The 99,164-nt window shown below is 41.8% G+C and carries 81 protein-coding genes and 1 tRNA gene (1 of these 82 only partly in view); 30 read left to right on the forward strand and 52 right to left on the reverse strand.

The genetic code is table 11. The features are described from left to right. The 6 genes from scpB to RIB15_RS09835 all read right to left on the reverse strand — a co-directional run. On the reverse strand, positions 1–585 hold the 5' portion of the coding sequence (gene scpB / locus RIB15_RS09810; protein ID WP_350201968.1) for an SMC-Scp complex subunit ScpB. The gene continues 213 nt to the left of window position 1, outside the view; the window shows 585 of its 798 coding nt (coding positions 1–585); the start codon lies at positions 583–585; the stop codon falls past the left edge of the window. A gap of 102 nt (positions 586–687) precedes the next feature. After that, the gene (locus RIB15_RS09815) at positions 688–1,644 is read right to left on the reverse strand and encodes a succinylglutamate desuccinylase/aspartoacylase family protein (protein ID WP_350201969.1); all 957 of its coding nucleotides are present in this window, start codon (positions 1,642–1,644) and stop codon (positions 688–690) included. 7 nt (positions 1,645–1,651) lie between these two features. Further along, positions 1,652–3,595, reverse strand: a complete 1,944-nt coding sequence (locus tag RIB15_RS09820) for a CBS domain-containing protein (RefSeq protein WP_350201970.1) — start codon at positions 3,593–3,595, stop codon at positions 1,652–1,654. An 85-nt stretch (positions 3,596–3,680) separates the two neighbouring features. Further along, entirely contained in the window at positions 3,681–6,116 is a 2,436-nt protein-coding gene (gene priA, locus RIB15_RS09825) for a replication restart helicase PriA (RefSeq protein WP_350201971.1), read from the reverse strand. Positions 6,117–6,408: 292 nt separating this feature from the next. Continuing rightward, positions 6,409–6,774, reverse strand: coding sequence for a four helix bundle protein (locus tag RIB15_RS09830; protein WP_350201972.1), 366 nt, complete (start codon positions 6,772–6,774; stop codon positions 6,409–6,411). 47 nt (positions 6,775–6,821) lie between these two features. Beyond that, positions 6,822–8,363, reverse strand: coding sequence for a YifB family Mg chelatase-like AAA ATPase (locus RIB15_RS09835; protein ID WP_350201973.1), 1,542 nt, complete (start codon positions 8,361–8,363; stop codon positions 6,822–6,824). A 91-nt stretch (positions 8,364–8,454) separates the two neighbouring features. Here RIB15_RS09835 and RIB15_RS09840 point away from each other — a divergent pair, with 91 nt between their 5' ends. Further along, positions 8,455–8,904: a DUF4342 domain-containing protein gene (locus tag RIB15_RS09840; protein WP_350201974.1), complete on the forward strand. Its 450-nt coding sequence runs from the start codon at positions 8,455–8,457 to the stop codon at positions 8,902–8,904. Positions 8,905–8,969: 65 nt separating this feature from the next. Here the strand turns inward: RIB15_RS09840 and trxB are convergent, their stop codons facing one another. Next, the gene (gene trxB / locus RIB15_RS09845) at positions 8,970–9,947 is read right to left on the reverse strand and encodes a thioredoxin-disulfide reductase (protein ID WP_350201976.1); all 978 of its coding nucleotides are present in this window, start codon (positions 9,945–9,947) and stop codon (positions 8,970–8,972) included. 292 nt (positions 9,948–10,239) lie between these two features. Here trxB and RIB15_RS09850 point away from each other — a divergent pair, with 292 nt between their 5' ends. From RIB15_RS09850 to RIB15_RS09860, 3 genes are all read left to right on the forward strand, one after another. Next, on the forward strand, positions 10,240–11,358 hold the full coding sequence (locus RIB15_RS09850; RefSeq protein WP_350201977.1) for a Re/Si-specific NAD(P)(+) transhydrogenase subunit alpha: 1,119 nt from the start codon (positions 10,240–10,242) through the stop codon (positions 11,356–11,358). Positions 11,359–11,428: 70 nt separating this feature from the next. Continuing rightward, a complete protein-coding gene (locus RIB15_RS09855; protein ID WP_255133190.1) occupies positions 11,429–11,725 on the forward strand; it encodes an NAD(P) transhydrogenase subunit alpha part 2 in 297 nt (98 codons plus the stop codon). Beyond that, positions 11,722–13,140 carry an NAD(P)(+) transhydrogenase (Re/Si-specific) subunit beta gene (locus RIB15_RS09860; RefSeq protein ID WP_350201978.1) on the forward strand — a complete coding sequence of 473 codons (1,419 nt, stop codon included), beginning with the start codon at positions 11,722–11,724 and terminating at the stop codon, positions 13,138–13,140. Before RIB15_RS09855 ends, RIB15_RS09860 begins: the two co-directional genes overlap by 4 nt. Before the next feature lie 20 nt (positions 13,141–13,160). Here the strand turns inward: RIB15_RS09860 and RIB15_RS09865 are convergent, their stop codons facing one another. Beyond that, entirely contained in the window at positions 13,161–14,135 is a 975-nt protein-coding gene (locus RIB15_RS09865) for a hypothetical protein (protein ID WP_350201979.1), read from the reverse strand. Between the two features lie 108 nt (positions 14,136–14,243). Here RIB15_RS09865 and RIB15_RS09870 point away from each other — a divergent pair, with 108 nt between their 5' ends. From RIB15_RS09870 to katG, 3 genes are all read left to right on the forward strand, one after another. Next, positions 14,244–14,402 (forward strand): NAD(P)(+) transhydrogenase (Re/Si-specific) subunit beta, encoded by a 159-nt coding sequence (locus tag RIB15_RS09870; protein ID WP_350201980.1) that lies wholly within the window; start codon positions 14,244–14,246, stop codon positions 14,400–14,402. 137 nt (positions 14,403–14,539) lie between these two features. After that, positions 14,540–15,046 carry an FKBP-type peptidyl-prolyl cis-trans isomerase gene (locus tag RIB15_RS09875; protein WP_350201981.1) on the forward strand — a complete coding sequence of 169 codons (507 nt, stop codon included), beginning with the start codon at positions 14,540–14,542 and terminating at the stop codon, positions 15,044–15,046. 117 nt (positions 15,047–15,163) lie between these two features. Continuing rightward, positions 15,164–17,425: a catalase/peroxidase HPI gene (gene katG / locus RIB15_RS09880; RefSeq protein WP_350201982.1), complete on the forward strand. Its 2,262-nt coding sequence runs from the start codon at positions 15,164–15,166 to the stop codon at positions 17,423–17,425. Positions 17,426–17,502: 77 nt separating this feature from the next. Here katG and creD read toward each other — a convergent pair whose 3' ends face one another. From creD to RIB15_RS09915, 7 genes are all read right to left on the reverse strand, one after another. Further along, positions 17,503–18,816, reverse strand: a complete 1,314-nt coding sequence (gene creD, locus RIB15_RS09885; RefSeq protein ID WP_350201983.1) for a cell envelope integrity protein CreD — start codon at positions 18,814–18,816, stop codon at positions 17,503–17,505. Between the two features lie 201 nt (positions 18,817–19,017). Then, positions 19,018–19,590, reverse strand: coding sequence for a hypothetical protein (locus tag RIB15_RS09890; RefSeq protein ID WP_350201984.1), 573 nt, complete (start codon positions 19,588–19,590; stop codon positions 19,018–19,020). Between the two features lie 66 nt (positions 19,591–19,656). Next, complete coding sequence (locus tag RIB15_RS09895; RefSeq protein ID WP_350201985.1) at positions 19,657–19,851, reverse strand: hypothetical protein; 195 nt, start codon at positions 19,849–19,851, stop codon at positions 19,657–19,659. Further along, positions 19,848–20,153, reverse strand: a complete 306-nt coding sequence (locus RIB15_RS09900) for a winged helix-turn-helix domain-containing protein (protein WP_350201986.1) — start codon at positions 20,151–20,153, stop codon at positions 19,848–19,850. The genes RIB15_RS09895 and RIB15_RS09900 overlap by 4 nt, the downstream gene beginning before the upstream one ends. A gap of 6 nt (positions 20,154–20,159) precedes the next feature. Then, the gene (locus RIB15_RS09905) at positions 20,160–20,765 is read right to left on the reverse strand and encodes a hypothetical protein (RefSeq protein ID WP_350201987.1); all 606 of its coding nucleotides are present in this window, start codon (positions 20,763–20,765) and stop codon (positions 20,160–20,162) included. A gap of 95 nt (positions 20,766–20,860) precedes the next feature. Beyond that, complete coding sequence (locus tag RIB15_RS09910; protein WP_350201988.1) at positions 20,861–21,442, reverse strand: CPBP family intramembrane glutamic endopeptidase; 582 nt, start codon at positions 21,440–21,442, stop codon at positions 20,861–20,863. Between the two features lie 108 nt (positions 21,443–21,550). Beyond that, positions 21,551–22,813, reverse strand: coding sequence for a spinster family MFS transporter (locus RIB15_RS09915; RefSeq protein ID WP_350201989.1), 1,263 nt, complete (start codon positions 22,811–22,813; stop codon positions 21,551–21,553). Between the two features lie 476 nt (positions 22,814–23,289). Here RIB15_RS09915 and asd point away from each other — a divergent pair, with 476 nt between their 5' ends. Continuing rightward, positions 23,290–24,342 (forward strand): aspartate-semialdehyde dehydrogenase, encoded by a 1,053-nt coding sequence (gene asd, locus RIB15_RS09920; protein WP_350201990.1) that lies wholly within the window; start codon positions 23,290–23,292, stop codon positions 24,340–24,342. A 10-nt stretch (positions 24,343–24,352) separates the two neighbouring features. Here the strand turns inward: asd and RIB15_RS09925 are convergent, their stop codons facing one another. Then, positions 24,353–24,751 (reverse strand): hypothetical protein, encoded by a 399-nt coding sequence (locus RIB15_RS09925; RefSeq protein ID WP_350201991.1) that lies wholly within the window; start codon positions 24,749–24,751, stop codon positions 24,353–24,355. A gap of 3 nt (positions 24,752–24,754) precedes the next feature. After that, complete coding sequence (locus tag RIB15_RS09930) at positions 24,755–25,132, reverse strand: hypothetical protein (RefSeq protein WP_350201992.1); 378 nt, start codon at positions 25,130–25,132, stop codon at positions 24,755–24,757. A 267-nt stretch (positions 25,133–25,399) separates the two neighbouring features. On the opposite strand from RIB15_RS09930, the gene RIB15_RS09935 reads away from it, so the two are divergent. From RIB15_RS09935 to RIB15_RS09950, 4 genes are all read left to right on the forward strand, one after another. Further along, positions 25,400–31,150, forward strand: coding sequence for a lamin tail domain-containing protein (locus RIB15_RS09935; RefSeq protein ID WP_350201993.1), 5,751 nt, complete (start codon positions 25,400–25,402; stop codon positions 31,148–31,150). A 237-nt stretch (positions 31,151–31,387) separates the two neighbouring features. After that, positions 31,388–31,915, forward strand: a complete 528-nt coding sequence (locus RIB15_RS09940) for a hypothetical protein (protein WP_350201994.1) — start codon at positions 31,388–31,390, stop codon at positions 31,913–31,915. 108 nt (positions 31,916–32,023) lie between these two features. Continuing rightward, a complete protein-coding gene (locus tag RIB15_RS09945) occupies positions 32,024–32,998 on the forward strand; it encodes a hypothetical protein (RefSeq protein ID WP_350201995.1) in 975 nt (324 codons plus the stop codon). A gap of 2 nt (positions 32,999–33,000) precedes the next feature. Further along, positions 33,001–34,356 (forward strand): hypothetical protein, encoded by a 1,356-nt coding sequence (locus tag RIB15_RS09950; RefSeq protein ID WP_350201996.1) that lies wholly within the window; start codon positions 33,001–33,003, stop codon positions 34,354–34,356. A gap of 6 nt (positions 34,357–34,362) precedes the next feature. Here the strand turns inward: RIB15_RS09950 and RIB15_RS09955 are convergent, their stop codons facing one another. Beyond that, positions 34,363–36,447, reverse strand: a complete 2,085-nt coding sequence (locus tag RIB15_RS09955) for a TonB-dependent receptor family protein (protein ID WP_350201997.1) — start codon at positions 36,445–36,447, stop codon at positions 34,363–34,365. Between the two features lie 82 nt (positions 36,448–36,529). Here RIB15_RS09955 and murI point away from each other — a divergent pair, with 82 nt between their 5' ends. Then, a complete protein-coding gene (gene murI / locus RIB15_RS09960; protein ID WP_350201998.1) occupies positions 36,530–37,339 on the forward strand; it encodes a glutamate racemase in 810 nt (269 codons plus the stop codon). 71 nt (positions 37,340–37,410) lie between these two features. Here the strand turns inward: murI and RIB15_RS09965 are convergent, their stop codons facing one another. Further along, on the reverse strand, positions 37,411–39,459 hold the full coding sequence (locus tag RIB15_RS09965; RefSeq protein ID WP_350201999.1) for an OPT family oligopeptide transporter: 2,049 nt from the start codon (positions 39,457–39,459) through the stop codon (positions 37,411–37,413). A 163-nt stretch (positions 39,460–39,622) separates the two neighbouring features. On the opposite strand from RIB15_RS09965, the gene RIB15_RS09970 reads away from it, so the two are divergent. Continuing rightward, complete coding sequence (locus RIB15_RS09970; protein ID WP_350202000.1) at positions 39,623–40,108, forward strand: DUF6265 family protein; 486 nt, start codon at positions 39,623–39,625, stop codon at positions 40,106–40,108. On the opposite strand, the gene RIB15_RS09975 is transcribed toward RIB15_RS09970, so the two are convergent. The 4 genes from RIB15_RS09975 to mscL form a co-directional block, all read right to left on the reverse strand. Continuing rightward, positions 40,109–41,788, reverse strand: coding sequence for an ATP-dependent nuclease (locus RIB15_RS09975; RefSeq protein ID WP_350202001.1), 1,680 nt, complete (start codon positions 41,786–41,788; stop codon positions 40,109–40,111). Then, positions 41,785–43,161 (reverse strand): restriction endonuclease subunit S, encoded by a 1,377-nt coding sequence (locus tag RIB15_RS09980; protein WP_350202002.1) that lies wholly within the window; start codon positions 43,159–43,161, stop codon positions 41,785–41,787. Before RIB15_RS09980 ends, RIB15_RS09975 begins: the two co-directional genes overlap by 4 nt. A gap of 18 nt (positions 43,162–43,179) precedes the next feature. Continuing rightward, positions 43,180–45,435, reverse strand: coding sequence for an N-6 DNA methylase (locus RIB15_RS09985; RefSeq protein ID WP_350202003.1), 2,256 nt, complete (start codon positions 45,433–45,435; stop codon positions 43,180–43,182). Positions 45,436–45,505: 70 nt separating this feature from the next. Next, on the reverse strand, positions 45,506–45,919 hold the full coding sequence (gene mscL / locus RIB15_RS09990; RefSeq protein WP_350202004.1) for a large-conductance mechanosensitive channel protein MscL: 414 nt from the start codon (positions 45,917–45,919) through the stop codon (positions 45,506–45,508). 209 nt (positions 45,920–46,128) lie between these two features. Here mscL and RIB15_RS09995 point away from each other — a divergent pair, with 209 nt between their 5' ends. Further along, positions 46,129–46,371 carry a hypothetical protein gene (locus RIB15_RS09995; protein WP_350202005.1) on the forward strand — a complete coding sequence of 81 codons (243 nt, stop codon included), beginning with the start codon at positions 46,129–46,131 and terminating at the stop codon, positions 46,369–46,371. Between the two features lie 122 nt (positions 46,372–46,493). On the opposite strand, the gene RIB15_RS10000 is transcribed toward RIB15_RS09995, so the two are convergent. Continuing rightward, a complete protein-coding gene (locus RIB15_RS10000; RefSeq protein WP_350202006.1) occupies positions 46,494–47,825 on the reverse strand; it encodes a PhoH family protein in 1,332 nt (443 codons plus the stop codon). Positions 47,826–48,055: 230 nt separating this feature from the next. After that, the gene (locus tag RIB15_RS10005) at positions 48,056–48,814 is read right to left on the reverse strand and encodes a TrmH family RNA methyltransferase (RefSeq protein ID WP_350202007.1); all 759 of its coding nucleotides are present in this window, start codon (positions 48,812–48,814) and stop codon (positions 48,056–48,058) included. Positions 48,815–48,965: 151 nt separating this feature from the next. Between RIB15_RS10005 and amaB the strand changes: the two genes are divergently transcribed. Both amaB and RIB15_RS10015 read left to right on the forward strand, forming a co-directional pair. Continuing rightward, the gene (gene amaB / locus RIB15_RS10010; protein ID WP_350202008.1) at positions 48,966–50,474 is read left to right on the forward strand and encodes an L-piperidine-6-carboxylate dehydrogenase; all 1,509 of its coding nucleotides are present in this window, start codon (positions 48,966–48,968) and stop codon (positions 50,472–50,474) included. Positions 50,475–50,656: 182 nt separating this feature from the next. Then, complete coding sequence (locus RIB15_RS10015; protein ID WP_350202009.1) at positions 50,657–51,163, forward strand: cupin domain-containing protein; 507 nt, start codon at positions 50,657–50,659, stop codon at positions 51,161–51,163. Positions 51,164–51,178: 15 nt separating this feature from the next. Here the strand turns inward: RIB15_RS10015 and RIB15_RS10020 are convergent, their stop codons facing one another. The 4 genes from RIB15_RS10020 to RIB15_RS10035 all read right to left on the reverse strand — a co-directional run bounded on the left by RIB15_RS10020 (position 51,179) and on the right by RIB15_RS10035 (position 56,594). Further along, positions 51,179–53,743 carry a CotH kinase family protein gene (locus tag RIB15_RS10020; RefSeq protein ID WP_350202010.1) on the reverse strand — a complete coding sequence of 855 codons (2,565 nt, stop codon included), beginning with the start codon at positions 53,741–53,743 and terminating at the stop codon, positions 51,179–51,181. A 116-nt stretch (positions 53,744–53,859) separates the two neighbouring features. Next, positions 53,860–55,200: a pyridoxal phosphate-dependent decarboxylase family protein gene (locus RIB15_RS10025; RefSeq protein WP_350202011.1), complete on the reverse strand. Its 1,341-nt coding sequence runs from the start codon at positions 55,198–55,200 to the stop codon at positions 53,860–53,862. Beyond that, positions 55,200–56,075 (reverse strand): DUF3078 domain-containing protein, encoded by an 876-nt coding sequence (locus RIB15_RS10030; RefSeq protein ID WP_350202012.1) that lies wholly within the window; start codon positions 56,073–56,075, stop codon positions 55,200–55,202. Before RIB15_RS10030 ends, RIB15_RS10025 begins: the two co-directional genes overlap by 1 nt. Positions 56,076–56,090: 15 nt before the next feature. After that, on the reverse strand, positions 56,091–56,594 hold the full coding sequence (locus tag RIB15_RS10035) for a phosphoribosyltransferase family protein (protein WP_350202013.1): 504 nt from the start codon (positions 56,592–56,594) through the stop codon (positions 56,091–56,093). A 122-nt stretch (positions 56,595–56,716) separates the two neighbouring features. On the opposite strand from RIB15_RS10035, the gene RIB15_RS10040 reads away from it, so the two are divergent. The 8 genes from RIB15_RS10040 to RIB15_RS10075 all read left to right on the forward strand — a co-directional run bounded on the left by RIB15_RS10040 (position 56,717) and on the right by RIB15_RS10075 (position 63,765). Then, on the forward strand, positions 56,717–57,028 hold the full coding sequence (locus tag RIB15_RS10040) for a YtxH domain-containing protein (RefSeq protein WP_350202014.1): 312 nt from the start codon (positions 56,717–56,719) through the stop codon (positions 57,026–57,028). Then, positions 57,021–58,190 (forward strand): DUF2851 family protein, encoded by a 1,170-nt coding sequence (locus RIB15_RS10045; protein ID WP_350202015.1) that lies wholly within the window; start codon positions 57,021–57,023, stop codon positions 58,188–58,190. Before RIB15_RS10040 ends, RIB15_RS10045 begins: the two co-directional genes overlap by 8 nt. Before the next feature lie 48 nt (positions 58,191–58,238). Then, a tRNA-Gln gene (locus tag RIB15_RS10050) sits at positions 58,239–58,309 on the forward strand. 103 nt (positions 58,310–58,412) lie between these two features. Then, entirely contained in the window at positions 58,413–59,345 is a 933-nt protein-coding gene (locus RIB15_RS10055; RefSeq protein WP_350202016.1) for a ribose-phosphate diphosphokinase, read from the forward strand. A gap of 19 nt (positions 59,346–59,364) precedes the next feature. After that, a complete protein-coding gene (locus tag RIB15_RS10060; RefSeq protein WP_350202017.1) occupies positions 59,365–60,087 on the forward strand; it encodes a 50S ribosomal protein L25 in 723 nt (240 codons plus the stop codon). A gap of 44 nt (positions 60,088–60,131) precedes the next feature. After that, positions 60,132–60,689: an aminoacyl-tRNA hydrolase gene (gene pth / locus RIB15_RS10065; RefSeq protein ID WP_350202018.1), complete on the forward strand. Its 558-nt coding sequence runs from the start codon at positions 60,132–60,134 to the stop codon at positions 60,687–60,689. A 60-nt stretch (positions 60,690–60,749) separates the two neighbouring features. Then, the gene (locus RIB15_RS10070; RefSeq protein ID WP_350202019.1) at positions 60,750–62,933 is read left to right on the forward strand and encodes a sodium-translocating pyrophosphatase; all 2,184 of its coding nucleotides are present in this window, start codon (positions 60,750–60,752) and stop codon (positions 62,931–62,933) included. Positions 62,934–63,093: 160 nt separating this feature from the next. Then, positions 63,094–63,765 carry a hypothetical protein gene (locus RIB15_RS10075; RefSeq protein ID WP_350202020.1) on the forward strand — a complete coding sequence of 224 codons (672 nt, stop codon included), beginning with the start codon at positions 63,094–63,096 and terminating at the stop codon, positions 63,763–63,765. An 18-nt stretch (positions 63,766–63,783) separates the two neighbouring features. Here RIB15_RS10075 and RIB15_RS10080 read toward each other — a convergent pair whose 3' ends face one another. After that, complete coding sequence (locus tag RIB15_RS10080; protein ID WP_350202021.1) at positions 63,784–67,122, reverse strand: amidohydrolase family protein; 3,339 nt, start codon at positions 67,120–67,122, stop codon at positions 63,784–63,786. 374 nt (positions 67,123–67,496) lie between these two features. Between RIB15_RS10080 and pyrF the strand changes: the two genes are divergently transcribed. Further along, positions 67,497–68,336 carry an orotidine-5'-phosphate decarboxylase gene (gene pyrF / locus RIB15_RS10085; protein WP_350202022.1) on the forward strand — a complete coding sequence of 280 codons (840 nt, stop codon included), beginning with the start codon at positions 67,497–67,499 and terminating at the stop codon, positions 68,334–68,336. After that, positions 68,329–68,772, forward strand: coding sequence for a ribonuclease HI (gene rnhA, locus RIB15_RS10090; RefSeq protein ID WP_350202023.1), 444 nt, complete (start codon positions 68,329–68,331; stop codon positions 68,770–68,772). The genes pyrF and rnhA overlap by 8 nt, the downstream gene beginning before the upstream one ends. Before the next feature lie 69 nt (positions 68,773–68,841). On the opposite strand, the gene tsaD is transcribed toward rnhA, so the two are convergent. Continuing rightward, positions 68,842–69,825 (reverse strand): tRNA (adenosine(37)-N6)-threonylcarbamoyltransferase complex transferase subunit TsaD, encoded by a 984-nt coding sequence (tsaD, locus tag RIB15_RS10095; RefSeq protein ID WP_350202024.1) that lies wholly within the window; start codon positions 69,823–69,825, stop codon positions 68,842–68,844. A gap of 15 nt (positions 69,826–69,840) precedes the next feature. Between tsaD and RIB15_RS10100 the strand changes: the two genes are divergently transcribed. Then, entirely contained in the window at positions 69,841–70,020 is a 180-nt protein-coding gene (locus RIB15_RS10100; protein WP_350202025.1) for a hypothetical protein, read from the forward strand. A 34-nt stretch (positions 70,021–70,054) separates the two neighbouring features. On the opposite strand, the gene dnaK is transcribed toward RIB15_RS10100, so the two are convergent. From dnaK to RIB15_RS10140, 8 genes are all read right to left on the reverse strand, one after another. Beyond that, on the reverse strand, positions 70,055–71,995 hold the full coding sequence (gene dnaK / locus RIB15_RS10105; protein ID WP_350202026.1) for a molecular chaperone DnaK: 1,941 nt from the start codon (positions 71,993–71,995) through the stop codon (positions 70,055–70,057). A 114-nt stretch (positions 71,996–72,109) separates the two neighbouring features. Next, positions 72,110–72,544, reverse strand: a complete 435-nt coding sequence (locus RIB15_RS10110; RefSeq protein ID WP_349355739.1) for an Hsp20/alpha crystallin family protein — start codon at positions 72,542–72,544, stop codon at positions 72,110–72,112. 237 nt (positions 72,545–72,781) lie between these two features. After that, on the reverse strand, positions 72,782–74,068 hold the full coding sequence (gene aroA, locus RIB15_RS10115; RefSeq protein WP_350202027.1) for a 3-phosphoshikimate 1-carboxyvinyltransferase: 1,287 nt from the start codon (positions 74,066–74,068) through the stop codon (positions 72,782–72,784). Then, positions 74,065–77,061 (reverse strand): tetratricopeptide repeat protein, encoded by a 2,997-nt coding sequence (locus RIB15_RS10120; RefSeq protein WP_350202028.1) that lies wholly within the window; start codon positions 77,059–77,061, stop codon positions 74,065–74,067. The genes aroA and RIB15_RS10120 overlap by 4 nt, the downstream gene beginning before the upstream one ends. A gap of 36 nt (positions 77,062–77,097) precedes the next feature. Then, positions 77,098–77,763 (reverse strand): CBS domain-containing protein, encoded by a 666-nt coding sequence (locus tag RIB15_RS10125; protein WP_350202029.1) that lies wholly within the window; start codon positions 77,761–77,763, stop codon positions 77,098–77,100. 6 nt (positions 77,764–77,769) lie between these two features. After that, positions 77,770–79,059, reverse strand: coding sequence for a GTPase HflX (gene hflX / locus RIB15_RS10130; RefSeq protein ID WP_350202030.1), 1,290 nt, complete (start codon positions 79,057–79,059; stop codon positions 77,770–77,772). A 16-nt stretch (positions 79,060–79,075) separates the two neighbouring features. Next, entirely contained in the window at positions 79,076–79,660 is a 585-nt protein-coding gene (locus tag RIB15_RS10135; protein WP_350202031.1) for a hypothetical protein, read from the reverse strand. Beyond that, complete coding sequence (locus tag RIB15_RS10140; RefSeq protein ID WP_350202032.1) at positions 79,660–81,762, reverse strand: BatA domain-containing protein; 2,103 nt, start codon at positions 81,760–81,762, stop codon at positions 79,660–79,662. The genes RIB15_RS10135 and RIB15_RS10140 overlap by 1 nt, the downstream gene beginning before the upstream one ends. A gap of 108 nt (positions 81,763–81,870) precedes the next feature. On the opposite strand from RIB15_RS10140, the gene RIB15_RS10145 reads away from it, so the two are divergent. Further along, the gene (locus tag RIB15_RS10145; RefSeq protein WP_350202033.1) at positions 81,871–84,504 is read left to right on the forward strand and encodes a hypothetical protein; all 2,634 of its coding nucleotides are present in this window, start codon (positions 81,871–81,873) and stop codon (positions 84,502–84,504) included. Between the two features lie 16 nt (positions 84,505–84,520). Here the strand turns inward: RIB15_RS10145 and RIB15_RS10150 are convergent, their stop codons facing one another. The 11 genes from RIB15_RS10150 to RIB15_RS10200 all read right to left on the reverse strand — a co-directional run bounded on the left by RIB15_RS10150 (position 84,521) and on the right by RIB15_RS10200 (position 93,207). Continuing rightward, positions 84,521–85,417 (reverse strand): TIGR01777 family oxidoreductase, encoded by an 897-nt coding sequence (locus RIB15_RS10150; protein ID WP_350202034.1) that lies wholly within the window; start codon positions 85,415–85,417, stop codon positions 84,521–84,523. Positions 85,418–85,468: 51 nt separating this feature from the next. Then, on the reverse strand, positions 85,469–86,494 hold the full coding sequence (locus RIB15_RS10155; protein ID WP_350202035.1) for a dipeptide epimerase: 1,026 nt from the start codon (positions 86,492–86,494) through the stop codon (positions 85,469–85,471). Next, entirely contained in the window at positions 86,481–87,302 is an 822-nt protein-coding gene (locus RIB15_RS10160) for a phosphatidate cytidylyltransferase (RefSeq protein WP_350202036.1), read from the reverse strand. Before RIB15_RS10160 ends, RIB15_RS10155 begins: the two co-directional genes overlap by 14 nt. A 12-nt stretch (positions 87,303–87,314) precedes the next feature. Beyond that, on the reverse strand, positions 87,315–87,596 hold the full coding sequence (locus RIB15_RS10165) for a hypothetical protein (RefSeq protein WP_350202037.1): 282 nt from the start codon (positions 87,594–87,596) through the stop codon (positions 87,315–87,317). Further along, positions 87,593–88,549, reverse strand: coding sequence for a CPBP family intramembrane glutamic endopeptidase (locus RIB15_RS10170; RefSeq protein ID WP_350202038.1), 957 nt, complete (start codon positions 88,547–88,549; stop codon positions 87,593–87,595). The genes RIB15_RS10165 and RIB15_RS10170 overlap by 4 nt, the downstream gene beginning before the upstream one ends. 9 nt (positions 88,550–88,558) lie before the next feature. Next, positions 88,559–89,116 (reverse strand): DUF4199 domain-containing protein, encoded by a 558-nt coding sequence (locus RIB15_RS10175; RefSeq protein WP_350202039.1) that lies wholly within the window; start codon positions 89,114–89,116, stop codon positions 88,559–88,561. Between the two features lie 2 nt (positions 89,117–89,118). Beyond that, a complete protein-coding gene (locus RIB15_RS10180; protein WP_350202040.1) occupies positions 89,119–89,526 on the reverse strand; it encodes a DUF2085 domain-containing protein in 408 nt (135 codons plus the stop codon). Between the two features lie 67 nt (positions 89,527–89,593). Then, entirely contained in the window at positions 89,594–90,031 is a 438-nt protein-coding gene (locus tag RIB15_RS10185; protein WP_350202041.1) for an acyl-CoA thioesterase, read from the reverse strand. A gap of 5 nt (positions 90,032–90,036) precedes the next feature. After that, the gene (locus tag RIB15_RS10190) at positions 90,037–90,993 is read right to left on the reverse strand and encodes an acetyl-CoA carboxylase carboxyltransferase subunit alpha (RefSeq protein WP_350202042.1); all 957 of its coding nucleotides are present in this window, start codon (positions 90,991–90,993) and stop codon (positions 90,037–90,039) included. Between the two features lie 73 nt (positions 90,994–91,066). Then, positions 91,067–91,795: a polyprenol monophosphomannose synthase gene (locus RIB15_RS10195; protein WP_350202043.1), complete on the reverse strand. Its 729-nt coding sequence runs from the start codon at positions 91,793–91,795 to the stop codon at positions 91,067–91,069. A gap of 2 nt (positions 91,796–91,797) precedes the next feature. Next, positions 91,798–93,207, reverse strand: a complete 1,410-nt coding sequence (locus tag RIB15_RS10200; RefSeq protein ID WP_350202044.1) for a sugar transferase — start codon at positions 93,205–93,207, stop codon at positions 91,798–91,800. A 92-nt stretch (positions 93,208–93,299) separates the two neighbouring features. On the opposite strand from RIB15_RS10200, the gene tgt reads away from it, so the two are divergent. Beyond that, complete coding sequence (gene tgt / locus RIB15_RS10205; RefSeq protein WP_350202045.1) at positions 93,300–94,427, forward strand: tRNA guanosine(34) transglycosylase Tgt; 1,128 nt, start codon at positions 93,300–93,302, stop codon at positions 94,425–94,427. Positions 94,428–94,431: 4 nt separating this feature from the next. Here tgt and RIB15_RS10210 read toward each other — a convergent pair whose 3' ends face one another. Both RIB15_RS10210 and porZ read right to left on the reverse strand, forming a co-directional pair. Further along, positions 94,432–96,507, reverse strand: coding sequence for a glycosyltransferase (locus RIB15_RS10210; protein ID WP_350202046.1), 2,076 nt, complete (start codon positions 96,505–96,507; stop codon positions 94,432–94,434). Positions 96,508–96,572: 65 nt separating this feature from the next. After that, positions 96,573–98,873 carry a type IX secretion system anionic LPS delivery protein PorZ gene (gene porZ, locus RIB15_RS10215; RefSeq protein ID WP_350202047.1) on the reverse strand — a complete coding sequence of 767 codons (2,301 nt, stop codon included), beginning with the start codon at positions 98,871–98,873 and terminating at the stop codon, positions 96,573–96,575. Between the last annotated feature and the right edge of the window lie 291 nt (positions 98,874–99,164).

Consider the following 99,164-nt stretch of genomic DNA (forward strand, 5'->3'; position numbering starts at 1 on the left):
CTCCTCCATGTCATCATCTTTAAGGATTTCATCAATCTCACGTGGTTTCGGCAGCTCATCCACTGAATTAATCCCAAAGTGACGCAGGAAGTGTTTTGTCGTTCGATATAAAAGTGGTTTTCCGGGACTATCAGCACGGCCGGAAACTTCGATCAGTGCCTTTTCCATCAGCTGACGCAATATATATCCGGAGTCAACACCTCTAATTTGGTCTACTTCCGGCTTTGTTATCGGCTGGCGATAGGCCACAATGGCCAACGACTCAATTGCTGATTGTGATAACTTTCGATAGGCATTTTCGTGCTGAAAAATACTCAGCCAGTAGTGGTATTTTTTCTCTGTCACGAAAGTGTACCCACCACCTAAAGCCTGAATGCGAAAGCTGAGTCCATTTTCATCATAGCGTTCATTCAACTTGTCGACAAAGTCAGATACGGTTTCTTCAGTAATCTCTATCTGCTCTTCATTCTCAACAATGATTTCCCGGATTTTTGACCCGGGGATAGGTTCCTCACTGGCAAAGATCAGCGCTTCAATTACTGACGAAAGCCGGGTCCCGTCAATAAATTCGTAATCATTTTTCATTTAAAAATTATTCAATTCAGGCTAAGAATTAACAAGGCACAAACTTACACAAAGTGTAGCCCATCAGACAAAATTTAATTTATAATTCTGAATGCAAATATTTCACTCGCTTTCTTCAACAATAAAGAATCCATCTTCACCCTGTTTCTGATAGAGCGGCATCAACACATAACCATCCCTTTGCGCCAGAATCTTACCGTGGCGGTCGTTAGCCAGCCATTGTCCCTTTTTGACTTTATCGAAGTTTTTGAAGCCAGGTCGCATCTTGAAGTTATCTTCCGGCTCTATGATGTGCTTGTACAAAAACTCTACTTTATGGGGAAGAGATTGTGTCTGCTTATTCAAGTAGTCATAGTAGCGAGTAAAATCTTCAATATTAGAAGCAGAAATACACCCTGCGGCTACTAACAAACACAAAATCCCTGCCGAGGCATTATCTTCTGCATTCTCACTAAAATGTTGTCCCGTTTCAAAGGCGAAGCCAATATTGCCGGTATTCTGAATGTATTTGAGAGCCGTTCCATGCAGGGCTTTTTCGATACCAAAAATAAGGGGTACCCTGAGCTGAGCCAACAGTTCAATATTCTCTTCATCCCTTGTAGAGATTACAAATAATCCACTTTCAGCTGAAAAGCTATGAAGATCTACAAACACTACAGGTTGTGTATTCTCCTCGTCAAATATGATTGGGTCTATAATCTCCAGCAGCTTTTTGGTTTCCCGGCGTTCTGCCGTTTTCAACTCTTCAATGGGGGTGCGCCGAATCTTATCAAGAATAGAGGTAAACCAAATCCGGTTCATATCTTCATCTATAAACCTCTTCTTTTTCTGGAGAGCTTCAATATTTCCGATCAAACCTAAAAAACGGCCCCTGAAACTTTCTTTTTTTGATTCCAGCTTTTCAATTACATGCCGGATAGCCTCAATTCCGGTAGGCTCATTCCCGTGTATACCAGCAAGGGCTATTACAGTGGGCCCTTGCTGTGCTCCTTTCAAATCTCCTATAATCCGATCTGAATACTCCACCTGAGGTATTTTTACTTCCTCTTTAATCTCCACTTTATCGTTAGTCTTTTTCGTTATCTTTGTTTTTATCGTTTGCCAAAACCTGAAGCAATCGCCTTGTAATATTCATGAAGTTGTCTTCCGTAATCACCCCTACCAACCGACTGTTTTTAACAACCGGAAGGCATCCGATTTTTTGGTCCTGCATAATTTCCATGGCTTCCATAATAGAGGCTTCCGGATGAATGGTCACCGGATTTTGTTCCATGATATCATCTACTGTTTGATTGATTGAAGCTTCTTCATCTTCATTCACCACTTTCGTGTACTCACGTAACACTTTCCTCATGGTTATAAGTCCAACCAGATGCTTATGATCATCCTCTACAGGCACATATCTGATACGTCTCCAATCCAATAAATTGGCTACAAACTCCAGGATATCATCTTTTCTCACTGTAAATAAATCTGTAGTCATAAACTCTTCTACCATCAATTTTGATGGCTTCCAATGCTCCATGTCTTCAATTTTTGCCAGTCCCCATTTATGTGCTGGTTCACCTTTTTTCTGATTCTTGATCATGGCATTGGTAATAGCTGAAAGCGTTTGCTCACGATTTCCTTTTTTGATAAGGTTTCCGTATGACTTCACCACCCAATATGACCCTGTCTGAGCAGAATCTACCCGATCACCAATTACACCTAAATAGGTATCAATATCAGATTTATTAATATCTGCTTTTTGAAGGCCGTGCTTAGCAATCGGTATCAATTCCTCTTTAATCAAATCAACCGCTGTGATCTTGCGATCACCGGTCCACACAAACTTGGTATCCAATCCAAGCTTTGAGGCGGCAAAGAAATTCATCCGGGCATCATCAAAGTCTAATTCCTGAGTTATATCCGCATATTCATCTTCAAACCCGTTCAACAAACCAAGCCAAAATGCAGCATTCGCCACCTCATCAACTACGGTTGGTCCAGATGGGAAAATCCTGTTTTCAATTCTTAGGTGTGGTTTCCCATTTCCAACTCCATAACATGGACGATTCCATCTGTAAACAGAAGAATTATGCACATTCAGCGCCATTAGTTTTGGAGCTTTTCCTTCTTTCATTAGCTGCTCCACTTCCTCTTCAACTTCAGCGCTCAGCATAACCCGATAGCGGGAAATATCTTCTTTATAGATATCCAGAATACTGTCTTCCAGCCATTGATTCCCAAACGTTACCCGCGGACTGGAATCCCGAAGATGCTCTCCAACCTGCCGGGTATCAATAGATTGGTGGAAAAGAGCTACACGGGTTTCAGCCCATAGCCTCTTCCCAAACAAAACCGGTGAGTTTACCGCACATGCTAAAACCGGAGCCGTTACCGCCTGCGCGATATTGTATCGGTTTACAAATTCGTCAGGCTTGACTTGCAAATGCACCTGAAAACCTGTGTTACAGGCTTCCAAAAGCGGCGAATCAAATCTCATTAGCAGCTCGTCCATTCCCTGAATGCGAAGCTCAAACTCTTTTCCTCTTAACCTGTTTATGGCTTCACAAAGAGCTTCATACCGTTGCAGTGGCGTCAGGTTTTTGATATCTACATCCATTTTCCGGATGGTCGGCAGGATACCTGTCAACAAAATATCGCCACCCATTTCCCGAACGGTTTCCCGAACGTGTTCAACATCTTTATGAAGGTTATGCTCCATCTGTGAAAGACTGTTGCCGGTAAACTCCAATGGCTCCATGTTGATTTCCAGGTTGAATCGGGCAAACTCTGTTGTGTAATTACCTTCCCCAAGTGCCTCTAATACCTCCATTGACCTGGGAAATACTTTTCCATGGGGATCAACCATACATAGTTCTTGCTCGGCTCCTATCCTAATGGTATCGGTCTCAAACCAGTCGTCTTCAAGCATGGTTTTAAGGGCCCGCAAATCGCGGAACACATGCTTCATGAAGTTTTGCACCTGTTCGTTATCGTCTGCAAGCTTAACGCGCTCTTCTCCCATAGTCGGTAAATTAGATGGGTTGAATTTTATTCACCCCTAAATACCGACTTTGTGTACCCTTTTGCAAGTTTTTTGAACCGGCTTTTTATTGGATGGCGTCCACATTTACATTTACCCGTACGTATGAAAATCTGCCTTTTGTTTCGGCTTCATATACATCCATAATTTTTTTAATTACAGCTTCTATATACCCCGCCCCTTTTTCGGGGTCTATTTTCAGAGTCACTTCCCAGATATATTTTTTATTCATCCATGGAATTGCACCTGGTGAAGGGCCTAAAACAGGCAGTTCCGGAATCACTCTGCCTATAGATGAGGTAAGCTGATGTGCAGCCTGACTTACCTCTTGTTCTTTTGTTGATTTAAGCTCAAACCGGATTAAGCGTGAATAAGGCGGATAATACAGTGGTTTTCGAAACTCCATTTCCTGCCTGGCAAAACCACGGTGATCATGCTTTTTGGCAAACTGAATGGCCGGGTTTTCCGGTTGTCTGGATTGTAAAAATACGGTTCCGGCTTTTTCACCTCTTCCGGATCTTCCTGAAACCTGACTGAGTAGCTGATACATTCTCTCTGTAGCCTGAAAAGATGGAAAAGCTAATTCCGTATCTGTATCAATGACACCAACTACGGTTACATTTGGGAAATCAAGTCCCTTTGCGACCAACTGTGTGCCAATGAGTATATCTGCTTTCCCTTCCCCGAACGTATTCAGAATTTGTTCGTGAGCTCCTTTTCGGGAGGTTGAGTCACGGTCAAAGCGAATCGCTTTGGCTTCCGGAAATAAATCCTCAAGTTGCTCTTCAATATTTTGGGTGCCTGACCCTTGCACTTTCAAATTTACAGAACCACATTCTTCACAGTTGGTATCTGCCCGACGAGAGTACCCCGAGTAATGGCATATCAACAGATTCTTTCTTTTGTGATAAGTCAAACTAACGGAACACTCGGGACTTTGAGGAATATGCCCGCAGTCTTCGCATTGCAAGTAACTGGCATACCCACGCCGATTATAGAGCAAAATAATCTGTTCTTTTTTCTTCAGTGCTTCTTCTATTGCCATAAAAAGAGGAACAGCCAATTCACCCCGCATAGCTCCTTTATACTGTTTCAAATCCAGTACTTCTACAGCCGGTAACTTTGCGTGTGCATGACGTTCTTTTAGCTCCAAAAGCTCACATTTTCCTTTGGCAGCCATATTCAATGCCTGCATACTAGGTGTGGCCGAGCCCATTATGACAACGGAATCATTTTTCTTAGCACGAACAATAGCCGTTTCTCGGGCATGGTACCTCGGTGCCGGGTCCATTTGTTTGTAAGAACTGTCGTGTTCTTCATCCAAAATGATAAGCCCAAGATTCTGAACCGGTGCAAAGACAGCCGATCTGGGACCAATGGCAATGTTTTTTTTGCCCGAGTTCAGGTCTTTCCATGCCTGTAGTCGTTCACGGTTTGTCATACGGCTGTGAAGAACGGCGATTTTATTACCAAAAATCCTGTAAAACCGGGATACCGTTTGTGGTGTAAGGGCAATCTCAGGAACCAATACAATTCCACCTTTTCCACTTTCAACTACCTGTTTAAGAGCATGAATATAGACTTCGGTTTTACCACTTCCTGTAATCCCGAAAAGTAAATAGTTCGCAAATTCTTCTTTAGTCAGTGAATCACTGATTTGCACAAAAGCTTTTTGCTGATCCTCGTTCAGTATTTTAATGGATTCTGGTTCATATTCCAGATGATCAATCTCGTTCTTCTTTTCAACTTCCCGATAAGTGATCCAACCTTCATCTCGTAGTTTTTTGAGAGTATAGGATGTTAAAACCGAGTCTTCAGAAATCTCAGATTGACGAATGGGGATTTTATCAGCGATTTGGGCTAAAGCAGAAATCCATTTTAAATCATTGTTAGACTCATCACTTTCTAAAAACTCCTGCACCGATTCTTCGTCTTTTCCTTTGCCCCAAATCCATTCCCGTTCGGTTGCAACCGTTACTTTTAAATCCGGCTCTTCCCAAATCTCAATCACTTTATTTTTTAAAAGCTTTGAGAATACTTTATTCAGGCCTGTACCCTTGTATCTTTTTTTAGCTTCTTTAAGTGTTATATCGGATTGTCGAAGATCTGTAGCAATTTCTTTTTCATCTTCTTCCAACTCTCTTTTGCCCACCGAATCAGAAACTTTAAGATACTTTCGGGAAACGAAATTGAGTCCTGCAGGAAGAGCAGCCTGTATAGTTTCACCCCAGCTGCTGTAATAAAACCTGGATATCCATTCGGTGAGTTGTAAAAGTTCTCCTGATAAAAGCGGCTCTTCATCCAGTATTTTACGAATGGGCTTTGTTTTGAAGGACGGCGTTTGATTGTGAACACCTACAATCACCCCGATGGCATAGTAATTTCTAAATGGAATCCATACACGCTGCCCGGCCTGAACGGTATTCATAAGCTCTTTTGGTACATGATAAGTAAATTGCTTTCGGACTGCTGCCGGTAAAGCTACATCAACAAAAGTGGACAAAATATCAGCGTGATCTTGGGTTAATTAGAAGAGAAAGCTTATCCAATTTCAACGCTTGAATCAACCGATTTATAGAACTAATAATAAATAAATCAGAATAATTAATACCGGTAAACTAAATACCAGTCCGCCTCTCCAATATGCCGTTCTGTTTCTCATAACCGTCTCCTTTCTAAGTATTTACCGCTGATGACGGATTTAGTTTCATCAACTTTAATTTTAAATAAATCATTCTCTCTTTACACCGCATAAACATGTGAACATTCAACAAGGAACATCGAACGTTTAAGTTTCACCTTGTTAGGTTGTTTCTCGCCGTTTGGATGCTTTTTACAAAAATCGAGATGAGTTCGTTGTTCTCTTTTAAGGTTTCGTCCAGAATCAGATCAGCTAATATTCTTCTCTTTTTTAGTATGGATATATTGACCTGAGTCTCTCTAAGCTCCTTTACTGCTATTTTTAATTTGTGAATGAAATCCTTTCTTGATTCTGCACTTTGTGCTTCCCCATGATGAAATGCCGGTGATGTTCCACTTTTTACCAATTGCTTCGCAAAATGAGTCCCCACAACTGTTTTAGGAAGTTGATCAACAATTTCCAATATCATAACTGAAAAATTTATCAGCCTTTCCTGTAAATCATATTTTACCTTTTTCATAAGTAATAGTTTAGTGTACAACATTCGATGTTCCTTGTTCGGTGTTCTTATCCCAACCACCCTTCTCTATCTAAGCTTCGATATTGAATAGCTTCAGCTACATGGTTGGCCTTTATATCTTCAGAGTGATCAAGATCAGCAACCGTCCGGGAGACCTTCAAAATCCGGTCATAAGCGCGGGCGGAAAGCCCCAATGAAGTAATCGCTTTTTTAAGGATAGATGATCCGGCATCATCCAGCTTGCATACTTTTCGAACCGTTCTCGTACTCATCTGCGCATTGCAATAGACTCCTTTCATTCCCATAAACCGCTTGGACTGAATCTTCCTCGCTTCTACCACACGCTCCCGAATGTCCTTGGAAGATTCGCCCTTCGCCTTTCCTGAAAGTTCTTCGTAGCTGACTTTATGCACCTCTATGTGAAGGTCAATCCGGTCTAAAAGCGGGCCACTTATCTTGCTAAGATAGCGCTGCATTTGCATTGAGCTGGTTCCATTCATTTCCTGCGGATCGTACCAATCACCTGATGGAGATGGGTTCATGGAAGCTACCAGCATCACACGGCTAGGGTATGTTACACTCATCCGTGCCCTCGATATTGATACGCTGCCATCTTCCAGCGGCTGACGCATTACCTCCAGAGCACTTCGCTTAAATTCCGGAAGTTCATCCAGAAACAGCACTCCATTATGAGCCATAGATATTTCTCCCGGCATGGGAATGCTCCCGCCACCAACCAAAGCCACATCCGAAACGGTATGATGCGGTGACCGGAATTGTCTTTTGGTAATAAGTGCTTTTCCGGATTCCAATATTCCAGATACTGAATGAATCTTCGTTGTTTCAAGAGCTTCCTCTAAAGTAAGCGGAGGTAAGATTGTTGGAATGCGGCGAGCCATCATGGTTTTACCTGAGCCGGGTGGCCCAACCATAATCACATTATGGCCGCCGGCTGCGGCAATTTCTAGCGCACGTTTTACATTTTCCTGTCCGCGTACATCGCTAAAGTCCAAAGGATTGTGTTTTCCATTTTGATGAAAATACTCCTGCACATTACTTCTGAGTGGATCAATATTTCCCCGGTTCTCCAGCCAGTCTTTAACCTGATTCATATGCTCAAATGGAAATACTTCGATGCCTTCTACTACAGCTGCTTCTCCTCCATTCTCTTTTGGTACAACCAAATATTTAAAACCCTTTCTTGCCGCTTCCACTGCAACTGGAAGCACTCCTTTTACCGGTCGAATCTGTCCATCAAGCGCCAGCTCACCCAGCATCACGGTATCATCTAACTTGTCGGTGTGAATTTGCCCCGACATATTCAGAATTCCGATCGCCAGAGGAAGATCAAAACCATTTCCTTCTTTGGGCAAATCGGCAGGAGCCAGATTTGCAGTAATTCTACCCAGCGGATAGTAGGAACCGGTGTTTCGGATGGCTGCCTCAACCCGATCCCGGGATTCTTTAACAGCCCGGTCGGGTAATCCAACTAAAAAGAATTTCACCATTCCATTCGTGTGATGCGTTTCTACATCGATGATCTTGGCATCTACCCCGACCGTAGATGCGCAATAAACTCTTGAAAGCATGTTTTGTACCTGAATCTTTTTTATTGTGTTTACGTAGTTAGAGCGGTGAGAATCCAATTCCTTACAAAAAAATTCATAAATCACACATATCATGAAAAAAGAAGAAGCGAAAGAGAAGGCTAAAACGATCTACCAGGAAATCCAGGGCGGCGTTAATGAAGTGATCAAACAGATCAGAAACTTAATCAAAGAAGGAAGCGCCAGAAAACTGATTATCAAGGACAAAGAAGGGGAGATTAAATTTCAGACCCAGCTGGCTTTTGGAGTGAGTGGAGCAGCTTTGATTGGTGCGATGGCTCCCGTGATTTCAGCTATTGGAATGTTTGCCATGTTTATCAACGACTACCAGATTATTGTAGAAAGAGAGGTTACTGATGACGACGAATACTCAGTTGATGCTGAATTCATTGATATAAAAGATGAAGACGAGCAGGAAGAGGAAGAAGCCAAAACCAAATCTAAGTCAAAGTCTAAGAATGAAGACTCTGATTCTGAAGAAGAGGAAAAGGAAGAAAAAACGGTTGGTAAGAAAAAGAAGTGATATAGTGATTAGGTGATATGGTGAATTTTATCAATCCTCACCGTATCACTATATCATCAATCCCCTTACTTCCAGTGTGATTCAGCGATGGCTTCTTCGCTTTCCAGCTCACCTAAATAACGTTCGGCATCAAGAGCAGCTTTACATCCGGTTCCAGCAGCTGTCACTGCCTGTCGGTAAACGGCATCCATAGCATCGCCACAGGCAAATAAACCGGGAAGGTCAGTCTCAGTAGATTGGCCTTTTGTTTTGATGTAGCCCACGTCGTCCATTTCAACAACTCCTTTAAACAAATCTGTATTTGGCTTGTGCCCAATAGCTACAAAAACTCCGGTTACATCATCTAATTCTGTTACTTCTCCAGTGTTACTATTCTTGATTTTCACACCATCCACAACTTTGTCGCCAAGTACTTCAATCAGTTCGCTGTCCCACATAAATTCAATTTTATCATTATTGAATGCACGGGTCTGCATTGCTTTGGAGGCTCGGAGTTCATCCCGACGATGAACAACGGTTACTTTGCTGGCAAACTTGGTAAGGAAAGTTGCCTCTTCCATGGCTGTATCACCACCACCAACTACAACTACATGCTGATCGCGAAAGAAAGCTCCGTCACAAGTTGCACACGCTGAAACACCTTTTCCTCTCAGTTTCTGCTCGCTTTCCAGGTGTAGCCATTTTGCAGAAGCTCCAGTCGAAGCGATAATTGCATTGGCAAAAAGTTCGGTTTTTTCATCTACGGTAATTTTGTAAGGACGCTTACTGAAATCGATATCAGACACAAAACCATACCTGCAGTCGGCCCCAAAACGGGTGGCCTGCTCGCGGAAATCCTGCATCATCTTTGGCCCCATTACACCTTCCGGATAACCAGGGAAATTTTCAACATCTGTGGTCGTCATAAGTTGACCACCAGGTTCAGGACCTTCAAAAACCAAAGGGCTTAAATCAGCACGTGCCGCATACAGGGCAGCTGTTAATCCTGCAGGCCCACTTCCTACAATTACTACGTCAAATGTTTTTCCAGCAATATCTTCCATATTTCAAATCTTTTATTAATTCGACTTCAATAATAAGGTTTTGATAACAAAATAGTCTGTCTAATTCTCTATCAAATTCATAGAACAAGCTTATGTTATCATGATAAATGTTCAACGTTCATACCAAATGTACAGATGCTTTTAATCCAGTATTTCTTACACACCTGGCGGATACGTGCTCTTACATGATAACATCATTCATAAATCCATTTAAAAAAGCGCTCCCAACAATATTTGTGATATTCACCGATTTCATTATGTTATTCAAAATGTTTTAACGGAGGATAAAAAAGTGATTGTTGGAGTTTTAAAGGAAACGGCAGAACATGAACGACGGGTTGCACTTACGCCTGAAGTCACCGATCAACTGGTTAAACAAGATTTAGAAGTTTGGGTAGAGAAAGATGCCGGACTTTCATCTAATTTCCTGAATAAGCATTATGAAGAGTCTGGAGCTAAAGTAGCATCCAGCCGTGAGGAGGTTCTTTCAAATGCCGATGTTCTTTTAACTATTCAAACTCCTTCCGATGAAGAACTTAAGAAACTTAAAAAGGGAGCGATCTTAGTTTGCTTTCTTTGGGCCCTTCAACACCCTGAATTAGTCGAAACACTCAAAGAACTTGGAATTTCCTCTTTAGGGATGGATGCTGTCCCACGTATATCCCGGGCACAAAACATGGATGCCTTATCTTCAATGAGTTCCATTGCCGGCTATAAGTCTGCCTTAATTGCTGCCAATGAGCTGGATAAGTATCTGCCCATGATGATGACTGCCGCAGGAACCATCCCCCCCTCCAAGGCTCTGGTTTTAGGTGCCGGAGTGGCCGGACTTCAGGCTATAGCTACCAGCAAACGGTTGGGTGCTGTAGTAGAAGCTTTTGATATCCGACCGGAGGTCAAAGAACAAGTCGAAAGTTTAGGAGCTAAATTTGTTGAAGTTGAACTTGGAGATGAAGACACCCAGACTGAAGGTGGTTATGCCAAAGAGCTTGATAAAAGCAAGCAAGACCTACAGCGGGAAGCCATTCACAAACATGCCAGAAAATCTGATATCATTATTACAACTGCACTGATTCCTGGCCGACCCGCACCACTTCTTGTAACCGAACAAATGGTGAAAGACATGGCTCCAGGTTCTGTAATTGTTGATTTGGCTGCAGAAAATGGAGGTAACTGTGAATTGACTGAAGCTGGAAAAACAGTCATTAAACATGATGTTAAAATAGTTGGACCGATAAACCTGCCAAGTCAGCTTTCCCATCATGCCAGTAAGCTCTACTCCAAGAATATGTATGCACTGCTTAATCTTCTCATTAAAGAGGGCCAGGCAAACTTCGATTTTGAAGACGAAATTCTACTTAAAACTACGATTACCCATCAGGGTAAAACCGTAAGTCCTATGTTGAAATAAACATCGAACAAAGAACACCGGACTTCGAAGTTGGATGTTCGACATTCGATGTTCAAAATTCATACACAATATGTCAGCCTTAATTTTTTCTTTATTCATTTTTGTTCTTGCCTGTTTTATCGGCTTTGAACTTATTTCTAAAGTTCCTCCAACCCTGCATACCCCGTTAATGTCGGGTGCCAATGCCATCTCGGGAATCACCATAGTTGGTGCCTTAATTGTGGCCGGTCACTCTGGTGTTGATTCACAGATGAGTCAAATTATCGGGTTTGTAGCCATCGTTTTTGCCACCATAAATGTGGTGGGCGGATTTATGGTTACCGACCGCATGCTGGAGATGTTCAAGAAAAAGGAGGATGACAAATGAGTCAGTTTTTGCCAGACGCTTTTATTCCCTTTTTGCCAGATACCATTCAAATCATCTACCTGATAGCGACTTTCTATTTTATTCGCGGGTTGAAGTTATTGAACTCCCCCGCCACCGCCCGTAAGGGTAATCAATATGCAGCTATTGGGATGTTGATTGGAATTGTCGTCACTCTGTTCGATCAGCAAATAATTTCTTTTGAATGGATTATAGCCGGCGTCGTAATTGGTAGTTTGATCGGTGCCGTTCTCGCCAAAAAAGTGGCCATGACAGCCATGCCGGAACTTGTTGCCGTGTTTAATGGGTTTGGCGGAGGTGCTTCTGCTTTAGTCGCTTGGGGCGAATTTTCCCGGCTAACCGACCCAACAACAATGACACCTGACAGTCTGGTAACAACGGGATTGGGTATTTTTATCGGGGCACTCACTTTTACAGGTAGCTTCATCGCCTTTGGTAAACTAAAGGGCTTTATTTCAGGCAATGCCATCACCTTTCCCGGGTTGAATGTTATCAATATTGGATCGATGATTGGAGTGGTAGCCCTTATCGGAGTCTTTACTTTCGATCCCACCAATCAAACTATCTTCTGGGTAATTCTGGGGCTTTCTCTACTGATTGGAATCACATCAGTCATCCCAATTGGCGGTGCCGACATGCCTGTTGTTATTTCACTTCTGAACTCCTATTCAGGAATTGCAGCATCTATGGCTGGATTCGTAATTGGCAATAATCTGCTCATTATTGCCGGTGCCCTTGTAGGAGCAGCCGGACTAATACTTACACAAATTATGTGTAAAGCCATGAACCGCTCGCTCACCAATGTGATTTTCGGAGCCTTTGGTGCGGCAGCCGGAAGCTCCGGAAGCGGTGAAGAAGGCGACAAAACCGTCCGCGAAACTTCAGCTGAAGATTTAGCTATTCAGGTTGCCTATGCTTCCAAAGTAATCATTGTACCGGGATATGGATTAGCCGTAGCACAGGCTCAGCATATTATCAAAGAAGTAGCAGGTAAGCTGGAAGACCGCGGCGTGCAGGTTAAATATGGCATTCACCCTGTAGCCGGACGAATGCCCGGACACATGAATGTGCTACTCGCTGAAGCCGATGTACCTTACGATCAGCTGCTGGATATGGATCAAATCAATCCTGAATTCAAAACAACAGACGTAGTACTGGTGATTGGCGCAAATGATGTGGTAAATCCGGTTGCCAAAACAGAGCCTGGAAGTCCCATTTATGGCATGCCTATCCTGAATGTGGATGAAGCCAAGCGTACCATTGTATTTAAACGAAGCTTAAGTCCAGGTTACGCAGGTATCGACAACCCGCTTTTTTATGCTGAAAACAACCAGATGTTTTTCGGTGATGCCAAGAAAAGCCTGCAGGCTTTGAATGAAGCATTGAATGATGTGTAACGCTTACTCACTCATGTTAGTTATTGGTCGCTGGTACCAATGCCAGTGATTTGGGGGTACTCCCGCCTGGAGAAGAACGGAGTAATTTCCCCTGTTTCGAGATCAATTTTCTTCAACTCTGAATTTATTTGATTGTTATAAAGGTTTCTACGCTCAGTAAATATGAGATTTCCATCTTTAGTCCACATGGGATTACTGTTCAGATAACTTCCATTCCCAAACTCATTGAACACTTTACCTTCTAAGTCCGTAACGATTATTTTGTAGCCATCAAATTTATCTCCGTTTATATATCCTGCTGCAATAAGACTCAGTGAGTCATTCCAAGCCAAATCAAAAACACCTCTCTTTGTAATACCATCTTCATTTATACCGCTTATAAATGAATTGTTGATTTTATAAATGTATTTCCCATCTATTCCCATCAGATAAAATTCTAGTGTCTCAAATTCATTGGAAAATACAATTAAAGTATCCGATGAAATAATATCATGGGGATAAATGGCAAAAGGTGGAGAGCCTTTTATGATCTCTACTTTTCGGGTTTTCAGGTTGTAATAAAAAACGGATTGTAAAGCGCTAAAAGACTGCGCCGGATTGGTAAAGTAAAATCCCTCGCTATCCATATTCCATACCACATCAATACTTTCATGGCCAACGAGCTCTACCTTTTCACCTTCAAATATTTGGAATAGTAATTCTTTTTTTCCGGTTCTGGTGTTAAATAACCCATGTTGAGGTACGGAGCCCAGTCCTGTTTCATATTTATCCGTATAAATCAGCTTTTCTCCATCGGGAGATAACCGCAGATTATTATAGGCGGACTTTCCACTCGCAAGGAGTTTAAACTCTTTAGGATTGTCATAATTAATAGCCACAATGCCATGCACCGGGGCTCCGTTTTTGTGGGTCTTTTCAAAAAATACATTTGCATATACCGGGTTTTTAAAGGGAACTTCTTTTTTATCATCACCTAACAAGCTACAACCAGTCATGTAAACAGAACAGCATAAAAAAAGGAGCAAATAGCGGTCTTTGAACATATCTCTTAACTATTTTTTTCTTGATTTAGACACTAAATATTCGATACGCAATGAGGGCAAATGTTACAAATTAATTTTGAATTTACTTCTTTCGTGCATAAGAAAAGTCTTAGCCAAGGTATCGACAACCCGCTTTTTTATGACGAAAACAACCAGATGTTTTTCGGTGATGCCAAGAAAAGCCTCCAGGCTTTGAATGAAGCCCTGAATGACGTTTAGTTAAACCAACATAAAGTACATTTATCTCGCTCCTGCGCTCTGTGTTGGAGCGATTTTTTTGTGCAGAAAATTGTTCTTCTTAATTCTGAACCGCTTATCTTTTCAGCTTTCGAAAAACAAATTGACCTTTAGACCTGATGCATTCATCCAAATTAAACAAAGTTTTAGTTCCCGCACTTTTTCTGCTTTTTGCTACCACTTCCTGCATTAATAACGATGGTTGTGGTCAAAAACCCAACACAGCCGTAAACCAGGATCAGTTGCAGTTAGATATTGAAGAAATTGAAGCCTATCTCACAGAAAACAATATTGAAGCGCAGGTTCATAAATCGGGTCTAAGATATATCATAAATGAACCCGGAGATGGGAAAAGAGCTACTCTGTGCGATCAGATAACCTTCAGTTATGAAGGTAGATTGCTATCCGATGGCAGTGTATTTGATGATAGCGATGGCAAAAACGTAGCCTTCCCGCTAACTCGCCTTATCACTGGCTGGCAGGTTGGTATACCCCTGATCGAAGAAGGCGGAAGTATTACTCTCTTTATCCCATCATCTTATGGATACGGAAGTAGTGGTGCCGGCGACGATGTTCCACCAAACGCCAACCTTATCTTTGAGGTCAACCTGGTCAGGGTTTTTTAGAGCCTTTTTTATTTTCAATAAACAAAACCTATCACGGCTTAAAGGTTTATTGATTTTATCGGTACCCGAGTATTTCCTTTCTTTAAGTTATATTGAAAAGAAATTAATGGAGTTATTATGGCTGATAAAAATGAAAGTTCTGCAAATAAGGCAGGAACATATAAAGTAAATGATTCAGAACCATCCGGTGATATAAGTAAGTGCCCATTTCATAATGGCTCTTTACGAGAAACGGCCGGTGGTGGCACCAATAACCGGGAATGGTGGCCAAATAAATTAAACCTGAACATCCTTCGCCAGCATTCTTCCAAGTCTGACCCAATGGGTGAAGACTTTGACTACGAAGAAGAATTCAAAAAACTGGATCTGGCGGAAGTGAAAAAAGATCTTACTGATCTGATGACCGATTCACAAGAATGGTGGCCAGCCGATTATGGACATTATGGTCCCTTGATGATTCGAATGGCCTGGCATAGCGCCGGAACGTACCGTGTAGTTGACGGCCGTGGTGGTGGAAGCACCGGAAACCAGCGTTTTGCCCCTCTAAATAGCTGGCCAGATAACGTAAACCTTGATAAAGCACGCTTATTGCTGTGGCCCGTGAAGCAGAAATATGGAAATAAACTCTCCTGGGGAGATTTGATGATCCTGGCTGGGAATGTCGCACTTGAGTCCATGGGCTTTGAGACCTTTGGCTTTGGGGGCGGACGTAAAGATGTTTGGGAACCAGAAGAAGATATTTACTGGGGTTCTGAAGGTGAATGGCTGGCCGACCAACGCCATACTGATGATGGAACCCTCGAGGAACCACTTGGCGCCGACCACATGGGATTGATCTACGTGAATCCTGAAGGCCCAAATGGCGAACCTGATCCTAAAAAAGCTGCAGAGTACATTCGACAAACATTTGCCCGTATGGCGATGAACGACGAAGAAACGGTTGCTCTGATTGCCGGTGGACACACCTTTGGTAAAACCCACGGTGCTGCTCCCGAATCCCATAAAGGGCCGGAACCTGAAGCAGCACCCATTGAACAACAGGGAATTGGCTGGACAAGCAACTATGGTTCCGGGAAAGGAGCTGATACCGTAAGTAGTGGACTGGAGGGAGCCTGGACACAAACTCCTACCCAGTGGAGTAACAAGTTCTTTGAAAACCTCTTCGAATATGATTGGGAAAAGTATAAGAGTCCTGCAGGTGCATGGCAATGGAGACCTAAAGACGGAGCCGGCGAAGGCACCGTTCCTGATGCTCATGACCCGGACAAGAAGCATGCTCCGTTCATGTTGACAACCGATCTTTCCCTGAAAGAAGATCCGGCGTACGAGAAAATATCTCGCCGCTTTTATGAGAACCCGGATGAATTTGCCGATGCGTTCGCACGTGCCTGGTACAAACTTACTCACCGGGATATGGGACCAAAATCACTGCTAATTGGACCGGAAGTTCCTGAAGAAGAATTGCTATGGCAGGATCCTATTCCGGAAGTGGATCACGAACTAATCAATGATGAAGACATTGCACAATTGAAAGAAAAAATTCTTGATGCTGGATTGTCAGTATCTGAATTGGTTTCAACTGCGTGGGCTTCCGCATCCACTTATCGACAATCAGATAAGCGAGGCGGAGCAAATGGTGCGCGTATCCGACTGGCTCCTCAAAAAGACTGGGAAGTAAATAATCCCGAACAACTCAACAAAGTGCTGAATACGCTTGAAAGCATTCAGCAGTGGTTTAATGAAGATCAGTCAGGCGATAAGAAAGTTTCTATCGCCGACCTGATTGTATTGGGTGGCGTCGCTGCTATTGAGAAAGCAGCCAAGGATGCCGGGCATGACATCACCGTACCATTCACCCCGGGACGTACTGATGCAACCGCTGAGCAGACAGATGAAGAGTCATTTGCCTGGTTAGAGCCCCCTGCTGACGGATTCCGTAATTACTACAATCCTAAGCATAATACCACTCAGGAAGAAATGCTGGTTGATAAAGCCCAGCTACTTTCTTTGACTCCACCGGAAATGACGGTGTTGCTTGGAGGAATGCGTGTATTGGAAACCAATTATGACGGTTCCAAAAAAGGTGTTTTTACCGATAATCCGGGAACCCTTACTAACGACTTCTTCAAAAACCTGTTGGATATGAATACAACCTGGCAGGCAACTACCGATAAGCAGGATGTGTTTGTTGGGAGTGACCGTAAAACCGGTGATGTGAAATGGAGCGGCACCCGTGCCGACCTGATCTTTGGTTCAAATTCTGAACTACGTGCCCTTGCAGAAGTTTATGGAAGCGGAGAATCAGAAGAGAAGTTTGTAAAAGACTTCGTTAAAGCCTGGAATAAGGTAATGAACCTGGATCGTTTTGATCTTAGGTAAGTTCAATCACACATTTTGATATTAAAAAGCAGCCTCTAATCAGGCTGCTTTTTTTATTTCCAGGCCAAAATTATTTATCAGGATTCGACAACATCTTCACCCTGACTGCTCATGATTTCAAACCAGTTGATATTTCTTGTTAAGTACATCACAACGGACAGTACTACAAATAACCCAAGGCTTCCCAGCAATAATGCATAATCCTGTAATTGCAGTAAAATGTAGAGATAGCCATACAGGATGATTAGTACTCCGAAAATAATTCCTGATTTAAGCTTGTCAGACAATACGCTATAGGAATAGATGGTAATCAACCCAATAATCGCAGCGGCTGCAATCAGGTAGGCAAGTTGAAACACCACGTATTCTGAAATTGACAAAAGCAGGGTGTAAAAGATCAGCAAGGCAAAACCTATCAACAGGTATTGAATGGGGTGAATAATTTTCTTACTCAACAATTCAATCATGAAGAACGTCAGGAAGGTTAGCGAAATGAACATGATTGCATACTTGGCTGTACGCATGGTTTTCTGATATTCATCTACCGCAAGCAACAACTCAACCCCAAACATGGTATTCGTCACCTCCTGGTTTGGCCCTAACCACTGCTGTGAGAAATTCCGGTTCAGATGCAGTACGTTCCATTCTGAATTAAACCCGGCATCCGTTACTTCTCTTTCAGACGGCAAAAAATTTCCCGTAAAACTAGGATTTGACCAGTCGGATGAAAGGTTAATGTTGGTTTGCTTTCCAACCGGGGAAAAATGCAGCCCTGTGCTTCCGTTTAAGTTCAGATCAAAACTGAACTCATACTTTTCTCCGGTAGAAAGGTCCGGTGAAATGGAAATCCCGGAGGCCAGCACATCATTGGATTCAATGCCCGGATTTGCCAGGTATTCATTGTCATTCCACTTTATGTTCACAAAATCTTTAATCCCGGTCATATCAGAGATTCCCACTGAAACAAATGCATCATGAATCAAGAAGTCCTCAACCGGCACCTTAAATCCATTCAAGTCGATAGATGGAAAGTTACCAGATATAGATAAGTCGCTGTTATAGACAATCACTTTATAAATGCCCCGGTATCGTACTTCTGTTGTTATAGATCCTGTCACATTTAAATTTTCCGGCAGGAAATGAGCATACCGTATAGTTTGCTCCACTTTGTCTTCACTATTGAAATAATATTTGTACGGAACACTGATAACCGGCCCAACCAAGACTTGCTCACTGCCCCACTTTTGGCTGATTTCATTTGCTACAGAATCTCTCCGGTTTTCCCGCTCTGAGATCAGGCTTTGAATCAGAAGTGCAGGGATGAGCAGTATCAGCGTTAGAAAGGCAATGATAAAGAGCCGGGTACCTAAAGAATGTTTTAAGTTTTTCATGATGGTGTTGGATTAAGAATGAAAAATTCAAAATTAAAAATGGGGGATTTGTTATTTCGAAGGAGCTTGTCGACAGAGAAATCTAAGGAGTGTTTATAAGCCCATCTTTAGATATCTCGCTCCGCTCGATATGACAAAAAGAGCCCCTGTTTTTAATTTTTCATTTTGAATTTAATAAGTAAAACTGTTTTCGGTATTACCCTATTCTGATTGATGTTCTTCGGCTTCATTCTGTGCAGCATATCTGAACAGCAAAGCAGATACAATCCATAAAGTAATGAAGAATCCATTCACAGCAAGTATCTCCATAACAGAACTAGGAGGCGATTGATAATACCCACCAAATATTGCCGCAGCTGCTATTACTGCTTGAGCAAAAGCAGCGACAAATAACGTAATAGTCATTCCTTCTGCTTCAAAACGGGCAATTAACGCTCCAATAATCCCGATTGCAATCACTCCGAAATAGAATAGATTGATGAAGTTGTCTTCTGAACCGATAATCCCAACCGCGAGGTTTGACCAAATAAGAAAGAATCCGGTTCCAAGCGCAAAACCAACTGCTACCCGATAAGCAGTAGTATGAGATTTTCTTGTTACGAACAGGTATGTGAAGCCTGTTCCGAACATAAGGATACCAGCAAAGACGAAATCACTTAACGTCCACACTACTTCGGAAGTAAATTGCATAGCCAGAAAGGGAATCAACAGGATTGCCGACGTTACTACTGTAAGATAAAGGATTGACTTGGATAAGGGGTGTTCTGTATTCATAAGTTAGACCTCTTGCATTTTATTTATTGAAAGTGCTTTGAATTGCAAAGTAGTTGGTTAAATTTTTTACTGAGAATAAATTTGCTGTGATTTAATCTTCGAGCGAATGATGAAAAACCACACGGTTCCGGCTACAATCAAAAGCAGTGGAATCGCACCCGGTTCATCCTCTACTACAATCATAAATACCAGCAGTATAAACCCAAACAGGGTCGTTAGCATAGACAGTAATTTCTGCATTTTATAGTTCGTTGTTTTCATGATTGTTTTTGTGCTTTTATAATTTCTTCCATCACGTTCAGGTAGTTGCCAAAGGCTTTTTTCCCTTCCTTAGTCATGGAATACTTGGTGTTGGGCTTGTTATCGATGAAGGATTTTTCCACTTCGATAAACCCCTCCTTTTCCAGCTTTTTGATGTGCGTGGCCAGGTTGCCGTCTGTCACATCCAGGAATTCCTTTAACGCGCTGAAATCGAGCGAATCGTTGACCGCCAGTGCTGACATAATCCCCAGCCGGACCCTGCTCTCAAATGCTTTATGTAGATCATCAAAGGATACGTTCACTGCTGATCACCGCTCATACCTGAAGTGCATGTACATTCCGTAAACAATATGAATCGCGCCGAAGCCAACGGCCCAAAGCACCAATCCATATCCAATAAACCAGGCGCCGGCTATGCCCAGTGCGATCTGTACCATTCCCATTAATGTTACTTCCGGGATGGTATAGCGGCCCGCGTTTACCAGTGCGAGTCCATAGAACAACAACATCAGTGGTGCTATCAAACCAATAAGTCCTTTTGCTATAAGTACCAACATCAGAGCTCCGCCTGCTACTAACGGAATCGCCATACTGCTTAATAGTCGTCGGGATGTGGCATTCCAGATGTTTTCCCCATTGCCATCTGCTTTTCGTTTGGAGAAATATATGGCGGTCACCAAAGCCAGAACCAGAACTCCGATGGCCAGCCAAATCACGTTAACCAAATTCGGGGAAGTATAGAGCAGCTCATCCGGGTTAAAACCAAAGGTACTGTAAGCCACATAAGCTCCAGCCAGTGCATATAGACCGGCCATAATTCCCGCCCAGCCTGAGAGCGATAAAAATTTAGAAGAACGCTCCATCATAGAGCGAATCTCAGCAATGTCTTTGATATAATCTTGTTCTTCTTTCATGCAAAGTACTTTTTATTTAAAAGTAGATGAAAAAATTCAGTTCTGCAAGAGGGTCTAATTTATTTTTTTAGGATAGCAGAAAAAACTATACAGAATTACACTTCAATCCCAATCAACTCAGGGTGACGGCTGATTACCCAAATAGCAAGTGCATCATAAATACTGTGCCAGGTAATTACCAAAAGCAGGCTTTCGGAGAAGTGATAAGTGAAACCCAATGCCAATCCAATCAAAGTGGTAATAACAAAGTAACCGACTGAGGCAAAGTGAAGTAATCCAAATCCAATGGCTCCAGCCAATATCGCAAGCTCAATCGACATGAAACCAGATAGCCAGGTTTGTAGGAATCCCCTGAAAAAAACCTCCTCTCCAATTCCCGCCATCAACGACAAAATCAGGACCTGTCCAACATTCATATTCTTAAACATAGGACGGAGCTGAGCTAAAATTGGTTTAAGAGATTTCGCAATTGGCAACCGACTCATCCCAGCTAAAATAATGTATAACAAAACACCAATCGCAGCTCCTAGCAAAAGAGAATAACCTATGCCACCAGTAGCAAATGACCATGGTGTTTTAGTAAAGTGAAGTAACGCTGCTCCGAGAATCAGACAGAATGCGGGAGCTGATATCATAGCTAACAACGAAGGAGTTTCTGCAGTTTGGTTGGTATCCATCTCAATAAATTTTAAGAAATTTAAATTACCAGCCTCCCTACGAGCAAAAATCTATGGTGTTGCGAAACATCATTTCAACAGAATAATCATCCTTCACTCCCTAAAAAACTATTCCACAACATCTTGTTCATAGCTCTTCATCGCCAGGAGAAAACAAAAAGTGGCCAACACCCCACAAATCGTAAATACCAACAGCAGCGCTTTTGAAGGTCCATAAACTCCGGTAAAGATATGATCGATCATCCAGCCAGTTATGGGCGGACCAATCCCAAACCCCACGATACTCACCACAAATAAATAGACCGCGCCGGCCATTCCACGCATGTCGGATTTCACAAAATACTGGATGAGGGCGGCAGCCACTCCGTTGTAAGAAGAGGAAATCACGTTGGCGAATCCAACGAGCAGAAAAGCCAACAATGCTGACTCTGCCATCAACCCGAAATAGTAAAACGGTAATCCACCCAGCGCGGCTACAATACCCATGACAAAGCGTTTTTCGGATCCCCATTTTTTAGCGAAATAATCAGCCAGCCAGCCCGAGGCATTCACGCTTAATCCTGTCGCAAACATAAACCAGCCGTATTGTGAGATCAGCGAAGGCATTTCAAATGTATCATTAAGCACCGTTCCGATGAAAGCGAGAATGGTATATCCGCTCAGGGCCAGCAGGGAAAATCCAGCAAGGTGATACCGCACCGTTTTCTTTTGAAGGATGAATGTTAAGACGTTGAAAAAGTCAGTTACCGAACGCTTATCCTCTTTTGATATTCGTTTCGGTTCCCGAATTAACAGGAATCCAATGACCACTAATATCAGACCCGGCCAACCTACAGTTTTCATTGCTACCCGCCAGTCGTAGAGTTCGGCAACCGAGCCGCCAATCAGAAATGACAAACCAACACCCACAAATATCCCGGATGCATATAAAGAGAAAACCCGCGCTCTTTTTTCGGGAGGAAAGTAATCAGCCAGTAAAGAATACACGGCCGGACTCAGTGCCGACTGGCTTACTCCTACAAAAAAACGGGCCGTTACCAGGAATATAAATGAGCTGGCAAAACCACTGACTACCGTCATCAGGCTCCAGATCAATAACCCGACGAGAATAATTCGTTTTCGTGAAAACTGATCGGCAAACCAGCCCATGAATATTCCACAGATGGCATAAATCAGAGAAAAAGCTGGTCCGTATAGCAACCCGATTTGCGTATTCGAAAATCCAAGGTCGTCGCGAATAGCCGTTCCCAGCACCGCCACAATCTGCCGGTCTACAAAGCTGGAGATATAAATCAGAAATAGCAGTCCCAACACCAGCCATGCATAGAATTTGGGCGATTTTGCTTCGAGCTTTTCATAAATGAATTTCATGGCTCCAAAGATAGAGCACAGATTGGTAGTATTGAAATTTTTAGGGGGTTATTGAACACGGATGCCGCTGATGGTCTCCGATCTGTGTTGTCATCTCGGCCGAAAGCGCGAGCCCCAGTTGCTTGATATAACTTAAAGATGTAATTCTGGCAACAAGATTCCTGCCTCCGCAGGAATGACGGTTGTAACTAACATTATTGCTAAAAACCACAATCCTGTTAATCCTCTAATCCCACAAATCAAGGTTCACAATGCGTATCTTCGAACCATGATTTACAGGATTATAGGATTCCCTTGATAATTAGCCGCATCTGTGTTATCCGTGTTCTATTCCCCGCTTTGTCAAGGGCACATATTTATTACTAACGCGCATCAATCTTATAGAAAAAACCTTTAATAAAAGTATCACATAAGGGATACAGAATGCTTATTTTTCAGGCTCATTAAATTTTGATTTAAATACTCACTCAATCACAATGATGAAAGTTGGAATTCTGGGCGCTACCGGTGCCGTTGGACAAAAATTTATTCGCTTGCTTCAGGGACATCCCTGGTTTGAAATTGAAGCCCTTGGTGCTTCGGAACGCTCAGCAGGCAAAAAGTATAAAGACGCCGCCAACTGGATTGAGGATGTGGTGCTTCCTGAGCATATCAAGGAAACAACGGTAAAAAATTGCGAGCCGGCTGAATTCAGCGAAGTGGATTTTGTGTTCTCAGGACTGGATTCCTCTGTGGCTGGTGACATCGAGAAAGCTTTTGCGGAAGCAGGTATCCCGGTTATTTCGAATGCCAAAAATTACCGACAGGATCCCACCGTTCCGTTACTAATACCGGAAATCAATCCGGATCATGCCAATCTCATCAAGACCCAAACTTTTTCAAAAGACGGTTCGGGCTGGATTGTGACCAACCCAAATTGCGTGGCCGTGCCTTTATCTCTGGCGCTAAAACCACTGCATGATTTATTCGGCATCGACGCACTAATTTTAACCACGATGCAGGCGGTTTCCGGAGCCGGATATCCCGGAGTAGCTAGTCTGGACATCTTAGGAAATGTGGTGCCCTTTATTTCCGGAGAGGAACCGAAAGTAGGCCCTGAAACCCGCAAGCTTTTGAGCACCTTGGATGGGGAAACACTCAAACTTCCAAAGTTTCCCGTTCAGGCAACGGCTACACGAGTTCCTTCCATCAATGGGCATATGATTTCAGCTACGGTTAAGCTCGAAAATCCTCCTTCTGATTTGGAAGAACTCAAAGAAGCATACAAGCATTATAAAAATCCGGTTGGAGAACTTGATCTCCCCTTTTCACCTAAAGCGTTGTACAAACTTCATGAAGAGGAAAAATATCCTCAGCCCCGCCTTCACGCCGATTGGGAAAATGGGATGCAACTGCATTTGGGCCGGCTCAGAAAAGCAGAAGTATTTGACGTCAGCTTTGTAGCGATGGCTCATAACACTATTCGTGGTGCAGCTGGCGGAGCTATTTTAAATGCGGAATTACTGACCAAGAAAGGATTCCTGAAATAGCGAACGTTCATCAATCATGCTCCATATCTCCGAGGCGTTTCTGTGACATATACAGATTTAGTTTAGTCGAAAACCGAATCGCCTCGTTTTTATCATTTCTTTTGATATTCAATTTAACCCTTCCCTGATCACTACCTGGCAGCGGTTCAAAAAACGCCCATTGATTCGCCTCCAGGATCAACTTCCCGCCAGAGAAAAATAAAAACCCTTTTTTATACTCTATCTTTTTGATGTGATCGAGCTGAATAGAAAACTTGGAGAGGTTACTCAGTCCATTGCCCATCATATCGTACACCTTGTATTCAAAGAGTAGTTCGCCATCCATGAAACTCAGGATCCCCTTCACCTCTTTGACCTTCACATTCACATCATCAGTTTCATACATCGAATAGTTAAAAGGGATGCTCATAACTTAATCTTCCAATTCATTTAGTTTTTGCTCAGACAATTTCAGATTCATATTTGAAGAAATATTAGCGGCCACATCCCGGTGTTTTCGTTTTACTTTTAACACCCGTTCTGTTAAATCTTTACCAGGAAGCTCACCAAAAGATGTGGCCCTTTTCCCATGCAAAATTAGTTTTCCGCTGAACCACCCTTTTTTAAACTCAAACATATCCAGCTCGGAAAGTGGAATCTTAACGGTCTTAAGTTCAGACTGATAAGCTTCAACCACGGCGTCTTTTTTCTGAAATTCAAACACCAGATTTTCACCTTCCACGCGCAGAATTCCCTCCACTTTCATGAATCCGCCGTTTAAATTTTCGATAGAAAAAGGAAGACTTCGCATATGCGTTATTGATTTTTAATGATTTAGACATTGTTTAAAAAACTTCTAAAAAAGTACAAAAAATCTGTAAGGAGTGCGCGTTTCATCGCTCTAACTAAACAGCTAACAAAGAGAAAACTAATCATTGCCTTGAGAATGACACAACATTCTCAATGTCCTTCCAGGGGTAAGAGGTGGAACATCCTTTTACCCTATTTTTTTATCGGGGTATTTTTTTCTGCAAGTCATTAAACAATTGATTTAATTGACTTAATTAATTTTTCGAGCATGAGGGTACTGCTATTAACGATATTATGGGGACTGCCCTGCATCGTTTTCGGGCAACAGGTCAACTTCGAAGATGATTTTTCGGATCAGGATATTTCAGGCTGGTCAGGAGATACCGGAAATTTCATCTTTTCGGAAGAAAACGGCAACATTCTGCTTCAGCAAAATGCTTCCGGCGCCGGCATTTCTTACCTGAGCATACCATCTACAAATACCGCCGGGTATTGGGAATTCTTTATAAGGTTTGATGGATTTAGTCCCTCTGACGGAAATAAAGCAGAAGTATACCTGATGAGCGATAGTCAGGATTTGACCACAGCCCTCAACGGATACAAACTTCGGGGCGGGGAAAATGGCAGCGAAGATGTCTTTCGGTTATTCAGAATTACCAATGGCAGTGAACAAAATGAAATCCTGACGGGCTCTACAGATATCAGTTCAGGTGGAGATTTCCGCGTTAAAGTAACCCGGGACGTTTCCGGCAACTGGACGCTTGAAGTAGGTCAAGGTTATGCAGGCGCGCTCACTGTTGAAGACACCGGAACCGACAACACCTATTCTTCTGCCTCTTTCTTTGGATTTAAGAACACCTATTCTTCCACCCGCTCCAATCTTTTCTACTACGATTTCAAAATTGACATCCCTCCTATTGAAGTAAGCTCTGTCTCTGTAGTCAACGAAACAGAAATTGATGTCGCCTTCTCAAGAAGTATTGACTTTACTACCGTACAGTCGTCTGATTTTGTACTAAATCCCGGGGGCATAAATCCCCAATCTGTAAATCAGCAAAGTGGGGATACCATCCGTATTTCTTTTTCTTCGGCTATTTCCAGCGGACCGAATTCTCTCACCATTTCGGGAATTGAAGATGGTGCCAATGAAACTTCCCTGGCAGATACTACTTTTTCGTTTTTTGTATATGATGAATATCAGGCCGGAGATGTTATCATCAACGAGTTTCTGAAGGACCCGCCTCCCGGAACCGCAGAATATGTTGAGCTTCGAAATACCTCATCCCGGTATCTCAACCTCCAGAACTGGCAGCTTGGAGATAACAATTCCCTGAGTACGCTTTCTTTTACCGATTTCACTCTGCTTCCTGATAGTTTCGTCGTTATTTCATCTGATACTTCGACTCTGAATAATTTTTATGGGGAAGCGTATTATCTGCAGACTCCGCTGCCTGCTTTCAACAATGGGGAAGATCAAATTCGGCTTTTTGATGAGAACGGTGTTTCCATCGACTCCCTGCAGTATGACTCTGAATGGGGAGGCGAAGATGTGGCACTGGAACGCCGGAATCCATTCGTATCTTCTTTTTTTAAGGAGAATTGGGGGAATAGTCCAAATCCTGATTTTGGAACACCCGGCACTTCCAATCAAATTCAACCCGACAACACCCCGCCATTTATTCTCTCATTAGAAGTTGAAGACAGTGAAACGTTATTACTGATCGTTTCGGAGCGTTTGGAGTCGGGTTCTGCTCAAAATTTGAGTAATTATGTACTGAGTCAAAATCCTAAACCCGGCGCAGGTACTCCTGCTCTTCCCGGAATTTCAGCCATCAATCAGCTGGCATCAGACACCCTGCGAATTACATTGGATGGAGAATTGCAGGAATACAATGGAACCTGGACATTAACCACCAATAATCTCACCGATATTTTTGGAAACACTACTACCCGGGAAGTGGAGTTCAACTACTTTGTGATCTTTACGGCTGAGCCAAGTCAGGTTGTCATCAATGAATTTATGTATGATCCCGCTGATGGTTTTTCGGAATTCATAGAACTCTACAACCACTCCGATAGTTCGTTCAACCTTCAAAACTGGACGTTCAGTGATAATACCGGAGATGATGAAACCATCGTTAACAGCACCTTTGTACTACCTGCCGGAGAGTATGTAATCCTCACTCCTGATAGCACCATCGCTACTTCCTTTCCCGACATTTCCCTCATTGATATGGGAAGCCGGTTTTCCTCCCTGAATAACAGTTCAGATGCCATTATTATCAAAAATAAGAATGGAATTATCATCGATTCCCTTTCTTACAAAAATGACTGGGGCGGTGAAGAAATTTCTTTGGAAAGAAGAACCCCTGAGGTAAACGGAACCTACAGAGAAAATTGGGGAGACTCCCCTTCAGAAAACTTAGCCACTCCCGGAGCCATAAATGAGATTACTGAGGATACAAATCCACCAGAACTTATTGAAGTTTCCCTAATCGAAGATGACATTGTCCGGGTTATCTACTCAGAAAGGGTACAAATAGGACCTGCAGAAAACACAGGTAACTATATGCTGTCTGGAGAATCTCCAACTCTGCCGGGGCTTGAATCGGTCTCTGTTATTGCTCCAGATACCATTTTTCTTCAGTATGACACAGAATTTCAAAGCCCGGCAGAGGGAATTACCTATGTGCTTGATGTTTCTAACCAAATTGATGTTTTCGGAAATGTATCGGCCACCCTTTCCTCTTCTTTCTTTTTGATTGAATACGCTAAAGCTGATTCAGGAGAAGTAGCTCTTAATGAGTTTATGTATGATCCAACAGAAGGATTCTCAGAATTTGTGGAGCTGGTAAATCGTACCGACAGCTCCTTCAATCTGCAGGGCTGGACGTTCAATGATAATTCCGGAAACAAACGGGTCATATCGGATACAGCTTATACTTTCCCTCCAAACTCTTATCTGGTTCTTCTCCCCGACAGCACCCTCTTTGAGATATATCCCAATATACCTGCACTTTCAATCGGCAGTCGCTTTTCATCATTAAATAACTCCAGTGACGCCATTGTAATCAGGAATGAAAGCGGAGCACTTATTGACTCCCTCACCTATACATCTGACTGGGGCGGAAATGAACGCTCGCTGGAACGAAGAAGTCTTGACTATGCAGCTACTCTGCAACCCAACTGGGGTGATTCACCTGCTGAGGAAAGCGCCACCCCCGGAACTCCCAATCAGATCCAGCAAGATGACATTCCGCCAAACATTGAATCACTTGCTGTACTTAACGATAGTACGCTTAGAGTCATCTTTACAGAACAGGTTCAAGAGTCACCAGCCACAACCGCTGAAAACTATGTTATAAGCTATCCTGCGAGTTTAGAAGAAGCGCCTGATGCTCCACAATCCATAAATTTCTCTGCTCCCGATACCGTGGTGATTTCATTTCCCTCCCGCATTCCCCGTGAACAAGATGGAACCATCTACACCCTCATTATAAACAATCAGGCTGACGTATTTGGCAATACAGCCGATGAACTGCAGGAAGATTTTTTTCTTATTGATTTAGCCACAGCCGGCCAAAATGATGTGGTGATTAACGAGTTCATGTATGAACCGGAAGATAACTTCACGGAGTTTATTGAGCTTTATAATCCCACCAACCAAAACTACGATCTCCGAAACTGGACGCTCAATGACAACACCGGAAACCGTCGGGAAATCATCTCAGAAAGTTATAAACTAACTTTAAACTCATATGTCATTCTTGTGCCTGACAGTTCATTTCTGGAAATCTTTCCAAATCGGCCAACTATAGTACTGGGAAGTCGATTCTCTTCTTTGAATAACAGTACCGATGCGATTGTGATCCATAATGCCGACAGCGTGCTGATCGACTCATTAACCTATACGTCTGACTGGGGTGGCGAAGGAGTATCTCTTGAAAGACGAAGGCCTGATTTCCCCGCTGTATACAAGGAAAACTGGGGTGATTCTCCCAATCAACATAAGGCTACACCGGGACGTGCTAACGACATTGAGCAAGATGAACAGCCACCGGTTTCAGAGGATGCGTTCATTATCGCTGCTGATTCCATCCGGGTTATTTTTGATGAGCGTGTTGATTCCATTCTGGCTAACAATCCCGACAATTACTCCATTTCTCCGGCAATAGCCATCAGTGGAATTACGAACTATTCGGGCGATTCACTTACCATAGCTCTCGGTTCAAACATGACCAGCGGAGAGACCTACACTATCACAGTACAGAATCTCGAAGACATATTCGGTAATGTTCTGACCTCAGTTTCCATTGAGCTTGAATACATCCTGGTTTCGCAGGTTAATCGCGGTGATGTGATTATAAATGAGATTTTATATCGGAGGGAAAATGCTGAGTCTGAAGAGTTTATTGAGCTGTTCAACCGAACATCCAGCAATTTCGATCTTACAGGCTGGACATTTTCAGATGCCACCGGTTCAACAACCATTCCGGAAGGAACTCTTATCCTGAGCAACAAATACCTGGTGCTTACCGATTCGGAGGAGTTTGTAAATGGAAATTCTTCTTCCAAACGTAAATCAGATATTAATGCGGTGTATCTATCTGGATTTCCGTCACTCAATGATGATGAAGATGCAGCAGTCATCAAAGATGAAAACGGGGTGATTGTTGACAGTTTGTTTTATAGAGAAATATGGGGAGGAAATGAGCCGGGTGTTTCACTGGAGCGAAAAGATCCTGAATCGGCTTCCAACGATGCGAGCAACTGGGCTTCAAGCACTTCCGAAACCGGAAACAGCGCAGGAGAACAAAGTTCAACCTATGAACCCGATCAGACCCCACCGGAAATTGTCTTTGCAAAGCTGCAACCGGGTGGCAAGATTTATGTAGCTTTTTCTGAGTTTATACGCTCTTCTGGTACAGGGCCGATTTCCATAAATGACGCCCCGGCATCTATAACGGAGTATGATGAGGACAATGCTAATATCGTCATTGTTGGAGATGATGCTTACCCAATCGGTGAGCCTTTGACGATAACATTCGGGAACGTAATTGATTTCAGGGGCAATACTGCAGAAGATCTTGGCATCGAAGTTTCTCAGCCTTTGTCTGCCGGAAATGTAGTAATCAATGAAATCCTATTCGATCCATTGGCCAATTCTGACGACAACCTCCCGGATCAAACCGAATATGTGGAATTCTATAATGGTGCAGATTATGCTGTCTCTCTGGAAGGCTTTTTTATTCATGATGAACCGGACGAGAATGATGAAATAAGAACCATTGAACCTGTTTCCTCACAGTTTCGATGGATTCCAGCCAAAGGTACTATTGTGTTTTATGCGGAAGATGAATCACAGGAATTTGCTGAAAGCAGACTTGCCCGGTATTTTGAATTGCAGGACGAAAATAGTCAGGCTTTTATACGTGCAGATAGATCCAATTTAAGCCTTGCTTCTTCTGATGACGCCATCTACCTGTCTGACAGTACGGGAGCAACCATCGACTCCGTATTCTATGATGAAAGCTGGCACAACCCGAACCTCTTCGACATTAACGGAGTTGCTTTAGAACGCATTGATCCCGACGGACCCGGCAATGATGAATCCAACTGGAGTTCCAGTACAGAGGTAAGCGGAGGTACACCGGGACGTCAGAATTCTATTTTTCAGCAAGCCGGAGCAGGACCCGATGATACCGGTATTGCCTTCACTCCCAACCCATTCTCTCCCGATGATGATGGCTTCGAGGATAATCTCTTCATCAACTATAAACTTGAAGAAGCGGACTACCTGTTACGTGTCCGCATTTTTGATCGTTATGGACGGGAAGTCCGCGAACTGGCTGATGGAAAGCAAGCCGGTTTTGAAGGCTCTTTAATCTGGGATGGTTTGAAGGACGACGGAAATAAAAACCGGGTAGGAATCTACATTGTACTTTTCGAAGCCTATAACAGCGCGGAAGGCAAGAATAAGACCTTTAAGAAAACGGTGGTGTTAGCAAAGAAATTTTAACGTTAGTTGTTACCGGTAATAATTTAAATGATATTAATAACCTGAGTTCGATTTATAATATGAACCAAAAAGCCAATGAATGTCATTCCTGCGAAGGCAGGAATCTAATTGCTGCCACTTAATCAATAGATGATGCTTTAAATGCAATTAGATTTCGGGCATGCGCCGCGAAATGACCACCAGATTTATCATAAATATTACTTTTTAATGCTTTCATCTGAACCGAAATCCTTCATTATGAAAAAAGCCAGTCTGCTATTTCTAACCTTTGTTTTTGGGTTTACATCTATACAGGCACAGGATTCTACTCAAACAAGTACCTCATGGGTTCAAACTGGAATTGGTCTCAGTTTTGTTCAAAATATAGATGATGCAACTTCCGCACTTCTGGGATTTCAAATCCAGCACAATAATCACCTTTTCTCTTTCCGTACTTCAATTACGGGTAGTATTATCGGTACTTCTTATCAAGACTTTGGAATATTATATGGTCAAATTTTCACGCCTTTAGATTCCAGGTTTTTTGGATCAATGAGTTTAGGAGCCGGATTTAGTTTAACCAATCAAAGTAATCTTTGCCTTTTCGGGTGTGGATCGAGCTCTTCTTCCGTAAAGGCTAAGTTTACAGTACCTGTGCAAGCCAGTTTCCAGTATCGACCAATAAAGTTTTTAGGTCTTGGGATTACAGGAATAGGCAATTTCAGCACTTATCGAAGTTATTCAGGATTGTTATTTTCCATCCATTTAGGAAGATTCAGAGATTAAAAATCCAGTGGGAATTCACGTTCAATTTTTTGAAACTTAAAATAGCCCCTTGAAAAAATAAACCTTTTAAATAGTAGTTTAGCCCAGGAAATTTTAAATTGGATTACTATGAAGCATTTGTTTTTAGTCTTGTTTATCTGTTCAGGTTTTTTTCAACATATTCTAGCACAGAAAAAAGCCCCAGGCTTCTTGGTTGTTTACTTCAATGGTGAGTCAGCAATCATTTCTCCAATTAATGACCAAAATTATATGATGGTGAATTATGGAGATACTCTAGAATTTCAACCAGGTACTCACTCCTTGACTATATCGTACCCCAACTCATTTGACCGTAAATTCAATGTGCTTATTGAATCAGGACAAATCCACAAGTTTACATTTAATAACAGACAGCTAAGTGATAAAATTGAAGAAGGTTACTTTAAAAACAGTTCGTATTACTATTTATTAAATCAGGTAAATACAATTATTGTAAGTGACGAAAATGCCAATATATATCTGGGTGATAATAAAATAAGTACCGGAGTAGCTTTCCTTAACATCAATGAATCTTCATTTTCTATAAAAGCAGAGTTATCCTCAAAAAACTTTTCCAAGACTTGGAATCACACACATGTAACCGATTCTAGAAATTATTACCAACACTTCTTACGACCTGATAAAAAAATATTGCTTAGAAAAAGTTTTTTACCTGGAATGGCTCATTTTTATAAGTACGAACGTACAAAAGGAATGTTATTTTTAACAGGCTTTATAATAACATCTGGAACCTCTTTGGCTTTCCTTTCTTCTTATAAGAACCAAATGAATTCCTACAATAAAACTTATAGTAATTACAAGTCTGAAGAAGATGAAACAAGGGCAACAGAACTTGGAAAAATTTTATTCAATAAGGATAAAAAAATTACCAGAACAAGAAATATAATATATGCTACAAGCCTTTTAACAGCAGGTGTTTACATCTACAATATTATTGACGGTCAAACTCCCCCAAGTATTGGTTTTCGTAACTCCGGTGATTCATATTTAAATCTTAGTATCGAGAATGATATGATTGGTCTTAAAGGTCTAATAAGTTTTTAAAAATGAAACATCTTATTTATTACTTTTTGCTTGCAGTTTTCTTCATTGGTTGTGAAGTGCCTAACTTCTATCGTAATAACCCTAATGATGCAGGCTCTAAATCATTTATACCAGACTCCGTTACAAACCTAAAAGCTGAAATAACCGACCGCCTTAGTTATCCCTTCCATGTAAATGATGTTGTTCGCTTAAGCTGGTCTGACGAAAGTGAGTTTGAAAAAGGGTTTCGGATACTTAGAAAAGGCCCAATTGATGAACGGATTTTAATTGCTGAACTTCCTCCTAATAAAACTTCAATTACTGATACGGTTAAGAAAGGCGGACATTATGTTTATGAAGTTCAAACAGTTGGTACTGAATCTTCAAGTTCTTCATTTAAAGTGTTAGAAGTATCACATATCGTTGAAGGGCCAAAAATGACTACCGATAAGTCATTGTCTGGTACTTACTTGGTTCCATTAAAAGATTTTAACTATCTGGTTACAGCTCAAAATGTAAACTCAAGAATTCAGCCTGAAATATATAATTTTGAAACTAACTCATGGAACGTAACAGACTTTCCTAGTACAGCTAGTAGCTTTACCGCTTACTTACAACCTGATCACAACATTGTTATTGGCATGGATAAGTATGAGTATTTCTATTACAACGTAAATACTAAAAGTGCATCTTCAAAAAAATATTTCTCGGAGCTTAACAATAATTGGTCTAGAAAAAATTTCCACTCAGTTTATTTTGATCAAGAGAACATCCTAATTGTTACGATACATAGTGATGAAGTCTATCTTTTTAATCCTCTGGAACAAACACTTAATAAATTGTCATCCATGAATTTTGAGTATTCAACTAATTTTTCACTAGTAAAAATTAGTGATGAAGAAGCATTGGCAGTTGGTAGTGAAAAGATTAAAAAATTCGATCTCAAGAAAAGAAATTGGGAAACACTAACTGATTTAGAATTTACTCTTACCGATCCAGTTACAATAAAAATTAATGAAGAAGAAATTCTCATCTTTGATAGAAACAATTCTTCTGGCGATACAAAATATCCGATATATAGATATAACTTTAGGGAAAAATCTTACCATTTATCAGCCTACCTTGAAAATAGACCAATTTATATTTATAACCCAGCATATAATAGTGTAACTTTTAAACTTGATAATGGTACTATTCTCATCTTTACTAAAAATTCATCTACTTACCAGATCTATAATCCTTCTAATGAAAAAGTCTCTCGACCAATAAGATCATTTATTTATAGGGATATAGTGGGCTCCGCAAAATTGCCAAATGGTGCTTTTCTTATACCTACATATTATTACAATAGTCACTTCTTTCGTCTTGACAGTGAATAGTCTAATCTAAAACTCAACATTCACCTTCATCCCGCCAAACCAATTACGGGGAGCTGCCGGCTGGTAGTAGCGTTCACCAAAAGCATTCAAGTCATTACCCAGGCTGTATTTTTCATCCAATAGGTTGTCGATGCCCACAAAGAAATCGAAGGTCCAGTTTTCGATAAGTTCTTTTCTGAAACCTAGTTTGGTCTGCACCAGGTGATAAGGATTGGAATACACGGTGTTCCCGTCATTCAGCGGAATCTCATCAGTGAAGTTATAGGACAGATTCCCATAAAACCCGGGTTCTGTATTGGCATTGAGTGTAGAAACTACGGTATGTGGTGCAACACCCGTTAATTTATTTCCGGAATAATCATTGCCATCTTTCACATAGTTTACGAATTCAAAATCGTGATAGGTGTAAGACAAACTCCAGTCCAGCTGCTGAAGAAAATTTGCCGGATTTCTGATAACCGCCCAGTTTGTAGCCAGCTCCACTCCATACTGATCAGTAGCGCCCGCATTCCTGAAAATAACGGTTGAGTTCCGATCTGACTGCTGTTGCACAATGGTTTCTTCCAGCTTGAAATAGAACGTGGTCAAATCATACGTGATTCGGGCTTCTGCAAATGTACCGCGGGCCCCCACTTCAAAATTGGTTCCCTGTTCAGCCTCTAAGTCTAAAGCAATGCTTCCTTCATTGGTTCTGAACTCTTCAATGGTTGGAGGCGAAAACCCATAGCTGATGCTGCCATGCAGAGAAAGCCCCGGACTAAATTTCTTCAACAACCCAATTCGGGGGATGATCTCAGGATCGAAAGTTTTTTCAGCGAGTCCGGTTGTATCGTCCGGAAGGTTCGTAACCAATCGGTTCAAACTATACTCCAGACGGTTGTAGCTGAGTCCAGCTGTAAGATAAAATTCAGCCGGCAAATCAATTTCCGTATTTAAAAATATGAGTGATGACTGAATCTTGATTTCATCATCAAAGTTAAGTGCGCCCACTTTGCTGGTATCGTTTTCGAAATTTCGGGCTGCATAGTTCGCTGCCTGAAATTCACCACCGACTGTAAACCTCGTTCTCACTTCCCCGATGTCGGTATCAAAATAGAAACGGGTTCGTCCGCCGCCCGATTTCCGGCTGTCTTTTTTGTAATCCAGGTTGAAGGGATTTTCAAACGCGCTAAAGGTTCCATACACCGCAGTGAGATTGGAGATATTGTCCGAAATCTGAACATCATGACTGATTCCTGCCAAAAAAGATTGCTGATCGATACTCGCGTTCGATTCCACACTTCCCAATACAAATGGATTTCCCGGCCGTGCCTGACTCGGATCATTCTGAAATTGCTCCAGCGTTAATCCCCCCGGAATTCCATAATTCAAATCCGAATACAAGAAACTGGTTTTAATGACCTGTTTGTCATTTAGCTGAAAACGCCCTGATAATTCTGCCGTCTGTCGGCTGAAGAACGTCTGGTCCCGGTAGCCATCGGCATGCTGATTGGAATAATTGAAACGCAAACTTCCCTGTTCAAATTGATTTTGGGCATAAGCGGTATACCGCAACAATCCATAGGAGCCAATCATGGAACCTGCTCCAACTTCATTTTGGTTCGACTGACGGCTTTCAAGTAGCAGAGCCCCTCCGTTTCCGGCTCCATAAATACTCCCGGCCGGACCGCGAATCACCTCAACTTCCTGCATATTGATTACATCCAGCAGATTCAGGAACGTGCTTCCGGAAGGTTCGGTAAAGGGAATCCCGTTCCAGTAGATTTTTACGTTTCGAACTCCAAACGGCGCTCTCAGAGAACTTCCCCGAATAGCTACCCTATAACTTCCCGGGGCTCTTTGCTCCAGTCGCACACCGGGAACCGTATTCAATCCATACAAAAGAGAACTTTCGTCAAACCCGCCAATGAGCTCTGCTTTAATATTGGTGATGGCGCCGGGCGTTTCCATTACGCTTCGATTGCCTTCGTAGCCTACAACTACAACTTCCCCGAGGTCAGCTTTGAGAGTGTCAATATTCTGGCGGGCTAAAAGCTGGGCTGGAATGAGGTTACATGCTAATAATAGAAAAACTGCTGATTTTTTGTCCATAGGAACAAATTACAAAGCCTTGTATTAAGATTTAAGAATTGAATACCTTCTGACAACAAATAATTCACTACCGAGTACTCATTTGCAAGATTTAAAGAACGCACCCATAGGCATTTTCGACTCAGGTATTGGCGGACTGACTGTAGCAAAGGCGGTCATCGACGCACTGCCCAACGAAGATATCATTTATTTCGGGGACACTGCCCGGGTTCCATACGGAATCAAATCAGAAGAAACGGTACGCGCTTATGCTCTTGAGATTACTAATTTTTTATTGAAGCGTGGCGTGAAGATGATCCTGATTGCCTGCAATACCGTTTCGGCATCGGCTAAAGAAGAGATTATTCAGGCCGCCGGGGACATTCCAGTTTTAGACGTAATTACTGCAGGAACCAAAAATGCCATCAACCTTCCAAATCACCGGCATGTTGGAGTTATTGGAACGTTGGCCACAGTGAACTCCCAGGCTTATGCTAAATCCATTCATGCCTACGACCCAACCATCAAAGTTACTCAACAAGCCTGCCCGATTTTGGTTTCCTTAGCCGAAGAAGGCTGGATTGATAACGATGTGGCGATTCAAACTTTACATCATTACCTGGATGATTTTAATGAAAGCGGGATTCAGTCACTGATTCTTGGGTGTACGCACTACCCCTTGTTTAAAGATGTAATCCCTAAAGTTCTGAAAGACGGAACTATCGAAATCATTGACTCGGCAGAGTCGATTGCTGAATCAGCCAAATCTAAACTGGACGAATTAAGTCTGCTGAATGAATCCGGTGGTGACTTCCAGTGCTACGTGAGTGATCGCCCACAGCGATTTCACGAGCTTGCCGAACGTTTTTTGGGCAAAAGCCTGAATGGCGTGGAAGTGGTAAGTTTGGGGTAAAGAGCTTTCATCTAACAGATTTCAGCTGTCAGTTTTTGTGCTTGAAAAAACAGACAGCTGATTACTGATAACTACTCTCCTTTCTTAACAGCTACTTTGTATAGCCAAATCATAAAGCAAATAGCTGCTCCAACTCCCAGCAAGTCCGTTAGCCAGCCCAAACCCTCAGGCATAATACGCAGTGCATCCGTACTTTCGAAAAGGGCGAATGGAATAGCGAGAATAATCCCAATCAAGGCTTCCCCGGTAATCAAACCCGATGAAAACAGCAGTCCTTTACGCTCGGCTGAAGTTTCCGCTTCTTCAGGACTTTCCCCATTCTCAATGGCGCGATTTCTAACAAAGCGGGCAGCGGTCCAGGCAATCATTCCACCTATGAAAATGGGCACAGATAACTCTACCGGAAGATAGATTCCTACGGCAACAGCGAGAACCGGTGTTCTGAATTCACTTCCTTTACGTTTTAAAATCTGATCCAAAATGATAATCGCTACGGCAATCAAACCACCAATAATAATCATCGCCCATTCCAGATTTTGAGCAAATACACCTTCAGCAACCGATTGCATCAGGGTAGCCTGTGGAGCCGTCAGCATTTCTTCGGGATTCATCCCTTCCCGCGGGAAAACGCCACCCAACCCATACGCATTGAATAATAAACTCAAAATCGGAGCGATTACTAAAGCAGCAGCTACCACACCAACTACCTGCATGATTTGCTGTTTGTAGGGCGTGGCTCCCACAATTTGTCCAGCTTTTAAATCCTGCAGATTATCACCAGCTAATGCAGCGGCACAAGCAATCATCGCACCTACAATAATTGCAGCTGCCGCAGCTGTCGTCGCTTTATCCATATCAGCGGTAAAATCGACCTGACCTCCCAAAATAGCCAGCAAACAGAGCGAGGTTGCAAGCACCGTAGCTATCGTCACCCCAGAAATCGGGTTATTGGATGAACCGACCAAACCGGCCATATATCCCGCCACAGACGAAAATAAAAATCCGGCAAAAAGTGAGAAAACAACTCCAAATGTAATAGCTGTCCAATAGGCTCCGCTGCTTACTGCCAAATGCTCGATGTCAATGACATACATAAATACAATGAAGATCGGGATTGCCAATCCAATAATCCCCCACACTACAATATTGATAGGCGTATCCAATTCTGTTCTCGGGATGTTTCCAGCCCCATCGTTTTTCAATTCCTTCACTGCTGCCATCGATGATTTAATTCCATCTACCAGCGGTTTGGCCAGAGAAATCAGCGCCCAGACTCCCCCCACTACCATAGCACCTACGCCGAGATACCGTATTTTTTGACTCCAGATAGCCAGCGCAGCATCATATCCTTCAGCTGCTCCCACAATAGCCGCGATCTCTTCAGGGCTGCTAACTGCCATGTAAATCGGAATACCGAACAGCCATGAGATCAATCCACCCACAAAAATGAGTACCGCAATATTCAACCCTACGATATACCCAACGGCTAAAAGCGCCACCGATAAATCGGCTCCCATCCCGAAAATGGATTTCCCTGCTTTTACGGATCCTCCAACAGAACCGGCAAAAATCTTCAAGCCGGTCTGACTAAGCTTGAACAGAGCAGCGGCTATACCGGCCTGAATAATCGTCTTGATACCAGCTCCGCCTTCGGTTCCGGCTTTAAGAACCTCACCTGTAGCCACACCTTCCGGAAACTGAAGATCGCTTTCAACAATTAAAGCCCTTCTAAGTGGGATCGTAAAGAGCACTCCCAAAATTCCCCCAAACATGGCAATAGCAGCTGTTTCCATAAAAGGGAAATCCAGCCAGTATTTTAGCAAGATCAGTGCAGGGAGGGTGAAAATCACACCCGCTGCGAGCGACTCACCTGCTGATGCTGCCGTTTGTACAATGTTATTTTCGAGGATATTGGATTCCTTAAAGAGCCTCAGTACTGCCATCGAAATAACCGCTGCCGGAATGGACGCAGAAACCGTCATTCCCACTTTAAGACCCAAATAGGCATTCGCTCCGGCCAGAATCGCCGATAACAAAAAGCCCAGAATAACAGCTTTGACAGTAATTTGTGGAAGATCATCTTCCGGGGACACAAACGGGGTAAATCCTTTCTTACTCATAGGTTCTATATGGCTAAATTTGGGTTTGCCGTAAATAACGAATTTTCATCTTTGATGCATAATATTTGGTGGGCTGTTAGATTTTTAGGATAAAAATAGTAATGTCCCCTTTACTGTGACCCAATTGTTATATAGTTAACCCGATCATTATATATACATCGCTATGAACAAACTTATCGTACTACTCGCACTGCTCATCGGAAGCTTTTCGGTTTCTGATTATGATGAAACCCCGGCTTCCGAAAATCTTTCAAAAACCAATTTTGACATCGATGATTTCAGCTGGCTGGTAGGCTCCTGGACCGGAGATGGTTTTGGGGGAATATCCCACGAAACCTGGGCTGAACCGGTGAACGGAACCATGATGGGGATGTACCGTCATATCAATGCAGATGGGGAACTGGTGTTTTATGAATTCCTGCTGCTGGATGAAACCGAGCTTAAGCTGAAGCACTTCCACCCCGACCTGACCGGCTGGGAGGAAAAGGATGACATGACTTCATTCGAGATGATCAGCTTTACAAAGGATAAAATTGAAATGAAAGGGCTGACTTTTGAAAAGAAATCAGATACTGAGATCGTTATTTCCCTTAGAATGAGGAGAAATGGGGAGCCTCATACTGAGGTTTTTAATATGAAGCGGGATTAATTAGTTATTAGAATGAAATACTCGTTGAATCCTTAATAACTCATCAATCAAAACTCTAAACCCCTCAAAATTCTCAACTGTATTATGTTCACCGTCATCAAAATTTGATTCGATGACCTTCTTTGCATCTCTTAGTTTACTTACATGACTATATTTTGAAGCATTATTAATTTTTTCTTCAAAAAACGGCTTGTAAAAAGACACGGGAAAGTAATCTTCTAATACAAAAAAACTATCGGTCCAGCCTGATGTTTTTTTATGATAGATAGATTTAATATTTGTCATACTAGAGTCACTTACAATTTCATCTACACCCTCTTTACCTCTGATGCCTTGGGTATCCTTATCGAATAAACAAATACATAATTGTTCATCCCTTAAATGGTTCATAAAAACCTCTTTCAGAACCTGTACTACATTCTGGGCACCACCACAAGGGAAAATTACAAATTCGAAATTTGTATACCCTAATAAATCCAAGGCTTTACTTAAATATTTGTAATCTGTTTTCCCTTCCACAAGTAGAATATCTCTAGTCGTTGTTAGGCCAAGATTGGCATCAAAAACAGTAAAATGCCCTTCCGTTAGTCTCTCAATTAATTGTAGTTTATCAATTTCTTTTATTCTTGATTCTCCACCCTCGCTTACCACCATTTCAATATTTTGATTTGGGAAAGAGTGCGTTAATGTCGGCGAATGAGTCGTTAGGATATTTTCTCGATTTGCATAGCCGCTAAATATATTCTTAAGCTCTTTTTTTCGAGAAATATGAACATGAGAGTCTGGCTCATCGAAGAGGATAAGAGAATTCTCATCGCCCAATACTTCTAAAATCAATTGAATCAATATTAACTTTTTCTCGCCTTCACTCAGTGATTTTACTGTTTGGCCATTATTAAATGATAACGTTACGCTCTTGACTAATTTATCCCCTTTCGGCATTGTTGCCGCCATGAGGTATTTAAAAAAGTCTACTTCACTTGAAATCAGACGTTCAAGTAATCCTTTTAGCTCATCAAGAGTATAACTTTCTTCCCTTTTTTTATTCGGGTTAATAGTTCTGACAAAATTGACAACTGGGTTTTGTGGCCAACTATCTAATAACCTATTATTAAATTCAAAACTGATCTTATCTATAGAAGAAACACCCAAAGTTTCTACACAGAAATTTTTTATATCCTCAAAAGAATCAAAATCATAAAAAAAGAAGGTTAGTAAAGCGATATCCCAATAATATCGATTGACAAAAATTAGAGGTAGTTCAGGTATCTCACTACCTTTTAATGCCTGCACATAGTCATCATAGACTGGCTTATAATAAGCTGTCCAGATTCTGTCTTCCTCACCACTATAGCAGCAGATAACCTGATTTGGTAAAAACTCATCTCTTATTCGGTCATCTTCATTGTCTACTTTAACTCTTAATTCGTCTGTAGTCGTTTTGTATACAATTTTTATTTCTTTTCCATCAAGATCATAACTTAAGTCGTAGCTGAAACCTGGATTAAAACCTCTATCAAATAGCCCTCTAAAAATGGCACTAATAGCTTCTAAAATGTTGCTCTTTCCACTGCCATTGTTACCGATTAGAACAGTAATCCCATTTTTATCTTGAAAATCAATTTGTAACCCTTTAAGGTTTTTAAATGTTGTGGAAATCTTGAGTTTTTTTAGCTTCATTGACCTCGAAAAATTTCATCTTTAAATGCTATGATGGCATTAATATCATTATTTTTTGCATTTCTTTTTAGTTCTGCAATCTCTCTATATCTAGTTGCTAATTTATCCGAAATTTCATTTTGAATATCTAAAGGCAGCAATGGGAAAATAATTTTTTTCGTGTTTCCAATACCCAGCTCAGTCTGATTTGTAGATTGAGCTGACTTAATAAGGTTAATCTGTCTTTGACAATATTCTGAGTTAATCAAGAAAACAATAAACTGAGGATTTAGCTTTTTTCTATTTACCCTAAGTAATAACATGTGGCTATCATACATTAATCCTTCAAATTCATTGGTAACATAACTCGCTCTGCCAATTGTACCTTCACCTGTAGAATTAATCAGAATATCACCCTCTTTGGTAAATTGGTTTTTATTAATTCCATCCAACCATTTCTTTTTTACTTTTCTTGCATGTTCTAATTTAATTTCATTCCATCTGTTACATTTCTGATTTAAAATAATAGCATCAGAATTTTTATCATAAACTGGACTCTTACCTCTTCTTAATTCTTCATAAAGAGAACTATCGGATTCAAAAGAGAATGTCGGATATGTTTTTGAATCAAATGAACTGTTAAACAACAGGTTATCTACACTCCATTCTAAAATTTCTTTATATCGAATAAACTGAAGACCATTAATATCCTTTTCTTTCGGCTTTTCAAGTCCTACTTTTTCGAATAGATAAGATTTCAACCTTAATTTCATTTCTGAAACCTTCTTTCGATTGCCTTTTGCCCGAGAGGAAAAATCTTTATAAATATTTAGAATCCTAATTTGTTCTGTTTTTTCTGGTAAAGGAACAGTTTGATTAAGAAACATTTCTAAATCAATTCTCTGCCTGTTGGTAGTACCACTACTACAACTTTGAGCAAAAGAAATAAATTCTTTAGTAGATGTTAATAAGACAAAAAACTGAGGTAATATTTTTTCAGTATCAATATCAAAAACTGGAAAATCATTAGTCACCATCGCTCCATCTAACTCCTCCGGTACTATTCCAAAAGCTCCATTTCGAGCATCAATTTTGGACATAATAAACTGGCCCGCACTTGCCCTGTATTGTCGCTTTGTCCCAATATCTTTTCCAAATTTCCAGTCTCTTTCTTCAACACCATTTCCATTAATCTTTACCGTTACTTGTTGGTATTCCACTTCATCTTGAACATGAATTATATCTCTTCTTCTTTTTAAAAAGCTTCCTATAGGAGCCAAGTCAAACTTTTCATTATAGGAAAAAGACGTTTCCAACAGGTAGCGCACACTCCAGTTCGTTAATTGGGCTAAACTTGTTTTCTGTAAATAAGAATTACCTATAAATGCCGTCATTTAAACATCCCTAATAAACTATGCTGAGTAAAAAATCTCAGGTTCACCTTCACCTGCAATAGCTAAACGAGTAATCTCAGATTCGTCAGTTATATTGTAGGTCACATTCTTGTATTTATTTTCCCAAAGCTTATGGGATTCTCGATAATTTTTAAACTCTTTTGCCAATGGCTCCAACTCATTTTCTATTTTTGCTCCGGTTGTACTAATTCCTGCTTTTTCTACCTCAGCAATAGGAATTTCATAGTCAAACTCACGTTTAATTGTAGCCCTTATTTCTGTTTTAATTTGTTCTTTAAGATCGCGCAATTCTCTTCTTAATTCTTTTTTTCTTTCTTTTGAAGGAGCTTCTTTACCTTTTTTAGAAAGCTCTTCCTCAATAGGATCAACTTTCTCTTTGAAATCAGCCTCTACCTTTTTCTTCGACTCCTTTGCAATTCTATTCCAATCAGCTGCTTCCTCTTCTGTAAACTTTTTAAAGAAAACCAAACTTGGCTTAACAGTAGCACCAGAGGCTACAAAAACATCCTGAGGTATAGAGGTAATTAAAATGATTTTGGCTTTGCTTTCTACAAAGTCACGTACCCTCTGAAGATTAGTTGTATTTAGTACTCCCTCTGGTAATACAATTCCCATTCGTCCACCGGGCTTGAGTAAATTCAAACATCGCTCAATGAACAAAACCTCGGTAAGTTTGCTCATTTTTCCAGTTTTAAATAGACTCAAAATAGGTTTATCAACATTATTATTAACCTGCTTTAAAGCCTCTTTATATGCTTTACCATACTTTTTTTGATACTTATCTATCTTTTCTTGATCAGTATATCGGTCTGCTTCCGTTATTTTTAAAGATTTCTCAACCCTTGAACCAAATGGAGGATTAGTAAGGATAATATCAAACCGATTTTCAAAAATGCCATTTATATTGAGCAACCCATCATTATGATGAACACCACCATGACCATCCCCGTGCATAATCATATTCATTTTTGCAGTTCTACTCATTCTTGGATTCGCATCCGTGCCATAAATACAGTCATAGGAAAGAGCTCTTAACCGACTCTTATCATTGTTAATATCCAGCTCGGTATTAAGCTTATTGAATAAATCGTTTACCTTAGCATCGACCTTTTCTTTTTCCTCTTCTGGTAAAGCTTCATAATCCTCTGTATAAAACTCACTCTTTATTTTTTCTTTCTCTTTATGAAGCTCTTCTTCTATTTGAGATCTTACATATTCAAACGCTTTTATTAGAAACCCACCGCTCCCACAACAAGGATCACAAATTACTTCTCCCTCTTTTGGATCTAACACTTCAACTATAAAATCAACTATGGTTCGTGGTGTAAAAAACTGTCCCAACTCTCCTCTAAAAGTTCTACCAAGAAATTTTTCAAATGCGATTCCTTTTACATCATCTGATGTTGTCGATAAATTATATTTCTCGAGCTCTTTTACAATTGCTTCAAAACTATTTTCTCGAATTCTAATAGTTTCATTCTCATCAAATAGATCATCATCTTTAAATTCAGTTTTTGTTTTCTCAAACAACTTTTGATAAAAGGGAAGATCTGTTTTAGCCCTATACTTTGCGTCATGCTCTTTGCCCCTTTTAAACTCTTCTTCCGAAAATAATTGACCAGTTGAATTGTCCCTTTCGTACCTAATCTTTATAAATAGAATTTTGCTAATTTCATCAAATGCAGCTTCTGGCGAAAGCTTATCATTATTACGAATTATATTGTGGCATTTGAAAAGTAGCTTCGAAAATTCATCTCTTGTAAACGCCTTAGTTTGGCTAAGAAGATCCTTAATTTTCTTTTCATTGTTAATGTCTTTGGCATGAGGAATATCAATAATCTCATCCAGTTGCTTAGGCATCTTCCCTTTTAGAACATTAAATACTTTCGTCTCTTTTAGGTTTGATGTTATAAAGAAATCAGCCCCTGCCCAAGCCGCATAATTGTAACCTTGAAAGTAATCTTCCTCAATAATAGTGATGTGTTCAGCCTTACACTCGACTACGATTATTGGACTGTTACTTTTCAGCTTATCATTCTCACTTTTCCAAATAACAATATCTGCCTGTGCCCTTCCTTGTCCTCGTTGGGAATTATTCACCTGAACTTCCTGATCCATTTGTTTCAAGTCATAGCCATAGTGATCAATAAGTTTACAAATGTATTTTTGCCTTACTTCCTCTTCTGGCGTTAAGACAAGCCATTTATCTTTTAGAGGAGAAAAAATCTTGCCTTCTTTAATTTTAATATCCATACAAAGCTTCATTACTTAGTTCAAAACATAAATATATGATAATACTTCAGTCATATAATTACTAAAGAAATCATTTCTTCAACAAATCCCTGATCTCAGTCAGAAGCACTTCTTCCTTAGAAGGCTCGGCAGGTTTAGGCGCCGGTTTTTCTTCTTCCTTTTCCATGAAGTTGTTGTAGGCTTTTACCACCATAAAGATAGCCGTTGATACGATAATGAACGTAATAATGGTATTGATAAACGCACCATAGTTAATGGTAATAGCCTGTATGGTTCCATCGTCCAGCACTCGTCCTGCAATGGTTAGCTTCAGGTTCGCAAAGTCTACACCCGCTATTAAATATCCCACCGCAGGCATTATGATATCATTCACAAACGACTTCACAATGGCCCCAAAATACGTGGCCATGATTAAACCCACGGCCAGTTCTATGACATTTCCACGAGATACAAATTTCTTAAATTCTTTAAATAAATCTTTCATTTTCTTTTTTAGTTTTTGGGTTTTGAACCGTGATTTGTGGGATTTTCTCGATTAACATAATTTTTACTTTCTCATGATATAAATCACGGTAATCACGGTTATCTTTTTAATCCTGGTTCAAAACCTAATCTACATTAGCCTCTTACCCAAATCTGCGTTATTTTCAGGAGAACGTTTATTTCGAAATAAAAAAATTCCAGATTTCTCTTATGAAAACCATTGCCCAGCTTACGTACATCCCCTTATCTGAAGAAGATCCCCGCGAAAAAGTACAGGACCTGCTGGAGCACCTGGCTCAATATGATGTAGAAATTGAGGTTGGCTATTTATCAACCACCATTATCGGAGCCCCAAAAACCGTTTTTGAAGTTATAGAAGATCTCTACGATACCATGGCCATGGAAAGTGAGAAGTTTCGTTTTCACGTAGAGCTGCTCAGTCCGGAGAAGTAAACAGTCAGTTTGTAGAGGCATGAGTCATCCTGAGGCTACTGCCGAAGGATCTGCACAAGTTAGACTCGTGAAGATTCTTCGCTATCGCTCTGAATGACAAACTAAAACCTTGCCTCTAACAGCTATAATAGTTTCGAAGCCAGATTTGCCAGGTCAGACCGTTCCCCTTTCTCCAGGTTGATGTGCGCATACATTTCGTTGTTGTTCATGCGGTCTACCAGGTAACTGAGTCCATTGCTCTGGGCATCCAGGTATGGCGTATCAATTTGGAAGATGTCACCGGTAAAGATGATTTTGGTATTTTCACCCGCACGGGTAATAATGGTCTTCACTTCGTGAGGCGTTAAATTCTGAGCCTCATCAATAATGAAAATCACGTTTGACAGACTGCGCCCACGGATATAAGCCAGCGGAACGATACGCAGTTTATCGGTTTGCAACATCTCATCAATCTTCTTGAACGGCTTGCTGGTTTCCTTATACTGGTTTTTGATGAAACTCAGATTGTCCCAAAGGGGCTGCATGTAAGGATCAATTTTTGCATTGGCATCGCCGGGCAGGAAGCCAATATCTTTATTACTTAAAGGAACAATGGGTCTCGCCAAATAAATTTGTTTGAAATTACTTCGCTGCTCTAATGCACTTGCAAGAGCCAGCAGTGTTTTTCCGGTTCCGGCCGCGCCGGTAATGGTACAGCATAAAATATTCGGGTTATGAAGAGCGTGAAATGCAAAAGTCTGCTCTGCATTTTTTGGCTGAATGCCATAGGCATTTGTTTTCTCAACCACTTCCACACGCTTACTTTTAGCATTATACCAGCCCAATGCGGAAGAACCATGGCTCTTCATAATGTAGTAGTGGTTACAAATCGGATCAGCTTCCATCAGCTCTTCCGGCTTGATTTTGCCTTTCTCATAAAACTTACTAATCACTGAAGGGTCTTCTATCTCCAGGGAAGTCTTGCCCTTATACAAATGCTCAATATCCTGAATCCGGATGGTTTCATAATCTTCTGACTCCAGATTCAGCGCCCGCGCTTTCAGCCGCAGGTTGATATCTTTGGATACCAAAATCACCCGTTGGTTTGGGTTCTCTTCTTTCAGATGAAGTGCTGCATTTATAATCCGGTGGTCATTTTTGTCCGAGCCATATACTTTGGTGGCATCCATTGAATTTTCGCCGTTGGTAATCACCCTGAGCTTTCCATGCGACCTGCCATTTAAAGGAATCCAGTTTTGCAGCATATTCGCGTCGGAGATTCCATCCAGGTACCGGATAAATTCCCGGGCATGCAGGTTAATTACATTATTTCCCTTTTTGAAGGTGTCCAGTTCTTCAAGAACCGTAATCGGGATTGCTACATCATTTTTTTCGAAATTTCTAACTGCTTCATAGTCGTATAGCAGAACGGAAGTGTCGAGGACGAAGATCTTCTTGGATTTCTTCTTAGGCATAGATGAGAATGTTTGATTAGTCTTGCCATATGTACCAGCCGGGTAGATGATTGTAAGAGCGGCTTTTGTAATAAAGCTAAAGCCCCAACCATTTGCAATAACCAACCTTTATTTAATACAATTTTAATGAACAGTACGCAGTGAACAGTTTCACAGTGATCAGTTGTCAGATACTTCTGAGCCTGTTATAAAGCCAGGACTAACTTTGGATACTGTTCACTGAAAACTGATTACTGTAAACCCCACAAGGCAATACTAACCGCAATAGCTGCATTCAGGCTCTCAACTTTATCCTGCCCATGGGCTGATTCTATTCTTACTTTCTTTCTCCCGGAAGCCAACAAACTCTCACTGATTCCATTTCCCTCATTCCCAACCACAAGTACCGTTTTTTCTTTGGGCTGAACCGTTCTGAGGCTAACACTTTCTGCTCCTCCGTCAAGCATTAGAATTTCCCAGCCTGATTTTTCCAGTTCCTCAAATACTTCTCCCAAATTACCCGACATGACCGGAATACTTCCCGTTGCCCCGGCTGTACTTCTGACTACTTTTGGGTGATAGACATCCACGCTTCCCTTCCCTGCAATTAACGCTTTCGCCCCAAACCAGGCAGCCGTTCTGAGTATCGTCCCCATATTTCCCGGATCCTGAATCGCATCCGTAGCCACAATAATACCGGGGTGTTTGGCTAACTCTTCAGCCTCAATTTCTGCCGGAGTTTTACAAACCGCCAAGATGCCCTGTGGATTTTCTGTATCAGCAACCTCAACCATAACATCCTCTTCTATCAAAACACTGATCGCTGTCAGTTGATTGCTAATCGCTTTCCCCTCAACCACAAAAACCGTTTCAACTTCAACTAATCCGTTTTCCAGAACCTGCTCAACCGCCCGCTCCCCCTCTACTACAAACCGCCGTTCTTTCTCGCGATACTTTTTGCGGGCTAACTTTCGAAGTAATTTTATCTCATTATTTGATGCGTTTCTCATGCACCAAGAATACAGAACTCAGGATTCAGAATACAGAACTTTAAACTACTTCCATGTTCAATGTTCCTTGTTCGACATTCGATATTCTCTTTCTGTATTCTGACTGCTGACTTGCCTATCTTCACCAAAAAATAAGAGCAAAAATTACGTTATGGAGTTTCTCAAAACATTAGGCATTGAAGGTATTAATCCCGGAACAAGCACCGGAAGAAAACATCACGAGAGTAAAGAAACCATAAGCAGTTTTACCCCCACCGATGGAGAAAAAATTGCTACGGTAGGAGTAACTACCCGTGAACAGTATGATCATGTGGTGGAAGAGGCTCAGAAAGCATATAAGGTTTGGAGCCAGATGCCTGCCCCTCAGCGTGGAGAGATCGTCCGCCAGATTGGAGATAAGCTTCGTGAATACAAGGAACCGCTAGGGAAACTGGTTACCTATGAAATGGGAAAGATTTACCAGGAAGGTTTAGGTGAAGTACAGGAGATGATTGACATCTGTGATTTCGCCGTTGGCCAATCCCGCATGCTGTATGGTAAAACCATGCACAGCGAGCGGCCTCAGCACCGGATGTATGAACAATGGCATCCGCTGGGTATTGTGGGCATTATTTCGGCATTCAACTTTCCGGTTGCCGTATGGAGCTGGAATGCTATGATTGCTGCCGTTTGTGGAAACGTAATGATCTGGAAAGGTTCCGAAAAAACACCGCTTTGTGGAGTTGCCGTTCAGAAAATTGTTGCCAAAGTGCTCAAAGAAAATGACCTCCCCGAAGGAATTTTCAACCTGGTTACGGGAGACCGACAGGTAGGTGAATGGATGACCGAAGATGAACGCATTCCTTTGATTTCAGCTACCGGTTCCATCCGAATGGGTAAAGAAGTAGCCAAAACAGTTGGCGGCCGATTAGGAAAAACCATTCTTGAGCTGGGTGGCAACAACGCCATCATTATATCAGAAAATGCCGATATCGAAATGGCTATTCGGGCGACCGTTTTTGGAGCTGTCGGAACCTGCGGCCAGCGATGCACCAGTACCCGCCGCCTGATTATTCAGGAATCGGTTTATGATCAGGTAAAAGAGCGGCTGCTAAACATTTATGAGAATATCACCATCGGTGATCCATTGGACGAAAACACCCTCGTTGGACCGATGATAGATCAGGCAGCGATTGACCAGATGCAAAAAGCACTCAAAGAAATTGAAAAAGAGGGCGGAAAAGTAATTACCGGAGGCGAACCTCTGGATGAAGATGGTTTTTATGTGAAACCTGCCATCGCCGAAGTTGAGAACCATTATAATATTGTACAGGAAGAAACATTTGCTCCTATCCTCTATCTCATCAAATACAAAACGCTGGATGAAGCTATCGAGCTTCACAATGGTGTGAAACAGGGACTCAGCTCCGCTATGTTCACTCTGAATATGCGGGAAGCTGAAAACTTTCTGAGTGTCCGAGGCTCTGATTGCGGAATTGCCAATATCAATATTGGAACCAGTGGAGCTGAAATTGGTGGTGCCTTTGGTGGGGAAAAAGAAACCGGGGGCGGACGTGAATCCGGCTCTGATTCCTGGAAAGCATATATGCGTCGTCAAACCAATACGATGAACTGGGGAGATTCGCTGCCACTAGCACAGGGCATCGATTTTGATGTTTAAGTTTTACTCCTGATTACTTTATTCATCTTTGTCATCCCGAGTGCATTTAGGTTTGATTCGATCAGAACCTCAAACATTTAGACTATCTCCTAAATTTACTTTGAGATCCTTCGCGTATTACTATTTCAACTTAATCAGATATTAAAGCGCTCAGGATGACAACTCTTATTCAGAAATACCCCATGGACGAAAAAATCACATCCCTCATCTCCCACTTCGATCTTGAGGAGCACCCTGAGGGCGGCTATTTCAAAGAGACGTACCGAAGTGAAGGTGTTATTCCGGAGGCTGTTTTCCCGGATATTTTTGAGGGAAGCCGTAATTATTGCACGGGCATTTATTTTCTCTTGACTTCAGATACCTTTTCTGCTTTTCATAAAATCAGACAGGATGAAATGTGGCATTTTTATCAGGGGTCCCCACTTACCATCCACATGATCAGCACGGATGGAAACTATTCCAAACAGGTAGTTGGGCTGAATTTTGATAACGGAGAGTTACCACAATTCACCGTACCCAAAGAATACTGGTTTGCCGCTGAAGTCAATGAACCCAACAGTTATTCATTTGTCGGATGCACGGCCTCCCCAGGTTTTGATTTCCGGGATTTTGAACTAGCTGAAAAAGAAAGATTGAGCTCCCAATTCCCTCAGCATAAAAACATCATATCCCGGTTAACCCGGGATTGATTTTGAAGGTTACCGTTATTTGATAAGTGTAAGCTTTCGGATCATCGTTTGATTGCCGACATCCAGCTTATATAAATAAACGCCACTTGAAAACTTACCTGATGAGGCGTCCCATTTTAGCGAATGAGTTCCCTGCGCCCTGATGCTATTTTCAAGCACCGCTACTTCCCTTCCCATGATATCATACAAGGTTAGCTTTACCCGGCCCGGATTATCCAACCGATACGAGATGGTGGTTGTCGGGTTAAATGGATTCGGATAGTTTTGATACAGGTTAAAGCCTTCAACAACATCTTCAGAATCTTCATCTTCAATCCCCACCAACACATCACTGTTTTCTGCTCCCGGGGTTCCATGACCTGAAGAAGCAGCCCAATTTCCTGCTACTGAATTATCCAGTCTGGGATGAGTCAGTGAAAGTGTAGCACCCTCTCCGTCAGCTTCAGTTGGCCAGGGTTGGTCATCACTATAGGTAACCTGATCTATAATTTCACCATTGTCATTAAATAACCGAATGAATTCCCCACTTCCTGCAAAGCCAAAATCAAGATCGCCTACAAAATTATTAACCGCAGGGAATAAGGCTGAAAACTTAGCATTGTCTCGTGTCAGCACTAAAAATCCATTGCTCTCCAGCACCGTCCCTTCTTCGAAGGTATATTTATGGTCATCTTCTGAATCTGAGAAATACCAGCCTCCTAAATCAATATTTGAGTCCGTGTTGTTATAAAACTCAACCCAGTCTTCCGTATCAAAATTATCTGCAGAATTATAGTTTATCTCATTAATAACAACAGGAGTGTTATCTGAAAGATCATTCCTTGTGAACATCGCCGTAACAGCATCATCCCCTGCAATAGTAATTTCTGTTTCAAAATCAGTACCAGATGCAACTCCACTCCAGCCTGCAAAAGAATAGCCCGGAGCCGGGATTGCCTTAATTTTGGTTGGAATAGATTTGTACACCAGCACCCAGTCGGTAGTGTCTGACCGAACCGTTTCTACCCTCACAGCACCACCTTCTGCAGGGCTTGATGATACCTCAAGCTTATTTACGCTCGGAAGATCAAAGAAATTTTGAAGGTGTGTACGCGCAACGGTTTGCCTGCTTCGCACGAAGCTTTTCATTCTTTCCAGGTGTTTTTCCCAATTCATGCCAGAACCCAGACGAAACGATTCCTCCCATCTTTCCATATGGCGGGGAACTTCTGTCTCAATAAGTGCAGCCGTGCTGTCAATAAAGCTCAGAAGTCGTGCAGGCGCAAAAGATGCCTGTATCTGAATACTGTACCGCTGAATAAATTTATTCCGGAAAGTTTCGCTTGTTAGTAAGCTTCGGAATAAAAGCGTAGACCATTCGGAATTTGCGTAATAAATGGTATTGGTAGTACCCACCAACTCTAAGCTATTGGAATCGTACTGACCGTTACCATGGCTGTTCATGGTCATGTCCATATCATACATAATCCAGCGCCATTTACCTTCCGGACTTTGAGGCCTCCAGTACCTGATATTATTGGCTGGCCAATCTCCATTCGCCATATAGATTTCTGTAAATATATAGTCGATATACTGATCGATATCCATCTGTTGGGAAACCCAATCGTAATTCTCTTTTATTGATAGATCGTTATTCTTTATAAAATCGATCATGGCTTGATAGTGTGCATCTGACCCTTCTTTCACATTTGCATTGCCTGTAAGAATATCGAGTTCGTCTTCATCGTAGCCGTAATTGGATTCAATGAAATCCTCGTTTTGCTTTTCACGGAGTATATGAATCCCCCAATACTCCCCATTTAAGAAAACAGCTACCGGTTTAAAAGCCTGATAACCTAAATCCATCCGGCCTCTCACCATCGCCTGGATAGATGCATTCCTGATCATTGCTCGATACCAATCCTGCCCGCCGCTTCTGAGTGCAAGGCGATCAAACTCCGTAAAAGGCTTATCTTCAAAAAGCGGATAGTTTAGCTTCTTGAGGCCGTAATCACCCCTGAAATAGATGTCCAGAGATTTTTGATCATAAAGACGGGTACAGCCACCCCCAATTTTCACGCCGGCATTTACACTGAAACCAGGCGTTTTATCTTTTTCGAAGAATGCAAGATGTACAGGACGCTCCCAGTCCTGATTCCAGTTTCTTGGAGTACTTCTGCAATAACCAGGAATACCATTGGTGCCTTCAACATAGATGCCTAGTGTATCCGAGAAAAAACCAGCCGGGTTTGTAGTTATAGAAAGAACGGGCAGCTCTGTAGCTTCATCAATGAAATAAGATCTGAAAAGCAAAGAAGTATCCGCATTGTTTTCGCCTAAGATCATAACCCGTAACACAGAAGTCTGGTAAATTGTCAAAGAATCCTGAAAAAGCGTATTTGTAGTATCTGGTGAATCCCCATTGAGCGTATAGAAAATAGACGCTGTTTCAGGCGCACCTTCGATTTGAACAACTACTGAATCGGAATAGAAGCCGCTTTCCGTTACCGATGGTTCATTTTGGACCTGGGCTTGAACTTGTACAGCAAAAAAAACAAAGATCAGAAAAGAGGCGGGCTTTAGAAAATAGGTTCGGGACATATTAATGAAATGGTTGGCATTTTGTTGCCTGTAATTAAAGACCTTTTCAGAAAAAAGATGTGAAATAAAATGTAATATAATTTATTTCCATTGTCCCTTTCATAAGCCTGATTACATCAGCAGTATCTTTCTATCCTTTCAAGTAATTTAGAAACAAAACCTTCCTGCTCGGGTTTCATAAACACACTTCTGAGAATGGTCACCTGCTCCGTATCCGTTTTATATTCAGGGTGAAGGCGGTGAAAAGTATCAGCAGGTATTTTATATAAGGAAAGATAAAACGACTGCTCACGCATTCCCGCATCAAAAACTTCTTTTGATTTAGCTGAAATCTCAGAAGTAGTTTTAACCTCAGAAGGAAAGTATCCCAGAATATCCAGTACCGGTTTTTTGAATGCTTTCAGTTTTTGGCTTGAACCGATCAGATCATACATGTTTCGGGCAGCTTGCAGGCATTTTTTTAGGACAGGGCCAAAGCCCTCTTTTTCTTTTAGGGGAAACATCTGCAGGGTGGCCCAAAGTGCAACTGCCGCCGCACCGGCACGGGAACATTCCAGGCTGATTTCACCAAGGTGAAGGTCTTCAGAAGTGAAATACGTGTATGGGGAATCATGCTTATAAAACTTGCCCACAGCCGGGTCTTTGAAAAGTACACATCCACACCCATAAGGCTGGAGGCCATGTTTATGTGGATCAACCACAATGCTGTCGGCCTGTTCCATCAGGTGCCAATTGGTACCATCTATTAAACCTGAATCTTTAAGCACCCTGAAAAATCCTCCATAAGCCGCATCAATATGTATTCTGATGCCATGCTTTTTTGCCCAGGGTAAAATTTCATTCAGAGGTTCAACTTCCCCCAACCCGGTAGTTCCAAGAGTAACAACAACAGTTCCTATTTCTTTTGGGTTGATTGCATCCAGATCAAAAGCACTATTTTCAAGAACCGGTATTTTAACCCCTTCAACCCTTAACACACCACACATACGATGATGGGTATAATGGGAGTTTTCCGAAAAAGCTATTTTCTTATTAGGGTGAGATTCTCTTGCCACCCAAAGTGCTTCAAGGTTTGCAATAGTTCCGCTGGCTGTTAAATGACCGAGAAATTCATTCCCATACCCAAAAAATTGAGCCAGTTCAGCAACGGCCTCTTTCTCCATTTCGGAAGATGGGGGACCACCATCAAGAGCATGGTTATTTGGGTTTATTGACATTGCCATGGCATACGCAGCCCATGTCAACGGATGGGGAGGCTTAAGCATCTGTCCTGCATACACAGGATGATGAAAAGGAAAATTACATGCTAATCGCTGTGCTAGTCTGCCAAAAACTTCAGCTGTTTTTTCTTCAGAAACCGTAAGTGTTGGGTCCTGTTCCCACGCACCGAAAGAAGACTTCCACTCTGAAAGCTTGTTCAGAGCGTGGTCTAATGTTTTTTTTGAGGCTTCATCCATTAGTAAAGGTTTACAGAAACACCGGCCGATAGCACCTGCTTGAGCTGTATTTCACTAGAGAAGTCATTATCGTATCGAAGTTCAAACTGGAAGGAAGCGCTAACAACATTATTAATTTGGCCAACCAGTTCATTCCCCCAGGCTATATCTGTCTCGCTGATAGGAATCAAAAAGTTGGTGAATGTTTCAAGGTTGCTGGAGTACAAAATATTTTCGGCCACTTGTTTTTCAAAATTAATACCGGTTGTTAAACCACCCTCAGCACGAAAGTTATCCCCTTGATTCAATCCATAATTGGGTGCCAGATCACCGTCTTTGATAATCGTTTGTTTTAGCCCAAGACCGGCCTCAAAAATAAAACTTTCGCTCGGAGCATACGCTAAACCCACTCCTTCATTAATATAGGCGGGGGCCATAAAATTTGAGATGAGTGAGTCACCACCAGCAACTTTTGCATCATAATCAAAACCCTGGTCAAACTGAGTTTTAAAGCCAATCACTCCATATGCAGAAAGAGTTCCGTCCTCTTCAAAGGTATAAGTAAAACGATTACGGATAGAAATAAGATCATCTGTTTTTCGTACCCCGTCACCATTAATTCGTGATTGCCCATACTTCAAATTTGTTCGGAATCCATACCCAAACTTTCCATCGCGGTAGAGTATGGTAAATACAGAAGACCCGGTTCCACTAACTGAGCTCACTCCACCCTGAGACCAGTTGCTATAGGCAGCCTGTGATCCATTTAAACTGGCCACCCATTTTTGCTCCCATCCATTGAGTGTATCCGGAATGGATATAGTTTGAGCTGAAATTGACAATGTTGTAAAACTTAAAAAAAGAAAAGCAGTTAAGGCTTTCATTCTGGTATTCATCTTAAATTTTGTTGTTTAATTATTCTTAAAAAGTATGGCTTGATCCAGGCTTCCATCTTTGAGCATAACCTCAATATGTTCTCCGAGCTTAGTAGGTACTTTTATTCCCATTAAATCTGTTCGCAAAGGATATTTACGGTGCCCCCGATCCAGTAATGCTGCTATTTCTATGCTTTCCGGTTCATATACGCTGCAAACAGCAGAGAGCGCACTAAACATTGTTTTACCTGAGAAAATCACATCGTCAACAAGCAACACAAATTTTTCGTTGCAATCAGGGAGGTTGCTTTTTGAAGCCTTACCCTGTACATCATATCTATGAACGGTGATCTTTGTTTCCATCAATTTTTCAAGGCTTTCTCCCAACAATTTAGCGGTAGCCTCTCCCCGTTCATTTAAACCAATCAGCACCAATTCCCCTTCATTCTCTTTACTGATACGTTCCCAAACCTGAATCGCCATTCGCTTAAGCGTGCGCTCCATGCGGGCCCGGTCCATCAAAATAATTTGCTTTTTCATAACCTGACTTTAAAAATTTAGTCAAAGGTACCGTTTTCTTTACTTAGTGTTAAAAAATATCAAAAGAATAGAGCATATTTTCTTATCTTAACACTGTTAACCTCAACCCAAAAGAGAGAACTATGAAACGTGTAATTGGAACTTTATTAGTTGGTGCAACCGCCTTTGCCGGAGGTGTGATTTCCGCCTTATTATTTTCACCTAAAAGTGGCGAAGTGAATCGCAGATGGGTGAGTAAGCAAAGCAAAAAGACAAAAGGCCTGCTCGAAGAAAAAGGCAAAAAGTGGAAAGAAGACAGTGAGAAAAGAATTGACCGTTTTTCCAAAGGCGTAAAAAAAACCTTGAAAGATTCTGTTCCCAACCTGTATGAAGCTACCGAAAACCTTCACTTTTCGGAGGAAGAAGAAGTAGAAGAAATAACCAAACATGGTTGAATCTGGCTTTGAACATTCGGAAGCCTTTTTACAATGGATTTGGGAAAATCTGCTCTTTGATTTCACGGATTTAAAAACTACATCCGGACAAAACATTCTCATCCTGAACCCCGGGAAAAGAAACACATCAGACGGGGCTGATTTCAGACAGGCCTCCCTTGAAATTGAGGGGCTGACCTGGCACGGCGATATTGAACTTCACACCAAAAGTTCGAACTGGAGATTGCATGCTCATCATTCAGATCCGAATTTTAATTCCGTTGTCCTTCATGTGGTAGCCGATTTTAATTCTGAGCCCGTAACAACCCAAAATGGAAGTCAGCCTTATACGCTCAATCTTTTGCCTTACCTATCCAAAAAATTACATGTGTTTTTGAGAAACTTTGAAGAGCACACTTCTGAATTACCTTGTGCTTCCAGCTTTAATTTTATTTCTGAAGAAGCTTTTTACCTTCAAATTGAGCAAGCTCATCAAGAATATTTTGAGAAGAAAACAAATGACTTTCTGAAGTTCTACAACCCAAATTTACTTCCTTCAGCAGCCTGGCGTCGTGCTCTTATCATTACTCTTTGGGATGGGTTGGGTATTCCGCATAACCGGGAAGCCATGAGAAACACTGCTGAAAGAGTCTTGCGCCAATGGAATGGTAAACATACAAAAGAAGGCACAAAATTAGCTCTGGAAATTGCCGGCTTTGGGCATCCAAATACGGATATCACATGGAATCATAAATCACTTCGCCCAGCCAATCACCCTCAAAAGCGAATCGTGCAGGCTATTCAACTTAGTGCTGCCATTTTGCAGGAGCCTTTCGATCAATTTCTTTCAAAAGGAGCTTTAACAATCTGGGACCGCTGGTTCGGCACGGAACAGCTCATCCAAACCTCCCGGTTCGAAATTTTGTATGGCACCGTTTTTCTTCCCGCTCTTTTTTTACTCGGGAATTTATTCGCATCTAACGCTCTGAAAACAGCTTCACTCTCAGCCTGGAAAGAATTAAAAACACCAATTCCGGATTCTCTGCTCAAGAAGTTCCGCTCTTTTGATCTCCAAGATAAACGATATCGTAAAAAACTGGGCTCAATACACCAATTAAAATCATATTGCAAACCTGCCAGATGCTCTGAATGTTTTGTACTAAAAAAAGCGATTCAGTCTTGATTGCTTTTAAAGTGATTTCTATCTTTGGAGTCTGTCAATGACATGAATTGCCCGGTCGTCTAATGGCAGGACAGCTGGTTTTGGTCCAGTCAGTGGGGGTTCGAATCCTCCCCGGGCAACACAATTAGCTAAAGGATGACTGTTAAGCCATCCTTTTTGTTTATTAGTTGTAGTTTTAATTAGTAAACATTCCATTTAACCTGAACTGAAGGCCCGCGCGAAGTGGACACTCCCCTGGCGATTTTTTCCGGCACAAGTAACCCGGCTTTAGCAAGAGCAATTGCTGAAGAATACGGCACATCATTAGGTGATGTGACTATTAAGAAATTTTCAGATGGTGAGCAGTATGTAAAGTACGAGCAAAGCATTCGGGGCGAAGACATCTTTTTGATACAATCTACGCCCCCTCCTGGTGATAACATTATCGAATTGTTGTTATTGTTGGATGCAGCAAAGCGCGCTTCTGTAAAAAGGGTAACCGCAGTAATTCCATATTTTGGATATGCCCGGCAAGATCGTAAAGATCAGCCCCGGGTTTCTATAGGTTCAAAATTAATGGCTAATCTGTTGGTTAAAGCTGGGGCAGATCGCATTTTAACGATGGATTTGCACGCAGCTCAGATACAAGGATTTTTTGATATCCCGCTTGATCATTTATATGCAAGCCGGGCTTTTATTGATCATTTTACTTCCAACCCTATCGATAACCTGGTAGTGGTAGCTCCGGATGTAGGCAGCCTGAAAATGGCTCGTGCTTACTCTAAGAAACTTGGAGCTACACTGGCATTTATTGATAAAAGAAGGCCCAAAGCCAACCAATCTGAGATTATGAATCTGATTGGTGAAGTAGAAGGAAAGAATGTGTTAATCGTCGATGATTTGATCGACACAGCCGGAACATTGACGAATGCTGCTGCTGCTTTGAAAGAAAGAGGCGCACTCAACATTGTCGCAATTTGTACACACCCGATTTTATCGGGTCCGGCATTTCAGCGAATCGAAGATTCGCCTATTGATGAGTTGTTGGTTACGGATACCGTTCAGCTTCGCCAGCCTTCAGATAAAATTAAAGTGCTGAGCATTGCGAATATTTTTGCTGAAGCTATACAACGCATTCACACTAACGACACTATCAGTGCACTGTTTGATAATTAATGATTAAGGTAAACGCATTATGGCATACCCAGAATTAGTAAAACTTGAAGGAAAAGTCAGAGAGACCAGCAAAAAAGCTAACAAAGCTCTCAGGGAAGAATTACGTGTCCCGGCTGTTCTCTATGGTCCCGATGTTGAAGAGAATATTCACTTTTCCATTGACGAGCTTGAATTAGAGAAAATCTTAAGAAAGCCTCAAACCAAGCTTCAGGAACTCACTGTTGAAGGAAAAACGTTCAAAACTCTTCTGAAAAGAACTGAATTTGACCCGGTAACAGACCGTCCGATTCATGCAGATTTTTATGTTCTGGCAGACGATCAGAAAGTAACTCTGCGTGTTCCTATTAAGATTTCAGGAAGCGCTAAAGGAGTTGTTGAGAATGGTGGTAGGGTATTCAAACCTATGAACTTTGTTCGTATCCGAGTACTACCCGCCGATATTCCTGCTGAATTTGAAATAGATATTTCTCCACTTGAAATCGGACAGTCTTTCCATATTTCTGATTTGGAACTGGAAGGCATTATTCCTTTGGATGATCTAAGCCGAACCATCGTAACCATTCGTCCTCCGAAAGGTGCCGACTTCCTCGAAAATCTTGTGGCGGGTGTTACCGACGAGACCGAAGAAGAAGTTGTTGCTGAAGGTGAAGAAGTGGCCGAAGGCGAAGAACTTGCTGAAGGTGAAGAAGCGCCTGAAGGTGAAGAAGGAGATGAGTCTTCTGAAGATAAAACAGAAGAATAATTCTTTTTTGATTCCCGAGAATGGCAACGTGATCCCTGCTTGATATGTCCCTTATTATTGGATTAGGAAATATCGGGCAAGAATATGAGGGGACACGTCACAACATCGGGTTTGAAATTGTTGATGCGATAGCTGAAACTCTTTCTACTACATTTAGGCCTGGAAACGGGCCTTTTGTGGTTGCAGAAGGCAGGCATCGCGGGCGGAATGTTGTGCTTATAAAGCCTAACACTTATATGAATAAAAGTGGAGTCGCGGTACGAAAAGCACTTTCCGAGTACAAAACAGACATAAAAAACTGCCTTATTGTTTATGATGATCTTAACCTTGATGTCGGTGATGTCCGGTTAAGGCCACAAGGCAGCGCCGGTGGGCATAATGGAATAGCCAACATCATAGAGATGCTTGGAACCCGAGAATTTCCCCGGCTTCGGTTTGGCATAGGGAATAACTTCCCAAAAGGCCGGCAGGTTGATTTTGTGCTATCGCCTTTCAACAACTCAGATCAAAAATATTTAGAAGAGGGCATTCAAAAAGCCCATGATGCTTGTCTATGTTTTGCACGGGAAGGCATCGCAAAAACCATGAACAACTTTAATTAATGAATGTTGACTGAAGCTACCCTTCAGCACATTGAACTTAAACTAACGTAACGGGAAACAATGCATACTTTAGTCTATCTAATACCGGTGGCAGGGGTGCTCGCACTTTTGTACACTGCATTTAAATCTTCCTGGGTATCTAAACAAGATATCGGGACCGAGAAAATGGAACGCATCAGCAAGCACATTGCGAGCGGAGCCATGGCCTTCCTTAAAGCTGAATACAAAGTACTAGCTATCTTTGTAGCTGTTGTAGCTGTAATTCTTGCTATCAGTGCCGATCCAACTACATCCAGCTGGATGGTTGCCATCTCTTTTGTAATTGGTGCTCTTTGCTCTGGCCTTGCTGGCTTCATTGGGATGAAAGTAGCTACCAAAGCTAACGTAAGAACAACAAATGCTGCTCGTACCAGCCTTGGTAAAGGACTTGAAGTTGCTTTCGCTGGCGGTTCTGTAATGGGACTTGGCGTAGTTGGACTTGGCGTTCTTGGACTTAGCGGATTGTTTATTGGCTTTGGTGAATTATTTGGTCTTGAAGGTCCTGCTGCCGTGAATAAAGTACTCGCTATTGTAACCGGATTTTCATTCGGTGCTTCTTCTATTGCTCTTTTTGCGCGTGTTGGCGGCGGTATTTATACCAAAGCTGCTGATGTTGGAGCCGACCTTGTAGGTAAAGTTGAAGCAGGTATTCCTGAAGATCACCCATTGAACCCCGCTACTATTGCAGATAACGTTGGTGATAATGTTGGTGATGTTGCCGGTATGGGCGCTGACCTTTTTGAGTCTTATGTAGGCTCTATTATTGGTACGATGGTACTCGGTGCTGCTTTCATGACCATCCCTGAGTGGAGCGATAATTTCAATGGACTTTCTGCTGTATTGCTTCCATTAGTTCTTGCAGGAACCGGAATTGTGACTTCTATACTCGGAACCTTCTTTGTACGAGTTAAAGAAGGTGGTAATCCACAAACTGCACTTAATATTGGTGAATTTGCATCTGCAGCTGTAATGCTGGTTGCTTCTTTCTTCATTATCCAATGGATGCTTCCGGCTGAATGGACATTTGCCGGCCAGACGCTCACCTCTCTTGGTGTTTTCTGGGCTACTATTTTTGGACTTGCTGCCGGTCTTTTGATTGGCTTGATTACCGAGCACTACACCGGAACTGGTACAAAACCGGTTTGGTCTATTGTGAAGCAATCTGTAACCGGATCGGCTACAAATATCATAGCAGGTTTAGGTGTTGGTATGATCTCAACAGCTATCCCGATTATCATTATCGCCGTTGCTATTATTGGTGCCTACCACTTTGCCGGTCTTTACGGTATCGCGATTGCAGCTGTTGGAATGCTTTCAAATACTGGTATTCAGTTAGCCGTTGATGCTTATGGCCCTATTTCTGATAACGCAGGCGGTATTGCTGAGATGGCTGAACTTGAGCCGGAAGTACGTGAGCGTACGGATAAGCTTGATGCTGTTGGTAACACCACTGCTGCTATCGGTAAAGGTTTTGCTATTGGTTCTGCTGCTCTTACTGCTCTTGCACTTTTTGCTGCTTTCATTACTGCATACAACGCAACACATGAAGTTCAGTTGACAGGTATTGACGTAACCCGTCCTACCGTGATGGCTTCTCTTTTTGTTGGAGCAATGCTTCCTTTCCTATTTTCTGCTCTTTCTATGCAGGCCGTAGGTCGTGCAGCGATGAGTATGATTGAAGAAGTTCGACGTCAGTTTGCTGATATCCCTGAGCTTAAATTGGCACTGAGTGCAATGAATAGAAATGAAGGTAAGAAACTTGCTGACTGGTCAGACGAAGATCGCGCAACGTTCGAAGCTGCAGACGGTAAAGCTGAATATGAAAAATGTGTTGAGATTTCAACATCTGCTTCTATCCGTGAGATGGTTCTTCCGGGACTGCTTGCTGTTATTGTTCCCGTACTCTTCGGTTTTATTGGCGGACCTGAAATGTTAGGTGGTCTTCTTGCAGGTGTGACTTCTGCAGGTGTACTTATGGCGCTCTTCCAGTCTAACGCTGGTGGTGCATGGGATAACGCCAAGAAGATGATTGAAGAAGGCGTAACCATCGACGGTGTTGAGTATGGTAAAGGTTCTGAGCCTCACAAAGCTGGTGTTGTTGGAGATACCGTAGGTGATCCTTTCAAGGATACTTCCGGACCTTCTCTGAACATTCTGCTCAAGCTGATGTCTGTAGTTGCACTTGTTATTGCAACAATGATTTAAGCTTAAAAAGCACGTATTTTTAAAGCCCTGATGATTGATCATCGGGGCTTTTTTGTTTTATATACTTTGTTATGCTGAACTTGATTCAGCATCTTTAACTGATAACTCTTTAACCTAGTCAGATCCTGAAACTTGTTCAGGATGACTTAACAGTTTTATTATGCCAAATACCGACATCTTCAAGCTCTTCTTTCATCACGACCAACGACTGGATAAACTCGCTGAGAGAAATACCCGAGAGAATCCCCAGAAAATGGAATCCACATTGGAAGATTTCATGACGCCAGACCCAACCTACTCTAAGTTCTATCTTACCGGAACCGATTTGAAAAATGAGCGCTTTGGACTGAACCTGCTTGAAGGATATGAGAAAATCATCGGCGCATTGGAAAAAGCTTTTGAAAACAGAAACATATTCACCGCAGAGAGCAAACAAGATTCTATCTCCGGTGCCATTGAAAGTTTAGAGTTGGGTAAAGTATTTGTTCTTACCAGTAAAGATGAGATTGAACTGGATATAGAAAGCCTGCACATAGATGTCAATTCAAACGTAGGCCACCTGAAAGAAGAGTTGAAGAAAGCCCTGGAAGAAGGCTTCATAGTTGTATATAAAGAACAAGCTAAGGATGGCTTTGATTTGCACATTTTCTCCAAAAAGAATGTGTACACCAATATGTTTTATCCATTGCAGGAATTAGTTCCTGATACCTTTAGATTCTTTAGCATCAATGGAAAGAAGTTCAGATCAGAGCGACACTTCTATTTCGAAACATGGACTCTCGATAAACCTCCTCACGGATTTGAAGAGGTTTTTGAGCAGTCAGTTCTATAATTCTTAAATAATTAGCCGTTAACGATCCACTCCGGGCACATTAACCGGCTCATTGTTTTGCCACCAGAAAGTTGGAAGTTCTTTCTGATCAGGAAACACCTCATCCAGCGTTTCCGCCTCATACATATACCCATTTTTCATGATATGTGAAATATCCGCGGTATTCCGGATGTTATCCAATGGGTTACTGTTCAGAATCACAAGGTCGGCCAGTTTTCCTACTTCAATAGATCCTAAATCCTGATCCAGCCCAATTCCATCAGCTCCCTGAATAGTGGCTACTTTCAGGATGTCATGCTCGGAAATTCCACCGGCTTGCATCGCCCAAAGTTCCCAATGGTACCCAAGTCCCTGCAGCTGACCATGGCTTCCAACCCCGGCACGTCCGCCCGCTTCAACCAAATCTTTAACAAAAACAGCCTGCTCCTCAAATACATGCTCCTCTTCCATAAACCATCCTGCATTCCGGCGGCGGGTCCGCTCGTCCAGATTTTGATGAGGCATGAACCGCTGAAGCTTCGGCTCATCATGTGGCCGTTCAATAGCATAAAAGTAATTTTCAGCCCACGGTCCGCCATAAGCAACCAGTAATGTGGGGGTATAAACGGTTCTGGAAAAAGAAACCAGATCAATTACATCCTTATAAAGCGGAAATACAGGGAAGGAGTGCTCATGTCCCGGATACCCATCAATTACCTGCGTGAGGTTTTCCTTGAAATCGAGTGAACCTTCCGTAGTAGGCATCAACTCCTGCTCTTTGGCTGCCTGAATGATCCATTGACGTTGCTCACGGTTTCCTGCTCCATACATCTTAATGGTTTTGGTATCATAATATTTGCTATATCGCATCAATACTTCTCGGGCGTGATCCAAGTCACTGATATCTTCACTGCTGAAAACCCCGGGACCGGTTGAATAAACCCGCGGACCCAGCAATTTACCGGCATGTACTAAATCCTGATAAGTTAAAACATCCGTAGTTGCTGTTTGAGGATCACGGGTTGTGATAACTCCATATGCAAGGTTCGTCAGGTACGACCAAAACTCACCACGGTGCAAGTTCACCGGATGCCGGAAATGAGCATGCGTATCCACAAATCCGGGAATAATGGTCTTGCCATTCATTTCCATGATTTCAGTACCCTCCGGGATAGTAACTTCTCCCTGATTGCCAACCCCAATAATCCGGTTATCCTGAATAACCAAATCGGCATTCTCAATAATTTCGTCTCCATTCATAGTGATGAGTCTGGCTCCGCGAAGCACAAGGGTTCCTTCCGGAATATCACGGTCAGCCATTACGGAAATTTCAATTTCCTGTGGTTGATAACCTTTGTCTTCTTCTTTCTCCTCTTCCTCTTCTTCACCAGATTCTTCTTCGGAGTCGGCCTCTTCACTTTCGTCTTCTACCTTTTGCTCTTCCATTTCTTTGGCAGCTTTTACACTGTCTTCATAGGCCTGCTCGTCATTAAAATCATAAATCACATGTGCATTACCAATCGACCAGTGCACGCGATTGGCATCCCAACTCCAGGCGGGGAATTGACCACCAATATCTGTAAGCTGTTTACTCGGAAATTGGCTGGATGAACCTCCCACACGTATCTCCGGTGCTTCTCCTCCTACCTTAGGTACTGTCACTACAAAAAGATCGCTGCGAACCTGAGCAAGTGCCTGATCTCCTTCCGGAGCCATTCTGATCCAGGATGCATTTCCTCCACCGCTTCGGGATACCTCCAAAATTTCTTTTTCATCCGTTCCATCCCATCGAATGGACGACAGACCTCCCCAACTGGAAAGATAAATCCGGTCAGAACCTTTCACAAAGTGTGGATTCCCTCTGTTATTTGTGTAAGTGATGAAATTATTTTCGCTCCCATCAGCATCAATCCAGATTAAATCGCTGGTTCCCTGAAAGGCTGTTCTTCGGGTGGCGTTACGGAAATCCTGAGGCTGTCCTTTTATCAATACAATGCGGGTTCCGTCATTATTCCATACCGGATCCTGGAAAACTCCTTCTTCTTCATTCAACTGCTGAAGACGACGACCATTCGGGCGAACCTTGTAAACTTTTCCAGATTCCGGCGTCCAGGTCACAAAAGCGATCCATTCGCCATTGGGAGACCATACAGGTTGAGCCTGAGTTTCATCCAAATCCACAAGCTTTTTCGGCTCTCCATCAGGCAGCACCATCGTATATATTTCATTCAAAGCAGTAAAAGCAATCTTCTTACCATCCGGCGATGGCACTGCATCCCGGATCTGGGTTATTTCAAACTTTGGTGTGTCTTCTATTGGGTAATCAAAATCCAGTTCCGAACCAAGCTCTATGGTTGATTTTACAGAGAATGGAATCTCAACTGCATCACCTCCATTAATCGGAAGTTTCCAGATTTTACCGCCATAAGAAGCTATCACAAATTTATTATCAGGGGTGAATGACATTCCAGGAAGTACATCACGTGAAGCCCTTGATTCTTGGTCATCATGCTGAACCGGGTAGGCCAGCCAGCTTTCGTCGCCAGTTGTTAAATCGCGTTTTACCAATCCGGTATATTCATCATGCCGTGTTCCGTACACCAGCCATTTTCCATCACTTGAAAGTGTGGGGCGGAATGAAGACCCATACCGGTCTGATTGAACTGTAATTTCTCCTGTTTCGCGGTCGTAAGTTGCAATCTGATATTGCGGCATACTAGCATTGTAATTCCATGTTCCAAATCTTCGGGAGAACCACACATATCGATCATCAGCACCAAAAGCGCCTTCCAGCATCCTAAGGTTACCAGGTTCATCGGTCAAAGCCACACCAGAGCCACCATCGATATGGTACATCCAAATCTTATGATTACCGGGATCATCTTTAGAGGCAATTACATATTTCCCATCCGGCATCCATTCCGGGGATTGATACTCATTATCTTTTCCTTTTGTAAGCTGCTCTTTTTCTTCTGTTTCCAGGTCATAAATCCAGACACCCTCTCCACCAGATGCATCAGAGATGAAAGCTATTTTCTTCCCGTCAGGACTGAACCGCGGCTGACTGTCAAACTGCATGCCCTCAGTAATTTGTACAGCTTCTCCCCCTTCCATTGGAATAGTGTAGAGATCACCGAGATAATCAAATACTATGGTTTTCCCATCCGGACTCACATCCAGTGCTATCCAGGAACCTTCATTCAGATCAAAAGAAAATTCACGGCCGGGTTCCAGTGGAAGATCGTTTTTCTTTTCTTCTTCCGTACTATCTGCATCGGCCTCCCCATCCTGGGCAGCAGAAAGCTGTGGCAAAAAGACTGCAATCAGAACCACAAATAAGGATTTTATCCATTTGTTAAAAAACATGTGCTTTTCCATAGTATGTATACTTTTTGGTTAGAGATGAGAAGCTAAAAAATTTGACGAATCAGCCCAATCGTTTTACAAGTATATACAAGTGTGGTTCTGCTTTTGCCACTAAAACACGAAAGCGCAAGAAGAAGTTATTATCTGATTTCGAATAAAAAAATTGAGACTTCCTCTACTTTGTGTATCGGTAAGTAAGTTGTCACCCTGAACTTGTTTCAGGGTCTGAGAAGAGTGATTTTCTGATCGCGGCAAGCTTCTTCGCTAACACCTCGTCCTTTTCAGATGCTGAATCAAGTTCAGCATGACGACCTGTTAGCTCTTCCAGTCATTTCGAATAAAACATTGGGTTTCAGAAATGTTATCTTCACCAAAAATTTTATGGCATGACATTTACAGAAAAACTTAGAGCCTCGATAAAAGAAACCGGCTCTACCTTATGTGTAGGACTTGATCCAAACCTTGACCTTCTTCCTCAGCCTGTTAAACGGCAATATGAGTCTACTGAGGAACGGGTTACCTATTTCTGTAAACTGGTTATTGATTATACAGCTGAACATGCTGCGGCTTTCAAACCTAATCTCGCTTTCTTTGAAGCTCTGGGGGCAAACGGGCTGGCTGTACTTGAAGAAGTGATTAATCATATTCCAGAAAATAAAATCGTTATAGCTGATGCGAAAAGAGGCGATATCAGTTCTACAGCCGACCACTACAAAAAAGCCTATTTTGATGAATTCAATGCAGATGCCATCACCATTAATCCGCTGATGGGTTTTGAAACGCTGGAGGCGTTTTCCAAAGATGAAACAAAAGGCATGTATGTACTCACACTAACCTCTAACTCTGGAGCCTCAGACTTCCTCAAGCAGCCCTTTAAGAATTTTGACTCCATGTCGGAATATATTGCTGATCAGTTAGCCAAAAAGTCTCGTTTTTCAGACACTCATTTGGGTATGGTGATTGGGGCCACACAAGCTGAAGAAGCTTCCTCCGTTTTAAAATATCATCCCGAAGGAGCTTTACTGATCCCGGGAATTGGTGCACAGGGCGGGTCGGTATCAGAGCTCGAAAAAGCATTAAAAAGTCATGAAGGCATCCCGCTAATCAACTCCAGTCGCGGAATTATTTATGCAGGAAAAGATGAAGGAGACTGGCCAACTTATGTCGCCGAACAAGCCAAATCGATGAAACAGAAATTAAGTTCGATCACAAAGAAGTATGTCTAAAAAACCAGAAGTTATTGTTTACACCGATGGAGCCTGTAGTGGAAATCCCGGACCGGGCGGCTGGGGAGCTGTCCTCATTTGGAATGGCAAAGAGAAAGAACTTTCAGGCGGAGATGCTCAAACCACCAATAACCGGATGGAGATGCAAGCGGTGATTGAAGCACTCAAAGCTTTAAATAAACCCTGCTTGGTTAAAATCCACAGCGATAGTGCTCTCATTATTAATGCCTTTACCCAAGGCTGGATTGACAACTGGCAAAAAAAAGGCTGGCGAAAAGCAGACAAAAAGCCAGTTGAAAACAAAGAGCTTTGGCAAGACATGCTGGTGGCCATGAAGCCTCATGATGTAAAATGGGTAAAGGTAAAAGGCCATGCCGGCATTGAGTTAAATGAAAGGGCAGATCAACTCGCCGTAGCCGAATCGAAAAAATTTTAAATGAAGAATTCTAAATTTAAAATTGGATGCACCCTAATTTTAAATTTTTCACTTTGAATTTTTAATTCCCTAAAGCGAAGCGTAGGGAACCATATCCAGGTCATCAAACTGACCGGCTTCTGCCTTCATTTTCCCTGTTACAGCTATCATAGCCGCATTATCGGTACAATAACTTATTTTTGGAGAAAACAGCTGTACACCCATTTCTCTGGCCATTTTTTCAGACTTTTCTCTCAACATCGAGTTAGCCGAAACTCCTCCTGCCAATAATACCGTTTTAACCCCGGTTTGCTTGATGGATCGCTTCAGCTTCTTCACTAATACCTCGGCAATAGCAAACGACACACTGGCACAGATATCATTTAAATGTTCCTCAATCCAACCCTCTTCTTTATCCTGAAGATAATAAAGCACACTGGTTTTCAATCCGGAAAAGCTGAAATCCAAGCCTTTCTGAAGTAACGCCTGAGGAAATTTGTGGAATTTGAGATTCCCATCTTTAGCTAATCTATCCATATGTGGTCCGGCTGGGTATGGCAACCCCAGCAATTTTCCGATCTTATCAAAGGCTTCTCCGGCAGCATCATCTCTTGTCTGACCTATTATCTCGTGCTCAAAAGCTGACTTCACATAAACCAGCTGTGTATGCCCTCCCGACACGGTAAGCGCTATAAGCGGAAAATCAGGGCTGTTATCAATGAAATTAGCATAGATATGGGCATCCATATGGTTTACCCCAATCAAGGGAATATTCTTTGACAGGGATAACCCTTTGGCAAAGCAAGTTCCAACCAAAAGCGAACCCAGCAAGCCCGGGCCCTGGGTTACCGCTATGGCATCAATTGCGTCCATTGAAATCTCTGCTTCTTCCAAAGCCTGATTCACCGTTTGCGAAATGGTTTTTTGATGAGCCCGTGAAGCCAGCTCGGGTACCACACCTCCAAACTTAAGGTGTATAGACTGTGAAGCAATGACATTGGATTTAATGCCATCAGCTGTTAAAACGGCCGCTGAAGTATCGTCACAAGAGGATTCAATTCCGAGAATATTCATGCATTAAAGATAAGAATGTTGAACTTGAAAGACACTTTTGATGGAACACGGATGAGACGGATCGAGATTATTTTCGCCGATGTGGAATTTTCTTACCCCGGGATCATCCGCTATATCCGTTTTACCTGTGTTCCATCTACAAAACATGATTATCACAAACAAAAAAATCCCGACGGGAAAGCCCGACGGGATTAGATTTATCTGCGTGAGTAAGTGAGTTATACTTTACTTACTTCTTCTCGTCGTCGTCAACTACTTCGTAATCTGCATCTACGGCATCATCGCCTTCATCAGATTCTTCGGAAGCGGATGCACCATCAGCACCAGGAGTTGGTCCTCCGGCAGCTCCACCTGCTGCGGCTTCTTCCTGAGTAGCTTTATATATTTCCTCAGAAGCACCGGACCAAGCCTGATTTACAGCTTCAATCGCTGAATCAATCTCGTCCATATTTTCTTCTTTGTGTGCTTTTTCGAGGGTTTCAAGAGCATCTTCGATGGCTTTTTTGTTATCATCGGAGATCTTGTCGCCGTACTCGTCCAGCTGCTTACGGGTAGAGAATACCAGGCTGTCCGCCTCGTTCAACTTCTCAACACGCTCTTTAATCTTCTTATCTTCTTCTGCGTGTTCTTCAGCAGCTTTTTTCATTTTTTCGATTTCCTCATCAGATAATCCTGAAGAAGACTCGATGCGAATACTCTGCTCTTTACCTGTGCCTTTATCCTGCGCCTTGATATTCAGCACACCGTTCGCATCAATATCGAATGTTACTTCGATTTGAGGCACTCCGCGTGGTGCCGGTGGAATTCCATCTAAGTGGAAGCGACCCAGTGTTCGGTTATCCTGAGCTTTGGCACGTTCACCTTGCAGCACATGAATTTCTACACTCGACTGATTAGCTGCAGCCGTCGAGAAAGTCTGTGACTTGCTGGTTGGAATGGTACTGTTTGCTTCGATTAGAGGAGTCATAACTCCACCCAGCGTCTCAATACCAAGTGTCAGAGGTGTTACATCCAGAAGAACTACATCTTCTACATCACCTGACATTACACCACCCTGAATAGCAGCACCAATAGCGACCACTTCATCAGGATTTACACCTTTACTTGGGTCTTTGCCAAAGAATTCTTTAACAGCTTCCTGGATTTTTGGAATTCGGGTTGAACCACCCACCAGAATTACCTGATCAATATCATTCTTGGTAAATCCGGCATCGTCAAGTGCTTTCTTACAAGGATCTATGGATCGCTTGATCAGGTCATCAGCCAACTGCTCAAACTTGGCACGGCTTAAATCAATATTCAGGTGTTTAGGTCCTGAATCGGTAGCCGTTACGAATGGCAGATTAATATTGGTTTTTTGTGAGCTTGAAAGCTCAATCTTAGCTTTCTCAGCAGCATCTTTGAGTCGCTGCATAGCCATTGGATCTTTACGAAGATCAATGCCTTCATCTTTCTTAAACTCATCAGCTAAGAAATCGATGATACGCTGATCAAAGTCGTCACCACCAAGATGGGTATCACCATTGGTTGATTTCACTTCGAAAACACCATCACCTAATTCAAGGATAGACACATCAAAAGTACCACCACCAAGGTCATACACTACAATGGTCTGGTCTTCATCTTTCTTATCAAGTCCATACGCCAGTGAAGCAGCTGTTGGCTCGTTTATAATTCGCTTTACTTCCAAGCCGGCAATTTTACCTGCCTCCTGGGTAGCTTTACGCTGGGCATCGTTGAAATAAGCAGGAACTGTAATAACAGCTTCCGTTACTTTTTCACCCAAATACTCTTCAGCAGTTTGCTTCATTTTTTGAAGCACCATAGCTGAGATTTCCTGAGGCGCATATTTACGATCTTCGATTTCAACACGTGCTGTGTTGTCATCACCTTTAACGATCTTATAATTTACCTGCTTGGTTTCATCTTTAACCTCATCAAACATGCGTCCCATGAAGCGTTTAACAGAAGCAACGGTTTTATCCGGGTTCGTGATAGCCTGACGTTTTGCAGGCGCACCAACCAGTCGCTCACCATCTTTGGTGAAAGCTACAACAGAAGGAGTAGTTCGCCCACCCTCGCTGTTCTGGATTACCACCGGCTCATTACCTTCCATTACGGCAACGCACGAATTGGTAGTTCCTAAGTCAATTCCTATGATTTTTCCCATTGGTCTAAAATCTGAGTTTTATTTGTTTGATTTAATATTCTTTTGTTCGCCACAAAAACTCTAAAACACGACATTAGTTTTTCTTTCGTGTTTTAGAGCTTTCGTGGCCTTAATCTATTTAACCGGAATGGATTGTGAGTCCTTCAAAGCCTCCGATTTGGGCATGGCGATTGTCAAAACACCATTTCTGAAACTGGCTGACACTTCGGCCGCATTTACATTTTGCGGAACCGCAAATGCCCGGGCAAAAGCTCCACGACGACGTTCTTGTCGTTTAAATTCTTCACCATCTCCAGCAGTGATTTCACGTTCACCTTTAACCGTCAGCACATTATTTTTCAGAGAAATACCTATCTCTTTTTTGGATAATCCCGGAAGATCAAGCAGAATTTTAAATTCTTCTTCACTCTCTACGATATCACAGTCAGGAGCAAAATCTTTGTCTTCGTTGGCCAGCGGTACCACTTTCTCAACAAACTGCTGAATATCTTTTCCCAGCTTGGAGAGGTGTCGCTCTATCTCAATACCAAATTCTGTAAAATCTCCCATGTGCGTAATGGTTCGTTTATGTTCACCAATAAACAAGCAATAGCAATGCCAATCAGGGAAGGAGGTGGGAAAACTGACGTATTGACGGACGTATTGTCAGGAGTTAAAGTTGAGAGTTGATAAAGTGATGAGTGATAATTGGTTATTTCAGACAGTACAGCGCGTTCAAGCGGATGCTTGCGCTATTCTGGTTCTGTGACTTAGGATGTAATAAAATAAATCCTACTCATCTTTTTATCACCGCATCAAACCAGCTAGATCTTCCCAGAAACCGGGGTAGGATACGGCAGCGCTCTCTGCATCTTTGATGGTGCACTCTTTTTGAGCTTTGAGTGATAGTACCGCTGAGGCCATAGCAATACGATGGTCGTGAAAAGATTCAAACGTAGCAGATGAAAATGTAAAGTCCGGATCTCCGTGAATAATAAGACCGTCTTCTTTTTCTTTAAAGTCAGCTCCCACAGCTTTCAGCATTTTTGCCATAGCCATGATTCGGTCAGTTTCTTTGTGACGAAGTTCTTCCGCGCCGGCAATTTTAGAAGTGCCTTCAGCAAATAACATAGCTACTGCTATTACAGGAAGTTCATCAATACAATTGGGAATAATCTTTGGATCTATTTCGACAGCCTTCAAATCGGAACCTTTTACAATGATATCACCAGCAGGCTCTGCCCCCTCCATGCGTTCATTTTCTATGGTGATATCGGCTCCCATTTCACTTAAAATATCCAGTAAAGCGCTGCGAGTCGGATTCAAGCCTACATTTTCAATCTTAATTTCAGCATCTTTCTGAATAGCACCGGCCACCAGCCAAAATGCCGCCGCAGAGAAATCCCCTGGGATAGTGTAGCTCTGATTCGGAATTTCATCAGCTGAACTTGCTGAAATGATTCTCCGATCCTGAATTACTTTTTGATCGAGACTTAACAACCGTTCGGTATGATCCCGGCTGGGCAGGATTTCAATAACCTGTGTCAGCTCTTCTCCGAATAATCCCGCCAGTAATACACATGATTTAAGCTGGGCGCTTGGGATTGGAAGTTCAAATTTGAGGGGTTTTAAAGCTTCATTTCGGTTGATAAACAACGGAGCATAGGCACTATTTCGGGCCAGAATATGCGCGCCCATCTTCTCCAGTGGATTGATAATGCGCGTCATCGTTCGCCCACACAACGACTCGTCTCCGACAAGCTTTGCCGAAATTCCAGCACCTACCAAAACTCCCGAAAGCAACCTCATAGCTGTTCCTGAATTTCCACAATCAAGATCTTTATCTGGAGTTTTAATGTGGCTTCTTCCCGTTCCTTTTATAAAAAGAGCACCTTTTTCTTCTTTAACCTCAGCTCCAAGCTGCTGAACACAACTCAACGTACTTTGGGGATCCTGAGCCTGGGAATAGTTTTTCACCTCCGAAACACCTTCATGCAGTAAAGAAAAAATGGCAGCGCGCTGCGAAATTGACTTATCAGGAGGAAGAATAAGCTCACCTTTCAAAGATGAAGCCGGATTAATTTTTTTTATCATGAATCTGTTTGGCTTAACAATCTCTGAGCTTTTTGCTCTGCTTCAGTACCGGGATAGGTATTCACAATAGAATTCAATATGGTCATGGCTTCACCACGATTCCCCAGGCGAATGTGGCATTCAGCAGTGGCATACATCGATTCTGATACCCAGTAATCAAATGCTTCAAATAGCACCTTCACTTTGGCAAATTCTTCGATGGCCATATTGAATTCATCCTGCTGCTGAAGAATTTTTCCAAGGTAATACTGTGCTTCTGCACCAATTTCAGTTGTGCTTTTCTCGGCAATAGGAAATAGCAGTGCCCGGGCTTCCTCATAATTGTCATTGGTGAGAGCTACTTTACCCAAGCCCACTTTTGCTTCTTCGTTATTGGCATTTACCTGTAATGCAGATTCATATTCTTCTTTAGCCTGCTCTACTTTTTCCTGTGCCAGACTGGCATTCCCCATTCCAACATATGCCTCTTGCCTGAACCGCGGAGCTGATTCTAAAAGCTGAGTATAGTTCGCATGTGAACGTGTGTATTCTCCCCGTTCAAAGTTTAGCGTACCCAAGGATGTTAGTGCCGATGAAGCTAAATCATCACTTGGAAATTCATCAATAATGGTTTGATATGCTTCAATGGCATCTTCAATCTGATCAAGTTGACGGTAAGCCTCTCCAAGGTTGGAATAAGCTTCGGGCATGAGCCTTTCTGAGTTTGTAACCCGCAAATACTGTCTGAATTCTTTAATCGCATTTTCATAATCACCCGACTGAAAAACATTTAACGCCTGTCGGTATCGCAACTGATCGGCCGTGGAGCTGGTCGGATTATCACTTAAAAACTCTTCTAAAATCACAGAACTGCTATCCGACCTTCCTGCCGATAATTGTGCATACTGAATTCCGTTAATCGCCTCAATGATATAACTGCTCTTCGGATATTCATTCAACACTTTTTGGTAGGCAGCAATAGCCCGCTCATACTCGCCAGCATTATAATAGGCATCACCAATGTTATATTGTGATCGAGCCGCCCAATCGGTTCCCGGATACTTATTAATTACTGTTTGAAATTCTTCGACAGCCTGTGAATAGTTATTTGTGTTCAGATAGATATAAGCCACATTATACTGAGCCTGCTCTCTTAGCCTGCTGAATGGATAAATTCGAAGGGTTTTCCGGAAGTTTGAGACGGCATCGAAAGTACGACCTGCCCGGTAATAACTGTTTGCGATCTGAAACATGGCATAGTCGCCTCCGGGTTCAGCTCCAATTGCTTTATTATAGCTTGCAATGGCTTCCCGATATTCACCAAGTGCATAATAAGCATCTCCGATTCTCAACTGAGTGTCAGTATCATATGGAAAAAGAGCCGTTTCAGGTTTTTCATAATTTTGAAGAAAATCTTCCAGTGGACCTACAGCATTTTCATATTGTCCCATTTCGAAATAACTCCAGCCCAGGGAATAGAGCGCCGGTCCCATCATTTCATTATCGGGATAGTTTTGGGTATACATCCTGAATCGTTGTGCAGCACTACTAAACTGATTCATTTTATAGTAACTGTCTGCACTCCAAAACAATGCTTCCCGGCCAACTTCTGTGTCAGGAGTTTCAGCATATACCGATTCGAATATGGGCTGAGCTTGCTGGTATGCCTGGTTTCGATATAAAATCCATGCTTTCTGGAATCGTGCCTGACGTTTCAGCTCAGGATCAATGTCACCTACTTTCTCTGCTTCTTCAAAAGCCTGAATAGCCCGTGTATACTCCGCGTTTGCAAAGAAAGCTTCGCCAAGCATGGCATAGATTTTTGCCGGCTCTTCAAGTTCAACATCGCTTCGCACCAAATCCAAAAGCACCTCAATTGCCTCTCCATATAAAGAAGCCTGAAAAGCGGAAACTGACCACTCATAGTAAGCCCTTTCAACCCAAAGTCCGGTTTTATATCGTTCTCCAAATTCCCGAAATGAGTTTATAGATTTACGATACTGACCACCAAGCTTTTCATTTACCGCTTTATAGTATTGAGCTTTGCGTGCAATTTCGTCATCACCTACTGCGGCTTTTCCAAACGACTCTGCTGCCCAGTGATAAATTTCCTGTTTGTTATACACCCAACCCAGTCCATAATGGGCAATGCGCTCCTGGGGTGTGCCCTTGGTCATGTTGATATAACGCAGATAAGATTTTGAAGCCGCGTCATGTTGACTCAGGTAATTCTGACTTTCAGCAATCAGAAATACAGCTTTTTGCTGGGATTCTCCTTCAAGGTAAGGCAATGCACTATTTAAAGCTTCAATCGCATCTTCATATTTCCCCTGCATGTAATAAGATTCCCCAAGCGCCGTACCAACCCTGCGCGTTATCTCATTATTCGGATATCGCTCTTTAAGTACTTCAAACGCTATAGATGAAGCATTATACTGCTGCTGAGATAAATAAAGCCTGCCCCGTGCATAAAGGGCTTTTGGCGCCCATTCAGAATCCGGGAATTCATTGGCCAACTCCATGAAATAAACTCTTGAATCGGAATAATCTTCGTTCTCTGCAGCCGCTTCAGCTATCCAGTATTTCGTTTTAGCTGATTCAGTCCCTTTCATCCAGGAAGAGATGGCCTGCTGATAATATTCTATTGCTTGCTCATATTTTCCGTTATCTGTAAAGCGATGGCCGAGGTCTTTTAGTAATTTTTCTGAAAGATCACTTCCCGGATAGTTCAGGACAAATTGCTTGTAATAGGACTCTATATTAACGGAATCTGATCCTGTTCTTGCTCTCGCCAGATAGTAATCTGAAGAGATTCGCATGTTGTGGTTGGGAAACTCCGCGTTAAACTCTTCAAAATACTCGACCGCTTCTTCAAAGAAACCATTTTCATAGAGATTTATGGCTCTTTCATACAATTGGGTTGACGGTGACTGTATATTCTGTGCCGGAAGCACATTCACCAGAAATAATGAAATAAGGAAAGTAAGAAGGCTGCTTTTAGGGACGAAGTGCATGAACTCGTCAGAATAAATAGGGTTAATAGTTACTTCTTATATGTCAAGATAGCGAATAAGTTCATCCGCACGGTCAGAAAAATTGTGCTCCAGCACCTCGCTATTGGCTTCCGAGGTTATAGTATACCCAAAACGGCGTAATCCTGCGCTTACAACGGAGGAATCTTCGAGGTTCAATTTAAAAGAAACCCGATAGGCCTGATTTTTTGCATTGGGTTGTTGAACAGCCACTCCCAATATTTTTGCGCCTTCCATTTCGATGATTCGAACCAAATCAGAAAGCGTAAAATCAACCTGATCCAGCTCTACAGTGATAACGGAGCCAAAGCTTGAAAGGTTGAATACATCTCCCAGGGCACTTAAGACATCTCTTTTCTTAATCATGCCCTGAAATTTCATTTCTTCATCCGTAACAGGTAACAGAAATAGCTCCTTGGCAAGCATAATACGTGAAGCCTCAAATAAATGCTGATTGTATGGCACAAAAATTGGGTCTTCCAGCTCTACTTCAGAAAGCGGAGATTCCTCATCCACAACTTCGATAAGCTTACCCAGCGAAGCCATACCCACCACACGATTATTGCTATCCACAACTGTGAATTTGGTTGTGTGCAACAGATCGATCTTCATCAACGCTGTAGCTACGGTATCTTCTACCCGAAGAGGTGATATGTCTGTATTCAGGATTTCGTTTATTAGCATAATTGATTATACAACTTCGCCATTAGTACCAATAGTATCCAACAAATGGGATAATTGCTTAAAATCTTTTTTGGCGATACTAAAGGTTAGTTCAACATCGGTACCTTCATAGGTTTCTTCTTCAACATTGGCGTTCTCATGAATAAAAGCAACTGCCTTGTATTTTGAAACCGGGATTTGCAGTGTGTAACGGCTGTAATCAAGCTCTATCATCTCTTCAATGCTATTTTCAAGCTCTTTAAGGCCAATTCGTTGTTCTGCAGAAACAAACACTGCATTCGGATACATTCTCTTCATATCTGCAACCTGGTGCGCATCCATCTTGTCTACTTTGTTAAACACCAAAATCGTTCTTTTGTTCGTGGCTTCAATTTCTTCCAGTGTTTCTTCTACTACTTCTATGTATTCCTGAGCCATTTTTGATGAAGCATCAACTACATGAAGCAATATATCGGCTTCACGAACCTCATCTAACGTAGATTTAAAACTTTCGACCAGGTTATGGGGTAGTTTTCGTATAAATCCTACCGTATCTGACAGAAGCACAGAGTGGTTCTCAAGCTCATGCCGGCGTACAGTGGAATCAAGCGTAGCAAATAAACGGTCTTCTGCAAATACTCCTGTTTCTGTCAGCGCATTCATCAAGGTTGATTTTCCGGCATTGGTATAACCTACCAGCGATACTCTATTCATTCCCTCCCTGCCTTTTCGCTGCGTAGTTCGTTGTTTACTCAGTTTTTCGAGCTTGTCTTTTAATACAGAAATTCGCCGGCCAATCAGCCTTCTATCCGTCTCAATCTGTGTTTCACCCGGACCTTTGGTTCCAATCCCCCCTTTCTGGCGGGACAAGTGAGTCCAGTATCGGGTTAAACGGGGAAGCAGGTATTCGAGCTGGGCAAGTTCTACCTGAGTCTTGGCGGCAGCTGTTTTGGCACGAGCTGCAAAAATGTCCAGAATCAAAGAACTTCGGTCCAAAACTTTGGCATCGGTACCTTTTTCAACATTCCGGATTTGCGTTGGAGAAAGATCATCGTCAAAAATAACCGTATCAATGTTCTTCTCTCCCATGATACGCTTAAGCTCGTTGAGTTTACCTTTACCAATGTAAGTAGAAGGGTCGGGGTGAGTTTTATTCTGGAGTACTTTTTCAACCGTAATCCCACCGGCAGTATCAGCAAGTAATTCGAGTTCATCTAAATATTCTTCTGCCTGAAATCTCGTGGTTTCAGGTCCATATAAACCTACCAATACAACTCGTTCTCGCTCTATATCGGAATTTTTTACGTCGTCTAGCAAATGGGTATTTTCTTAATTAGTCTTCCTGAATTCTCTTGAGGTCGATATCGGGTATCGCTTGTCCTTCAAACTTGTTTTCCAGTTTCAAAGATACAATTTTTTTTACTGCTTTATATCGGTTCTCGGGCACAAATAGTTTCAATTGCTTATACCCTTCAGCAAGCGACTTGTCCAGTTCTGAGTAGTTAAAAAGGTATTCAACCCCACCCTTTCCGGGTTTCACTACATAGTCTAAAATTTGAAACCAGGGAATCGTTTGAGAAGGTTCGTTTATGTTCTTCACGATGCCATAGTCAGTGATATAATACTTAGAGGCCAAATAGCTTGAAATGAACCACATGGTACCAATCCATACATAGGCAAAAAAAACGGGAAACCTTGCAATATCTCCTGTGAATACCACTATCGCTGAAAGGCCTAAAATCATTCCAAGAAAAACCGTAGCAAATAGTGGGTAGCCGTTTAGTTTACCCGCTCTCCAGCTAAGGCGCACTTTTCTCAGTCTAAGTTTATTCTGAAAAGAATAACCAGCCAATAAAGTGGATGCAATGGTAAACATTACAATCACACCACGAAAAAATGTGGAGAGTATTTCTTCCATTAACTCACTGTTTCTGCTTTATACCATATAGAAACTAAAGATTCTGTTATTAAAAATAACAAGCCTGCCAACATAAACCAGTTCCAAATTTCTTTACCAAATCCCGAAGCCATAATCTCGTTTTGTAACTCTTCTTCATTAAGTTCAGCGGTATTAACCCAGTTTATCTCCCCTCCGTCTATCAGGTTCTCGAGCTGTTGCTCATCCGTTTCTAAGAAATCTGATTCTTGAGGGCTGAGGTTCGCTGAAAGTATATATTGTTGATTCCCATCAGTGACCGTAACCCAACCCGGCTTCCATTCTTCTGCCGGGTACCTGAGGCGGACACCAGATGAAACAATATCTACCGTAGGTTTAATTTCATCTTCGTCTACTTTGATAACGGCATTTTCACCGTCAATATTTCCTCTCCAGCTAAAGGTGTCTCCCAGTTGATGATTTGCAAACCCGCCCTGGTCAGAAGAGGCTGAATACAACAATATTCGATAATAGAATGGTGCAAAAAGAGGCTTAACAGGAAAATTGGACCAACCCGGATCGTTTCCGATAGTAGCTATAACCAAACTCCCCTCACCAAACCTTTTCTCATGAACCAGTACATCTCCATTATTCATGCTTAGCAAATCAAAACCGGTACCTGAAGTGTTGGTCACCAGTTTCAGATAATAGTAGATCTCAGGGTTTGTAAACCTTAACTGTTCATCATGCTTTCTTTCAAATAAACCGGAAAATGCAGGATGATCTTCCAGCAATTCATCGGCAGTGGCTACTGAGCTAAATGATGCATATTCCCCCTGAATTCCCCCAAATCGACCAGCATTAAATTGGGTAAATAAACGATTATAATTATTGATATCCCCATTTTCTGAAGGAAAGAACATCACTCCTCCTCCATTTTGTACATACTCCTGAAATGACTGAAAACTATATTCAGGAATTGATTCAACACCGTCCAGCAGAATCGCATCAAATTCACTCAGATTTACCGATTCAAAAATATCTGTGGTTGCTTCCTGATAGGAAAGCTGCGCATCATTTTCACCAGCTACCCGAAGCATGGCGCCCGTATAAGAAATAAAATCCGGATTGCGATTCTCTTCGCTTACCCACAACACATTCCGCGTTTCAGGAACCTGTACAGTGAAGAAATACTCGTTGTCGGGCTGAAATTCATCCCCTTCAATTATCAATTTCCCTTTTGAAGAACCCGTTTTGGAAGGAGTGATTTCAAAGGTAAAGGTCTTTCTCTCATTAGCCGCTAGTACCACTGAATACTGCCCGGCATTTTGTCCCTCAAACTCCAGAGACACAAATTGATTTACAGCCGCTACATCGCTTTGATTAGCCAGCTCAACATTGAGTGTGAAAGGAATATTTGTGCCTATCATATTTGTTGAAGTGCTGACCTCAGAAATCATAGTATTTTGAACCTCTACTTCCCCAACATCTATGATACTAATTGAAATATCTTCCAGGTCCATATCTTGCAAATCATCCAGCTGACTAAGCTGGCCATCCGTAATCACAAAAATATTTTTATTCTGATAAGGAGCTTCTTTTACCGACTCTATCAAACCTGATAACCTGTTTAGCGTAAAATTACCGGCTGATTTTATTTCAATTTCATCTACTGTTTTAAGAAGGTTTGCCCTGCTCAGTATGTTGCTATATTCTCCTTCTCCATTTGTAAGCTGAAGCATAAAACGGTCTTCATCTTTAGCAGAGCTTTCGATGTTACCAATTACCTCTTTGGCATATTCAAACAATGGCCCTTGCTTCCCGATTCTAGACATACTTATACTATTGTCTATCAGGATCGCGTTTAGGGCCGGAGCCTGTGCACTTCCTCCAGCTGATAAGCCTGGCGGTAAAAAAGGGCGGGCAAGCACCAACGCGAGACAGGCAATAGCCAGCAAGCGAAGAATCAAAAGAAGGTATTTCTTGATCCGAATGCGCCGGATAGTCGTATTCTTTAATTCCTGAAAAAAAGCCAGCGTAGAAAATGCTACCTTTTGTGGGCGCTTAAGGTTAAGCAGATGAATAAGCAGTGGTAAACCCACAGCAATCAAGGCAAATAAAAAAATTGGATTTAGAAAACTCATTTAGCGCTCAAAAAATGTTACCTTTATTTTGTTTAACCGGAACTTTTTGTGATCCCGGAAATTAGCCAATACAGAACCAAGACTTAAACAGCTCATTATTTCTTATTGATGCAACGCCTTTTTCAACTCTTAATTACTTTTTTCTCCATTAGCCTTATAGCAGCCTGCTCATCCATTCCGGATAAAGAGTGGTTTGCACTCATTCCAGAAGGATCTACTTTTGTAGTAGTACCTGAGGATGGCTTGAATGTACAAGATATCGCAACCAAAGAATACGCTGCTTATCTTGAGGATTTAACTCCATCGGCTCTGCAACAGGTTGCAGGCATCGATGCGGAAATTGAAAATCCTTTAACCATTAAGGCTGTTGCTCTTTACCCGGCAACCTCGATTCATTCAAACTTTTTATGGATTACGGATTCGCCAAATACGAATCTAAGTAATTGGGCGTCCAGATTTTATCAACCATTTACTCAGAATAATTACGAATTTAAAGGTTTTATCATTCATAAATTATTCTTCAATAAGAATGAAATTTATGCTGCTCAGGTAAATGACTTCCTGGTTCTGTCAGAATCCAGCCTGATACTCGAAAACTCCCTTCGAGCTTATCTTGGAGAAAATCCTTCCATTCAACTTCAGCAAAATCCTGCCCCTTCCACGCTTGTATTAAACACTCCACAATTAGACCGGTGGATTGAACAGTTTGCAGCCGTTATCAACCGGCCAGCATTAAAATCTTCTTTCAAAGGAACCAAGCCTGCTACCTTTATTTTTGATTCCTATTCGGATTCTACCAATAACATTCAGCTTTCGGGGCGGGTAGAGCTTACCCAGGATCAGCATTCTGTTTTAGTTGATGCTTTTTCTTTTGAGAATAAGCCCATCACCCTCGACCGACATATTGCAAGTAATGCCGCTGCTTTTGCCGTGCTTCGCCTGCCTCCTGTTTCGGTTCCGATTGAACCAACTAATACCATCAGCACTAAACTTGATTCCGTGCTTCTGGATAATATCAGTTTGTATCAAAATTTGGCTGCTACCTTGGATTCAGAGTTTGCTTTCGAAGCTTTTCCTGAGTCAGGGCTACTTGCAACGGGTGAATTTTTGCTTATGCGCAAGTTAGGTGACCGAAGTTCGTTTCAAACACAGCTCAACCGAATTGTGCGTGATGGACTTATCAATGTAGAGGATAACACATACCAAATGAGCAGCAGCGTGATGGGTAAGCTGATTGGTTCTGAAATGAGTACTCTGCGTGATTTTTATCTCGCCTTTTCGAATGATGTAGTGGTGATCGCCAAACGCAAAGGACTGGCTGAGAGTGTGAATGCTGACCGAATTCGCCGGCGGGTCATTTACTATGACGAAACCTATTCGAATGTGAGGGACGACCTCCCGGAAGAAGTAAGTGGATTCGTGTGGTCTGCCTCCAATGATTTCCTTCAATTCATCAGACCTTATTTAAAACCAGAAAGTTCTATCGCAGGGTTACTTGGGCGCTTTGATATCACTTCAATGACGATGACAACACAGGAAGAATCTGTTGACATCACCATAAATAGTTATTCTAAAGAAGGGTCAAGCCTTCCTTACGAAGAATTATGGGTAATGCCGCTTTCCAATTTCGAGCTTAGTGGAAAACCTGTTTTAGGTGATTTAGTTGGAAGCAGCACTGACGAAATTATTTTTTCAACACAGGATGGCAGAGTCATGGCCCTGGCTTTAGATGGCACCATCGCTATGCAAACCTCTACAGATGGGCTGGCACCTATTGGAGGCCCGCAACTGTATGACTGGTATGGAAATGGCCAACAAATCATATTCCTTGCGGCAGGATCAAAGATCTTTGCCTGGAATGAGAATGGGAATCTTTTACCCCGTTTCCCACTTGAAATGAATGAGCCTATTACTGCGCCTATTTTGGTTCAGGATGTTCTGAGAAATGGAGTGCCGGAAATTGTAGTAGCTACCGAAGACCGAAAAGTACATGTTCTTGACGGCCGTGGTGAGAACGTCAGAGGCTGGCCTCAAAACACAAACGCAACCGTTCAGTCGCAACCTCTTTTCGCTTTGCTGGATAATGTTTGGTCGGTTTGGGCCTTTTCGGAAAATGCGTTACATAGCTGGCTAAGAAGCGGAAATACGCGCCCCGGATATCCGCAATTTGTTAATGCCCGGTTTACCAATTCACCACTGGTTTTCGAAAATCAGGTGCTGGCCAGTGCAGCAGATGGGTATCTTTATTCATTGGGAATCAACCCTCTTTTTAGTGATTCTTTAGCCACCACAATCTCTGAAGATTCGGTTTCTATTCGCTCACTTTATGTAGCCAATAATGAACTTTCCTCTGTTTCGTATCGGGAAAATGTGTTGTTAAAGGATAGCACTAATTTTTATCGGGATGATTTATTAATCAGCCAAAGTTTAAATGGTTCTTTATTCCTCTACAATAAGGAAGGAGAACTACGATTTACAAAAAGCCTGGGGCAACCTGCCTCTACCACTCTGATTCCTCAACTCATCGATATAAACTCAGACAACAATCTAGAGCTTCTCGCTTTAGCTGAGTTTGGCCGGCTTTATGCCTGGGAAGTACTTACCGGAGAGCGCTTATTTGGAATTCCTACATCAGGAATGAAATACCCAATCATAACTGATTTAAATGGAGATGGTCAAAAAGAATTAATTGCTCAAACCAGGGAAGGACTTCGTTGCTGGACTATAAACAGAGAGAATTAGGTCTTAAGGGAAGGCTTTAAACAATGTCGGCCAGAGCTTCTTCGAGGTATTCAAAATGAAACTCAAATTCTGACACCTGTAGCTTTTTAGGCTGCATGCGGATACTATCTGTTACCGGCTTAGCAGCTTCTCCCAGCGCAATGTCTAAAGCAAATTTTGGTACTCTGAAAAAAGAAGGGCGATTCATAATACTCCCGAGCGTTTCAGCAAACTCATTCATTGTCACGGGATTAGGTGAACATACATTGTAAGGGCCTGAAAAGTCATCCTTCATTAATGGAAATATAATCGCATTGCACAAATCAGCTCTGTGAATCCAGCTCATATATTGCTCACCGTCACCAATGGGACCACCTACCAGAAACTGAAAGGGGGGAATCATTTTTTCCAAGGCCCCGCCCCCTTTTTCCAGTACAATTCCAATACGAGGATTAGCAACCCGTACTCCAAATTCTGATGCCTTCTGAGATTCAGCCTCCCAGGCTTCGCAAACCTCTGCTAAAAAATCATTTCCATACGCTTCTTCTTCATCCAGAATATCACTTCCACGATTTCCATAAATACCAGAAGCAGATGCCGAGATAAATACCTCTGGCTTATTCTTAGCTTCACGCATTGCATCCACTAGTTTTCTTGTAGAATAAACCCGGCTTTCCATAATTCTCTCTTTTACTGAATCTGTCCAGCGTTGACCAAATAAATTTTCTCCGGCCAAATTGATGACTCCTTCAACATTTTCCATTTCCGAAGCAAGATCATCTTCCCAACTTATGAATCGCTGATTTTTAGCGGATTCATCTTCGTATTTCTTCGGGCTTCGGGTAATGATTACAATGTTATGCCCTTGCTTAAGCAGGATGGTTTTAAGTTCTTCTCCAATAAAACCTGTACCACCAGTGATAAGAATATTCATAATTTTCAGTTCTTTAGTTTGATATCAAACCACTTCTGATGGGAAAAACATTCACTTACTCACACCAAAACCTGGCTTTTCGGACAATTCAATTTCCCCGGATTTTAGAACATTCAATCCCTTGAATGGATCATTCCCAATCAACAAGTGCCCGTCCAGGTCAGCATATTCAGCTTCAAGGGCAAGTAAGGCTCCTGCAGCGTTGGCAAGAGAGCTTTCAATCATACACCCGATCATTACCTCCATTCCAAGAGAATGAGCCTCTTTAATGACATTCCTCGCTTTCATCAGGCTTCCAATCTTCATCAGCTTAATGTTAATGACATGAAAAGCCTCCGCTATTTCTTCCAGGTTTTCATCACCAATAAAACTCTCATCTGCTGCAAGTGGCAATAGCGACCATTTTTTCAGCTCTTTCATTAACTCGAATTCTGCCGAGGGCATAGGCTGTTCAATCAGTTCTACGTTCTGCGTCGCCAAAAATTCAATTTCCCTTTTTGCCTGCTCAAGTGTTGTCCAGCCTTCATTAGCATCAACCCGGAGCGGTTTGTCGGTAACTTCCCGAATAGCCTCTATGATTTCTCTATCGCGATCAGTACCCAGCTTAATCTTATATACCGGATACTGACTGGCAGCACGAATTTTTTGCTGCATTCTTTCCGGTGTATCCAGACCAATTGTATAGGATGTAACCGGACCTTTTGGAGAGTTTAACTCCCATAGCTTCCAAAGGGGTTCGTTCTTTGATTTTGCCCACCAATCCAGCCATGCCATCTCAATAGCAGCTTTAGCTGATTGTATATGAGGTAATTCTAGTTGCTCAAGCTTTTTTGCAATTTCACCCGGGCTTGCAATTTCATCAAAAAAATGATCGGGAAGTCCCTTAAAGTATTCAATCACTTTTTCAGGAGTTTCATCATACCGGGTATTGGGTCCGGCTTCTCCATATCCTGTCATCCCATTTTTGGTAACAGACAGAAATACATTAGGCACTTCAGACTTTGATCCTCGTGAAATAGTAAAAACTTCTCTGAGCTTTAGTGGGAAGACTTCCCAGTTAATTTCAAAATGAGACATATCCAAATTTTTGAATGAGCTGTAAATAAATAAATACGGCGGGAGCTACCAGCAAAAGTGCATCAAAGCGGTCAAAAAAACCACCATGACCAGGCAGTAAATCAGAAGAATCTTTAACCCCGGCTTTTCTCTTGATTTTGCTCTCTATTAAGTCTCCAATAGGACCAAAAGTGCCCACTAACATAATAAGAGGCAACATAAATGTCATGGTAATACCTGTTTCAAAAGGCACGGCATACAGTGCAATTGCCAGTCCTACAAAACAACCGAAGTAACCCGAGATAAAACCCTCCCATGTTTTATTTGGGCTGATTGCAGGGGCTAGTTTTCTTTTCCCAAAAGACCGGCCACCGAAATAGGCAAAAACATCTCCTCCCCAAACCATTAAAACTGTTGCAATGGTTAGTATAAATCCTGTTTCATTAGTGCCAATGTCACGAATCAACATAAGACATAGCAACCCTGCCGGAGCATATAAGCCAGCAAAAAAGGAGGTACTTAATTTTGTAATGCTTTCTTCAGTAGTATCAAAAGTTTGAATAGCGATAAATAAAAGTAAAATTGCCAGCCCTATTTCAAAAGCATATGGTAAAACCGGAAATAACATGATCCATAACCCTATGGTGTAAGGGAAATATTGATCGGTTGGGTTACCGGCACTGCTCATCAGGCGCATTACTTCCTGCTGAATAAAAAAACCTATAAAAATGATAAACCCTTTGAAATACCAGCCTCCCATCCATGTTAAGAAAATGAATAAAATAGCCGCGGGTACTGCAAAAAGTATGCGTTTAAGAAGTTCGCTCAAATCGGGTTCCGGTTATTCGGTGTCAGGATTGAAATCGGGATTTTCTTCTTCCAGGTCTTCAAGTGCTTTCTTTGCCTTCACTTCAAACTCTTTGGGGACATACAAATAAACCATCGCCATTTCACTGACATTCAGGCTGTAAGCTGAGTCACGCTTGGATAAGATATTGGAAGGAATTTTAAGGTTAGACAGATAGTTTTTTGCCATTTCAATTTCCAGGTCGGTACTTCCTTCGAGCACACAAACCCAGTTGTCTATATCGTTAGGCCTTGGAGAATTTGAAAAGAAACTCATACTTCCTGCTCTTTTGGTTTCATCGTGTACAGATAATAAAGTAAACCTGTGGTTAAAACGATACTGACAATTACCAAGAATACAGGAATATCCATATCCGGGGTGATTTTTTCATCCAGCATTTCCGGATAAAAACTGCTCGCTACTACCTGTCCCCCGTTATTTACAAAATGGGCAACCATTGCAGGGATTAAACTATCAGATATGTAAGTAACATAGGCCAGAAAAACACCCAGTGTAGCAAGGGGCAAGAAGTTTGAAATTTGAAGGTGATAGGCTCCAAAAATTGCTCCTGAAATTAAAATAGCAGCAGTAATACCCCAGCTTTTCTCAAAGGCTCTTTGAACATAACCCCGATACATGATTTCTTCACAGACCGCTGGTACCAGGCCGATATGAAAAACACCTAAAAGCAGGGCATTGTCTGATTTCAGGAAGTTAGAGATCATTTCAGCCATCGTTTCCTGCATTTGGGCCATTGCTTCAGGAACAGGAAGGAAAGAATTAATCCAGCCCAGAAACAAAATAGTTGGTTGCGCAACAACAAAAAGAATAGCGGCAAGAATCGTTACCTGCCAAACATTACCTGAGAGCTTCATTCTCAGGAATTCTTTTCGTTCTCCTTTAACAGCATGGAGTTTAACTACCATTAATGTAGCGAGTGCCATGATCAGAATTTGACCGGACGAATTAGCAAGAAAAAGAATATCAAAGTTATTGGAAAGCTCACCCAGCATGGTTTGAACATCCAGGCTTTCAGCCGTAGCCAAAATCCCAATAAATCCTACAATACCCCCCACAATGTTGAAAGCAATGAGGGCTACAAAAACCCAGCCTAAAGCCATCCCCCAATGGGCAAAACCGTTACGTTCTACCCATGGAGCTGGCTTATTGTTCTCATAAATTTGCTGATATTCGCTATGTGAAGATGCCGTCTCTTTTTCCTGATTCATTAACTTCTTTTACTCTTCTGATGCAAAAACTTTAGCGCCTATAAGTCCTGAAATTACGTTCAAAATTGCCATACCGACAAATGTTGTTCCAGCAAAAAGCGCAATGTTACCCATAGAGTTTGGATTTTCCATACTTGCAATAGCTTGTTCTTTTGCCTCTGCTGGCATTTGCATGGCTTCAAAGTTTTGGATATTCCATTCCAGGATAGCTTCTTGATAACTTGGGTCAATGACATTCCAAAGTTGACTCAATGCCACAATAATAATAGTTGAAACAACTCCAACTAATAAACCTAAAAGTGCTCCTTTGCCAACCTTGTAGGTTACATCATATTCATTTGTGAAATGCCAATTGGCAATAAACCCGCCAATGGCGCCAACTAAACACCCGATTGTCCCCCAAATTTGGGCCGAATTAAATAAAGAACCTGAAGGTTCTGAATTGATTGTCATATAACCACCAATCAAACTAAAGACCGTAACGATAATGCCGGTTATTAAGGATGCAATTATTACCGAATTCCAATAACTTGGGTTTTCTTGTACCTGTTCGTTTTCCATATCCATGGTTACTCCGATTTGTTAAGTGTGAAAAATTCGTTCGCCAAGATAAGTGCGATAGGCAACCCAAATAAACTGCCAAGCACAAATCTTGAGATTAGGGTATTCGTCCATAGTCCGAAATAGTTTACCGAAACATCGGCTAAATTTAACAGAATAGCAGCAATTAACCAGTTCTTTTCTGTGTTTTGTGAATCATTTCTTAAAAGAGCATAAAAAGGCATAACAATCCACCCAGTCAACAGAGCTGTATAAATTCCAAAGCAACGCGCACAAACTGCCATCTGAACTCCTGAAATGGAAAATGACCGGGCTGGATCCTGATGACAAAGCACATCAAAAATGGCAAATTGCCAGCTATTAAAACCATGGAATGAGCTTGAAAATAAACCTGGACCCAGGGCAGATATAAACAAAAAAACCAGGGCTAATAACAGGCTCCAAAATAACGATTTGTTATATGCCTGAAGGTTCCACACGCAATTATCCGTTGAGCTGGTCTTTTATCCCTTTTAGAAATGACTTTGGAGCCCGAAGTGGTTTTCGGGATTCACGATCCATAAAGCAAAGGCTGACTTCCCCAAAAACATGCACCTTCTCGGACTCTGAGGTTCTGACTTCATAAAAAGTCTGAAGGCGCACTGTGGGCACATCATATACCATCACTTTAATATGCATTTCCTCGTCGTAGGTAATAGGCATTTTATATTCCAGCTCGGCATGAATTACAGGCAGCATCACGCCAGAGTCTTCCATTTCACGATAAGAAAGACCATAAGAGCGGATCATTTCAGTTCGGGCTACTTCGAAATATTCCAGATAACGGCCATAATACGCATACCCCATTCGATCGGTCTCTCCATACCGGCTGCGAAGACGGTGCGTGTATTCAATAATTGGTGGCTTTTCCGGGAATTCCACAACAGCTACTTAACTACTTTCCACTCACCCATTTGAGCATATTTATCAATGCGCTGCTCAATAAGTTTTTCGGGTTTGAGTTTTTTAAGTCGTTTCAGGCTTTCCAGGATTTGTTTTTTAAGTGCTGAGGCAGCTTCATCGTAATCGCGATGAGCTCCTCCCATTGGTTCAGGAATCACTCCGTCAATCACTTTTAGTTTTTCCAGATCCACTGCAGTCAATTTGAGCACAGCTGCAGCCTGTTCTTTATAATCCCATGTTTTCCAGAGAATAGAAGAACAAGATTCCGGAGAGATAACAGAGTACCAGGTATTCTCCATCATATATACTTCGTTACCCATTCCAATTCCAATTGCCCCACCACTGGCCCCCTCGCCAATCACAATTGTAATAAATGGCACTTTCAGCATGGCCATCATTTTCAGGTTTTTTGCAATTGCTTCTGCTTGGCCTCGCTCTTCTGCTTCCAGTCCGGGATAAGCACCAGGGGTATCCAGCAAAGTTATAATTGGGATATCAAATTTTTCAGCCAGCTTCATCAACCGATATGCTTTTCGGTATCCTTCCGGATTGGCCATCCCAAAATTCCGGTATTTGCGGCTATTGGTATCACGACCTTTTTGGTGACCAATAATCATTACCGATTGTCCATCAATGGTAGCCAGTCCACCTACAATAGCTTTATCATCAGCATGATACCGATCGCCGTGAAGCTCTACAAAGTTTTGCGTGATTTTATAGATATAATCCAGGGTGTAAGGGCGATCCGGATGGCGTGCTAACTGAACTCGTTGCCAGCGGGTGAGATTAGTGAAGATAGATTCTCTGAGCTTATCAACCCGTTTTCTAAGGCTTTCAATCTCTTTGTCCAACACACCATCACTAACATTCGATAATTCTTTGAGTTCTTCAATCTTGCCTTCTAGTTCAGCAATGGGTTGTTCAAAATCTAAATACTGCATATCTGATTTTTTAATTTTTTTATCAGGATTAATATAAGGAATCCTTTCCTGAGGTGAGAGTTTCGATTACAGGTTAAAGTGCCCCGAAAATACTACGGAATTTTAGAGCCCAAACCCGCCAAATAGCTTCTCTGACAATTGCTTTCGACATTTTTGAGACACCTTCTTCCCGTTCTCTGAATACAATAGATACTTCTTTTAACTTGAAACCGGCTTTCCAGGCACGAAAGTGTAGTTCAATCTGAAAAGCATACCCATTCGATTTTATGCGCTCTATGGAAATGGACTCTAACACTTTTCGATGAATACATTTAAAACCTGCCGTTGTATCAAAAATGGGTAAACCTGTAATTGTGCGGGCATAAATATTAGCGCAGTACGATAAAATCAGTCGGCTTAAGGGCCAGTTTATAATACTGATTCCATTTGCATACCTAGAGCCTACAGCCACATCAGCTGCACCCGATTTCACCTCATTGATCAGCCTTTCTGCATCGTAGGGATCATGAGAGAAGTCCGCGTCCATTTCACAAACATAATCATAACCTTTATCCAGAGCATATTCGAATCCTTTTACATAGGCTGTTCCCAACCCGAGCTTCCCAGAACGCTCGATAAGAGCCACCCTGCTGGAATACTCTTTTTGTGCTTTCTTAACAAAATCTGCTGTTCCATCAGGGGAACCGTCGTCAATCACAAGAATATCTACCTGATTCTCAAGACTCATAACACGCTCTATCAACCTGGTGATATTATGTGCCTCATTATATGTTGGGACAATGATTAATGTATCTGAGGCCATAGCTATTGTCCTTTTCCTTTTATGACAGTGATCATAGTATTAATCAGGATTTTCGCGTCCATTCTTAGAGATGCATTTTCGATGTAGAATAAGTCGAATTTAGTTTTCTCCTTCACATCATCTAATGATGCATCATATTTCCATTTGACCTGAGCCCAGCCTGTAATACCCGGACGAACCCTTAACCTGCGGGTATAAAGAGGAATTTGCGTACTGAATTGTTCCACAAAATGAGGTCTTTCGGGCCGTGGACCTACCAAGCTCATATCACCTTTCAATACATTGATAAATTGGGGTACTTCATCAATTCTGAGCTTTCTGAGCCAATACCCCAACTTAGTTACCCGGGGATCATCCTTCTTTGCCCACGTAGGACCACTATGCTTTTCAGCATTATCCAGCATGGTTCGGAATTTATAAATAGTGAAGATTTTCCCATTTCTGCCCACTCTTCTCTGTCTGTAAATTGCCGGTCCGGGTGATGTAAGACGAACAGCCAGGCCAATGAGAATCAAAAATGGAAATGTGAGTAATAAAACGACCAGAGAAACGACAATATCGAGCGCTCTTTTTATTGTTTTTTCCCAAAGCGGCATAGGTTCTGGTGAAATTTCAACCAGTGGCATTCCAAAAATCTGATTAGTCTTGCTAAGTCCGCTTACCAACTGGTAAAAGTCTGGAAGTAGTTTCAGTGATACTTCCGGAGCATCTACTTTTGAGATCACATCTACCAAGTCCTGACGCCGGTCAGGCTCAAGGGCCACTAAAATATCCTGAACCTGCCGTTCTTCTAATATCTCTTTGATCTGATCCAGGTTTCCAATCACATCTTCTTTACTGATACCTGTTTCAGGAGCAGGTGCTTTACCATTCACCTGTATAAACCCCAACACCTGCATACCCAGTGTTTTATTACGATTCAAGTCATCATAAGCTGCTTTTGCCGTGTGTCCGGTTCCTACAATAACCGTACGGTGCAACCCTTTACCCTTTTGAGCATAATGCCGCTGAATTGTTCTAACGATAAACCGGTTCAATGCCAACAGAACAAAAATTGTAGCCCAGTAATTGATAATGATCATCCGCTGGTCGCTAATAGAAATGTTCTCGTTGATATTAATTGCGAAATATAAAATCAACGCTCCCAGCAAACTTGCTTTCAGTACTTTTATAAATTCATCCAGACGAGAAACCAGGTATAATTTTTTATAGGACCCCATCACCACGAAAATAGCCAGCCAGTAAAAGCTTATAATTACCCCACCCGATATGAAATTCAGGTTAAAATCCTGAATCAGCATATTCATGGTATTTGGATAGAAGGAATGAAATACAAACCAACTTGCCAGTATAATTAGAAAGTCTAATACACTGGTAAAAATAACTTCCCGATATCTTTTTAACTTCAGCACTATATTAATATGAGCTTACAATTTTTTAAGACTGCCAAAATAAGCAATTTTAGATAGGCTGCATAACTTCTAAAACTTAAATTTAATTTAGATTGTACACACTTAAGCAAAAGACATCTACTACAAAAGCCCGGCTTGGAGAACTAAAAACGGCTCACGGTACCATTCAGACTCCCATTTTTATGCCGGTTGGTACGCTGGGAACCGTGAAAGGTGTCTCTCAGGATACATTGGTTGACCAAATTAAAGCGCAGATCATCCTTGGCAACACCTATCACCTCTATTTGCGGCCGGGGTGTGATATCATCAAGGAGGCTGGCGGATTACATAAATTTATGAACTGGGATCTTCCTATTCTCACAGACTCTGGCGGGTACCAGATTTTTTCTCTCTCCGACAACAGAGATCTGGATGAAGAAGGAGCCCATTTTCAAAGTCATATTGATGGATCACGGCATTCTTTTACTCCCGAAAATGTGGTTGAGACACAACGTATTTTAGGCTCTGACATCATGATGCTACTGGATGAATGTCCGCCCTACCCAAGTTCTTACGAATACGCTAAAAACTCTATGGAACTAACTCACCGCTGGGCGAAGCGCGGCAGAAGGGCTTTTCTTGAAACGGAACCACTTTATGGTCATGAACAGGCCCAATTCGGAATTGTTCAGGGAGGAACCTATAAGGATTTGCGGATTGAGTCTTCCAAGTTTATGGCTGACCAGGATTTTGAAGGTATTGCCATTGGCGGACTTAGCGTGGGCGAACCCATCGAAATGATGTACGAATTTACCGATTTAAACACCGACTATCTGCCGGAAGATAAAGCCCGTTACCTGATGGGCGTTGGTACACCCGCTAATTTATTGGAAGGAGTAGCCCGCGGAGTCGATATGTTTGACTGTGTGATGCCTACTCGGAATGCCAGAAACGGTACTATTTTTACCCGTCATGGAAGGGTGAACATCCGGAATGCGCAGTGGAAAGAGCATCATGATTACCTCGATCCTGATTTCCCAAGCGAGTTATGCAATAAATACACCATGGCTTACATCCATCACCTGATTCGAAACAATGAGATTTTTGGATTGGTTCTTGCCTCCATTCACAATCTCACTTTCTATTTATGGCTGATGGAAGAAGTTCGGGAACGAATAGCAGATGACACTTTTGGAGAATGGTATCCCGGAATGGTGAAGCAATTAGAGCAACGGATTTAGGGTTTTATGACAATCCTTCCTCTTTTGTCAAGGTTTCTAAAGGACTGGGGCCGTTAAATATCGTTTTGATCAGGATATCTATATCCATCCATAGTGAGTAGTTTTGCAGATAATAAAGCCCAAAGCTTTCGGCTTCTTCTTCCTGCTGTATTCGGTTTTTACTGATTTGAATTAGCCCTGTGATTCCTTTTTTAGCCGTGCCTGATTGTTCTAATGAATTCTTACTTATGGGCGCACCAACCAAACTCAGTTTACCTGATATTATATACCTTAATAATCGGAGCCGATTTTTCCATTTATTATTGCTGATATCCCGGTACAACTTAATTCCATCAATTGAGATTAAGTCTTTTTTTGAAAAAAGCAGTCCGGGCCAGCAAATCAGAAAGAGCATTGAGAATAACGGAATAGAAACGCCAAGGTCCAGCAATCGTTTAAGTAATTTATTGATAGGCTTTGAGTATTCGAATTCAACTTCTACCAAAGGAATGGCTTCCAGATATTCCACGTTTGACTTCCCTAAAATAAAATCCATGGAATCGGGAATCAGCTTAAACACAACCTCTTCTTTCTGAAGGTTTGAGATCTCTTTCAGCATCTGCTTATAGCTGATCGAATTCAAAGCAAAAAACACCTGATCTACCTGATAGGCTTTAACCAAATCTTCTAGTTGAGACAAACTCCCTAATGATTTTTCATCATTCTCTTCAACATTTACATACCCAATCACTTCATAGCTCCAATCGGGGCGGGTATGTATTTTTGAAATGATGTCTGCTGACTGGCTGGCATCCCCAACTAAAATTACGCGGGCATTTCTTATCCTGCCTCTGTTACCATTACTATCGTGATTCTTGTTTGCTCTGATCAATTTATAGGTAACAAAAAAGATCACTCCTAAAACAAACCCAAATATTAGCCCCAACCTTGAATAAGCAAGATTTCGCACAAAAAATGTAATGATAACGACTCCTGCGTAGGTAATGGTCAATGCTTTCAGAGCGGTAGAGATAGATTCTTTATTCTTTCTGAACATCCCCAGCAAACTTCCGCTAAAGAGAAATAATAGTGTCATCAGCAGGTTAATCCAGAGGTATTTTGTGCCCTCAGGATTCATGATGTTCGTGCCTTTTATAGCGTACCTTCCAATAAATCCGATAGCGACGGATAAATTTAAAAGCACCAAATCTGCAATAACGGGTTTTAATTTTCTGAAATTCGTCGAAGCAAAAGAAAGCCCTGTTTTCAACCAAATAGCCAGATAAATAAAAACACGGAAAAAGAGGCTGTACCGGGAACTATAGTGTTTATCAAAAAACTGATAGAGCGCCTTATTGAATATTCGTATATATCTCAGGTCTCCTTTCTTAGTACTTTCCCCCTTGTAATGAATGATCGATGTTTCTGGAACATAATCGATATGATAGTCCGTTTTCTGAACCCGATAACATAGATCAATATCTTCCCCATACATAAAAAAACGTTCATCAAAGCCACCCAGTTCTTTTAGCAGGTCTGTTCTCCAGAACATAAATGAGCCCGACAATACCGGTATTTCCGTTGCTTCATCTTCACCCAGCCAGCTCAGGTAGTATTGGCCAAACAACTTGCTTTCAGGGAACAGGGTATTCAACCCAAAAACTTTGCATGAGGCAGACCATATGGTAGGTATTGACCGTCTGGATTCGGGGGCAAAGGTTCCGTCAGGATTTAAAATCTTACAACCTGCAGCTCCACATTTTGGATGCTCTTTCATATGATTGATCAACACATCCAGTGTGTCTTCACTAACAAGCGTATCTGGATTAATAATCAGTGTAAACTCTCCTTTTGCCTTTTTTATAGCCTGATTATTAGCCCTGCCAAAACCTACATTTTCATCGTTGGCTATATAATTAACTTCAGGATAACGCTCCTTGAGATAAGAGACGGAGTCATCCCCGGAATCATTATCAACTACGAATATTTCCAGATTAAATTCGTGCTGAGCTTTCTTTAAGGAGTTTAGCAGATTAGAAATATACTCTTTAACCTTATAGTTAACGATGACCACCGAGATATGAGGAGCTGCATTTTGCACGCCTTAAAATCCTAAGTTCTTGGGGTGATAGTCAATATTTTATTCCTGAACATAGAGAACGCTCTTTATTTTACGATTACAACTTTACCAACGCCCGTTTCCCTTCCGCTATCTTCATATGCGATCAGAAAATAAACACCGGTTCCCAGACGATTACCGTTATAATCAAAACCATCCCAGCTTATTCTTCCACCCCTTGCTTCAAGTTCGTTAACCACAATACCATCAACTCCCAATACTTTAATTCGGGTTGATTCGCTCAAACCCTCTACAACAATCTGATTGTGTTTAGAATATTGAAATGGATTGGGAAACACTTTAAGCTTATCCATTTTATTAACGGGCGCTTTCGGTATGTCGTAATAACTAATCAGCCCCAATTCAGTAGCGATAAATACTTCCCCCGTTTCGTCGTCAATGGAAATCGCTTCGATGTTATTTGAGATAAGGTTGCTATTTTCTGTGGTGAACCGGTTAATTATTCGGCTTCCTTCTGCATTCAGAACCCAAATTCCCTGATTAACACTTCCAATCCACTTCTGATTGGCATCATTAACGGCCATAGCGCTCACATTTACATCGCGAAGTAAAAACCGTGATGCTGCAGTTGTATCTTCGTTTATAAGCCACTGTGCCTGCCTTTCATCTGGACCTCCATCAACAATTAATTCCGGAAATATAAACCGTGCAATTCCTCTTCCGGTACCAATCCAAACTTCCCCATTCTTATCCTGAACAATGGCATTAATCTTATCGTCTGGAAGATTTCCGTTAGCTATCGATGAAGTCAATTCTACTGAGCTATCATCGTTAGGGTCTGAAGGATCTCCGGTTTCTACAATTAACAGTCCTTGTCCTACATTATCACTATTCACTAAAGAGATCCACTTTTGATCAAATGAATCAACAAAAAGATTAAAATAAAGGTCTGCGCCTGCACGGCCCCTAAAAGGAATCCACTCTTCCGTTCCGTTTAGTTGGACGTAAAGTGGAAAATCTGACCAATATGAAATCGCCCACATATTATTTTGAGAGTCTTCATCCAAACCTGATATCACTACATAATTTTGATTTTCATCAATACCAACCAAACTGGAATTACTTCTGTCGTAAACTGTAACTTCATTATTTGACTTATTGTGCCGGATGATTCCATCCCCCCAGCTTCCGAAGTAGAATGAGGAATCGTTTGCCCCAATCGAATAGACATAGGCTATATTGCTTAAAGCGGGATCGGTATTACTGTTAAAGTTATTCCATGTCCCATCTTTATAAATATAATACCCCCTTAAAGCTGCGAAAGCGTCTGCACTTGGAAATGATGAGGTTGAAGAGGCAATCAGAGTGTTCTCATCTACCATCAACCTCCCAAAAAAATTGAGATATGGACCGGTTGGTAAATAAAATTGTGGTTCACTGTCTCTGTCTTCAAGAATAACAAGTCCTTCATTAGTTGTACCAACAAAAACACGCTCCCCTTCAAACCTGAAATCCGTAATTGTACTCTCGAGGTTAAAATTTATTGTTTCCGAGTTCAGATCGGAGTCTATAATAGTTATCGCTGAAGCAGTGGCTACTCCTAATTCTTCTCCGTTTAAGCTTTTTTGAAGACTTTGGATTCCATTTGCTGCAAAATCGGGGTGCAATGACCAGGAGCTATTATCCCAAAAATAGATACTTCCATCAACAAGTACGTTTATGTTTTCATTGAATAACTGTATTTCCTGAATAGAATTAGCAGGCAGTCCATCATCTTCTGTAAAATTAGTCCAGTTATCTTTCTCCACCAGGTTGGTATTCAAGCTCCCATAAGCTACACCTTGCACAGTAGCGGCATAAAGTGTATCAGAAAAAATATCAAAGTTATTTACCTGTACTCCAATGTCAAAAGCACCTAATTGCAGATAGCTGTTTTCAACAAATAAGTTTTGGAGGTTATATACAACTATCCCAAAACTGGTTGCCACGTATAGCCTATTCTCATAGATTTCGAACGCGTTTATACTCTTTGAGTTAAAACGGGAAACTCTTTTTATATCCTCAATCCTCTCAACTTCATTCGTCTCTGAATAAATCACATCTATAGTTCCATCAATATATCCGGCTATAAGGCGATCCTTATCCGCTATGATTGCAGTCGGGTTAGAACGGTAGAGGCCATCCAGTGTAGTCATCCGATTCATAATTTCTCCCCCTTCCACACTAAATATACCCCCTAGGGTTGCGCTATAGACAATATCCTGATTTACAGATATTGAGTTAATGGTAGAGTAAGACGGGTAGGCACCCCAGCTTTGAAGGTTCTGTGAATAAACTGTAACTGAAATCGAAGCAAGAATAGATAAAAAAAATAATTTCTTAATCATATCAACCAATTAGATGTCTGTGTATTTAAGTAATTGATTGCGAGCATCGGCTCGCCAAAATTAAATAACTCGTAACTCTATTTTATACAGCGTTGGTTTGATTTTTGAAATTATTTAGAGCGTTAACATAAGCAAAAAGGAGAGCGGGGAAAATTAATTTGGAAAATAATTTTACCCGGGATAAAAAAAAGCCTCTTCAGGGATGCTGAAGAGGCTTGGGGTAAAAAAAGAAGAAGGCGACGACCTACTCTACCACGAGTGCAGTACCATCGGCGCTGCAGGGCTTAACGG

This window comes from Gracilimonas sp., from assembly GCF_040218225.1.
Lineage (GTDB): Bacteria > Bacteroidota > Rhodothermia > Balneolales > Balneolaceae > Gracilimonas.

What these genes read in the sequence shown, in the direction of transcription:
- RIB15_RS09995 (WP_350202005.1), top strand. Translation starts at nt 46,129, where the DNA reads ATGAAAACCATTGCCCAGCTTACGTACATCCCCTTATCTGAAGAAGAT.
- RIB15_RS10195 (WP_350202043.1), bottom strand. Translation starts at nt 91,795, where the DNA reads ATGGCCTCAGATACATTAATCATTGTCCCAACATATAATGAGGCACAT.
- RIB15_RS10045 (WP_350202015.1), top strand. Translation starts at nt 57,021, where the DNA reads ATGGTTGAATCTGGCTTTGAACATTCGGAAGCCTTTTTACAATGGATT.
- RIB15_RS10035 (WP_350202013.1), bottom strand. Translation starts at nt 56,594, where the DNA reads ATGAAAAAGCAAATTATTTTGATGGACCGGGCCCGCATGGAGCGCACG.
- RIB15_RS09965 (WP_350201999.1), bottom strand. Translation starts at nt 39,459, where the DNA reads ATGAGTAAGAAAGGATTTACCCCGTTTGTGTCCCCGGAAGATGATCTT.
- RIB15_RS10175 (WP_350202039.1), bottom strand. Translation starts at nt 89,116, where the DNA reads ATGGATATGGAAAACGAACAGGTACAAGAAAACCCAAGTTATTGGAAT.
- RIB15_RS10080 (WP_350202021.1), bottom strand. Translation starts at nt 67,122, where the DNA reads ATGGAAAAGCACATGTTTTTTAACAAATGGATAAAATCCTTATTTGTG.
- RIB15_RS10120 (WP_350202028.1), bottom strand. Translation starts at nt 77,061, where the DNA reads ATGCACTTCGTCCCTAAAAGCAGCCTTCTTACTTTCCTTATTTCATTA.
- asd (WP_350201990.1), top strand. Translation starts at nt 23,290, where the DNA reads ATGATGAAAGTTGGAATTCTGGGCGCTACCGGTGCCGTTGGACAAAAA.
- RIB15_RS09855 (WP_255133190.1), top strand. Translation starts at nt 11,429, where the DNA reads ATGTCAGCCTTAATTTTTTCTTTATTCATTTTTGTTCTTGCCTGTTTT.
- RIB15_RS10005 (WP_350202007.1), bottom strand. Translation starts at nt 48,814, where the DNA reads ATGAGAAACGCATCAAATAATGAGATAAAATTACTTCGAAAGTTAGCC.
- RIB15_RS09890 (WP_350201984.1), bottom strand. Translation starts at nt 19,590, where the DNA reads ATGAATACAGAACACCCCTTATCCAAGTCAATCCTTTATCTTACAGTA.
- RIB15_RS10145 (WP_350202033.1), top strand. Translation starts at nt 81,871, where the DNA reads ATGCAACGCCTTTTTCAACTCTTAATTACTTTTTTCTCCATTAGCCTT.
- pth (WP_350202018.1), top strand. Translation starts at nt 60,132, where the DNA reads ATGTCCCTTATTATTGGATTAGGAAATATCGGGCAAGAATATGAGGGG.
- RIB15_RS09830 (WP_350201972.1), bottom strand. Translation starts at nt 6,774, where the DNA reads ATGAAAAAGGTAAAATATGATTTACAGGAAAGGCTGATAAATTTTTCA.
- RIB15_RS09875 (WP_350201981.1), top strand. Translation starts at nt 14,540, where the DNA reads ATGCATTCATCCAAATTAAACAAAGTTTTAGTTCCCGCACTTTTTCTG.
- RIB15_RS10040 (WP_350202014.1), top strand. Translation starts at nt 56,717, where the DNA reads ATGAAACGTGTAATTGGAACTTTATTAGTTGGTGCAACCGCCTTTGCC.
- RIB15_RS09935 (WP_350201993.1), top strand. Translation starts at nt 25,400, where the DNA reads ATGAGGGTACTGCTATTAACGATATTATGGGGACTGCCCTGCATCGTT.
- RIB15_RS09985 (WP_350202003.1), bottom strand. Translation starts at nt 45,435, where the DNA reads ATGGATATTAAAATTAAAGAAGGCAAGATTTTTTCTCCTCTAAAAGAT.
- RIB15_RS10020 (WP_350202010.1), bottom strand. Translation starts at nt 53,743, where the DNA reads ATGTCCCGAACCTATTTTCTAAAGCCCGCCTCTTTTCTGATCTTTGTT.
- creD (WP_350201983.1), bottom strand. Translation starts at nt 18,816, where the DNA reads ATGAAAAACTTAAAACATTCTTTAGGTACCCGGCTCTTTATCATTGCC.
- RIB15_RS09905 (WP_350201987.1), bottom strand. Translation starts at nt 20,765, where the DNA reads ATGAAAGAAGAACAAGATTATATCAAAGACATTGCTGAGATTCGCTCT.
- RIB15_RS09910 (WP_350201988.1), bottom strand. Translation starts at nt 21,442, where the DNA reads ATGGATACCAACCAAACTGCAGAAACTCCTTCGTTGTTAGCTATGATA.
- RIB15_RS09970 (WP_350202000.1), top strand. Translation starts at nt 39,623, where the DNA reads ATGAACAAACTTATCGTACTACTCGCACTGCTCATCGGAAGCTTTTCG.
- RIB15_RS09915 (WP_350201989.1), bottom strand. Translation starts at nt 22,813, where the DNA reads ATGAAATTCATTTATGAAAAGCTCGAAGCAAAATCGCCCAAATTCTAT.
- RIB15_RS09930 (WP_350201992.1), bottom strand. Translation starts at nt 25,132, where the DNA reads ATGCGAAGTCTTCCTTTTTCTATCGAAAATTTAAACGGCGGATTCATG.
- RIB15_RS10025 (WP_350202011.1), bottom strand. Translation starts at nt 55,200, where the DNA reads ATGGATGAAGCCTCAAAAAAAACATTAGACCACGCTCTGAACAAGCTT.
- RIB15_RS10070 (WP_350202019.1), top strand. Translation starts at nt 60,750, where the DNA reads ATGCATACTTTAGTCTATCTAATACCGGTGGCAGGGGTGCTCGCACTT.
- mscL (WP_350202004.1), bottom strand. Translation starts at nt 45,919, where the DNA reads ATGAAAGATTTATTTAAAGAATTTAAGAAATTTGTATCTCGTGGAAAT.
- pyrF (WP_350202022.1), top strand. Translation starts at nt 67,497, where the DNA reads ATGACATTTACAGAAAAACTTAGAGCCTCGATAAAAGAAACCGGCTCT.
- RIB15_RS10150 (WP_350202034.1), bottom strand. Translation starts at nt 85,417, where the DNA reads ATGAATATTCTTATCACTGGTGGTACAGGTTTTATTGGAGAAGAACTT.
- trxB (WP_350201976.1), bottom strand. Translation starts at nt 9,947, where the DNA reads ATGGAAGATATTGCTGGAAAAACATTTGACGTAGTAATTGTAGGAAGT.
- tsaD (WP_350202024.1), bottom strand. Translation starts at nt 69,825, where the DNA reads ATGAATATTCTCGGAATTGAATCCTCTTGTGACGATACTTCAGCGGCC.
- RIB15_RS10100 (WP_350202025.1), top strand. Translation starts at nt 69,841, where the DNA reads ATGTTGAACTTGAAAGACACTTTTGATGGAACACGGATGAGACGGATC.
- RIB15_RS09840 (WP_350201974.1), top strand. Translation starts at nt 8,455, where the DNA reads ATGAAAAAAGAAGAAGCGAAAGAGAAGGCTAAAACGATCTACCAGGAA.
- RIB15_RS10015 (WP_350202009.1), top strand. Translation starts at nt 50,657, where the DNA reads ATGGACGAAAAAATCACATCCCTCATCTCCCACTTCGATCTTGAGGAG.
- RIB15_RS10170 (WP_350202038.1), bottom strand. Translation starts at nt 88,549, where the DNA reads ATGAATCAGGAAAAAGAGACGGCATCTTCACATAGCGAATATCAGCAA.
- RIB15_RS09950 (WP_350201996.1), top strand. Translation starts at nt 33,001, where the DNA reads ATGAAACATCTTATTTATTACTTTTTGCTTGCAGTTTTCTTCATTGGT.
- RIB15_RS10060 (WP_350202017.1), top strand. Translation starts at nt 59,365, where the DNA reads ATGGCATACCCAGAATTAGTAAAACTTGAAGGAAAAGTCAGAGAGACC.
- RIB15_RS10155 (WP_350202035.1), bottom strand. Translation starts at nt 86,494, where the DNA reads ATGTCTCATTTTGAAATTAACTGGGAAGTCTTCCCACTAAAGCTCAGA.
- porZ (WP_350202047.1), bottom strand. Translation starts at nt 98,873, where the DNA reads ATGATTAAGAAATTATTTTTTTTATCTATTCTTGCTTCGATTTCAGTT.
- RIB15_RS09975 (WP_350202001.1), bottom strand. Translation starts at nt 41,788, where the DNA reads ATGAAGCTAAAAAAACTCAAGATTTCCACAACATTTAAAAACCTTAAA.
- RIB15_RS09820 (WP_350201970.1), bottom strand. Translation starts at nt 3,595, where the DNA reads ATGGGAGAAGAGCGCGTTAAGCTTGCAGACGATAACGAACAGGTGCAA.
- RIB15_RS10135 (WP_350202031.1), bottom strand. Translation starts at nt 79,660, where the DNA reads ATGGAAGAAATACTCTCCACATTTTTTCGTGGTGTGATTGTAATGTTT.
- RIB15_RS10000 (WP_350202006.1), bottom strand. Translation starts at nt 47,825, where the DNA reads ATGCCTAAGAAGAAATCCAAGAAGATCTTCGTCCTCGACACTTCCGTT.
- RIB15_RS10110 (WP_349355739.1), bottom strand. Translation starts at nt 72,544, where the DNA reads ATGGGAGATTTTACAGAATTTGGTATTGAGATAGAGCGACACCTCTCC.
- RIB15_RS09955 (WP_350201997.1), bottom strand. Translation starts at nt 36,447, where the DNA reads ATGGACAAAAAATCAGCAGTTTTTCTATTATTAGCATGTAACCTCATT.
- RIB15_RS09895 (WP_350201985.1), bottom strand. Translation starts at nt 19,851, where the DNA reads ATGAAAACAACGAACTATAAAATGCAGAAATTACTGTCTATGCTAACG.
- katG (WP_350201982.1), top strand. Translation starts at nt 15,164, where the DNA reads ATGGCTGATAAAAATGAAAGTTCTGCAAATAAGGCAGGAACATATAAA.
- RIB15_RS09980 (WP_350202002.1), bottom strand. Translation starts at nt 43,161, where the DNA reads ATGACGGCATTTATAGGTAATTCTTATTTACAGAAAACAAGTTTAGCC.
- RIB15_RS09835 (WP_350201973.1), bottom strand. Translation starts at nt 8,363, where the DNA reads ATGCTTTCAAGAGTTTATTGCGCATCTACGGTCGGGGTAGATGCCAAG.
- RIB15_RS09945 (WP_350201995.1), top strand. Translation starts at nt 32,024, where the DNA reads ATGAAGCATTTGTTTTTAGTCTTGTTTATCTGTTCAGGTTTTTTTCAA.
- RIB15_RS09860 (WP_350201978.1), top strand. Translation starts at nt 11,722, where the DNA reads ATGAGTCAGTTTTTGCCAGACGCTTTTATTCCCTTTTTGCCAGATACC.
- RIB15_RS10075 (WP_350202020.1), top strand. Translation starts at nt 63,094, where the DNA reads ATGCCAAATACCGACATCTTCAAGCTCTTCTTTCATCACGACCAACGA.
- RIB15_RS10125 (WP_350202029.1), bottom strand. Translation starts at nt 77,763, where the DNA reads ATGCTAATAAACGAAATCCTGAATACAGACATATCACCTCTTCGGGTA.
- RIB15_RS09940 (WP_350201994.1), top strand. Translation starts at nt 31,388, where the DNA reads ATGAAAAAAGCCAGTCTGCTATTTCTAACCTTTGTTTTTGGGTTTACA.
- RIB15_RS10030 (WP_350202012.1), bottom strand. Translation starts at nt 56,075, where the DNA reads ATGAATACCAGAATGAAAGCCTTAACTGCTTTTCTTTTTTTAAGTTTT.
- RIB15_RS10140 (WP_350202032.1), bottom strand. Translation starts at nt 81,762, where the DNA reads ATGAGTTTTCTAAATCCAATTTTTTTATTTGCCTTGATTGCTGTGGGT.
- RIB15_RS09870 (WP_350201980.1), top strand. Translation starts at nt 14,244, where the DNA reads ATGTTACAAATTAATTTTGAATTTACTTCTTTCGTGCATAAGAAAAGT.
- amaB (WP_350202008.1), top strand. Translation starts at nt 48,966, where the DNA reads ATGGAGTTTCTCAAAACATTAGGCATTGAAGGTATTAATCCCGGAACA.
- aroA (WP_350202027.1), bottom strand. Translation starts at nt 74,068, where the DNA reads ATGATAAAAAAAATTAATCCGGCTTCATCTTTGAAAGGTGAGCTTATT.
- RIB15_RS09925 (WP_350201991.1), bottom strand. Translation starts at nt 24,751, where the DNA reads ATGAGCATCCCTTTTAACTATTCGATGTATGAAACTGATGATGTGAAT.
- RIB15_RS10190 (WP_350202042.1), bottom strand. Translation starts at nt 90,993, where the DNA reads ATGCAGTATTTAGATTTTGAACAACCCATTGCTGAACTAGAAGGCAAG.
- rnhA (WP_350202023.1), top strand. Translation starts at nt 68,329, where the DNA reads ATGTCTAAAAAACCAGAAGTTATTGTTTACACCGATGGAGCCTGTAGT.
- dnaK (WP_350202026.1), bottom strand. Translation starts at nt 71,995, where the DNA reads ATGGGAAAAATCATAGGAATTGACTTAGGAACTACCAATTCGTGCGTT.
- RIB15_RS10165 (WP_350202037.1), bottom strand. Translation starts at nt 87,596, where the DNA reads ATGAGTTTCTTTTCAAATTCTCCAAGGCCTAACGATATAGACAACTGG.
- RIB15_RS09865 (WP_350201979.1), bottom strand. Translation starts at nt 14,135, where the DNA reads ATGACTGGTTGTAGCTTGTTAGGTGATGATAAAAAAGAAGTTCCCTTT.